The following is a 111463-nucleotide window of genomic DNA, read 5'->3' as shown; positions in this document are numbered from 1 at the left end:
TTCAGCAGCTAGGAGAGCCAAGTGATGAAGTGATGCTTCAGGGACAGAAAAATGAAATTGCTGGAACGTCATTAAAAACGGCAGGCTAAGGTTTAGAAACGGCAGGAGAGATTAACTTATTTAACGAAGAACAAGAAAGTACGCCTCCATCGCTTAATTTTATACCATAAAAAAAGTGCTGCTCTTGACAAGAGCAGCACTTTTTTAGACTTGCACGCTATTTGATTCTACTAATTTCCCATCTTCCATCCACACAACGCGATCGCATAAATCCAGCATTCTTTGGTCATGGGTAACCATTACAGCTGACTTGCCCCTTAGCTTCACTTCATCTGCGAGCATTTGCATGGCTGCTCTTCCTCGCTCTGAATCCAAGCTTGCCGTAGGCTCGTCTGCAAAGATAATTTCAGGGTTATTCATCCACGCTCTTGCAATCGCTACCCGCTGACGCTCTCCGCCGGATAGACTTTCAGGGTAGTGATGTTTTCGATGAGCAAGGCCTAGTTTTTCAAGCAAATCATCCGCTCTTTTTTTCGCTTCTTTATTTCGATTTCCTTCTAGTTCCGTTACAAGAAGAAGCTGATCACGAACCGTTAAATACGGAATTAAATTAGCTGATTGAAAGATAAAGCCGATTTTCTTCAAGCGGATGCTGTTCATTTGCCCGGGAGACATTTTATTAATCTCGTCTCCATCAATAATTACACGTCCGCTAGACGGTGAAAGTAGCGCCCCTGCAATAGATAAAAAGGTACTTTTCCCAGAACCTGAAGGACCGACAATCGCCACAAGCTCTCCGGCTTTTACACGCAGCGATAGGTCATTTAACACGACTACAGCGTTTTCTCCTTCTCCAAACGACTTGCTAACATTCTCTAAAACTAATTTTTCTTCACTCATTAAACAGCCCTCCCAATCGCTTCAACCGCATCTACTTTTGCTACGCGATACAGCGACAATAATGAACTCAGTACAGAAACAGCTACAAACAGCGCTGAACAGCCTGCGATTAGCGATAAATCCAAGTAAAATGGCATCGAATCGGGCAAAATGGCAGCTACTCCGTATGTCAGTCCAATACTAATAGCGAGACTACATAAAGTTAACACAACCACTTGAGATAAAATCGTCCGCGCTAAGTAACTTGTTTTTGCTCCTATCGCTTTTAACACCCCAAACTGATTCATTTTTTGAAGCGTCATCACGTAGAAAAAAACGGCTAATACAAAAGCTCCAATGATAAACAGAAACGCGATCATCATTAAAAGCGAGCCTTGTTCTTCTTGATAGCCAGGAATACCCTTTAACGCTTCATCTTTACTAATCACGTCAATGTTAGACCCCTTTTTTTGAAGAGCATGCGCTTTTTTATCGTTCATGTTTAACACCACTGCATTAAAGGCACCTGTGCTTTCAATTGTCTTCCACTCTGTAAGATTAATATGAATAACAGGCGCGTGACTAAACGACTGATTTTTTGTAAAACCAACAATTGTAAAGCTTTTTCTTGAAGCCGTATCTTTTATCGTATCACCTAGCTTTACTCCTTCTTCTTTTAGCGAAGAGTCCGCCACGGCTTCATGTTTCGCATCGTCCGTAATCATCTTCCCTTCTATTACGTTCGGAGCTAAAAAGCCGCTTGTGCTTATGGCAAAAAACGAGGCGTCTATTTTTTTCTGTTTTCCTTCATTTATAACGGCTGTCATCATCACACCAAGCGGCTCAGCATTTTTCTTGCCGCTTAGTTGTTGAATATCTTCTGTTTTGTTTGCGGATAAAACAGAGCGCGTCAGGCGCTGATCCGCTTCTTTTTGAAGCACAACGTAATTTCCTTTCATTTCTTGAACAGCTGAAGCATTGTCAGAGGAAAGCCCCTTTGCTAAGCCTGATACAAAAAGCACAAGCCATACAATTAACACCATAATCACGCCAATGAGTAAGTAGCGCAGCTTCGCATGTTTCAATTCACGTAAAGCCAAAAACATCTTTCTTTCATCTCCTTTTTTAATTCTATTTAAAGTATAAAAATAAAAAATGAATGGAAGATGAACGGCTCATTACATTTTCGGAAGATAAACGTGAAAGGTGCTGCCTTTTCCTTTTTCACTTTCAACGTGAATGGAACCTCCGTGCATTTCGACAATTTGCTTCACAATCGCTAAACCAAGACCGCTGCTTCCTTCCGTCCGGCTTCTTGCTTTATCTTCTTTATAAAAACGATTAAAAATATGCGGGAGGCTTTCTTTTGACATGCCGATTCCCGTATCTTGAAATTCAAGGTGGCAATGCGTGTCTTCCATCTGCACGCGAAGAGACAGCGTTCCTCCTTCTTCCGTAAACTTTACGCTGTTTGTAATCAAGTTTGTCCACACTTGATGAAGCAGTTTTTGATCGCCTGAAATCATCGTTGAAGGAAGATCCATTTCAATAGCTAACTCTTTTTCACGCCAGCTCCACTCTGTCATAAACAGCACTTGCTTGATTTGAGCTGCAACATCAAACGGGATTTTGTCGATATTCTGACTTTCTTTATCAAGTGAAGCAAGCGTAAGCAGTTGTTTGCTGAGCGACGACATGCGCCGGCTTTCTTCTTCAATAATAGACAGATACTCATTTCTTTGTTCATCAGAAAGATGTGCAGAACGGAGCGTTTTCGAAAACCCTTGAATGGACGCCAGCGGAGACTGAATTTCATGCGACACGTTGGATACAAATTCTTGGCGCATCTCTTCAAGCTGCTCTAAACTTTTCGCCATCTCAGAAAAGTGTGAAGCAAGCGCGCCGATTTCGTCTCGGCGCTTTACGTACAGCTCGACGTTGTATTTTCCTTTTGCCACTTGTTTTGTCGCTTCCGTTAGCTTGACAATTGGTTTTACTAAATAACGCGTACTAATAAGTACAAATAAAATACTTAATATAATCATCACCAGTAAAATAACCGAGAAAAAAATGCGCATTTCCCCGAACTGCAGCTGAATATCAGGGCGGATAAACAGCGCTTGCTGCTTATTACTTTCTCCTTTTAACGGCACGCCGATGGTATTGGCTAACTCATTATCAAAAAATCCCGTCACAAACACCTGTGAAGGAAAGTTTGCAATTCCGTGATACATTTTTCCGTCCAGTACTTGTTTGACAGCACTCTTTTCTAAGCGCTGATTTCTAAATTCCCGTCCGTAAAACGTCTCATGTCCGCTGATGTCCACCACATATATTTGATAGCCTAATTTACTGATATGCTGTAAATAAGCTTGTTGATCCACGCCCCTATTGCTTTCGTAAAAGCTCGCAATGTCTTTTGCCATACGCGTAAGCTTTTGATCGTTATAAGGTTTTAAGCTGTACTGATAATAAACGTTTGCTAAAATAAACGCTAGGAGACTGCTAAATACCATTACAGCGATGGTCGTCAGGACAATCCGCAAATAGAGCGTCTTCATTTTGCCTTCACCTCAAGCTTGTAGCCGACTCCTCGAACCGTCGTAATGACAAAATCATCGGTATGTTCAAACCTTTCGCGCAGCCTTTTTACGTGTACATCGATTGTGCGGTTATCTCCGTTAAAATCCGCTCCCCATATCAGATGAATTAATTCTTCTCTTGTGAAAATTCTTCCTGGATAGCTCGCAAGCTGAGCTAATAATTCAAATTCTTTCATTGGAAGAATTAACAGTCGCCCGCTGCAGTGCACTTCATAGCTTTTTCGGTCGATAGAGGTGTTGTTCAGCACGATCATTTTTTCATTTACCACTTCGTACCGGCGAAGCAGGGCTTTGATTCGGAAAATCAATTCTTTTGGTTCAAACGGTTTTGTCACATAGTCATCTGTTCCTGCTAAAAAGCCTTTTTCTTTGTCTTCCAGCTGATCTTTTGCCGTTAATAAAATAATGGGAAAATCATAATAGCTGCGTATTTCTTCGCAAACTTCATACCCGTCTTTATGAGGCATCATAATATCGACAACCGCTAAATGAATGTGCTGCTTAGCAAGCAGACCCGAAGCTTCCTCACCGTCTTCTGCTTCATGCACCACATAGCCTTCAAGCTGCAAATAGTGACGAACTAATTGCAGCATATGCTCATCGTCATCCGCCAGTAAAATGTGAATCATTTCTTCTGCCACTCCTTTTATCAACCATTTAAAATGGCGGCCTTTTGGCCGCCATTATTTATTCTTTCAGTATCTATCTGTTTACTAGTGTAACCAAACTCCGTGGTCCTATTGCGTTTTTATTAGGATAAGAACTTATTGTGAACAGCAGATGAACAGCTTGTTACAAAATCCATTCACCGCGCGCAATCATCTCTACTTTTCCGCCTACTTGAATGTGAAATTTCTCTCCGTCATAACTAGCTTTTACATACAGCAGTGAAGGTCTTCCTATTTCGTATCCTTGTTCTATACGTATATCAATAGCTGGTTGATTAAAATAGCCGCATTTAACTAAATATGCTGCCAAACAGCCGTTGGCGCTGCCGGTTGCCGCATCTTCTGGAACACCGTAGTAGTCGGCAAAATCTCGTACGTTTAAGTGATGATCTTGGTGATAGGTTTCCGGTGAAAATACCATAATTGCTTTTGCTTCCGTGTCTTCTATCAGTTTGAAATATTTTTCTTTGTCCACGTTTATCTCTTTAGCTGCTTCTAATGATGTTAACGGGACAAGGATAACCGGCAGACCGGTGGATACTTCTTGAACAGGAAAACGCGTGTCGATATAAGCTTTATCAAGGTTTAACACGTCCGCCACTCGCTTTTTATCAAGCACTTTCCCAAACGTCGGCTGACCTTGTGTCATCCACAGCACATCTTTTGGTTCATCGTATGTAACGGGCGTAGGACCTGCTTTATAATGAAGAATAAGCTCCTCTGTATCTTTTTCTTCTAGTTCTTCTCGGATAACATAAGCGGTTCCGAGCGTCGGATGTCCTGCAAATGGCACTTCTTCATTAGGCGTAAAAATTCGCACGTTATATTCCCCTTTTGCAGAAGAAGACGTAATAAACGTCGTTTCAGAGAAATTAATTTCTTTAGCTATTTGCTGCATCTCTTTGTCTGAAAGGTTTCCTGCGTCTTTAAAAACTGCGAGCTGATTTCCCGTATATTTTCTCTGTGCAAATACATCAACAATGGAATACTGAATACTTTTCATTTATGTGTTCCTTTCTAAAGCAAATTTTCATGTATAAAATAGGTCATTACGTTTTTCTTTAAAGCCTCATATTGCTCCTTATTCGTATCCATAAACGCTTCTTCCCGACTGGATAAAATGTCTGCATAATGGAGAGGCTCGCGAAATTGTTCTTGTGTAAAATCACAGCGCTGTTCATCAAGCTGATTATAGAAATGCCAGCCTTCTTTACACGGAGTTTTTAAAATATATCCTCCTTTTAGATCTTGAACGACAAGGGCCGTTACGCCGCACTGTCCCTTAGAAGGATTATCAGCCGTCCACTTCGTGCTTGAATGAATTGACCACGATTGGTGCAGGGCTTTCTTTAAATGATTCATGCTCAAGCAGCTCCTTTTTCTTCAAATCTACCATATTATTCTTTTTTTATGAAACTTCTTGTTGAAAAACCCATAGCACAAATATTCTTACTTTAAAAATAATTTAAGGAAGAATAGAAAAATACTAGAAATAATGTATAATAATAGAGTCATTTTAGATGATAGATTATAACCAACGAAAGGTGTTTTAAATGGAAGAACAAGCAGTAAATGAACTCGTTTCTTTTGAAGAAGAGCATAAAGTAGTTCGAACGAATACGTCGTATTATGATTTAAAATGGGGAAAAACAGCCAATCCAGCTAAAAACAACACGTGGAACTGGGCAGCCTTTTTTCTGACAAGCGCTTGGTTTGCATACCGAAAAATGTATAAGCACTTTTTTATTTTATCGCTTATTGAAGTAATTTGGTTTTCCCTTTTGTGCTTTGTAGACATACCAGAGTGGTCCGATGCAATTGTGTTCGGCGGCGCTTCACTTATTACAGGGCTATGTGCAAACCGCTGGTATTATAAGCATGTTAAAAACGTGTTAGCTCGAGCCGAAGCTCAGCCGGAGCAGCGGAAAGAAGCTTATCTGCAAATAAAAGGCGGCACTCACATCGGAATTGCTATTGGTTTAAGCATCTTGGCGCTTGTAATTACTTTTGGAGTCGGAGCGGGATTATCATTTTTACCAACAAAAACGAATATTAAAGATGTAGTTCGCTACGGCGACGAAGCAATTACGCTTGAAACGTACAACGATCATCCAAAATGGACCTATATTAAAAAAGAAGGCCGTCATCATGTTGTGCAATTTACCGGCTACGATTATACAGAAAAAGAGCATGTACGCATTGTGTTTAACGTTTATTTCGATAAACAAATTTACGAATGGGACAAAATTTACATCAACGGCAAAAAGTTAAATAAAAAAGATGCGGAAGACTATGAATATTGGATTGAAGACAGTTCAGCATATTAAAAAGGTCAGCAAAAAAGAAAGGATGAGTGCTTGCTCTCCTTTCTTTTTTGTTTTATCTTAAAGCGTCAAAGGCAGCTTCACCGTCACTACCGTCCCATTCTCATCACTTTCAATCGCAAGCTTACCGTTATGCTCGTTGATGATCGTTTTACAAATAGAAAGCCCTAACCCCATGCCTGTTCCATCTTTTGTTGAGAAAAATGGATTTCCTACTTTATTAATAATGGATAGCGGAATGCCAGAGCCGGTATCTTGAATGTCAATAAGAGCCCAACCTTCCCATTCTTTGATAATAAGATTTACTTCGCCGCGTTTCTTTTTCTCCATTGCTTCAATGGCATTTTTCAATAGATTCATAAACACTTGTCTCATTTGAGCAGGATCGATTGATACAAGCGGAATGGCTCCTTCTATTCTTACGTTCATTTCGACATTATACAGCGCAGCTTCACTTTTCAAGAAAGCAACGGTATCATGAATAACTTCTACAATCGATACGATTTCTTTTTTAGGCGCTGTTGGCTGCGTAACAAGCAAGAAGTTGTTAATGAGTTCATTCATACGATCCAGTTCATCAAGAACAATTTTTTGAAAAGGCTCTGCCTGTTCATTTTCATTAAATAGAAATTGGATAAAGCCGCGCACCGACTGCATCGGGTTTCGAATCTCATGCGCTAACCCTGCTGCTAGCTGCCCTACGAGCGCCAGTTTATCAAGCTGCAGAATTTTCTCTTCAATTTTCGGCAAAACAGCCGCTTGATTTTTATAAATAATATGAGACAAAATACCAGCCAGCCGGTTTAACCCTTGAATTTCACTTTCGCTAAACTGATAAGGATCCGGATCGACCGCGCATAAGGTACCAAACATTCTCCCGTCTTCTAGCACGATAGGTGTTCCTAAATAAGAACCTACCCGAGCACCATCAATGATGGCTAAATTAGACGTTCTAACATCGCGTATTGTATTGGGAATAACAAGGGGTTCATCACACGTGACTAAGTTGCATACCGCAAGCTCTAACGGTAGCGTCAGTCCATCCTCTACAAGGCTACCCCCTTCTTTATTAAAGGCTTTCATAACTGAAAATTGTTCGTCGAAAATCCCTACAAATAGTGTCCTGCTTCCGACTACTTCGCTAGCCATCTGCAATACGTCCCAAACGGCTTTTTCATTGATGTTCCTCTCTTCCATTACCTTAGTCACCTACTATTTAAATATAGACTGCTCTATTCTCTTATTCTCATTATAAATTTTAAATGTAAAAACGTATATCAAAATTTTAAGAACTCGTTTATTTCTTCTATTTCATCATTAGGGTTAAGGATAGCCAAGACTTGATGGTCTTCCCATATGCCATTAATATTTACATTTTTTCTAGCAATTCCTTCCCTATGAAACCCTGCTTTTTCGAGTACGCGCTGAGAAGGCAAATTACGTGGCATGACGCCGGCTTCAATGCGGTGAAGATGCAGCTCTTCAAACGCATAGCCAACAAGTACTTTTACAGCTTCTGTTGCGTACACTTTTCCATTATGATGCTGATCTAGAAAATAGCCGATAAACGCGCTTTGTAAAGATCCGCGCAGCACTTGAAAAAGACTAATGGTGCCAATCAACTTATTATTCTCTTTTTGAAAAAGACCAAAATAGTATTCTTCATCGTTTTTCCTATTCTCTTCATGACGCTGAATTTTTTCTACTTGGCTTTCCAACGTATAAAAAGAATGCTCTCGAATCATAGAAAACTGTTCAAAAAAGCCGCGATTGTCCTTTTGTAACCGAAGGCTGTCATGCGCATCGCTGACAGTTAACGGGCGTAAATAAATAGAGTGACCCTCTATCATACTATGTCTCTCCTCTACTTCAAGAAATATATGTAAAAAAAGAAGGCTTTTTAAAAACCTTCCATTTTCTCACATATTAAACTTTTCTCGTTTGAATGTAAAGTTCTAAATCACTGCTTTTCTTCGTTGTAATATGTTCTGCTATGATTTTAGCTAGCACCATATTATACACCGTTCCGTTATCTCCATATCCGCTTAGAAAGTAACAGTTAGGCATTTCGTCATATATTCCGATAAGGGGAAACCCGTCATGAGTGCCTCCGTAATAAGCGCTTATGTAATAATCAGCTTCAACTTGAAGATGAGGAAAAAGCTTATTGAACTCTTTTAAAAGTTTGTCTCGTTTATGAACGAGTTTGGCGTCACGTTCTTGCGGCACAATCGTGTTTTCATCAAGACCGCCTATAATAACCCGATTATCGGAAGTTGTTCTCATGTAAATATACGGTCGAGCGGTTTCCCAAATTAAATTTCGATTTTTCCATCCTGTAAAATCCTTTACAGGAGTCGTAACGATAGCATAGGAACTTGTGAGTACAGCTTTTTTCTCTCTCTTAAATTCTTGATTTTCATAGCCTCCTGCCATAATGACATATTTAGCTTTGATTTGTGATTTATTTTTAGTGAAAAATACAGCTTCATCTTTTTCTAACTTTTGACCGACAATTTCTGTTTCTTCAAACACCCGAACCCCATGCTGTTTTCCATACTCTAACAGACCGAGTGTAAAGCTGTAAGGGTTCAGCTCTGCATCATTTTTAATAAGCATTGCCATTCGTTTTTTAAATCCATAGTCTTTTTCAATTTGGTCTTCTGATAAGATTTCAGCTTCAAATCCATGCTTTTGCATATAAAAATAGTCTTTATTTATCTTCGTGATATCTTCTTCATAACTTGCATAATACAAGCTGTCTCTTCTTATAAATTCTGCATTAATCGGAAGCTTTTTAGCTGCTTCCTCAATATCTGTAATAGCCTGTTCGCACAGCTTATAATGACGGACTGTTTTTTCTTCTCCAAACGTGTTGACTAATTCGTAAAACAATTTATCTCCTAAATATTGAATAAGAGAGGTATTTACAATTGTACTTCCATGCCCTGCTTTACGTTTATCAACAACCACAACATCAAGCCCCTGCTCACATAAATAGTAAGCACATTGTGCACCTGAACTTCCTCCTCCAATAATAAGAACATCGCACTCAATACCTTCCTCTAGAGATGGGTATACAGGCGGCTTCGCTACAGTTGTCTGCCAATAAGGGTTTCCAGATAATAAATCCATGCAAACGCCTCCTTTCTTCTCTGTATTATGCCCAATATAAGCTAATTTTTGCATGCAGCAGGATGAAAGGATGTGGGTTAAGCTTTTCGAGAATAGTAAGCAGGTTATTAACGTAGAGGTCAAGTGATTAAAGAAGCCATTCGTTAAACTAATCTTCTATACAATAGAATTAATCATGACTCTTAATACCATGAGCATATAAAGTGCACGACTAAAGTATTGATAAACATCATGTTGTGATCTTCTGCTTTAGACACAGACCTCCAGTAAGTGCGTAAATATATAACTTCTTCACTACATAAAAAACTCCACGCAAAAGCCACCTGGAAAATCACCAGATGGTTTTTCATATTAAGTGGGGTGCACGCTCTGATTAACTGCGGATGGATATAAATCCTTACGTTCCAAAACAGACTTCTTTATAGAAAAGAATGATGTAAAAAATACTTCTTCTGAGATTTTTCTTTTACTTGCGTTTAACAGCCGCAGCCAAAGCCATAACCGCCGTAGCCGCCGTAACCGCCATACGGATAACCACCGTAACCGTAGCCGTAGCCACCATAGCCATATGGTGATAACAGTGAGCCTGCTACTAGCCCTCCTGCTAATCCTCCTAAAAATGGACCCCCAAAGCCAAAGCCGAATGGTCTGCCAAAGCCAAACGGGCGTCCGAAACCAAACGGTCTGCCAATAAACCTTTCATCTGCGTGTTGAAGTTGATGATGATCTTGAGAATACATAGTAGGTAAAAAATGCATTTCTGAATTCATAAGAGAAACCTCCGTTTTTTTGTTTTTGCTTTCACCCATGAATATGCATTTACCTATTCGCTGTCTTAGGCAAATATCTTGGTTATGCTGAAAATAAGGGAAAAGAATTACGAAAAAAAGCAAATTACTAGGTTTATATGAAAATGAGCTTGATTTTTCTTTAGTACCTAATACATACAAAAAGAAGCGGATCCTGACTTAGAATGGTATACGGAAAGTACTAACGTGTTTATTTCATAGTAAAAAATAAGAAGCCGAAGAAAAAATTCTTCGGCTTCTTTTTCATTATGTACGCAGGCTAAGGAGGAAGTGGTATTAGCCTGCTTCGTTATAACATGGGGGCTCATATATGAGATCTTGGGATGATTCATCCTATGTAGAAAGTGAAAAAAAGTACCGTGTCCATCTTATTTTCTTATCTTTTTTTATTTTCATTGAAATCATTGGATATTTTTGGAGCACTTTTGCATTTCAGGCATATGTTAAAAATGTACTCAGAACTTGGAGGTGAAATATATGGGCTTCTATGGTGGCTGTGGTTATGGCGGTTACGGTTACGGCGGCGGCTGCGGGTTTGGCAGTGGCTTTGCTTTAATCATCGTATTATTCATTTTATTAATCATCATCGGCTGTGCTTGCTGGGGAGGATTTGGCGGTTGCTAATCATTAGAAATAATGATGAACAGCTTCATTTCCACTAATTTTTTTACCAAAAGCTAGCTTTCCACTTTATTATGAAAAAGCAGTGTCCACATAATGGGCACTGTTTTTAAATGTGCTTATGAACCGGATAATAATAAGACTAACGTAAAAAAATGGATTTTTTAATCTGCCGTTTCTTGTCTACTTCTTCCCATCATCTTATTTTTCTTGTTCATAGTTCCTTTTCTTCTACATATTAATAGATAAAAAGATTAATTAAAAAGAGAGTCACTCCGCAACTCTCTTCCTGCTCTATGTAGATGCTAAACATTAAACAAACGTTTTTTTCAAGACAACGCGCTGATCATTTACAGTATAGCCGTTTCTTTCATAAAACGCCTGTGCAGCTCCTCCAGTCGCCGTCAAGAGATACAAGCTGTTGATATCGTGTCTTTGAAGTTCATTCTCAAACCGGCTTAAGATAGCTGAACCATATCCTTTTCCTTGCACGCTTGCGCTGACGCAAAGCTCGGCCACGTAAAAGGTCATACCGCTGTATGATTTTTTCGCGTGACCTGCAATCATTCCAATCAAATCTCCTTGGTCATAAAATAAATAACCCATAAATTTAGGTGTGTTCAGTAAATCAGTCAGCCTTTCTCTAGCTGATTTTTCTGTCCAAGGCTCATTCCAAGGTTTTTTTGTAAATACATTCATATACAAGTTAATGCACTGCTGCATATTCTCTCCAGTGAGAGGTACTACTTTTTCGATCATTTTTATGCTTCCTTTTTTATTTAGTTTGAAGGCTTGTTAACAATTCGCTCGTACATTTCCGGCAGGTGCTTAATTTTATAATCAATCGTCTCAAGCTTGTGATGAATTTCTTCAATTTCTTTTTGTACCGCTTTTTTATGATCCATCAGCATTTGCAGACTTTTATCAAGCACGGCATTTTCAAGCGTACAGTTTTCAATAAGCGTCCGAATGTCCTTGATTTGCATACCTGTGCTTTTTAAGCAGCAAATTAAATCAATCCATTCAATATCTTGTTCTTTAAAAATACGATTCCCTGACGCTGTACGATCTAAAAATGGAAAAAGCCCTTCTTTATCATAATAGCGAATGGTATAAATTGTCACGTTCAATTTCTTTGCAACTTGTGAAATGGTATACGTCATACTGCTTCCTCCTACACCTTAAACTTCTCAGAAAAACATGATGAGTTTGTCTTGACCTCTAGTTATCTCGAGGGTTTATTCTTTTATAGTCTTCTTCATTGAGCTCTTTATGCTGCAGATTTTTTGTACAAGCAGCATATATTTAAACCTGAAAGGATGAATACGATGAATACTGCTCGCATGATGCTTACCATTGTAATTGGCGGTTTTATTGCCTTTTTGTTAGGTCTTGGCGTCACAAAAATAATTGAGCTACTGCTAAATCTTTTTCTAGCTTAACCAGTAGTTACTTATCGTAAAACGCAGGTAACTCCGTTCCATATCCGAACGGAGTTACCTGCTTTATTTTAAGAACTGCAGCGCTTAAGGCACCATGTTGCCAGCGGCTTTATAAATATCGTACCACTCTTCGCGCGTTAACTTGATTTCTGAACCTTTACTTGCATCTTTCATACGCTGAATATTTGTAGTACCAAGCACTACTTGAATATTTGCAGGATGAGTTGTGATCCACGCAACGGCAATCGCTGTATTCGTCACGCTATATTTACTTGCGATGCGATCAATCACTTCGTTTAGCTTTCCAAATTTCTCTTTATCGCCTAGGAAAGGTCCTTCGAAAAATCCGTTTTGGAATGGCGACCACGCTTGAAGCGTTATATCATTTAAACGGCAATATTCAAGCACGCTGCTGTCGCGGTTCACAGCTTGGTCGATGCCCATATTTAAAGAAATACCAGAGTCAATGATTGGCGTATGTGCGATGCTGAACTGCACTTGGTTTACGACAAGCTTTTGGCCGATGTATTTTTCAAGCAGCTGAATTTGCGCTGGGTTGTGGTTCGACACACCAAAGTGACGTACCTTTCCGCTGCTTTGAAGCTCATTAAACGCTTCTGCTACTTCTTCAGGATCCATTAGCGGATCTGGGCGATGAAGTAATAAAAGATCTAAGTAATCTGTTTTCAAACGCTCTAAGCTGCCGTTAACAGAGTCTATAATATGCTTCTTTGAAAAGTCATAGTAATTTTTCGCTGAGTTAATGCCGCATTTACTTTGAATCACCATTTTCTCACGAAGACTTGAATTCATTTGTATAGCGTTTGCAAAATACTCTTCGCATTGTCCTACATAATCAGGACCGTAAATATCAGCATGGTCAAAAAAGTTAATTTCTTCTTCCATCGCTGTGCGGATTAGCTTCTCTGCTTCTTGTAAAGAAAGCTCTGTTAAACGCATATTTCCCATAATTAAATTTGATACGTGTAAGTCAGTATTAGCAATTGTATGATACTTCATATAAAGCCCCTCCTTGAAATGATACTACTACAAGATAAACCATAGAGTTAACTCTAGGTCAAGCAGAAAGAATAAAAGATTTTATAAGCAACGACGGTAAAACACCCTATCTTTTTTGGTAAAAAGATGAAATACTAGGTTGTGGTGTGATAAAAGTCACTGCCGCTCTGCATTTCATTTAGTAGTATATGTTACGTTCTTTTCTTCCTTTTTATCGAAGCTTATTTCATAGCAATACATTAATCTATCAGGCAAAGGAGCTTATCAATCACTATGCAGAAAACGAAAGCAAAACGATTTGAAATACAGTATTCCGTTCTAAAAGATGAAGCCAAAATCAAAGGAACTTTTGTGATAGAATCTGCTAAAAACCGAGATGACGCATCAAGACTTGCTAAATTAAATGTCTCTACAAAAGAAAGAGTGTTTATTCAATATGTAAAGATTTTAAAAGTCAAACGAGTTTCTACAGATTCGGCGGCAAAGTGACATTTGTTTGCTTCTTCTTTTAGCAAGCCCCCATTTATGCTGAAAGTGTCGTCTCAGAAGATGTTTGTTTCGTTCGTGTGAGTAATAGAACTAATCCAATAATACAAGCTGTGCCAATCCATTGATAAAAACCAAAAGGCTCTTTCAGCCAAACAACGGTTGTAATAACAGCGGCTAAAGGCTCTAAACTTCCAAGCAAACTCGTTTCTTTAGGTAAAAGACTTTGCAGGCTTTCTACATAAAACCAAAAAGCAAGCATCGTGCCAAAAATAATGACAAATAAAATATATCCGCAGGTTATTGGTGATAAGCTTGACGCTTCCCAAGGAGGATGAATAAAGCTCATTACGCTTCCCCCAATTACCATTGACCAGCCAACGATGACAAGCGAACTGTACTTTTTAATCAGCGGCACCGCATACAGCGTATAAAAAGCAGCCGCTACGCCTGACAGCACTCCCCAAAAAACGGCAGATACAGGAACAGACAGCTGAGAAATAGAGCCGTTTGTTAATAAAAAAAAGCAGCCCCCCAGTGCCAGCAAAACAGTGATGACGTCTTGTCGCGTAAATATAGACTGCTTGCGCAAAAGCAAATAGATGATAATCATCACCGGTGATAAATACTGCAGCAGCGTAGCTACTGCTGCATTTCCATGCTTAATAGAAGCCATATACGTATACTGAACGGCAAGCATACCAACTATGGCAAAAACGACGAGCTGAAAAGCTGACTTTCGGTTCTTCCATACTCCAAGTATGTGAGAACGATTACTTTTTACACATGAAATCATTAGCAGCAAAAAACCCGCAATGAGAAGCCGTACTGAAACAAGCCAGTCTACACTGATTTCAAATTCTTGAAAAAGCTTTTGAGCAACCGTTCCTCCCATCCCCCAACATATAGCTCCAGTTGTTACAAAGAAGAACCCTTTTTTTCTGCTGAGATCGTTCATCTTTCATCCCTCACTTTTATTATAAGAATAGTGTTATAATAAGTGAAAAACGGGGCGGAAAATACGCATATTGCATTAAAAAATATAAATATATTGAGGTGACCATGTATGCCAGCAGCCCATTTTAAAATTGATGAAAACTTAAAAGAGCTAACGACCCATCGCACCGTTGAGCTACCAGTAGCATGTTATCAAACGACGATCGGCGATCACATAAACGGCTACATCCCTCTTCACTGGCATGATGAGCTTCAATTTGTATTGGTTATAAAAGGTGATGCGTCTTTTCAAATAAATGAAAAAACAGTGACTGTAAAACAAGGCTACGGACTGTTTATTAACAGCGGATGTCTTCATATGACTGAAGATATAAACAAATCCGGCTGCGTGTACATTTGTTTAAATGTTTCTCCTCATTTTCTTGTGCCGCAAGAGCTTTTTACAAATTACGTTTATCCCTACATTCATGCAACGAATCTATCACATTTATTCATCAGTCCAAAGCAAGCCTGGGGAAATAACGTGTTAGAGTCTATACATAAGATACACACATGGATTCATAAGCAGCCGCACCACTATGAAATAGAGATTGCCTCTGAACTCAGCATACTGTGGAAAAATTTAATTCTTAACGGGTTGCAGCTGAAATACAATGAAAAAGAAATGATCAAAAATCAGCGGATGAAGCAAATGCTCAATTGGATTCATTTGCACTTTGCTGAAAAGATTACGCTCGATGATATTGCCAAAGCCGGACAATTGAGCCGTTCTGAATGCTGTCGATATTTTAAGAAAATGTTAAAAAAATCGCCTTTGACCTATGTATTAAACTATCGAATTCAGCAAAGCTTAGTTATGCTGCAGCAAGCAGAAGCAAATGTGACGGAAGTCGCCTATCAAGTAGGGTTTAATAGTACAAGCTATTTTATTAATCAGTTTCGAAAAGAAATGAAGATGACTCCGCTCATGTATCGAAAAAAGAAGCTGCACATCTCATCACATCACTAAAAAACGGCGGGGCAATCACCCCGCCGTTTTTTATGAACTCTTTTTACTCGTTGATTTTGCATCAGAAATCTTTCCTAAGAAAAACCCGTCTACTTCTGCTATTTTCCCTCTCCAAAAGATCTTGCCTTTAGAAGGAGTAGATTTACTGTCTCCACAGTAAATCTTTGTATTTTTCAAATGAATAAAATGGGCTTCTGCTTCTCCGTTTGATTCGCTCGCTTCGCTTGCTAAAGAGAATTGTTCGCTTAGCGCCTGAGCCACTTCACTGCCTTCTTCAAACGTTTCGCTTAAGTAATCAAAGTATTCTTTTGCTGAAATCATGGTACCGGAAATCACAGCGCCGTTTACATTTAATGAAATATCAAGTGAAAAGCCGTGTTTATTAGAAGCTTTCACAAAGTATTCAAGCGTATTGTCTTTAGTTGAAAAAGAAGGGCCTGTACTCATGTCTTTCTTTCCTCCTTTACCTTTACGTCTTAGGCTGTTGTATCGTCTTCACTAGAAAGAGATGTTGCTTCATCATCTTCTTCGTCCGTGTTTTTCTTTACTTTTGTATTTTTTGATTTTTTAGCTGTTGACTTTTTTGGTTTCGCTTCCTTTTTTTCTTCTTCGCTTTCATCTTCGTCTTCTTCTTCTGTTTTTACTTTTTTATTTTTTTTGTTTGAGCGAGAATCTTCCTCTTCTTCCTCGCTGTCTTCGTCACTTTCACTTTCTTCTTCCTCTTCTTGCTCAGCTTCTTTTTTATCCTTTTTACGTGGCTTAGATGTTTCTTCTTCGTTTTCATCGTCCTGCTCGTTTTCTTCGTTCTCATCGTTCTCTTCTTCGTCCGAATCTGTATCTTCCGTTTCTTCGTCTTGATTTTTATTGAGGCTAAGCTCAACAAGCATGTTCATTTTTTCTTCAAGCTGTGATAAGCGATCTTGAAGAGTTTGATTTTCTTCTTTTAACTCGTCGTACTCTTGAACGTTATCGTCTTCTGTTTCGCTACTAGAAGAATTTACGTTTTCTTCATCATCTTTTGATTTATCTTTATCTTTTTTAAACAAGCTTCCCGCAGATGTTTTCAGGCTGGCCACACTGCTTTTTGATTTTTCTTTTACCTTTGTTCCTAAATCAGATGCTTTGCTTTTTAATTCGTCTGTATCAATGCGGTCAAGGAGACTTTTTCGATTTTCAGGAGTCGATACATATCCAATCGTTGCACCGATGATGCCTCCTGCTACCGCTCGTTTGATTGGCCCGCTGCTTGTTGTTTTGCTTGCTTTTGAACCGTTCTTTTCTTTTGAACCGTTTTCCGCATTTTTATTTTCCTTGTTTTCTGCCTGTGTGTTATCTAATTTTGTTTCAGTTGCCATTGTAAATCCCTCCATTTTTTAAGTAGCGTACAGTTTTTAACGTTTCGTTTCTATTTTTTCTTCAAGCGCTTTTAACCGCTCATGCAGCTGTTTATTTTCTTCTTCGAGCGCTTTGTTATTGGCTCCTTTTGAACTGAGATACGGATCATTTTCCCACCAGTCCATGCCGATTTCTTTTGCTTTATCAACCGAAGCCACAATCAAGCGGATCTTTATCGTTAATAGCTCGACATCTGCAATTCCTACGGTGATGTCCCCCGCTATAACGACTCCTTTATCCAAAATCTTTTCGAGCACATCTACAATCGTACTTGACTGCATATTATGTTCGACTGCCATACTGTTCCTCCTACTGACCGCTTAAAGCAGGCTGCCTAGCGGTCCAAGATCAATATTTAAATCTTCTGCATCCAGACCGAACACCTCTTTCAACTCGTCCATTTTTTCTTCTAAGTTCATTAGTGCAATTCCTAAGTTTTCAATTTGTTCGTCCGTCAACGTTCCACCCTCCACCCGCCTCATGGCATGACGTTCAACGATTTGCCTCAATAGCTCAATAACTGTCATCACAAGCTGCGCTAAGCCTTGTTCAGCTTGATCAGGATCCAAGTGGATTCGTCCATTTGCTTGGCTGACCGGTTGCATCCATTAATTCCTCCTTTTGTTTATCAAATTGTTCAGAAGTGATTGGTTTGCGATTTCCTTCTTTTGCTTGCACAAGCGTTTCAACCGAAGAAATAAGCACCCGCAAATCCAAATACACTAAATCGACGCCAGCTATGGAAATGATTAAGTCTCCTTTAATGGCGACTCCTTTATCTAAAATGACATCTAAAATATCAATAAGAGCAATATCTTTATTCTCCATGGATTGTTTAAGAGACATAATGTTAATTCCTCACTTTACGCAAAGCTCGAGAAATGATAGGGCGGCCATGGTCCCGTCACTTCAAACTTCCAGCCTTTATTTTCAAGCTTTTGCTGAAGCTTTTCTATTTCGTTTACGAACTTAGTAATCTGCAGAGACGGGAGAAGAAACACGCTGTTCCACGCCATCTGTTCAGCTGTGCCAGTTACGTCTTTGCTCCAATTCTTTTTAACAGAGTCATAAAGCGACAATTCTTTTAGCTTGTCATGTATCTCTTCACACACTTTGTTTTTGTGAAGCTCTAATTCTTTTTCAATCAGCTGATCTATTTTTTTCTTTTCAAAAAACTGTCTTCCTGGTGATAAGTGACTAATTTCTTGTTTTTTCGCTTTCACGCTTTCATTCGTTTCGCTGATTCCTTTTTTAAGCTCCGTATCATCACAGTAAATTTTCACATTCCACTCTTCATTTCCTTGAAGCAGCGTCAGTGAATTCTCTATCTTTTCTTTGTTAATCTCAATAGCTGCCTGCAGACTTTCTTCACTTTTATAAATGGTACAAAATTTTAATGGAATGATTGTAAATTCTTCGTACAAAGCGGCTACCGTTTCGTGATGATGAAATGCTTTTTCCTGCAGCCAGCTCATATCCTGCTCCATTTTTTCTTGAATCACTTCTTCTGAATAGGTGTCAGCATCCAGCTTAGAAACTACAGCCGTCACCTGATCAATCGTTATTGGGTACAGTGAATGTTCTCCGTCAAACCCTTTATAAGATGGAAACGGCTCTATAGATGCTGCTTCTTGTGTTGGAATTAAACCGTATAAATACAGTAATTCTCCCATCTAGGATTCCTCATTTCTTTTTTGTGTTAGCTCTTCCCATTGTTCAATTTCTCTGCGTTTCGCAATTTCGTACCTCATTAACAATTCATCTTCTTTTTCTTGAAACGCTTCTTCCGGAATTTCACCAAGCTCAAACATCATTTGAAGCTGAATGAGTTTTTGCTGAATCGTCGGAAGGTCATATAGCTGTTTATCAGCTTCTTCCTGTACTTTTTCGCCGATTTTCACTACAAGGTTAATGGGTGCGGTTACTAATTTGTGAAGCACGTTATTTCTCTTCTACTTTTAGGCGAATGTTCACAAAATTATAAGCAGGCCAAGGACCGCTGTAATGAAAATCGGCTTTGTCTTTCCAGTTTTCATGCGCTTCATTCACTTTTTCATCAAACTTCGCTTCATCTTCTCGGTTAATTAAGAAAGACGCGTTTAAAAGCATCGTTTCGCCCGTTGGCTCATTTGCTTTTGCTGCTTCCGCTGCTTCTTCAAGCGGAGAAAACACATCTGTCTTGACTTCTTTTTGCAGGGAAGTAAACATCTTTTGAGCCATTCCTCCAAGTTGAATACGCTCATAATAACCGGCTGCTTCTGATTTTCCTTTTACGGATGCTGATACTTTCTCAAGTTCAGGATTTTCGTTTACTTTTTTCTCAAGCCATTCTTTTTTCCCAATTACTTTTAAACCGACTTCAATTTTTCCTTTGATCGCTGGAAACAGCTTTTCAAACTGCGGATAAAGGTTTTCCAAAAGAACTTTTACGTCTTCTTTTGATTTGAATACATTCCCAAAGCTGATTGGAATAACCGTATCGTTCTTGTCCATAATCGCTGCTACTGCGTTTTGATGCATTAATAAATTTTGGCGATTAGGATGATAAATTTTCATCGGTACTTCAGCTGCTACCATAGCCGCGTCTTTGTAGCGAATCAAGAATGTTTCAGCTTTTGTTCCTTCTACTTCCACGGCCCCAAATTCTTCGTCTTTATCCGTTTGAATGGCGCTAAAAATATAAATACCTGTTTCGTTTGTTTCACTCATGTTTTCAAGCTCCTTTACTTTTCTTCAGTGTCTATATTCTTACATTCTTCTAAAATGATTTTTTCGGCTTTGCTTTTTGCATTTTCTTCATCCAAACATTTGGTAAGCGGATGATGCAAAATATCGATACATAACGTTTGAAAATCGTCGTCATTTCCATCGATAGGAATGTCTTGCTGCGTGGCAAGGGTAGCGATCATAAGCGAAGCCCGCAGGCTAAGTCCGCTGCTGTTTTCGTCTCCAGAGCGGTTTCGCACGTTTGCTACGAGCGTTACAATTGTGCGCGCTTCATCTTCTTCTACGTCCGTTTTCTCCGTTAAAATCGCTGTCTCTCTGTCGATGTCTTTATAATCAATAAACATGGTAATTAACCTGTCGAGAAGCGCATCTTGCGTATCATATACACCGGCATACTCAGCTGGATTGCTTGTGAAGATGACGCGGAAATCGGGATGCACGCGCACAAAAGGATCGGTCATTTTTACTCCATACAGCGGCAGCACGCCTTCTTCTAATATCGATAGAAAGATATTATTCGTCGCAGGCTTAGAACGAGTAAATTCGTCGTAAATCAGCGTATAGCCATTTTTTACAGCTTCAAGCAATCGGCCATCCTGCCAGTTTTCACTCACTTGTTCATCTTTTTTATAGACAGAACGAACGTACTGGTCGATTACTTTTTTGCTCGTGTATCCCGTAAAATCGCCAATTAAATCTTTGTTGTTGAGCTCGTGATTCCCGTGCATCAGCATTACAGGACGCTTTCTCTTTTTAGCAAGCGCTCGCGCTAAAGAGGTTTTGCCTCCGCCGGCAGGACCTGTAAAATGAATGGAATAGCCGGATTTTAAATAGCTCAGCGCTCTTGAAAGAACCTCTTTTGTCTCGTCATCTTGTATAAAAGCTCCACTGCCTTTTTTCCTTTTGTCTGTTAAGACGGTCATTTTTACGTTCCTCCTGCCATCTTATCGTTTATGCTTCAATGCCAATGGCGCTTCTATATCTGACGTCGAGTCGTTTGAATGAAATGACTTCTTTTTCTTTATTTAAAAAGCACTCGTACGTTCCGAGCATTTCATCTTTGGCGTATTTTTTCATATATTCTCGCTCTTCAATGACTTCAACAATAACTCTCCAACCTTCATCTTCAGTAGCTTCCACCGAGGTAATTTTATGAGGAGGAGCTACGTGTTCACCGAAAAAGTCGTTCACGGCTTGCATAATTTTTTTAATTTCCATTTTTAGTAGCCTCCAATAGTTAAATCTAAAAGCTGGAACCACCCTCAAAAAAAGGAAGGTTCCATATCACTTCATATTAAATACTAAAACGCTGCTGTCCTTCACTTGAATTTGAACGTTCAGGAAGACCGTTTTCTTCTACGTCGTCACGAAGAAGCCCTACTGCTTCTGCATAGCGTAACCATGTATCAACACTAGCAATAACCACTCGTGCTTCAATCGTTAAAATTTCAATTCCTACAACAGAAACTCTTGCAAAAGCATCAATAACAATTCCTTTATCTAAAATACGGTCAATGACTTCTGCTAAACTTGAACTATTAGTACTTTTTTGAATAGACATATCTCATTTCTCCTTTCGCTTATGATCCCATTGTTTTTAAATCTGTAGATGATTTAATATCATTGGAACTTTTAATCTTAGTAGAGCTTTTAATATCCGTTGCTTTTTTAATCTGATTTGCGCCTTTTATTTTCCGCTTATTTTTTGACTTCTCTTTATCGTCTGAAGAAGAAACTTTTTCTTGAAAGTTTTCTCCTGCTTCTTTCACATCGCTAAGCTTACCTTTTACTGATAGTAAGACGTCTTGGAGCTTTTCTTTTGCGTCTTCCCCTTTGCCGTGTACCTTTTGGGCATTTTTTTCTTTTGTTTCCTGCAGTTTTTCTGACGCTTCATTTGCTTTTTCCTGCAGTTTCCCTTCAGTTTTTTCGACAAATTTTTCTTTCGCTTTTTCTTTAATCTTTTCTTCTACCTTTTCCTTGACAGGTTCAGGCGTATGATCAATGATCTTTTTTCCTGCTTTTAAGGCTGCTTTCTCCACATCTTTTTTATCCATGAAATTCCCCTTAAGGACGGATATCTTACTTCTTCGCGTCCATGAGTTTGTTTAGCATCTCTTCAATGCGCTGCAGCTGGTCGTTCATATTTTTATTTTCTTCTTTTAGCTCTTCGTACTGAGACGTTTCCATTTCTGCGCTTTGGCTGACTTCTTCCTGCGAATCGCCCTGTTCATTTGATGCATCATCTTTTTTCTTTTTAGGTGCCAGCAGCTTGCTTAAATTGTCTTTTTCAAGATAGCCTGTAGCCGTCTGCCTTAATGCTCCCATCGCTTGCTGCGTTAGAATATCCTGTGCGTTTCTTCTTAACTCTTGTCCTGTCGCACGTACAATTTCTGATTGTCCTAAGCGGCTGAGTACTTTTTTACTCGTTTGAGGACTTGAAAGAAGTCCAATTCCCGCTCCTACTACGCCTCCTAAAATAGCAAGATTTAAAGAGTTTTGCGTTTTTTCTTCCTGCTGCTGATTTTCTTGTTTTTCACTTTGCACCTTATTATCAGTTGTTGACATGTTTCATCCTCTTTTCTCTTATTATTATTTATTTAATGAATTTCCTTACGATTAAAAGACTTAAAAGCTAAGCCCTGCACCTCGCTCTTCTGTTCGGCCAGGCAGCCCTTCTTCCTCTACTTTGTCGGTTAATAACCCCACGGCCTCTGCGTAGCGAAGCCACGTATCGACACTTGCAATAACGACTCGTGCTTCAATCGTTAAGATTTCAATTCCTACGAGTGATACTCGGGCAAAAGCATCGATGACAATTCCTTTGTCGAGAATTCGATCAATCACTTCTGCTAAACTAGAACTATCTGTACTTTTTTGAATACTCATTTTTAGCAGCTCCTTTCGAAATTTAACTAAATGAATGATGCTACTAATCAACCTGCTTAACTTTTTAAGTAAACATACTTTTGAAATATACTTTTTAGCCCTCTTTCAAACATGAATAATTTGCTAAAAAGTAATTCCTGAAAATAAATTAGAAAATTATTCTACTACGTATAATAATTAACAGTTAATTATTGGATGGAATTTGCGCGTAAATCCTTCTATTAAAGCTTTCATCAAGATTTTAATCCCAAAATAAAACAATAAATACATTATTGTTACAATAATATTACATTATAATTTAAGGCATATTATTACTCGATACACCATGACATATTTTAATATTTTTAACTATTATGGAATATTGTAGTTAATTAAGTTCACTTAAATAAAACCAGCGCATAAAAAAATCTGCCGCACTGCGACAGATTTCTCCTACGTATCATACGTTCTATAAAATCATTCCGGTTAAAGGAGCTTTCGGGTTTCCATCATGATCTGATTCTTCTTTGTCTACTAAAACAAGCAAGCTGCCTTCTTTGACTGAATCATTATATTGTTCGGCCTGCTGTTTTGGAATTCCCATACTTACTAAAATACCAGACAGACCTCCTACGCTCGCACCAGCTGCCGCACCTGTTAATGTAGCTACAATCGGACCAGCCGCCACAATTGGACCTATTCCCGGTATGGCAAGAGCGCCGGCACCTGCTAATATTCCGGTCAAGCTCCCTAGCGTACCTCCGGTAAGTGCTCCAGTTGCTGCTCCTTCTGCTTTTGTATTCGTTTCTTTCTGAACGTTTTTGGTCTTTTTATGTTTGCCGATGATAGAAATTTCCTCCGATGCATACCCTTCTTTTTTTAAACTCTCTACGGCATGAACTGCTTCTTGTTCCGTTTCGTATATTCCCACAACATTCTTTGCTTTTGCTTCCATACTATCTCCTCCTCATTAATGTTGTGTGTACCCGGGAGTATGGCTTTGAAACGTTTTAGAGGATAAGAGGTCTTCTCTATTCTTAAATAAATAGCCCTAAATCACTTTTCATTTAATGACGTTTTTATTTAAAAATGAATGAACTCGCTCTTTTTTTAACCATATTCCTCCACAAGCAATGAAGCATGCAACCGTACTAAAAGCCAACGCGTAGCCCCGGAGCCAATCTACAAGGAGCCCAAACCAAATCGGTGCGAGCACGATGGCAAATTGATTGAGCGTTAATGCAATGCTTACCGTTAAACCAATAAAACGATCATCCGCTTTTTCTACTATTAGCACGATAAACAAACTAAACCAGCCGATTGCAAAAAAACCGAAGCTAAAACAAACTGCAGTTAGTAGCCAAAAAGGCAAAGTAAATCCAATATAAGAAATAGCTATTATTAGTCCTGCAGCCATCCAAACCGTCACTTGCAAAGGAGTTCTTCGATTTCCGTTATACACATAATCACTTACCCAAGCTAAAGCAATTCTCCCCACCATTCCGCCTAACAGTGTGATGCTCAGCAGGATGCCAGCTGAAGCAAAATCCATCTTTATGGCTTTCGTTAAATAGCTCATAAAGTGCGCAACGATAATCATTTGAAGAGAAATCATTGAAACACCTACAAAAAACAGCGGATAGAGCGTTTTATCTTGAGAAATGCGCTTGATTTTTTGACGAAGTGTAAATGTTTCCTTTTTTTCTGACGATGATGATTGCTCTCGGTAAAATACAAAAAAAAGAAGGCCTCCTCCGATAGCTGCCGCTGCCTGTACGAGAACAGCCCCATGCCATCCGTATTGATGAAACAGCAGCGGTAATGCTGCTGAAGCGACAGCGCCTCCAATCGGTATCCCCGTTTGCCGAATCCCCATGGCAAGGCCTCTATGATGAGAAGGAAACCACTTCACCACTGCTTTGCTTCCTCCTGGCTGTGCTGTTCCATACCACACGCCTGCTGCGAGAAGTACGCCTGTTAGATACAAATAATGATCAGCGCTATAGGCAAAAAGCATGCTTATCCCCAGCAAAATAGATCCTCCTCCTACAAGCCACCTTTCTCCATAACGATCCATCCAGTTCCCAAAAAGCAGCATGGAAAAAATCGGGCCAATTTGAACAGCTGATACGAGCAGTCCTGTTTGAAACTGCGATAAATCATATAATCTTTGCCAAAACGCTGCCAACGGTCCTACCCCGTACGTGACAAACGTTGCACATGCTTGAGAAAGAGTGGCAATAAATAAAATCATCCACTTATAAGAAGCTTTTTGTCTGCTCATTTTCTATCCTCCACCTTTATTTTCAGTGTAGAGTAGCGGTGATATCATGTAAAATAAGCAATAAAGATAAAAGTCATCAATAAAAATGATAGCTGAAGGAGGAGGAGGAGATTTGATGGATATAAAAGATTTGCTTGTTTTTACAACGGTAGCAGAAGAAAAAAATATTTCAAAGGCAGCCAAAATCTTAAGCTACGTGCAGTCGAATGTGACGATGCGAATTCAGCAGCTAGAAGCTGAACTCGGCACACAGCTATTTGAACGCAGCGGTAAAGGCGTAACGTTAACTTCTAGCGGAGAGCTTTTGCTTCGTTATGCTGAAGAAATTCTTCGTTTAACCAATGAAGCCACGGCAACTGTGCAAAGCAGTGCGCATACACCGATAGGGCCTTTAAAAATAGGTGCAACTGAATCTACTGCGGCTCTTCGGCTACCGCCTTTGCTTTCTACTTATTGCACTGCCTACCCGGATGTAGACTTCATTTTAGAAACACATACAACCGATGTTCTTATTCACCTGGTTTTAACCCGAAAACTTGAAGGTGCATTTGTTGCAGGCAGCTGTGAACATCCTGATCTAAACTCTTTATTTACTCAAGATGAAGAGCTTGTACTTGTGAGCCGCCACCCTCTTCCTTCTCTTTATAGCCTAAAAGATATGAATTTATTAGCCTTCAGCAGCGGATGCGCATATCGACATACGTTAGAAATGCTGCTGACAAGAGAAGGCGTGTTTCCAAAACGAATATTAGAATTTGGTACGATTGAAGCGATTATTGGGTGTGTAAAAGCTGGTATGGGCGTAGCTGTAATGATGAAATCCATTGTATCTAATCACGACCATTCATTAACGTTAACTCCGCTGCCAGAACCATATAGAAAGGTTCCCACTTTTTTTATTACGCGAAAAGATGCCTTTGTATCGGCGGCTTTACGTGAATTTTCTTCTCTTCTTACCAAACAGCTTTGCATAACAAAACCCTAAGAAAATAGGCGTTCTTAGGGTTTTGGCTTAAGCAGCTGCCGGATTCTTTTTCACAAACTTCATGAACAATAAGCGAACTAAAGGACCCATGATGAGAAGCTGAAGCGGGTAGGCTACGATAAAGTTTTTCATAACGATCAATGCATAGCTTGAAAGAAGCGGCTCTCCGTCTAAACCTTTTGTAAGTGACATCGTAATTAACCCGTATACAGACATGCAAAGCACCATTCCGATCACCATACATGATGACAAAATCAACACGACTTTTAACTGTTTCGATTTATCAAACGGCAGTGAAAATGCTACTTTTTTTGCTATGGGACCGACGAAAAAAGTTTCGACAGCCATTGCGACTACAAACGTGATAACCAAGTTCAAAATACCTTCTGCAAGCATGATATGCCCGATGACGTCATTCATTAACATGTTATACACCGTCATCACAAGCACCATCCCTCCGCACATCATCATTCCAAAATACATACTTTCTTTTTTAGTTGTTGGCACTTTCCTCATCCTTTTCATGTTTTTTACTTGGCTTAGTATAGCTTTTTACATTCCTTCTTCGTAAGTGAACATTTTGTGAACATTTGCAAGCGGCTGCTCCTCTTTTTGTGGAGGGCTGACTATGACAAACCACTCTAGTCTGCACCTTTGAAACGTAAACAAAAACCCCCGCTTTATGGACTAAAGCGGGGGTTCATTTTATAGAGATTCCGTGTGCGACCCGGGCGGGATGGGCGTTTGGGCTCGAAATACTTTTTCCCATTTTGAGACGACGATACAGGCAATCGCGTGGCCTGGAACGTTGACTCCTGTTCTGGCCATATCCATAATGCGGTCCACTCCTGCAATAATTGCCACTCCTTCAGCCGGCAGACCTACTGCGTTGGCTGTTGCTAAAAGAACAACAAGTGAACCTGACGGGACAGCCGCAATTCCTTTACTTGTCATCACGAGTATAAGCATCATAAATAATTGCTGAGTTAATGGCATATCGATGTTAAAAGCCTGTGCTAAAAAGACGCATGAAACTGATAAATACAGCGTGGATCCATCACAGTTTAACGACAGGCCCGACGGAATAACAAACGACACAACTCGTTTAGGACATCCGTACTTTTCCATCCGTTCCATCAGCTGTGGCAGCACCGTTTCCGTACTTGTTGTTGAAAACGCAATAAGAAACAAATCCCAAATCATTTTGAATACTTCAAAGTAGTTGAATTTGAATAAAAACCCAACAAGAGGAAATAAAACAAATAAAATAATAAAAAGACCTAAAAACACGGTTCCAATTAGCTTTAGCATTGGAAGCAGAAGTGCAATACCGTATTGGCCCACAGATGCAGCCATTAGCGCTAGTACACCAAGAGGTGCTGTGACCATAACAATTTGCGTTAATTTAAACATAATTTTAGCCGTGGATTCAAAAAATTTCATTGCAGGTTCGGATGCTTTACCAACTCCTGAAGCGGCAACACCGAATAAAATAGCAAAGAAAATCACGGCCAGCAAATCATTTTTTGCCATCACATCTACGATATTCGTTGGAATGATGTTTAAAATCATTTGTTTAAAATCCACGACTTTATCGGTGTACTGAGACAATTCACCAATATCCTTTTTAACAAGATGAGAAAGATCGAGGCCTACTCCGGGCTTTAGCAAATTCACTAACAGCAGCCCAATTCCTAATACGATGGTAGTAATGATTTCAAACCAAATAATCGTCTTTAACCCTAGACTCCCCATTTGCTTCATACTGCCGCTTCCCGCAGCACCTATGACGATGGTTGAAAAGACAATCGGCACCACAATCATTTTAATGAGGCGGATAAACCCGTCTCCTACCGGCCTTAAAGCCATTCCGAAATCCGGAAAAAAGTGCCCGATGACAGCTCCGATTACTAATGCAATTAAAATTTGAAACGCTAAAAACTTTTTCACATTTCTCCCTCCCCTTTGACTTAATGAAACGGACAACCATTCCATTAATATCCAAATTCCATACACTTTATGTAAGTTCGGGACATTGGGCTAAATTCCTTCTAAAATAGACAAAATGGTCTATATATTTCACCTTACCCGTTAAAATGCATAAAAAAAGTCAGGATGAAAGTCTTCTTCATCCTGACTTTTTTATCGTTATGCTTTTTTCACAAACTGAGATTTTAAGCTCATCGCTCCAAATCCGTCAATTTTGCAGTCGATGTTATGATCGCCTTCTACTAAACGAATGCTTTTTACTTTCGTTCCGATTTTCACAACCGATGAGCTTCCTTTTACTTTTAAGTCTTTGATGACGGTAACTGAATCTCCGTCTTTTAAAAGATTACCGTTTGCATCTTTTACAGTAAGCTGCTCTTCCGTGCTTTCTGTTTTTTCATCTTGTCCCCATTCATGCGCACATTCCGGGCAGACAAACAGGCTTCCATCTTCATATGTATACTGTGATTGACAGCTTGGACAATTAGGTACATTCATTTTCTTTTCCTCCACCAGCTCGTAAACAATAGTACGGTCACGAGATTACATTTTTTATCTGTTTTATACTGTCACAGTTTTATAGAATTAACAAGCTTTTCTATTTCCTTGCTGCTGATGTTTTCTTTTCCAAATAAGTGAACCGATAAACAGAACAAAACCTGCTCCAAAGACAAGAAGCTGATCTAAATAAAGGTCACCTGTTTTTACATACCGTATAATAAATAATCCTCCAAACATGAGCATCAGCATACATGAAAACCGAGTGAGGTATGAATTGATTTCCATTTTTCATTCCTCCTTTTTGTAAGACTTTTTGTTACGAAAAAAACACGAACCATATGCCGAATGTAACCGCATATAACGGTAAAATGACGGCTAGTTTTCGCTTCCACCCTTTAAAAAAAGAAGAATTACGAGGCACAAACCAAAGCTCTAACGTGCCGTATAACAAAAGTGCTCCCGCTGCTAGTATCGCAATCACAGTCTCTCCTAACTCCATACACACTCCTCACTTTCATTCTACGCACTTGAAGCTAAGCGCAGCGTATATAGTAAGTCTCATCATTATAAAAGAGCTTATAATCGTGATGCATACGAACTTTGAATACTTTTTCAATCATACATTTATTACCATTATATCATAATAAAAGCATTTTTGAGACTTTTTATACATGTAAATTATTGTATAATGAAAAGTAGACAAAGAGAAAAAAGGGAAAGATTTTTTGAAGAAAACTCAGCTTATTTTTGTTATTACCCTGCTTATTGAAGCTGGATTAACCTATGCGTGCTCATCTTTTTTGTCTATTCGCTTTATTGCGCTTATGTTTTTTAGCGGACTTTTGTTTTCAGTTTTGACTTTTTGGTTTTCAAGCAGCGGAAGCAACAGCGCTCATTCTCACTATAAAACTCATTCCATGAGGCTAATGTCTGGAGCCAATATTGAACATAATCCGTTTCGTTTGCGCTGGACGGCTTATTTTCTTGCTTCTTTAAGCTTTACCGGAGTGGGCCTGATTTTTTTTTATTCTGCTGCTGACGGACGTTATTCCTCCAGTAAGCTAAAAACCTGCTCTTTACAGAGAGCAGGAACTTACGAGAACAGCTTAAGAAGCAGGCATTTTCGTTTTACTTTATTCGCAACAGCTTGAGTGACATGATCTTTTAAAGGCCGAGTCAATATTCGTTTCAGCGGATGTTTTAGCATCCGTTTGCTCACGGGAACTTTAAAGATAACGCTGAGAACCACTGTTGCTAAAACCGAGAGCAGTAAGACCGCAAAAGGCTTTTTTTGAAACCATCTCGAGAAGATAAGCATCATTACGTAAATAAGTGCTGACCACCCCAAATGCCAGCCGTGCCTAAATGTAATCCCTTTACACCTGAGCCCAACCCATTCTACAAACGAAGCTGTGCATACCCATTTTGTAATATATTTCACCTGCTTAGCGAGTGTAGACGGATAAGTAGCTAAGAAAGACAAAATCATGAGAGGCGTAATGAACATAAGGTGTAAAATACGCAGTACTTTTAATGAAAGATGAGAAGATTTAAAATCCCAAAGCACTTTATCATTACATAAAAAGTAGTAGAGAATATTAAAAAAGCTCACGTATAAAACCCCAGCATACAGCTCGCGTATTTTATTCCACGTTTTTTTATGGATATTTTGAAAAATCAGCCATAGAAAGACAGAAATATGCACCTTTGTTCACCTCTCTAACGTCTTTTTTAGAATCTCTGCTATTGTATTTTCGTTTCTTCCTGCTTCTTTTCAATTTTTCGAATCCATCCAATCAGCATTCGGTTAAGATACGATTTTAACGTTACGCTAGTAAAAGTGTGGTACCACATCCAGCCTGTTTTCCACTCGATGAGCTTCGTTCGTTTTTCAGCCCATAATTCAATAAAAAACATCGGGATCGTAAAAAGCACAATTTTATATAAAACTTTTAACCCTTTATCGTAATACGTAGCCTGGTTAATCATGACGGATATCATAGGATACAGCAAAAAGTCGAACAACACGTTAATTCTAAACTGTTTTTTCAATAAGCGAGTTGGATATCGAAGAAGGCCGTGGGTTACAATAAATTTATCAATAATACCATTTGTTAAGGCGTTAAATACATAGGCCAGCAGCCAATCTTTAATTGGTGGTTTTCTAAATAAAAAAGGGAGAATCCCCAGGGCGATAAGTAGCATTACACGTAAAAATTTCACTTCAAACTTTTTATTTCTCATCACCTTTTCGCTCCTTTCACCAAGTGTTGTTAGCCTACCTTCATGTCAATTGGCAGCTTGAGACGGCTGTTCTCACCACGCTCAATTATTGCTTATGTTAATTTATAAAGATACGCAGCAGCGTCTAATGTAAATTTCCCGTACATAACCCCTAAGTTCACGCTATCCATACATACGTAAATATTTGTTTTAGTTTTAAGTTCTTTGAAGAGATTTATACATGTGGTTGAGACATGAAAAAAGCCCAACTCTAATCAGTACGGGCTTCCACCTTCACCTATTGTGTTTTTTAAAACGTTACCATCCAGCTACAAATCCATCCGTTCGTGATTCACTTCCTCCGCATAGCACGCCGCTTTCAGGATCTCTCCAAATAATCTGTCCGCGCCCAAATGCCATTGAATCATCAGCTACTTCAATTTTATGTCCTTTTCGTTCAAGCGCTTGTGCTACGTGTGAGGGAAAAGCTGGTTCCACAAGCACCGTTTTATCTTTTTTCCACTGCCATCTTGGCGCGTCTAAAGCAGCTTGAGGATGAAGCTGAAAGTCAATCGTATTCATGACGACTTGCATATGTCCCTGCGGCTGCATAAAACCTCCCATCACGCCAAACGGTCCTACGGGCTCATTATTTTTAGTGAGAAAGCCTGGAATAATGGTATGAAACGTTTTTTTATTAGGAGCAAGACAGTTATCGTGATCAGGATCCATTGAAAAATTGTGGCCGCGGTTTTGCAAGGCAATTCCCGTTTCTGGCACAACGATTCCAGAACCAAAGCCCATATAATTACTTTGAATAAATGAAACCATGTTTCCTTCTTCATCAGCCGTTGCTAAATACACCGTTCCGCTTCCAACAGGTTCTCCCGCTTCAGGCTGCAGGGAATGTTCTTTTATAAGGCTTCGACGATAGCTTGCATAGATATCAGACAGAAGCTCACTAACAGACACGCTCATTTTTGCTTCTTCCGTAATGTATTTTTCCCCGTCCGCAAACGCAAGCTTTATCGCTTCTATTTGTTTATGATACGTATCCACAGCATCTTTTTCTTGAAGCTCAAAACCTTTTACGATATTTAATGCCATTAACGCAATAAGCCCCTGACCGTTCGGAGGAATTTCCCACACATCATATCCACGGTAGTGAGCGGAAATCGGGTTCACCCACTCAGGCTCATAAGCAGCCAAATCTTCTTTTGATAAAAAGCCGCCGTGTTTTTTACTGAATGCATCAATACGATCCGCAAGCTCGCCTTTATAAAACGCTTCTGCATTTGTTTCGCCAATGAGCTGAAGCGTACGGGCATGGTGGATGGATGACCACATTTCTCCTGCTTTTGGTGCTCGTCCATTTGGGGCAAACGTTTGAAACCATGACTCAAATTCTTCGCTTGTATGTACTCGTTTGAACGTATCGTACGCTTGTTTCCATTGTTTCGCGAGAGTAGGCGCTAGCGGAAATCCTTCTTTGGCGTACTGAATAGCAGGCTGCAGTACTTGAGAAAGAGGCAGTTTGCCAAATCGCTTCGATAAAGCAGCCCAAGCAGCCGGAGCACCGGGAACCGTAACGGGAATCATTCCGTACTTAGGAATATCTCTGTACCCTTTTTCCTTTAACGCATCAATGGAAATAGACTGAGGAGAAGGGCCGCTAGCATTCAGTCCGTATAGCTGATCATTGGTCCAAACAAGCGCAAATGCGTCTCCTCCGATTCCATTTGACGCGGGCTCTAACACTGTGAGGCTTGCAGCTGTGGCGATTGCTGCATCAATTGCATTGCCGCCTTTTTTTAAGATATCAAGGCCTGCCTGCGCTGCAAGCGGCTGAGATGTAACTACCATTCCTTTTTTAGCATAGACGGGAACTCGGGATGATGGATATGGATGATAATGCGGATCATAGTTCATAAAAGCGCCTCCTTTTTTAGATATTTAAATTTTCTAAATAATATAACTTCTTTATTTTACCATATTCATAACGCATCGGCTTTTTTTCTCTTAGAATGACATGACTCTTTTTACCTAAAATTGGTATACTGATAGAGTACAAGAATCGCCAAGGAGGATGATGTATGAAAAAAGTAAAAGCTGCCCTTCCACTCGCTGTTTCTTTAGCACTCGGGCTTCAAGTACTCCCTATGTCCACTTCATCTGTTCAAGCTGAAGCAGTGGCAAATGCGGCTCATCATTCAGCAAAAATTGAAGTCAAACGAGCAAACGCATTTTTAACGAATGTAGCGAACGGCAAAGCAAAAGAAGCTAAGCGCTACTTTTCCCGCAGCCTGCAGTCCAAAATGAGTGAAGACAACCTAAAAACATGGTGGTCAGCTCTAACGGCTCAGTTTGGTTCTGTAAAAAAGATTGGTATATCTGTACAAGGTGAGGTCAATACCGTTCATAGAAATATAGAAATTCCAATTGAATTTGAACACGTATCAGCTACTTTAACCGTTCGATTTAGTCAAAATCGGCAAATTGATGATTGGCGAATCGTACCGGAGGAGCGCCAGTTTTCGTTTTCTACACCGCCTTATGGCATCCCTAAGAATTACAGTGAAAAACAGCTTTCAATCGGCAAAGCACCTTACGAACTTCCAGCAACGCTCACTCTTCCAACACGCTCAAAGCATCAAAATGTACCCGTTGTCATTTTAGTTCATGGATCAGGTCCTTCTGATCAAGATGAAACGTTTATGAGCTTAAAGCCGTTTCGAGATCTGGCTTCAGGACTGGCTTCTCAAGGAATCGCCGTTTTACGCTACAATAAGCGTACATACGAACATACAGCTAAGATGTCCTGTGAAAGTAAAATAAACGTTGATGATGAAACAACGGATGATGCCGTACTCGCAGTCAAAGCAATGGCGAAACAAAAAGGCATCGACAGCCGCAATATTTTTATACTAGGACACAGTCAAGGCGGCATGATGATGCCCAGGATTTTAAATCACACGCCAGATAAAAGCGTGCGCGGCTCTATTTTACTTGCTGCACCGAGCCGCACACTTCCAGAGTTAATGCTTGAACAATTTGCCTATCTTGTATCGCTGAATCAGCTTCCGAAAGAGCAGCTTGCTTTTTTCCAACAGCAGTTTGCCATTTTACAAGATCCAAGCTTTTCACCAGCTCAGCCGCCAAAAGAATTCCTGCTTGGCACGCCTTATTTTTGGTATGACTTAGCTCACTGGCAACCTGCAGAAGTCGCAAAATCTCAGGATACGCCTCTGCTTTTTTTACAAGGAGCGCGTGATTATCAAGTAACGACCGAAGATTTTGAAGGCTGGAAACAAAGCTTATCTCAGCGTTCCGACACTTCTTTTAAGCTTTATCCAAAGCTCAACCACTTTTTCACAGAAGGAACTGGTGAAAAAAGCACGCCCGATGAATATGCTGTTTCAGCCAACATTCCTTCTTATGTCATTGATGATATTGTCAAATGGGTTCGTGAAACTAAAAAATAAGAGAACAAGGCGCTGTTTTTCCAGCGCCATGTTCTCTTATCCATTAAACCTCCCCATCATCACCGTACTATAGTACTTGCCGTCTGACAGCAGCTTGTCATTTTTTAATACCCCTTCTATTTCAAACCCGAACTTTGTATATAAATCAATCGCTTTTTTATTGGTCTCTAGCACATTCAGCGTCATTTTCTTCATGCCCGCGCTATCTGCCCACAGTACGGACTGCTGTAAAAGCTCTTTGCCAATTCCGTATCCCCAACATTCTTTTGCGATGCATACGCCAAACTCTGCTTTGTGGGCAAATCGTTTCAACTCGTTGCCTTCGCATCTTGAAAACCCGACAATTTCATTATGTACACTTGCTACTAAAAATAAGTTTCGTTTACTTTCTGTGTCACGTTGAATAAGTTTTTCAAAATCGGATTCGTCCATATACCCTTCTCCTGGTTCACGATCTAAGTTTTCCGTTTCTCCGTCTAGCTGAACTCTAAGGTGAGACAATTCATCTGCATCGTTAGTGGCAGCTGAGCGAATGATGTACTGAAGTCCTTTTACATTATAGATTTGCTGGTTAATGACCATCATATTCCTCCAAGCGTCTTTCATAAATCTATCAACAGAATTTAATTTCCTTTAATATAAATATTATACATAAAGAAAGAGAGTTGAACGAGTTGCTTTGGTTACTGCTTTTGATCCTATACGGCATTTACAAGTTCTATAAATCAAGAAGACCCCTAACGAAGTTTGGTCATTTTTACGAGAAAGCGTTTGAGCTAGAAGAAAAAAAGCGATATGAAGATGCTCTTGATATACGCAACCAAGGGATCGAACTCCATACCCTTACCGATTTAGAACGAGCTGATTTACATTTAGCAAACGGGCGTATGCTTTTGAAACTAAAGCAGTATGAACAAGCAACGAAACACTACGACGCCTCATTTAAACTAGCAAAATATGAAAAATTTCCTTACTCAGAAGGATTTGACGAAGTCATTGAAGCTTACTTGTATGCAGGGCGTAGAGAAGATGCACTAATCATCACTAATGACATGTTAAAACGACAAAGCTACGATCAAAAATTTAAGAAGCTAGAGCCTTTAAAAGAAAAGCTTCTTTCACATGAAGACTAATGGTAAAATTAAACAAATGAAAGCGCATTATTAAGAGCGATTGAGGTGAGTATAGTGATCATAACCGTTATTGTAGGAGTGCTGGGTTTGATTGGTTTAATTGCAGCAGGATTTGCGACGAACTATAAGGATACGAAATAAGAATACATAAAAAAGAACAAGAACCTATTTGGTTCTTGTTCTTTTTTTAACGAGCCAATAGCTTTTCTGTTATGCGCAAAAACATCTTTACTCCAATTTCAAGCGAGTCTTCATCTACCGTAAACTTCGGATGATGATGAGGGTATACGATGCCCTGTTCTTCATTTCGTGCTCCGATGTTAAAAAATGCTCCTTCCGTTTCCTGCAGATAAGCTGAAAAATCTTCTCCTCCCATTTTAGGAGACAGCGTCTTTACACATTCTTCTCCATATTCTTCGATAGCTGTTTCTTCAATTAACCTTGTAATTTCTTCAGAATTAATGACGGGATGATACCCTTTTTCATACGTAAACGTGTACTCTGCACCGTAGGCTTCTGTTAGTCCTTTTACAATTCGATCAATTTGTGCCGGAACTTTTTCTCGCAGAGCTGCGTCAAAGCTGCGAACGGTACCATTAAGCTCCACTTTATCAGGAAGTACATTGTGCGTAGTTCCTCCGTGAAATTGTGTAACCGATACGACTAATTTATCAATTGGATTGGTAGTTCTTGAAACAATCGTTTGAAGGTTCGTCACAATTTGTGCTCCTACAACAATAGCATCAACTGCTTCGTGAGGCGCTGCGGCGTGTCCTCCTTTTCCTTTAATCGATATATTAAACGTGTCAGGCGAAGCCATCATAGGACCTGCAAGCACGCCGATTTCTCCGATGGGAAGACCAGAATTCAAATGCGTGCCAATTACGTAATCCACACCTTCCATCGCGCCTTCTTTAACAAGCTCCTGTGCCCCTCCTGGCAGCAGCTCTTCTGCGTGTTGAAAAATCAAGCGGATTTCTCCTTTAAATTCATCTCCTAACTGAGAAAGAACAGAAGCTACTCCTAATAAAATAGCCGTATGACCGTCATGTCCGCATGCATGCATCATGCCTTTATGAACCGAGGCAAATGCAAACGTGTTTTCTTCTTCAATCGGCAGCGCGTCCATATCCGCTCGGATCGCAACCACTTTTCCCTCTTCTTTTCCTATTAATCTAGCCACCACGCTTGTTGGGGTAGGACGAGTAATGATAAAGCTTCCAAACGAACGAAGCGTATCTTCAACAAACTGAGACGTTCGGTGTTCTTGAAACGATAATTCAGGATAGCGATGAAAATGTCTTCTCCACTCAATTACCTGCTTTTTTAAGCTTTCTGTGACGCTGTATTCACTGATTAATTTGACTGTCATACACATACTCCTCCTTTGTTTGACTATATCGATTATGTGGAACGGAAAGGTCCAAATTTCCGCGCAGCGTACTGCTTTCATATGAAGTGTCGTAAAGGCCACGCTCTTGTAAAATCGGCACCACTTTTTCCACAAACTGATGAAACGTATCGCTCATAAACGGGCGAAGCACAAATCCATCCGCTGCTTCTTGCTCATGCCATTTTTGCATTTCATTCGCTACATGCTCCGGCGTCCCTGAAAACGGCGAATGCGGTAAAATTGTTTCAAGTGCTACTTGTCTTAACGTTAACTTCCTAGCAGCTGCCGCTTGTTTAATTTTATTTGTAGTGCTTTGAAACGCATTTGTTCCTATATCCCCTAACTCTGGAAACGGTGCGTCTACGTCAAATTGATGAAAATCATAATCATCAAAAAAACGAGCTAAATATGTAATGGCATGATCAATTGGAATTAAAGCGGCAAGCTCTCCATATCTTCTTTCTACATCTTCCTCGCTATCTCCTATAATTAAATCAATACTTGGAAAAATGAGAAGCTCTTCAGGATTTCTCCCGTGATTTTTTACTCTGTTTTTCATATCTTGATAGAATGCCTGCGCTTCTTCTAGTGTATTTGCATTGGTATAAATCGCATCGGCATTTTCCGCTCCGAATCCTCTTCCTCTTTCTGATGAACCCGCTTGAAACACAACCGGATGTGCCTGCTTTGAACGAGCAATATTTAACGGCCCTTGAACTTGAAAGTGCTTGCCTTTAAATCCAAGAGTATGCATTTTCTTTGGATCAAAAAACTGACCGGTTTCTTTTTGGTAAGTAAAAGCATCATCTTCCCACGAATCCCACAGCCCTTTTACTACGTCGAGATGCTCTTTTGCTATTTCGTATCGCTCGCTGTGAAGAGGAAGATATCCTCTGCTGTGATTGCGCGCTGCCCCTTCTTGTGGAGAAGTGACTAAGTTCCATCCCGCTCGCCCACCGCTGATATGATCAAGAGACATCAGCTGACGAGCGATGGTAAAAGGCTCACTGAAACTTGTTGAAACCGTCCCAACTAAACCGATGTGATTCGTAGAAGCAGCAATAGCTGACAGCAGCGTAATGGGCTCAAAACGATTTAAAAAGTGAGGAATGGACTTTTCTGATATTGCTAACCCATCCGCAATAAAGACAAAGCTGAACAGTCCTTTTTCCAATATAAGCGCTTGCCTCTTGTAAAACTCAATATTAATGCTCGCATCAGGCTCTACGTCCGGATGTCTCCATCCATCCGTCGTATTTCCAAGTCCTTTAATATTTGCTCCTAGCTTCAGCTTTCTTTTTTCACTCAACGTATACTTCCTCCTTTTTACGACAAATAAAAAAGAGATGCTTTGATTGTTCAAAGCATCTCCAGTCGTCTGGTCGATCGTTTTTAAACGGCTATTTATTTAGAAAAAATAGATGTTTATTTCTCATTTGTTTAACATATTTGAATAGTATACTCACTATTCCTATAAGTCAAGTTTGTTTTTGGTTAAAATAGATGATCTCTTCCTTCTTTAGTTAAACTTAATTACGATTTCATTCTTTTTAAATTTCTTAAAACACACTTTGACTATCGGAATAACCGGTGATATAACTATATGTACATTCAGCATCCGTACCGCCTGTCAGGCTACTGAAGGCTCTTATCTTCTCTTCAACTTGAAGCGAGATAAGAGCCTTTGGCATTTAAGGAGATGAATGTTTTACCCAGCTCATTTATTTTCAATACTTAACTAAGGAGGCGTTACATATGAGTTTGCAATTTGCTTATTGGGCCCCGAACGTAAGCGGAGGCCTTGTCATTTCCAACATTCCTCAAAAAACAGAGTGGTCATTTGAAGCAAACAGCCAGTATGCCCAAATTGCCGAGCAGGTGGGCTTTGATTATGTTCTCTTGCAAACTAGATTTTTTGCAAGCTATGGAGCTGAAAATCAACTAGAAGCTGCGACTCTCGCTTCTGCACTGGCTGCCACTACTAAAAAAATCAACATTATTACAGCGGTTCTTCCGGGGCTATGGCATCCCGGCGTATTTGCTAAAATCATTTCGACTATTGATCATATCAGCAACGGACGCGTCTCTGTGAACGTTGTAAGCGGCTGGTTTAAAGGCGAATTTAACGGCTACGGCGAACCATGGCTAGATCATGACGAGCGCTACCGCCGTTCTGAAGAATTTATTAACGTGCTTCAAGAACTATGGAAAAACGAAACGACTACGTTCAAAGGAGACTTTTACCGATTAAATGACGCACCGCTAAAACCAAAGCCTCTTCAGCCGCCAAAAGTATTTCAAGGAGGAAACTCTAAAGCCGCCCGTGAAATGGCAGGCCGAGTATCAGACGTTTATTTCATGAACGGCAACTCGATTGAAAACTTAAAAAACCAAATTGAAGATGTAAAAGCAAACGCAAACGGCCGTGATATTCAATTCGGCGTGAACGGGTTTGTCATTGTCCGTGAAACAGAAGAAAAAGCAAAACAAGTGCTAAAAGAAATTGTTCTACAAGCAGATAAAGAAGCCGTTGAAGGATTTGAAAGTCAAGTGAAATTTGCGGGCAAAGCTTCTCCTCAAGGTGAAGGCATGTGGGCAAACTCTTCATTTGAAAACTTAGTTCAGTACAATGATGGCTTTCGAACTGGCCTTATCGGAACAGCCGAACAAGTCGCCAATCAAATTATCGAACTGAAAAAAATCGGCGTGGACATTATTTTGACAGGCTTTTTACATTATGAAGAAGAAATCAAAACGTTTGGCGAAACCATCATTCCGCTCGTAAGACAAAAAGAACAGGAACTAAAAGAAAAAGCGGGCGCATTGTAAATAGTTTATCGTAACAAACATTAAAATTTTTGGAGGTATGTTATGTCAGTCGAAATTTCTGCACGTCCTGTATACAATCAATCAACGCGCGCTTATTACGCGTCCATCCGCGAGAAAATCGCTTCTCTTGTAGATGAAGTGATCCGGCCTAATGCAGCCCTTACAGATGAAGAAGGCGTTTTTCCACGAGAAAATTTAGAAGCGCTTATTAAAGCAGGCTGGGGAAATATTCTTGTACCAAAAGCATACAGCGGCTTAGAACTTGATCACGTGGCTTTTGCGATTGTAGCTGAAGAAATTGCAAAAGCCTGTGCTTCTACTGCTTTAGTTTACGTGATGCATGTCGGAGCGATTCAAACTATCACGCTGTACGGAAATGACGATCAAAAGAAACGTTGGTTACAACCAATTGACCAAGGGCTGATTGGTACGTACTCTACAAGTGAAAAAGCCTCAGGAGGACACTGGTGGTACAACTTCAGTCAAGCGCAGCGAAATGACGAAGATTATGTAGTTAATGCTGACAAATCATTTACTACGAGCGCCGGGCAAGCTGATTTTTATGTCGTTCAAACACGCAGCCCTGAAGCACAAGAAGCAACGGATATTAGCTTTTTTATTGTAGATGGAAAATCAGACGGCATCACCGCAAGTCCATGGGAAGCGCTGGGCGTTCGCGGTAATCACAGCGGTCCGATTTCTTATAAAAATGTACACGTGCCAAAAGAAGATCTTCTAGGCAGTGAAGAAACAGGGAAAGAAATCGTCTTAAACGGCGTTTCCCCTATTTATTTAATTGGCCTTGGTTCTGCTTGGCTTGGAGTAGCGGAACATGCGCTAGAGCTTGCGGTTAACCATGCAACGCGAACGATTCACCGCGATTTTAATAACCAGCTTAGCGACTATCAAGTCATTCGCCAGCAGATTGCTGAAGCAAAAGTCCTCATTGAAAGCACAAAACCATGGCAAATTGACTTGGCAGAACAGCTTGATATTTTACAAGCTGAACAAAAAGCACAAGGTGTCCTTACCCTCCCGCTGACTGAATTTAAAGTGCACGCTTCAGAAGTAGCTAACAAAGCAACGCGAATTGCATTGGATGTAAGCGGCGGATACGGCTATAAAAAAGGCCCTATTGAACGTTTGTTCCGAGATGCCAGAGCGGGCATTGCTATGGGCCCTTCTAATAATATTGCCAGAGAATGGATCGGAAAGAACCTTGTAGGGCTTCCTCTTGAACTTTGGATTAAAGGCGGAGAGTAAAGTTTAATATCATAAAAAAGAGGATCTTTTATAGAGATTCTCTTTTTTACTTTTTTAACGTAACGACTACGCTCCCTATCTTATGTCCGGTTTCTACATACTCATGAGCTTCTGGAACTTGTTCTAAAGAGTAGCATCTATCAATCACTGATTGGATCTGTCCTTCTTCCATCAGTTTTTTAAGAAGTAATAAATCTTTCGTCTGCACTTTGGCAATTCCTTGCCCTTCGACCGAAACAAAGCGTCCATTTAAGGCTAACGCTTCCTTGCACTGATTTTTTGTGATTTTCCCAACCGCATCAAAGATAAGATCGTATCTTTCTTGTTTTTCAGTAAAATCTTCGTTTTGGTAGTCGATGACGAGGTCTGCTCCTAAAGACTTTACTAGTTCACTATTTTTAGCACTGCACACGCCTGTCACTTCAGCTCCGTAATAGTTAGCAAGCTGTACAGCGGCAGTTCCTACGGCACCTGAAGCACCGTAGATAAGCACCTTTTGCCCGGTTTGAATGGTTCCTTTTCTAAAAAAATGCAGAGCCGTCGTGCCGCCGAAAGAAATAGAGGCGGCTTCTTCATAGGTTACATTCTCTGGCTTTACGGCTATTGTCCCCTTTTCTGGTAAGCAGATATATTCCGCATATCCTCCGAACTTCATACCTGTCATTGCAAACAGCTGGTCGCCTTTTTTGAACCGCGTTACGTTCTTTCCGACGTCTTCTACTTCTCCGGCCAGCTCTACACCTAGTATTGATTTTCTAGGCTTCCGTAACCCCAAAACTATTCGCATTGGAAGCCACAACAGCAGTGGACTATTAAAGCTCCTTACTCTGCAGTCGCCCGATGTGACCGTGGTTGCATAAATTTTTATCAGTATTTCATTCTCTTTTGGAATAGGCTTTTCCACTTCTTGAAGCTGAAGAACATCTGGTTTACCATACTTTGTACATACCATTGCTTTCATAACAGCTCTCCCTTTTTCACTAAAGTTCAATATATGTTTATAAACTATGCTCGTCGAAAGCTATTCTTTCACATTTTATAAAGAACGCCGGTGAATCTACTATCACATATGGTAAATAAAAGGATATTGCTATAAAATAAGTATAAAAACAGAAAGCGTGGTACGTGTTATTGTTTAAACTTTTTTTAATTGAAGACGATGTAACGCTGTTTAACGAACTGAAAGAGCGGTTGGAGCAATGGTCTTATGATGTTTACGGCATCCGTGATTTCAGCAACGTTATGCAGGAGTTTAGCGAGGTAAAACCTGATTTGGTTATTATGGATATTCAGCTGCCGAAGTATGACGGATTTCACTGGTGCAGAATGATTCGTTCTCATTCAAAAATCCCTATCATCTTCCTATCTTCACGTGATCATCCTTCTGATATGGTAATGTCTATGCAGTTTGGAGCAGACGACTTTGTGCAAAAGCCGTTTCATTTTGATGTGCTTGTAGCAAAAATACAGGCCCTTCTCCGCCGCGTGTATAATTACAGCGTTGAGCAAGTAAACCTTCTTTCGTGGCAAGGCGCAACGATTGATTACGAAAAAAATAAAGTATCAACCGAATCTACAGCTATTGATTTAACCAAAAATGAAATCTTTATTTTAAAATGCTTAATACATAAAAAGAATACGATTGTAAGCCGAGATGAACTGATTAATAGTTTGTGGGAAGATAAACGGTTTATCAGTGACAACACGCTGACGGTAAACGTCAATCGCCTGCGAAAAAAATTAGATGAAATTGGACTGGGAACTTTTATTGAAACAAAAGTCGGCCAAGGCTACGTAGCCATTGAAGAGGAACGCTATGATTAAACTCTTTATTCGCGAGCGTCTAAGCTGGATCCTTTTCTTTTTTATCATACATTTTTTTATGCTATTTATCGCGTATATTGATGAATCCATTCCTCTGTCTTCGATTCTCTATATCGTGTTTTTATCATCCATTATCTTTCTTATTTTCTGCGTCTTCCGCTATCAGAAAGAAACGAAATTTTATCAAAAGCTAAAAGATGAAGAAGACTTCTTTGATTCTTCCACTTTTTCTCATCCACTGCGTCCGTTTGAAAAGATTGTTCAGCGAAATCTGATGCAACAATTAGAACAAGCGAAAAAAGATGGCGTGCAAACTCAGCTGCACGTGACGCAGGAAAAAGATGAGCTGTTAGCTTGGATTCACGAAATTAAAACGCCATTAACTGCCATGCATTTAATGATTGAACGCTTAGAAAATCAAGAGGTTAAAGCAAACTTGACGTTCGAATGGCTTCGTATTCACTTTTTACTTGATCAACAGCTGCATCAAAAGCGTATTTTCTTTATCGAAAATGATATGTATATTGAACATCTGGATTTAGAGTCCCTTATTTTCACTGAAATCAAAACACTGCAAGCTTGGTGTATGAGAAAAAATATTGGATTTGATTTGGACTTACAGGCAGAACGTGTACTGAGTGACGCAAAGTGGCTTTCGTTTATTATGAGGCAGCTCTTAACAAACGCCGTTAAGTACAGCGAAGAATCTGACGTGATGATTAGAAGCTACGAGCATAATGGTCAAGTGTATATCGAGGTAAAAGATAGCGGTCGGGGAATTTCTCCACAAGATATGCCGCGTATTTTTGAGAAAGGTTTTACCTCAACTACGCAGCATGAAGACAGCCGTGCCACTGGCATGGGTCTATATCTAGCTCAAAAAGCTGCCCACGCTCTTTCGATTCACATTGGCGTGCAGTCAGTTCTTAACCAAGACACGACGTTTACACTTGCCTTTCCTAAATCAAATGATTTTGTTGATATGAAAAGCATGTGACAAAAATGTCACATGCTTTCGTCATTTGTTCGGTGAATCAAAGGAAAAGCTAAAGCACTTTTTCTATAATAAACGTATCAGATTAAAGGAGTGAATACATATGAACGTATTAGAAGCTACTAATATTCATAAAAGTTACGGAAATAAGTTTAACAGACAAGAAGTATTAAAAGGCGTAGATATTACCATTATGAAAGGAGAATTTGTAGGAATTATGGGCGCTTCAGGCTCAGGTAAAACGACGCTTCTGAATGTCCTTTCCTCTATTGATAAGATCAACGGCGGAATGATTAAAATTGAAGGAAATGAAATTAGCAGAATGAAAGAAAAGCAGTTAGCAAACTTTCGAAAAACCCATCTGGGCTTTATTTTTCAAGACTATAACTTGCTCGACACGCTTACAGTAAAAGAAAATATCCTCTTGCCTCTTTCCGTTGCGAAAACTCCTTCAGCAGTAGCTCACAAAAAATTTGATGCGCTAGCTAAACAGCTCGGCATCTATGAGCTAAAAGATAAATACCCAAACGAAATTTCGGGCGGACAAAAGCAGCGCACCTCTGCTGCAAGAGCTTTTATTCATGAGCCAAGCATGATTTTTGCTGACGAACCAACGGGTGCACTTGACTCAAAAGCGGCCAGCGATTTGTTAAACAAACTGACCGAGCTTAATGACAAAAGAAGCGCAAGTATTGTTATGGTAACGCATGACCCAGTGGCAGCCAGCTATTGCAGCAAAGTCATTTTTATAAAAGACGGACAAATTTATACGCAGCTGTACAAAGGCGATCAAACGCAAAAAGCCTTTTTTGACGATATTATGAAAACTCAAGGCGTGCTAGGCGGAGTTCAACATGAACATTAATCAGCTGATTTTCCGCAACTTCAAAAAGAATGTAAAAAACTATTATTTATACGTTTTTGCACTAATTTTCAGCGCAGCTTTATATTTTGCTTTTGTAACGCTGCAGTATGATCCGGCTCTTGATGCAACCAAAGGTTCCATTAAAGGAGGCGCAGCGGTTCGGGCCGCTTCTGTTTTACTTGTAGCCATCGTTTCTATCTTTCTATTATATGCAAACACGATATTCATCAAACGACGCAGCAAAGAAATTGGCTTATTTCAGCTAATTGGCATGACCAAAACAAAAATTTTCCGTATTTTGACGGCTGAAAATTTTATGCTGTACTTTAGCTCGCTGATTGTCGGCATTTTAATTGGATTTTCGTTTTCTAAAGTAATTATTATGATTTTATTTAAAATCACCGATACAAAAGGCATTGCCAAACTTCACTTTTCAGAAGAAGCCTTGATTCAAACGCTGATTGTGTTTGGAGTCATCTATTTGCTAATTATGACGATGAACTATCTTTTTATTAAAAGACAGACCATTTTAGCACTATTCCGCGTTACTTCATCAACAGAAGGCAAAACAAAAAAAATCAGTATACTTGAAATTATTATTGGAATTCTTGGCATAATCTTTATTGCTTCCGGCTACTATATTTCTGCTAAATTGTTTGACGGTTCTTTTACAAGCATGAATGCTTTGTCAATCGCAATGGTGTCTATTTTAGCTTCAGTTATCCTCGGAACCTATTTGTTTTATAAAGGCTCGGTTCGATTTTTATTAAATCTTATGCGAAAAAGCAAAAAAGGCTATTTGTCAATTAACGATGTATTATCTCTTTCTTCGATTATGTTTCGAATGAAATCAAACGCGTTATTACTAACGGTTATTACAACCGTATCCGCTCTTGCTATCGGTTTTTTATGTTTGAGCTACATTTCCTATTACTCTGCTGAAAAGTCGGCTGGAGACTATGTACCTAACGATTTTGCTATCAATAATTCAAAAGACGCTGCTTCGTTTAAAGCCGCGCTGGAACGAAAGAAAATAGCATATACGGAAAAAAAGATCGACGTCATCCAAGTAAAAGCAAACGTAAAAAACATCTTAGAAAATAAGTTGGAAGGCCCAATGGTAGACTCGTCCGCTATGATTTTTCCGATGGTCAGTGAAAAATCCGTTGGTGGTGTAAACGTAGCTCAAAATGAAACTTTATTTACCGGCTCTAATGATATGCTTCAACAAGCAATGGCATTTAAAGACTCCGGACAAATTGAGCTAAAAGGAAAGAAAAAAGTCATTCCGCAAAAGTTTATAGGTTTAAACCGAAAATTTATCTTATCTACCTATTTTACAAGCGGTATGCCTGCTGCCATTGTAGACGATCACGTATTTAATGAGCTAAAAAAGGATGCGGACCCCTCTATTCAAAAAGAATCTTCTGTCTACACTGGAATAGACATATCAAATGAAGATAACTTACCAAAAGCAAATGAGCTTTTCGGAGAGATAAAATTCAGCGATGATAGCTTAAATAACTCGCGTATAGAAATGGCAGTGAGTCAAAAACAAAATATGGGCCTAATCATGTTCATTGTTGCTTTTTTAGGACTGGCATTTCTAATTACATCAGGCTGCATTCTTTATTTTAAACAAATGGACGAAAGTGAAGATGAAAAGCCAAACTATACCATTCTTAGAAAGCTCGGCTTCACAGAAAAAAATTTATTAAAAGGCATTAAAATAAAGCAGCTCTTTAACTTCGGCATCCCATTAGTCATCGGCTTGCTTCACAGTTATTTTGCCGTGCAATCCGGCTGGTTCTTGTTTGGAACTGAAGTTTGGACACCTATGATTATCGTCATGATTGTCTATACTGCACTCTACTCTATTTTTGGTATTTTATCTGTTCTTTACTATAAAAAAATTATTAAAGAAGCTCTTTAAAGATAAAAAAGCACAAGCTATAGCTTGTGCTTTTTATCTTTAAATGCCATTAATTGCTGGCATTTTCTTTATTTCCCTGACTGGCTGCATGTCAAAAACCTTCTAGTCGCTTTTTGACAAACGGCCACTCGTCGTCAATTATACTGAAGATAACCGAATCTCGTACGTATCCATCAGGTAAAACCATATGTTTTCTGCTGATGCCTTCCTGCATGGCACCCAAGCGTTTAATAGCCTTTCTAGACCGATTGTTTCGTACATCCGTTTTGAATTGAACGCGGTGAAGCTTCAGCTCTTCAAAACAGTATTTTAATAATAAATACTTACACTCCGTATTAACTCGCGTTCGCCACACGGATGGATGATACCACGTCCACCCTATTTCTACGCTTTTGTTAGGAAGCGATATATCTAAAAATCTCGTGCTTCCTACAATCGAATGTGACTCTATATCAAATACAGCAAAAGGAAGCTCTCTTCCCTCTTGCTTTGCTTTTAAAGCACTTTCAATCAGCCGTTTCATATCACTTAGACTATGAACTTTTACCGGGAGATGCTCCCAAATTTCTTTCGGTTTTGCAGCTTCATAGAGTCCTTGCTCATGCATTTTTTCAAGCGGTACTAGCTTTACTGCTGTTCCTACAATTTCAACTGACTTTAGCATAACCTCGCCCCTTTTCAATACGTCTAAAGAAAATGTTAATACATGTATATGTACTGAAAAAGGGTCAGTTTCTGCTTATTGTAAGGTATCACTTTCATTATAATACTGGTTATCAGCTAAGTTTTTTTCGAGAAAATCACTTATGGTTTGGAAGGCTTGGTCTGCTGATTCTTTATTAAAGGTTTTTGAAAAAGGATTCATAAACCCATGAAATCCATAAAACTTTTTGATTTTCAAAAGCGGCTCTCTTTTTTGCTCTAATGAGTTTATTAAAGAGTCTACATCAAATGTTTGCTCTTCAGCAGGAAAAATAAGAAGAGTTGGACACACAGGACGTCTATTTATATAGTCTCTAATACGCGATCCGTAACAGCCTATCACAAAGTCACACAAATTGTTTTCACTGCATAGCCACGATATTGTGGCTCCTACACTGAAGCCTATAACTCCTACTTCTTCATATTCCTGTTTTAGTTGAATTAACATGTTAGTAATTTGTCTTGAACCCTCATCAATACCAATGTTTTGAACAAAGTTTTGATAAGCCATTCGTTCTTCTTCATAGCTATAAGGAGCGTCTTTAGATAATAAGTTAGGACAGATAATATCTGCCTCTAACTTAGACAATTTCTCTTTCATAAACTTCATATGATTGTTCACACCGTATATTTCATGAATCAATAAAATTGCTTTATTTGATTTTTCCATTCTTTTTATAAAACAGTCGTTTCCCTTGTCAATTCACGATGCAATACGTCTCCCATGCGCTTCATGCCTTCAACGATTTGTTCAGCAGACATATTAGAATAATTCAAGCGCAGCGCATTGTTTCTTGTTCCGTTTGGAAAGAAAGGAGTTCCTGGAACACAGGCTACGTTGTTTTTTAGACATTCTGAAAAGATATGCGCTGAATCAATTCCTTCGGGCAGTTCCACCCAAATAAACAATCCGCCTTCTGGCTTACTGTAAGACAAATTCTCCGGGAAAAACTCTTCGATGCACGATAACATTTGGGTACATCGCTCTTTGTATACGGCTTTAATTTTTTGAATGTGCTCTTCGATATCATAAAGCTCCATGTACTTAGCCGTTACGCGCTGAGCAAAGCTGTCCGTATGCAAGTCAGCCACTTGCTTAAACGCTACGTACTTATCAATAAAAGCTTCATCTGCACACACCCAGCCGATTCGAAGACCCGGTGCAAAGATTTTAGAAAATGTGCTGATATAAATAACTCTGCCTTCTGTATCAAAATGCTTAACCGGCGGCAGCGTTTCTCCTGCAAATCGAACGCCTCCGTACGGATTATCTTCTACAATTAGAACGTCGTATGCGTTCGCAAGCTCGATCATTCGCTGACGTCTTTCTCGCGTTAATGTGCGCCCTGTAGGGTTTTGAAAATCTGGAATTGTATAGATAAATTTCGCATGTGGATTTTCCTGAAGCTTTTTCTCTAGCTCTTCCATAATCATTCCGTCTTCGTCCATGTCTACTTCTACAAACGTCGCATTGTAGGATTTAAAGACGTTAATAGCCGCTAGATACGTTGGGCTTTCACAGATTACCACGTCTCCGTCATTAAGAAACAGTCTTCCGGTAAGGTCAATTGCCTGCTGAGATCCGGACGTAATTAAAATGTTCGAAACCGTGGACTCAATGCCGATGTCCTGCATTCGTTTAGAAATTGCTTCTCGTAAAGGGATATACCCCTCTGTTGCACTGTATTGAAGTGAAGCGGCTCCGTCTTCATTTAATACGGCGCGGCACGCATCGTTCATTGCTTCAACGGGAAATAGCTCCGGCGCTGGAAGTCCTCCTGCAAATGAAATCACTTCTGGTCGTTCCGTTACTTTTAAAATTTCGCGCGTTTCAGAGGATTTTACAAGACTAGCTCGTTGGGCAAATTTATCTTTCATTGATGATCATTCCTTTTCTAGATTTTAAACTTTTAATAACCAGTTAATTATTAGAATAGTCAGAAAAATTAAAACAGAAGCCTTGGGAGATGCCTTTTTAATAGACAACTAGCATCTGCTTGCTCTCTGACTATTCATTTCTTCTTGATGCCATGTTCTCCTTTCGGTACATATTTTTCTCATTCACTATTTGTAATACAAATCAAAGGTCGTACGATAATTATGGCCTTATATTTAATGTATGTTAAAAAGGATAACATAAAAATCAAATAAATAAACAATAAATTCTATAAATTCTTAATTTTTTATGCAAATATATTTATCTCAGTAAATTATTTTGTAAGATTCCTTCCCTTTTCATTGACCTGCCTTATAAAACCCTTTATAATCCTTATTAACCCGATAAGATTTAAAGGTTTTAGTACAGGAGTGATAAAAAGTGAAATGGCTTCATTTTCTGTTTAATGAACGATGCCCTAAATGCAAGCAAGTGTTAAATACATCAAAATCCAATGCTCTTCGCTCTACTGTTGTGAAAGTATGTCCGTCTAACCACTATCAAAAAGAATTTCATCCTGCGCTTGAAACGTTTGTGGAAAGTGATGAAGTACTATAAAAAAAGCTAAAGCTATGGGAATCCATAGCTTTAGCTTTTTTTTATAGCAGCCCCCACCAAATTTTAACTGCCGTTGCTAAAATTAAACCGGCAAGGATCCACTGAAGCACTTTTGTATTCATTTTCTGCCCCACTTTTGCACCAATTGGAGAGGCAATTAGGCTTGCAGCAACTAAAATAAGTGCAGGTATAAAAGGGACTTGATGCGTTATCAGCTTTCCAACCGTCGAACCAATGGAAGAAATAAAGGTAACGGCTAGTGAAGTTGCGATAGTAATTCGAGTTGGAATTTTAAGTACCACGAGCATCACAGGAACTAAAATAAAGGCTCCTCCTGCTCCTAACACGCCTGCTACGGCTCCGATAAGCAGTGATAAAATAGAAGCTAATCCTTTATTGAATTGAAGTTCGCCTTCTTTTATCTCATCTAAATTTTTCTTTGGAATAAACATCATAATAACCGCAATAAGAGCTAAAACTCCATATACAACATTTAATCCTTGTTCATTCATATAATGTGAGCTGTAGCTTCCAAGCATGCTGCCGATTAGAATATTGCTGCCCATATATAAAATTAATGATTTGTTTAAAAATCCGCTTTTTCGATACGCCCATACGCCGCCTATTGTCGCAAAGAACACTTGAACAGCTCCTGCACCTGAGACTTGATGAGCCGTTAATGCTCCTACTCCTACTAATGGAGGAATATATAACAGCATCGGATAATTAATAACAGACCCGCCAATACCGACCATACCGGAAATAAACGACCCAATAAATCCAATAAGAAAAAGCGTGATGATAAATGTAAGATCCATCTATAGTCGCTCCGTTTCATATAAGGAAAGGGTACCTTTTACAAGAGATACCCTTTTCGTCCATTATTTCTTATCCTTTTTTAATCCAAAACTTAAAAACGTCGCCTTCTTCTGTATGAAGAAGCTCGTGACCGCCAGATTTTGCCCAGGCTGCAAGATCGTTTTTTGCCCCTTTATCCGTTGCATGAATTTCTAACACTTGACCTGCTTCAAGTTCATTCATTGCTTTTTTTGTTTTAACAATCGGCATTGGACATGCCAGCCCTTTTGCATCTAGTATTTTAGTTGATTCCATTTCTCTCTCTCCTTTGTTTGAGTTGAATTTTTTACTTAGCGAATCGCACAGCGGTTTGGTCCAATTTCCATTTCGCGCTGTTTTTCTTCATCTGGACTTACTTTTCCCATATTAGTTTCACGGATTTCTTGATATGCATTTGGCTGCGGCGGTAAATTGTCTGTTACTAAGTGTCTGAACTCTGCTTCGTCTTCAATATTTAATCCACGATTTTCAGCAAATAAAGTACCTAATTTTTCAGCTACGCTGCCGTTGTCATTTAGCTCATCAATAATCATAAAATGAGCTGGCAATACAACTAACTCATCTGATAATGCTTTATAGCGTCTATAAAGCGTCTCGCGCAGATCGCCTACCCAATCTTCAGCCATACCAGCTAAATCAGGACGTCCAATTGAATCGATGAACAAAATATCACCTGAAAGCAAGTATTGATCGTCTACGATAAAAGAAGTTGATCCAATCGTATGACCCGGTGAATAAAGAGGCTGAATCGTAATCGTTGTGTTACCAATCACGACATCACTGCCTTCTTCTAACGCCTTATAGTCAAAAATCACTTCTTCTGCATCTTTTGGAGGCAGCCAGTAAGCTGCATTTGTTGCTTCAGCAATGACTCTTCCTCCTGAAATGTGATCTGCATGAAGGTGAGTATCAAACACATGCTTAATTGTGACACCAAGTTCTTTGGCAAAGTTAATATACACATCCGCCATACGCGTCGCATCAATAATAGCAGCTTCACCGTTCGATACGATCATATAAGATAAGCATCCTTTACCGATACGAACAAACTGATAGATCTCTCCGCCGTCTTTTAAATCTCCGACTTTAACAGGCTCTAAATATTCACTCCACGCTTTCATACCGCCTTTTAGGTACGATACTGTAAGGCCAGCTTCTGAAAGCATGTCAGCTACCATCACCGATGAACCTTCTTTGGCACAGACAACTAACACTGCTTTATCAGAAGGGATTTTTTCTAAGATTTCTTCTACTCCGTCTAAAAGATCGAAGTATGGAACATTTAAATGCTGAAATTGATGACCTTCAATTTTCCAATCGCTAAAATCACTTTCATTACGAACGTCCAAGATAAATAGCGGTTCTTTATTAATAATTTTAGATGTAACTTCTTTTGCAGTAAGAACATGTACTGTCATATTAAAATACCTCCTTGGGTATATAAACCATCAAAAATTTTTAATTCACTATGATTCATTGGTTATTCTACTTTACCTGTCCAGTCACGCATACCAGGAACCACGTTAACTAAGTGTTTAAATCCTTGCTTTTTCAACGTTTGCCCTGCCATTTCACTTCGTCTTCCAGAGTGGCAAATAATATAAATTTCATTCTCTTTATTTAGCTCATTCGAACGTTTTTCTACTTCACCAAGCGGAATATGAACTACGCCTGGAATATGAGCTTCATCGTATTCTTCTACTTCACGAACGTCTAAAATATGAAGATGTTCTTCATTCTCTACTTTTTTCGCAAATTCTTCTAATGAAATTTCTGGAATGGGCGTTACGTTTTCTTCGGCACCGCCTTTACGAAGAAAGTGGTGAAGAACGTCACCTTCTGTCTCGGTACCTAAATACTCATGACCTGTGCTTTTTGCCCACGCTTGTAAGTCAGCCGTAGAGCCTTTATCCGTTGCTTGAATTTCTAGTACTTGACCTGCTTCTAATTCATTCATTTTCTTCTTTGTTCTTACGATTGGCATTGGACATGCTAGTCCTTTTGCATCTAATACAAAGTTTGCTTGCATCATTTCTTTTTCCTCCCTGATTTAAATACTAGTAGGGGTATATTTTTTTCCAAAAAAATTAGACCTTTTCCCCTTTCCACTCCATCATTCCGCCGGTCATATTCGTTACACTATAGCCTTGCTGCTCAAGAAAACGAGCTGCCATTCCGCTTCTGCCTCCAGAACGACAGACGACAATGTAATTATTTGCTTTGTCTAACTCATGCATACGGAATTCCAATAAAGGAAGGGGGATATTTAACGCGTTTGGAATTTTACCTGTTTTTACTTTCCCTACTTCACGTACATCTAAAATGTGAATTTGTTCTTGTTTTTTTACTAATTGTTCTACTTCTTGTGCTGCTATTGTCTTCACGCTACGTCTCCTCCTTTTTGATTTATCTCCACGTATTCATGCCGCCTTTAACGTTGGTGATGGATGTAAAACCTTGCTTTTTCAACAGTTTACTTGCTTTCATACTTCTCATTCCGCTTTGACAAACAACGACTACTTCTCTGTCTTTTGAAAGCTGGCCTGTTTGGGCCGGCAGTTCTGATAAAGGAATGTTTCGAAATCCTTTAATATGTTTGGTACGAAATTCAGGCGGTGTTCGCACATCGATAAACTGGTTATTTTTATTTTTTAACTTTGCTTTTAACTCCATTGTGGCTATTTGCTGAATACCTTTTACTGGTGCAAAACGTTGATACAAAAACCACAACAGAAAGACGATAATAAGCGCATTGATAATCATATTGACCCTCGCTTCATGAGTTATCTTTTAGATGAATAAGTTTACGTTTCCGTCTTCTGCGTCGGCTAAATACGCTGCTACGCCCGCATATTCAATATTATCTAGCAGCTCTTTCTCCTGTAATCCTAGAAGATCCATCGTCATCGTACAAGCCACTAGCTTCACATCTTGTTCTTGCGCCATTTCAATAAGCTGCGGCAGCGTTAGAGCGTTATGCTTTTTCATTACGTTTTTAATCATTTTAGGTCCCATACCTGCAAAGTTCATTTTAGATAAGCCCATTTTATCCGCACCGCGCGGCATCATTTTGCCAAACATCTTTTCTAAAAATCCCTTTTTCACCGGCACCATTTCTTCTTTACGAAGCGCATTCAATCCCCAAAACGTATGGAATATCGTCACTTCATGGTCATAAGCAGCCGCTCCGTTGGCAATAATATAAGCTGCCATCGCTTTATCATAATCCCCGCTAAATAATACAATCGTTGTTCGTTTCTTTTGTTCAGTCATGTTGTTCCCCCTATTACCCCATTGGGTATATTTAATTCTAAAAAAAATTAGCCTTTTTGAATGTAAAAGATAAATATGCTGCCTTCTTCTTTAAAATCAATAAGTTCGTGTCCTGTTGATTTTGCCCACGCTGTTAAATCACTTTTAGCACCTTTATCTGTCGTTTGCACTTCTTGCAGCAGATAATTGAGTCACGACGTCTCGGCAGTCTTTTCCTTGCTCCATCATGCTGAGCACGCCTTTTAGCTGTCCTTCAATTCGGCGCAGGCGATTTTTCACCTGTTGATTATACTCCATAATCGAATACCCCTTTCTTTCCTTTACTTTTACACTTACACGCTGCTAACTCATAGCTGCGCAATTTAAAACCTCTTTTTCGTAAGAACCTTACGCTTAAATTTAATTCCACTCTATCTCCGGCAATCAGATGAACGCTGCCCTGTGGAATTTCTGAATAAAAGCGTTTGAGGTACGCATACGGAATAACTATACCAATAGAATCGCGAACTTCATGATAATGACGAATATCTACAACCGTTCGCCCAAATTCTTTTGCTTCAGATTCACGTATGCACTGTATTCCTTTAACGGGATAATAACGTCGGTATGCACTAAATAAAATAGCAAGCAACAACACTGCTATATAGAGCATGACCATCACCGCCTTGCTATTAAATTGATGTTGTTTACACGTTTTATAATATACCCCTATAGGTATATTGTCAAGTAAGAAAATTATATTTAATTTTTCTTATTTACATAGTTGCTTTACCGCGAACTAGTCCATTTTATACAGCTTAGACCTTATGAATGTTGGTCTTTGACTCGCTTTATTCGTGTACCCCCTACCCTATCGAACAAACGTATTCTTCATCATCGTCGCTCGTATATAGGGCTGAAAATCAAGCTTACTGCGTCATTCACGTCTACACACAAAAGGTCCAGTTCCTAAGGAGAACCGGACCTTTTATGGTAAAAAGCTGATTAGCTTTGATGATAGATATTATGCCATTGATTCCACGAACTGTGTGGGTGCTGCTGGTGCCACTGATTCCATGGCACATATGGATTTTGCTGATGCCACTGATTCCATGTACCGTGCGGATACTGCTGATGCCACTGATTCCAAGGTGTGTATGGATGTTGTTGATGCCATTGATTCCATGTGCCGTGCGGATAGTGTTTATGCCACTGCTCCCAAGGTACATGAGGATGTTGCTGATGCCATTGATTCCACGTGCCTTGAGGATGCTGATGATGCCATTGTTCCCATGGAATATAATGTTGCTGTCCTTGATGCATATTTCGTCAACTCCTTTTCCTTTGCCACATCATATGTTCTTTTTAGGATTTAGAGCTTATCTATTTTAAAATATAGGCGTTTAATTAATTATGAATTAAATTATATATTTCTTGTCTTTACTTATAGACATGAGCTCTTGTTTTATAAGTGGAAGCACACATTTATCTAGAAGTATAGAATGAATATTTCTTCTGATTCGCCTTATTGTTAACGATATTGATTTAAGGGGTCTGTGTTGGGATGCATGCATTTGTCTTTTTATGAAAAAAGCTAAAAAAAACCTTCTCGAATGAGAAGGTTTTTTGGAATTAACCTACAATATTATAACCAGCGTCCACGTGTACGATTTCTCCCGTTACGCCGCGTGAAAGGTGGCTCAGTAATACAACCGTCATGTCGCCAACTTCTGCTTGCGTTACGTTACGCTTAAGAGGTGCTTTTTCTTCAACATGGTGAAGAATTTGGTTAAAGTCAGAAATGCCTTTCGCTGCAAGTGTACGAATTGGGCCTGCTGAAATCGCATTTACGCGGATATTGTCTTTCCCTAAGTCTAATGCTAAGTATTTTACTGAAGACTCAAGCGCTGCTTTTGCTACGCCCATTACGTTATAGCCTTCAACTGCGCGCTCTGCACCAAGATAGCTCATCGCTACAAGAGAACCGCCTTCTGTCATAAGAGGTTTTGCTGCTTTCGCTACGGCGATAAATGAATAAGCGCTTGTATCTTGAGCAAATGCATATCCGCTTCTTGATGTATTGATGAACTCACCGTTTAAATCTTCTGAGTGAGCAAACGCAACAGAGTGAATCACTCCGTGAACTGTGCCTGCTTCTTCTCCGATTTTTTTGAAAGCTGCTTCAATGCTTTCGTCGCTGTTTACATCACATTCTGCAATTAATGTCGCTTGAATTTCATTTTTTTCTAACAGCTTGTTCAATTTTCCTAGTGAACGTTCTTTACGGTATGTAAAAATTAAGTTTGCTCCTACTTGATGAAGGGCTTTTGCAACACCCCAAGCAATACTTCTGTCGTTGGCAACTCCCATAATAACAAAGTTCTTGTTCTTTAATTGTAATAAATCTTCCATATTATCCTCCAAAAAAAATTAGTCATCAATGATGACTAATAGGTAATTGTATAGCTTTATTATAGCACAAAGATGCGCTTAGTTCCTAAGAGTCTTATGAATTAACCGATTTTGCTCTATAAATAATCTCCTACTTATCCGAATCCTGCAGCCATGCTTGCGTTGTTTCAGCAAATTTTTTGGCTGCAGGTGAAAGATGATAACGAGTAGCTAGACCAATTGAACGGTAGCTGTCTATTTGAAACGGAATCGCACGCAGCTCCTGCGGGATCGAATCCAAAAGCATTTCAGGTAAAATGCTAATTCCTAAGTGATGCGTAACCATCGATAAAATAGCACTTTCATCCATTAATTCAAAACGGATGTCAGGCTGAATGCCATGTTCTTCAAACAATTGCTTAATATCATGATAACCGCCGTACGTCGGCATAATAAACGGTTCTTTCTCTAAATCTTCAAAAGAAACGGTTTTCTGATGATATAGAGCACTTTGATCCGATACGACACACAGCAGCCGGTCTTTTTTTAAAGAAATAATATGAAATTGACTTGAATGCGTAATGTTAATAAAACCGCAGTCTATTTCTCCGCTTAGCAGCCACTGTTCAATTTCAAGGTAGTCGCCTTCTTTGAGCTGAATTTGAATCTCAGGGTAGTTTTTTTCCATCAGCCGAATAATTTCAGGAAGCCATTTGGTCGACACGCTTTTAAAAATACCGATTTTAATCGTTCCTTTTGCAAGACCTAACAGACTGGCTGCTTCTTGATGGACTTTTTCATTTTCTTGCAGCACTTTCCGAATGGCAAGAAGCATCGTTTCGCCTTCTGTTGTTAAGGTAATACCTGATCTGTTTCGATTCACAAGCAGAAATCCAAATTCCGATTCAAGATTTGTAATGGCATGACTGACCGCTGACTGCGTGAGCGCCAGCGCATCTGCCGCTTTTGTAAAGCTTTTCACTTCCGCTACTTTATTTAATATTTCATATTTTACTAAGCTCATTTTCTCCCGCCTCAACATGAATTTAATTCACGTTCATCATTATAAAGATTCATTTTATTAATATCAAATTCCTTTGTATACTGTGAGTATATTATAAACAATGGAGGGTTGAACGTGAGTTACCGCACGCGAGCAAATATGATGATGATTGGGGTAAACGTATTTTGGGGCATGTCGTACGTGTTTATGAAAATGGGGCTGAGTTCGCTCGGGTCATTTACTATTATTGCACTTAGATGTTTGATTGCTTTTTTTATTGCCGGACTCTTTTTCTATAAGCCTTTACGACAAATCACACGCAAAACAATTGGATCATCAGCTATTTTAGGCTTTTTACTGTTTTCCGTTTTTTCATTTGTCACGTTTGGCGTCAGCATGACGTCTGCTTCAAATGCCGGATTTCTTGTCAGTTTAACGGTCATTTTTGTTCCATTGCTTAACTGCTTTTTAGTGAAGAAGCTTCCTTCTTGGCCGATTGGACTTGGCGTTATCATTACCCTAACCGGTATAGGTGTTTTAACTTTAAAGCACTCCTTTCATATGAATGCTGGTGATTTACTTTGCATTGGAACGGCGCTATGTTATGCCATTCATATCACGCTGACCGGCACGTTTACGAAAAACGAAAACCCAATTGCTCTCGGCATTTTACAGCTAGGGTTTGCTGGATTATTTGCACTGACTTGCAGCTTTTTATTTGAACACCCTAGCATCCCAACTACTTTATCATCATGGATTGCAATATTAGGTCTTGGCGTTCTTTGCAGCGCGATTGGATTCATTTGTCAAGCTATTGCGCAGCGCTATACAACTCCTACTCACACAGGACTTATTTTTGCAACAGAGCCTATTTTTGCTGCGCTGTTTGCCGTTCTCTTTTTGCATGAGCTGTTTACGCTTAAAGAACTGATTGGTTCTGTTATTGTGGTTGCGGGGATTTTAATTGCTCAGTTAGACAATTTCCTACTTAAAAAAAGAGTTCATTATCAAGAGACATTGCCAAAGTAAAAGCCGCTAGATTCGTTGACCTAGCGGCTTTTGTCATTAAGCTAAGGTATAAGCTTTCTTTTAGCAGTTCCAACGCCTATATCCACTTTTCTTTTAATAGATGCTAGTATTTTTCAAACTATATTGCTATTCTAGATAAAAAAGTACGTCTAGGAGAACGACTGTGAAGCTTATTAAACAAATACTTGCAACTATTGCTTCATCGATATGCGGCGGTGCAGTTTGCATCGAAATATTTGAATTAAATTCCCTTGGCTATACAGGTATACTAGACTATCTATCGATTTTGCTTATTGGTGTGTATCTTACGACTCCATTCATCATTATAGTAGGCATCCCTTGTTCAATAGCTATAACAAGCATCATGAAATACATAAATTCACTTAAGATATTAATTGAACTAATTCTATATCTTCTTTTCGATATCGTTGGAGCACTCGCCGTATTAACTTTATTTTTGCTAAGCGACGGGATATCCGCTTTTAGTCTCTTCCCGCGAATCCTCATTGTAACGTTGAGCTGTTCATTACCGTTTGGGTTATCATCCATCCTTATAAACAGGCTATATAAAAAGACGATCTAATATGCATAGACCGTCTTTTTTATATGTTTTGCTACAAACACAGCTCTCATATCTACCGTTCATTACAATAACCGATATGATTTTGCACAAAGGCTTAGCTTATACCTTATATGTATAAAACTTTTTATCTACGTTCATCACGGGGAAATTCTTAGGCAGCTTTTCTTTCTCTATATGTTGAAACCCATTTTTCTCATAAAATCGATGAACAGCTTTATATTGTAATGTGGTTCCTAGATATATTCTTTCCACTTCCTGCTCTTTTACCCACGCGATGGCTGTATGCAATAACCGGTGAGCTGTTTTGAAGTTTGCTCCTCTATAAGGCTTTGCTACAAACATTTTCCGCAGCGCTACTTGACGGCTGCCAATGTCTATTAAAGCTACGCTTCCTACTACTTTTTCGTCGCAAACAGCAACCCAGAAGTTTCCATTCCCCTGTTGATAAAAGCTTTCGATTTCAAACAAATCAGGCTGATCTTTTTCCGTTATTGGAATTTGGTATTCTTGCTGCTGAATATGAAGAATTAAATCCACTACTTGCTGTTGATACTTGCTCGTATATGGCTGAATAATGATACTTTCACTCAAAACCTCCACTGCCCCGAATAAGTTTACTCCACTTTGTTTTTAATTAACTTTAATAATGCACAACTTATGTTAACTACAAAACCAATCATAGCACCTGCAAGAATTGAGAGACGGACACTTTTTTTATAAAACGTGACTCGTTGCTTGTAAAAAGAACTGAGACTGTTCGTAGTTATACGTTACTTTTGAAAAATCAAACGGCTGTCCGTTAGCTAAGTGAAAGAGTGTTTCAATAAATAATTTAGGATCTCCTTCTTTTAATCCTAGGTACTTCGCTTCCTCTCCGTTCAGCTTGCCGACGTGAAGATATAGATCAGAAAACCCGATTTTTAAGCCAAGTCCTTCTTTAATGTAATGAAAAATAGACTGAGAAACAATTTCGTTATTCAAGTACGTAACGATGGATTTATTATAAAACGATTCTTCTAGACAAAGCGTCTGGCCGTTAATATACCGTACTCTTTTTACATAATAGACGTCACTATTTTCTTCTATGTTTAAATTTAACGCGGCTTCTTGCGTCGGCTTTCGTACATCTAACTCAATCACTTCCGACGTTAACTGAAAATCTTCAAGTTCACTCGTAAATCCTTGATTGGAAAGCAAGCCAATATAGCCTGTTCGTTTATGGCGACGGACAAAAATGCCGCTTCCTCTCACTTGAAAAACAACGCCTTTTTTCTCTAGCAGATCTAAGGCTTTTGTTACGGTACTTTTGCTTGCTTTAAACTGCGCCATCAGCGTTTCTAATACCGGCAGCTTTTCTCCTTGTTGAAGCTTGTGTTCTTCAATATAGGTTTCAATTTCAATTGCAATTTGTTGGTATTTAATCATAGCTATACCTCTTTACTGAATTTGTCTCAAGAATAACACGATTATACCATAATCTAACTCCATACCATAAACTTAAATTATTCATTAATTATTATTTTATTTGGGTATTGATAAATTGTATCGGTACAATTATACTGAAAGCGTATACTCAACAAGGGGGTTGAACATATGGGAGGGAAAATTAGAGATTATCACAAGCTTGCAGCAGACATTTTAGATGCGGTAGGCGGCGAAGAAAATATCGTAAGCGCTACACGCTGCGCTACGAGACTGCGAATTGTGTTAAAGCGCTCAAAGCCAGAAGCCAAACGCAAGGTGTCTTCTATGCCTGGTGTTATTACAGTCGTTGAAAACAGCGGACAGTTTCAAGTTGTTATTGGGCAGCACGTAGGAGATGTTTATGAAGAATTTGCTAGTTTAGTAAACTTGGATACCACAGAGGAACAATCTGAAAACAAAGGAACAATCTTAAATCGTGTGATTGCTACGATGTCAGCGGTGTTTGCGCCGTTTGTATACATCCTGGCAGCAGCAGGAATTTTACAGGGCTCGTTAATTTTAATTAACTTAGTCTCTAACAGCTTTGCAAAAACGGGCACATATCAAGTATTAAGCTTCATTTCATGGGCACCATTTGTTTTTTTACCTATTTTTATTGCCATCACAGCATCCAAGCATTTTAAAACCAACACCTACATCGCAGTGGCGTGCTGTGCGGCATTAGTCAGTCCAACATGGGCAGAAATGGCGGCCAAAATTGCCGATGGAAGCAGCATTTCGTTTTTAGGTCTTCCCTTATCCGAAACGGTCTATACTTCTTCTGTTTTACCGCCTTTATTTTTAGTATGGATTTTGTCTTATCTTGAAAGGTTCCTAAACAAAAGCATTCATGAAGTGGTTAGACCGCTGTTTGTCCCATTTTTATGTATGGTAATTATGGTTCCTGTAACAATTTTGCTTATTGGTCCTGTTACCACGATGGGAGCTAACGGAATCGCTCACGGCTATAACTTTTTAGCTGAAAACGTACCTGCCTTAGCTGGAGCAATCATTGGCGGCTTCTGGCAAATTGTTGTTATCTTTGGAATACATTGGGGAATTACGCCGATGGTGCTTGCAAACTTTGATTTAAACGGCAGAGATTCGTTTCAAGCGTATCAAACAATTGCCGTGGTAGCTCAAGTCGGAGCGGTACTTGGGGTTATTTTAAAAGCAAAAAGCCAAGAAGCACGCAAAGTCAGCGTATCAGCTGGGATAACAGGATTATTCGGTATTACCGAACCAGCCATCTACGGCGTAAACCTACGTTTTAAAAAGCCGTTTATCTTTGGATGCATTTCAGGTGCTATTGGTGCTGTTGTAGCAAGCTTCTTTCATCCTTACTACTTTGCTTACGCAGGATTGCCTGGACCGCTGACCATTGTAAACGGTATCAGCCAGGACTACCCGATGTCGATCTGGGGCATTTTAATTGGATGTGCCATTGCAATCATTCTTCCCGTTCTGCTTATTCAAGTATTTGGTTACGGAGAAGATGCAGCAAAAGACGCAGCTGCTGCTCCTTTAAACGAAGTAGCTGTAAGTAATCCAAAAGAAAATGAAGAAACAATCAGCGCACCGTTTAGCGGGAAAGTCATCCCTCTTTCTAGCGTACCCGATGAAGTATTCAGCTCAGGTGCGATGGGAGAAGGATTAGCGATTGATCCTTCAGATAATAAGCTTTATGCACCTTTTGACGGAACGGTAGTCATGGTAGCACCAACGAAGCACGCCATTGGCCTTCGTTCAGAATACGGCGTTGAGCTGCTTGTTCATATTGGATTAGATACCGTTACGTTAGACGGCAAGCCGTTTACGCTACACGTAGAAGACGGTACAAAATTTAAAAAAGGCGATTTACTAATAGAATTTGATAAAGAATTTATTAAAAAACAAGGATTACAAACCATTACGCCGGTTATTATCACAAATTCAAGCGCTTACCGCGAAGTGATTGTTGAAGATGTTGAAAATAGCGGGCTAGATCAAACATTATTTACCGTAGTGAAATAAGGAGGAACTAACAATGACAAAGATGCCAAAAGATTTTTTATGGGGCGGCGCATTAGCAGCTCATCAATTTGAAGGTGGATGGAACCAAGGTGGAAAAGGACCGAGCGTAGTAGACGTTATGACTGCAGGTGCGCACGGTGTAGCGCGACAAATCACTGAAACAGTGGAAGAAGATAAATTCTATCCAAATCACGAAGCAATTGATTTTTACCACCGCTACAAAGAAGATATCGCACTGTTTGCAGAAATGGGCTTAAAATGTTTACGAACGTCTATTGGCTGGAGTCGTATTTTTCCTAAGGGCGATGAAGCTGAGCCAAACGAAGAAGGACTAAAATTCTACGACGATGTATTTGATGAACTGTTAAAACACGGCATTGAGCCGGTTATTACGCTGTCTCACTTTGAAATGCCCCTGCATTTGGCTCGAGAATACGGCGGATTTAGAAACCGAAAAACAGTAGATTGCTTTGTGAAGTTCGCTGAAGTTTGTTTCGACCGCTACAAAGACAAAGTCACGTACTGGATGACGTTTAATGAAATCAACAACAAAATGGACGTACACAACCCTCTATTCTTATGGACGAACTCCGGCGTTTCTGTAAAACCGGGTGAAAACGCAAAAGAAGTGATGTATCAAGCAGGACATCATGAACTGCTGGCAAGTGCTCTTGCCGTGTCAAAAGGAAAAGAAATTAATCCGAATTTCCAAATCGGAGCGATGGTGTCACATGTACCAATCTATCCGTATTCTTCAAACCCTGAAGACGTGATGTTAGCAGAAGAAACAATGAGACAGCGCTACTTCTTCCCTGACGTTCAAGTTCGCGGCTACTACCCAAGCTATGCGTTAAAAGAGTTCGAACGAGAAGGCTATCGTATTCCGTTTGAAGAAGGCGACGAAGAAATTTTACGAAACGGAAAGGTGGATTATTTAGGCTTCAGCTATTACATGTCAACAACGGTTAAAAGCGACGTTGAAGCTGATAACACAGGCGATATCGTAAACGGAGGATTGCCAAACGGCGTAGCAAATCCTTATATCAAATCAAGCGATTGGGGCTGGTCGATTGATCCAACGGGCTTGCGCTATACGTTAAACCGCTTCTACGACCGCTATCAAATTCCGCTGTTCATCGTAGAAAACGGATTTGGCGCTATCGATACAGTTGAAGAAGACGGATCCATTCATGACGCATCACGAATTGAATATTTAAAATCGCACATCGAAGCGTTAGAAAAAGCCGTGACGTACGATGGTGTTGATTTAATGGGCTACACGCCGTGGGGAATTATTGATATTGTTTCCTTTACAACAGGCGAAATGAAAAAGCGATACGGCATGATTTATGTCGACCGTGACAACGAAGGAAACGGATCAATGAAGCGCTACAAAAAAGATTCCTTTAACTGGTATAAACATGTAATTGAAACAAATGGTGAAGAACTATAAGAAATTAGAAAAAGCCGGACTCCCGCGTAAAGACATAGGAATCCGGCTTTTTTAAAACGTGTAAAAATAAAGGCAAATGCCTTATCTCGGTTTATCTACTAGCTGTGTTTGAGCAATTTCTGTTTGCTTAATTCCCGCTCGTTGAATTTCATCAGCAAACGATTCATGTTTCAGCGTTTTGATTACCTTTTCGCTTCCATCTCGAAGAGTATACACTCTAAATTCATACATACTCTGCCCTCTCCTTTAAACTATGATTGATGCGATACATTAGATGCGCTCCTGTAAAAGCAACTCATAATAGAGGTAACTTTTTTCTCTTCTTTACTTTACCCACTTTTTTGGAAACTAGACAAAGAGATTTAATCTGACGCGATAAAAGCCTTTGCAGAAAGCAAAGGCTTTTATCGATGGAGTGTTAGTATTCAAAGATGGTTCCTTTTTTAAATTTTGAATGTTTAAAAGCAAATTTCGTTAAAAGAATATACGTAACTCCTGCAACTACCACTCCTATAATCCAGCCTAAATCGACTTCGATAAACGCAGCACCTGCGCCGATGAGCATCGCAAGCATGGCGCACGGATTGTAACCGGAAAACGGCCCTTTTTCTTGATACAATTCTTCTACGTTTACTCTTTGTTTTCGTAAAATATAGTAATCAACTAGTAAAATAGAAACAATTGGACCTAAAAAAGCAGAGTAAATCAAAATGAACAGCCCAAGACCTGCAGCTGACGAATCTTGAACAAGCACCCAAGGGAACGAGCAAAAGGCAAGCAGTCCAGTAATGGTCACCGCCACTTTATAATTTGCTTTTGTCAGCAGCGTAATCACATACGTAGGTGGAATAATATTCGCCACCATGTTTACGGCAATAACCCCAATCACAATAAAAGCTGATACAGCGACGGTAATATATGAATTATCCACTACAACCGCGAACGCTTTAACTGGATTGGAAATACCCGTAGCAGAAGCAAGCATTGCCCCGATTGTAAGAACGAATCCGTAGGCTACTAGAATCGGTGTAAAGTATAAGAACCCACGCTTTGTGTCGCTAATTCCTGTCTTCAGTTCTCTAGAGTAATCGGCTGCGCTTAGAAAAATCGCTGCATAATTTCCCATAAACATCATAATGAAAGAAAAGAACGGAAGTCCCCATGAACCTTTTGTATGTACCCACTTCTCCCCTACTACCTCGCTATGAGAAGTTAAAAGAACGCCAAATACGTAAACAAGACCAAGCAATATGATGATTGAAGCAAGCATCTCTACCCATTTAACCGCGTGGAAGCTGTACAGAGAAAGCACAATTTGCAGCAGCTGAATGATAATAAAGCAAAGAACAAGATTGTCAAAAGACCCTTTACTCACAATTTTCCCGATTTCGTTTAAAGCGGTACCGCCTGTCCAGCTTTGGAAACCGTACCAAATGATAGCTGGAATACCTCGTAAAAGAGACGATATGACGGATCCTTTTATTCCGAAAGACATTCGAAGCTGCATCACATACGGTATGCCCGTCTTATAGCCAATTCGATCGTTTAATACAAAAAAAGTAGAAATAATACCAATGGCAATAATCGCTGCCACAAACGTTTGAAAAAGATTTAATACCGCAGTACCTGCTACTACTAAGCTTGCGCCAAGCGTCATATTTCCTAAATTAACGCCGTCTCCAATCCACATAAACATATAGGACATCGGAGTTAGCTTTCGATCACTTTCCACTTTTGGCTTTAGTGACGGATCAAGACTTCTATCTTGATGAGAATGCATCTCTTCTATAACGGAACTTGTTGCATTTGTAGACACTATATACTCAACTCCTTTTTTGTGATGTTTCCCCTCTTACTTCTAACATAAGATGTAAGTTAAATTAACATGTACATAGTGTATACGAATTCCAACGGAAGTTCATTATTATTTATGTGAATTTTCTGATATTATTTTGTGCGATTTAACTAATTTTTGACCTCAGCTCGCAACATACAGAAGTTGATGATATTAAAAAATCCAAGCGCTTACAATAAGCGCTTGGATGAGTCAGCTAGTATTTATTTTTCACAGGCGATGTAGTCTTTATCTCGATCTAACTTTGTATTGGCATCATACAGTGATTTTGACACATACGGTTTGTACTTTGTTTTGCCGCCTTTATTTGTTACATTAGCCGCACGAGCTACGCCGCCTTTGTAGTCTTTGTTTAATTCCGTGCAGTTTTTGTAAGATTTAGCTGCCGCATCTACGTTTGAAACTGTGCTAAAAGATACGCTCGTTAATAAACCGAAAGATAGAACAATTGGAAAAATCTTTTTCATAAGAGATACTTCCTTCCTGTATTTTTTCTAATTAATAATAGAATGTTCTATCAATCTTTTCAATCTTTCTTTTACATTTAAACTACTATTATCCAATTTTATTTCCGAGTAACTTTAAGGGTCTTCACCGCTTGTTTAGCCGCTTCTGCAATCAGTTTATCATTATACTCCGCATCTTTTTCCGTACGATTGGAAAGGATCGCAAGAACAATTGGATCTCCTTTTGGCGGCCAAAGGATGGCAATATCATTTCGCGTCGCGTACGAGCCTGCGCCTGTCTTATCGGCTACTTCCCAGCTTTTCGGCACGCCCGCCCGTATTAACGCATCCCCTGTTGTGTTTCGCTTCATCCAATCTGTTAAAAGTGCACGTTTGTTTTCAGGAAGTGCCTGTCCAAGTACATACGTTTGAAGACTTGTAGCGAGCGCTCTCGGTGTACTTGTATCGTGGGTTTCTCCTGGATTCACTTCATTTAAATCCGGCTCAAAGCGCTCAGGCAGCGTCACATCGTCTCCTATTTTTTCTAAAGCTTCTTTAAATCCATCCGGTCCGCCCAGCTGCTGCAGAATTAAGTTCCCTGCCGTATTGTCGCTGTAGCGAAGCGATGCATCCGCAAGTTCTCGAAGAGTCATGCCTGTATCCACGTGCTTTTCTGTAATGGGATTATAGTTTACAAGGTCATCGCGCGTATAAAAGATTCGTTCATTGAGATCTTCGATTGACTTCTGCTGTAAAAGTGCACCGACAGCAAGAGCTTTATGAGTAGACGCATAAGCAAAACGCTCATCTGGATGATACGTTACCGTTTTATTGGTACCCGTATCTAATGCAAAAACGCCAAGATTCGCATCATATTTTTCTTCAAGCTTAGCAAACTCTCGATCACTCTTAGTTTCTTGTCTTTGACATTTTACCGTTTCAGCATGTACCTCGCTGCTTGAAAAGCTTACAGCCGCCGCGCACGACAGAGCGAGTACAGGCATCATTTTTTTAAGCTTTGAAGTACGAAACATCTCTTTCCATGTCTTCATTACCCTTCAACACCTTTCAAAAAAATATTTAGTATGTATTCTCTTAGGTAGAGATTCCCAACAATGCTATTTTATCAATTGTTTATCCCCACGAACATGATAGCTTTATCACATTTATATAATAAAAGTGGCTAACACTGAAGATGAGCAGTATAAAAACCGTAAGTATTTTAAAAAACAGGCGGTGTAACTGAGAATAAAATCACCGCTTTCTCCTCAAACGGATTGTCCCATTTGTGCTTCAGATGCGAAGGGATTTTGACGCTGTCTCCTTTTTCTAGCACGTATACTTCCTCTTCCAAATACACCTTAATTTTTCCTTCTAAGACATATGCCACTTCCTCCCCTTTATGCGCTAAAGGAGATTCTGATGAGGACTTCATCGGCGGTACTTCCATAATCGCCGTAGCTAGATTTCCCGTAAAGTCTGGTGATACTAGCGAATACGTTAACTCTTTTACTTTCATCGTTTTACGCTCGTTCGACCGTACGACTAAATGAGAGGTGTTTATTTCTTCAAGTAAAAAACTGAAAGTAGGAACATCGAGGCATTTAGCTAAAATTTTAAGCGTTGAAATGGACGGATTAGCTAATCCCCGTTCAATTTGACTTAACATAGACGGCGTAATCTCCGCTAATTTGGCTAATTCTCGACTGCTTAGCCCCTTTGCTTTTCGAAATTTCTCTACTTTTTTTCCAATATCTATGTTTTCCATGATGATTCCTCCGTAAAAGATGTTTAATTATATTTAATTTCATTAAATTAGATTTAATAAACCTAGTGAAATATGTTAAATTATATTTAATAAATAAAATGTAGTTGTATTTTATCACAGCAAGGAGGAAGAAAAAAATGAATGACATCTTGACCTTTTTAGTTCTTACATTGTTTGTTATTATGAGTCCCGGTATTGATACGGCTCTTATCACCAAACGAACGATAGCAGATGGACAAACGGGCGGCTATAAACTGGCGTTAGGATTGGCAAGCGGCTCTTTAGTTCATACGCTCGCCGCCGCGTTTGGCTTATCTGCTCTTCTTCTTCAGTCAGCTCTGGCATTTGAAGTGGTAAAATATGCAGGAGCCCTTTACTTAATGTACTTAGGGATCTCTTCTTTATTTTCTAAAAAAAGCGATACAGTTTCTCCTATAAAAGAGGAGAAGTCAAAAGAAATATCCGCTTTTCGTCAAGGTCTTGTCTCAAACGTCCTTAATCCAAAAGTGGCGGTGTTTTTCTTAACTTTTTTACCTCAATTTGTCCAAAGTGATCAAAATGTAACGCTTCAACTTCTTCTTATGGGCATAACGTATACGTTTCTTGCTATCACGTGGTTTTTCGTATTCGTCTTTTTTATTAACTACTTACGAAAATGGCTCACAACACCTAGCGTTCAGCGCTTTATGGATAAAGCAACAGGAGTCGTTTTAATTGGTTTTGGATTAAAGCTCGCTTTTGAAAAACATAAATAACAAAAAAAGCTATCTATTTCAGATAGCTTTTTTGTTATTTATACACGTCAGGTTCATAGAGATAGACTTTAAGATCAAGCTTTCCATCCGAAGAAACGAGTATTCCTTCCGCTTCAAGTGAAAGTTTTTGAACAACGTACATTTCTTCGTCTTTAAACCCAATTTCTCCTTTAGAATTAATGACTCTGTGCCAGGGGAGATTATGTTTCTTACTCATCGAATGCAGTACTCGTACAACTTGCCTTGCACCTCGGGGACTACCAGCCAAGCCGGCAATTTGTCCGTATGTCATTACTTTCCCGGATGGTATTTGTTTAATAAGTGCTACTGCTCGTTCTGTAAAACTCATGCTGCCCCTCCTTTTATTCTTTAGTACAACATTACCATAATCATTAAACAGTGAAGTAATCACTCGATTTTTCTTCAGCAACATTATAAGATAATAATAAGAAGTACGCTCATCATTGTTCAACATACTCCAAACAAATGCTTACTGATTATTTCCTATTCTTCAACTAACAAATCTTTGTGCGAGTGGCAGCTTATACCTCATTTATGACACTGTGATTATAAAAACGTTACAGAAACCAACACAGCAAGGTACGTAGAAGCGTTACATGATAAGATAAACAGTAGATACTAGTACAAGTTCAAATTGATGCTGACGAATAAGTAATCATTTAAAAAGTGGTGAGAAAATGACAAAATGGCTTAGTGTAAAAGAGTTATCTGAAGAAACGAGTATTCCTACTTCAACGATTAGAAGATATATAGATAAATTCCAATATTTCTTTATACAAAAAGAGGATCATCGACCAAAACAATATGAAGCTGGGGCTGCGACCGTTTTACTGAAAATTAAGCAGCTTTATGATGAGGGCTGTCAAGCAGAAGAAATCAATGAAGCGCTGCAAAAAGAATTCTCTTTAACTACAAGCGAGGATCAAGCTGCCGTGTCTCTAGAAGAAGCCGAAGACAAAGAGAACACAGAGAACACAGCAGAAGCAGCTGACCAGCAGCCGACACCTCCCGAACAGCCGGTACAGCCTTCACCCCAACAAGAGCCTGATACAAAACAAATTCTTCAGGAAAAAGATAAGCAGCTTATTCAATCTTTGCGTAAAAGCTTGCGTGAACAGCAGGCCATTTCAGAATTAGTAGAAGCTTCAAAAGAAAGCAGCGTAGTAGGTAAAAAGAGATCGATTTTAAAAAGGTTATTTAAAAGAAAAAAGGACTGAGTTTGTAAACAAGTCTAGGCTACGAAACACCTTCATTTCTGCTCATGGAATTTATGTAAAACAAAGTTTCTAAACTGTTTAACAGCCGGTGATAGATATCTTCCTTCAATCCAAGCTAGTCCAATTACTCGGTGGCAGTTGGCTTTAGCTAATGGGATTTTCACTATTTTACTTTGATCTATTCCGTGTAAATCTGGAAGGATAGAAATTCCTAAGCCGGCTCCTACAAGTCCCGCTACGGTATCAGCTTCCTCTCCTTCAAACATGATGTGAGGCTTTACCCCTGTCTCTTCAAATAACTGCTCAAACGTAAGACGAAGAGAAAAGCCTTCTTTTAAGTGAATAAATGATTCTTCAGCAATTTCTTCTAGTGGGATACTCTCACAGCGAGCGTACCGATGATTTTTTGGCACAATCACAAACAGCTCTTCACTCCAAAGGTGCTGCCACTTGATGATCGATTTCTCTTCCATAGGCGCAATCAAACAAAGATCTAGTTCGCCCATCTGCAGCTGCTCAAGAAGAACGTGAGAAGGGCTTTGCCTCAGCTGAAAATTCACCTTAGGATACAAACTACGAAACGAAGCGATTAAATCTGGAATCAAATCTGTGCTGAGCGTATGTAAAAATCCAAGGGACACCTGCCCTTTTTCAGGATCTAGCAGCGCTTGAATTTCCTCTTGTCCTTTATCAAATTCTTTCATTATGTTATCTACACGCTTTAAAAAAACTTTACCATATTGATTTAATATAATGGAACGTCCTTGCCGGTCAAATAGCGGTGCTCCTACTTCTTCTTCAAAACGAGCGATTGAACGACTGAGCGCAGGCTGCGTAATTAACAGCTCTTCTGCGGCGCGCGTCATATGCTGCGTACGTGCAAGCGTTTGAAAATATTTAAACTGCTGCCACTCCACTTTGTACCATCTCCTTATTAACCGTTCTATTCATTACATAGATGTATGAAAAATATGATTATAATGAATTATACATTATAAATAGAAGATGCTACTATAAAATATGGAAACGTACTTGAGAATATTTCAGTAAAAACAGCCTTTCTTATTCAGCCAGTTTTAGAAAATAACAATTGCCGAATAAATAAGTAGCACACACATTATTACATTTATTCTTTTATCATACTTTGCAAATAGTTTTTTGAATACAGAACCAAATGCAGTCCACAGTAGCAATGCGGTGCATCCTATTAGTATCGTGAGACAAATCAAAAAAAGGATAGCTGATTTGGAATTATTATAAGGTAGTACAAAAGTTGTCATGGCCGTTAAAAAGTACAAAATACTTTTTATATTGAGAATTTGAAAAAACAGCCCCGAAAAAAAAGAAGAGTTTGTACAGGAATCATCCTCTTTTTTCTTCTTAGAGAAAGCCATTTGCCATGCTAGGTAAACTAAATATGCCGAACCAACGATCTTAAAGTAAGGTTCTACCATTGGTATCCACTGATACAGGCTTGTGGCTAATAATGCAGTTACTATACCCAGAATAATAAACCCCGACATAATTCCACCGCTGAAGCGCAGTGATCTTCTGAATCCAAACCTTCTCCCTTCGTTCATTACCAAGATATTACTTGGGCCTGGAGTAAAAGATGTAATAATTAAATAGGAAAGGAATGCTGTAAAATTCATATAGTTAATTTCTCCTCTTACTAAAAAATTGTTGAATAAGTTACGTGCTTCATTGTAATATAAGCCTATCTATCGGTAAAATTGAAATAACAAATAACTACTATCGTTTTTTTAAATAGATAAGAGGAGTTTATAACCAATGGAGATACGACAATTTAATACGTTTCGAACGATTATCGATGTGGGGAGTTATACAAATGCGGCTCTGAAACTGGGCTATACTCAGTCAACTATCACTTCTCATATTAAGGCTTTAGAACGGGAGGTTGGCGGCGAGTTATTCACTTATACTAAACGAGAGTTAAAGTTAACTTCTTTAGGAAGAGAGTTAATGCCTTTAGCCGATGAATTGTTATATACGTATAAACGTATATCACACTTAAAAACTCAAAATAAGGTAAGCGGCGAGTTGAAAATTGCTGCCCCTGAGTCGCTGACTATTTCAAGATTAGGACCTATTCTAAAAAAATATTCAACTAAGTATCCCGATGTTAAGGTTATATTAAGCAATGGAACTTGCGGGCAAAATCAAACAGATCTTATGAGCGGAGATGTTGATGTTGCGTTTATGGTTTGGCCAAAATTAGAAGCAGATAATTTCATTCATCATGAGTTGCATAAAGAAGAAATTGTTTTAGTTACAAGCCCGGATAAAAATCAGCACTTTGATGGTTATAAAACCGATGGAATTACTGACTTCTTTATAACAAACGAAGAGGGATGCAGTTATCGTTCGATGTTTGAAAAATATCTGGCTGCTCATAAACTGCCTAAATTTCAAACAATGGAGCTATGGAGTTTAGAAGCAATCAAACAATCGGTAATGAGCGGATTAGGATTTTCTGTACTCCCTTATATCACCGTAAAAAATGAGGTTGAAAAAGGATTATTAAACATTCTTGAACACAATGAACAATTTGAGCCCTTCTACTCGCATTTACTCGTCAAGTCAAAAAAGTGGCAATCTCCTGCTGTTGAAAAGTTTATTGAGTTAACTCTAGAATCCGTATAAACACGGCCTCGATAAAAATTAATAAACTTTTTTGCATACAAAACTGCCCCTCCAGTTGTCAGTCATTCTAATTAGAGGGGCCATTTTTTTATCACAGCACATACTCGAAACCAAGTTAAAAGTGGTAAATTTCTAGATGAATACAAGCCGTTTTTATATAATGGTGGAACAAACTGATGCCAATCTATTACCTAAGTTTACTGTCTACTTGCTATCAATAGTGTTAGTGTTATCTATAGATGTATCATGGCAAGGCTATTTTCATTAAAAACCTGACTGCAAAACACATTTTTTCTTGTATGTACCCCTTTAAAGTAGGCTTTTTTAGAGTTTAACTCGTTCTACTAGCTGCAGCAACTCATCATTAGGTCCATGAAATAAAATCATACGGCCGCCTTCAAGCGTTGGCTGAGGCTCAGATGATAAAAATTCAATTCCTTTGCTCTTATAATGTTGAATCGCCTTATTTATATCCTCTACCGTAAAGGCAAGGTGGTTAACAATCCCGCTTTTGCTATACTCGCCAATCGGATCAATATCTCGAATGAGTTCAATTTCGATACCCGGCTGTTCTTCAAGATATAAAAAAGCCATCTCTCTTTTTTCGGTAGAGCCTTGAAGGCGAACTTTAAAGCCAAACATATCCCCGTAGTAGTGAATCGTCTCATCCATATTTCCAACAATAATTGCTGTATGCTCCATTTTTTTAATCATCGATCTTCTCCCTTTCCCCGTATTTAGTAAGTACAAGTAAACTATACCGCAATTTAGGCAATATGTATTTCCATATACCTTGAATCCTTATACTATGGTTAAAAAAATGCAAGCACTCTATCAATGAGTCGGCTATGATTTGAAAAATAACAAACAAAAAAACAAACCTCATTGGTTTGTTTTGATTACGTATTTTATAGTCAGTCTCTGTTTCAGCAACGTTCGATAAGCCATGTTTTGTACCTTTGTACTGCAAACGATTTTACTCTCGTACTCAGGCGGTAATCATCTATCTACGATTACGCATGTAACCGTCCGTCTCTCCGTTAGATTCCTTTGAGACAGTTCCCCTACCATTGTTTGGGTTTCTCGCTCGTGGGGTTTACCGCGTTCCACCTTTGCTGTTTCCAGCAAAGCTTCGTCACTGTGGCACTTTCAGGGATACTCGACCATATCCAAAGACTTAGGTGGTTTTTCCCGCCGTCAGCTAAGCTATAAGCCAAGCTGCCCTAGCTTATTTTTTCACTAGGCACGAACACTACGGGCATCTCAGCACCGTGCGAGCATGGACTTTCCTCTACATCAAATGATGCAGCGATTACCTGAACGTTATTTCAGATCGTGTATGAGTAGTATATGCGTTTTAGCTTGCCGAATCAAATGTAACTTTTGGTATGGATTCCATGTCAATTTTTGCAGCAAATTAAATAAAATAACCTCTTTCTGTACAATCTTTTTAGTAGATGACTCACCAGCAAGCCAAGAAATATTCTCTTCATCCATTTCTACGGGGGATACTTTGTTTCTTTGTAGAATATTTTATACACTACATAAAAAGGTAACAGAGGTGATGAAAAATGAACGCTGATTTAAAATTTGATTTTCATACCCATCACGACCGATGCGGACATGCTCGCGGAACGATTCGAGATTATATAGAGGCATCTATTGATAAAGGCCTTGATATCATTGGGATTTCGGATCATTCTCCTTATTTTGCGAGCGAAGAAGACCAGCCGTATCCTCACATTGCTATGGGAAAAAGCGCATTCTCCGGATATGTAGCTGAGATTTTGAAACTAAAAGAAGAATATAAAGAAAAAATTGAAGTGCTGTTAGGCGTAGAGTCTGATTTCTTTCCCCAGCATGCGGAGATATATCGTAGCTACTATGAAAAATATCCGTTTGACTACATAATCGGCTCTGTCCATCAAGTTGATGAAGTCAGCATCTTTCATAAAACGCGCTGGGAAGGTCTTTCTCAGCAAGAAAAGCAGCGCACGAAAGAAACGTATTATCAATTAATCGAAGAATCCGCCCGGAGCAGAATGTTTCAGATCCTTGGACATATTGATGCCATGAAAGGATTCTACCCTTCTTTTTCTTCTATCGAGACGGCTGTCATTGATCAGACGCTAAAAGTGATTTCAGCACATGATATTGCCATAGAAGTGAATACATCAGGCAAAACCAAAGACTGCGGAGGCTGGTATCCTGCAGACGACATTTTGGAAAGAGCTCTGCGCTACGGGGTACGCATTACATTTGGTTCCGATGCCCATGACCCGGAGCGCATTGGAGACGACTTTGAACTAGTAAAAAAGCGCCTTAAAGAAATAGGTTTTACAGATTGGGTCTTTTTCAGACAGAAAAAAATGCAGGTGGCACCTTTGTAAAACGGTGAACTTAAATAGGCTGTGCATCAATTAAAATATGCCTGAAAACACGCAGATGAAGGAACATCTCGTGTTTTCAGGCATGTGTTTTTTACTGAGAAACTTTGACTTTTGGAGATGAAGATAAATCTTCTCCGTTCGTTTCAATTACTTGTTGTTTAGGCACCATTTTTTCATCGTCCAGACCTATCCTTATAGTCCCTCTACTATCTCCAACACTACTAATTTCCTACATAAAATATCCACATTTCATTTCAATTGTGCTACATTTAACTAAAAATGCTTTCTTAATGAGGGACACGATTGTGAATTTAGATTTAACAGCTTATATAACGCTTATCTGTACGTCCGGTGTTCTTAATTTATACTTGTGCTTTTACGTGTTTATTAAACGTCACTACTACAGCAATATCGCGCATTTATTTATTCTTCATACAGGTTTCACCGCTATATATTGTATAGGTGCAGCTTTTAGCTTGCTATCTGTTAACCTTGAGGAAATGAAGTCCTGGACCGTCGTTCAATACGTGGGCATGCCTTTTTCGCCTCCTGCAGGACTGCTGTTTGTTATACAGTATGTCGGCATAAAGGTAAGGAAAAAACATATTTTTTCCCTTTTTATCATTCCGTTTATTAGTTTGATCATGGTCGCAACAAATGACTGGCATCACCTTCATTACCGAGTGTTTGAAATTGACCCAGTTTTAGGTGCTCCTTACGTTCATCAAGAAATTGGACCATGGTACACGATTCACGGCATGTTCATTTTTTCGTCTATGTTCGTTGCTTTTTTACTCGCCGTTTACCGATGGAAGGAAACAGCCAAAGCTTACCGCCTACAGTTAATTGCATTAATGGTCGGACAATTAGTCCCTATCGTTACAGCTTTTATCTATTTAATGGGCTTTACGCCGCAGGGAATTGATCCAGTTCCGATGGTTTTATGGGTTTCTTCTTTTCTATATTTATGGTCCATCAACTCATCGCGTATGTTTACGGTCATGCCCGTTGCGAAAGATGCAATATTTAACAGCATCAATGACGGTGTTATCGTGCTTGATGAAGCTTACAGATTAATTGAATTTAACCTAGCGTCGAAGAACATGTTTCCGCAGCTGAAAAAAGCAATGTTTGGAAAACGGTTTGCTGATATTTGGTTCACGCTATCGGACAGTTCATTTCCTTTTACATTAGAAAATAAAAAAAGCAGTCAAGAGCTGCAGCTTTTTTCTGCGGACCAACCTCAGTATACGTATCAAGTTCGCACCTCTCCTTTGCAGTATGCTAACAACAGTCACGGCTTGCTGCTTATTTTTACGGATATCACGGAACTAAAAAGACTTCAGCTAAAGCTTGAAAATCAAGCTTATTACGATGAGTTGACGCAAATTTATAATCGCAGAGCATTTTTTCAGCACAGCAAGCAAGCATTTGATGAAGCAAAAAAGTCCGCATCTTCTTTTACGCTTCTTTTACTTGATATAGATTATTTTAAAAAAGTGAACGATACGTATGGTCATTATACCGGCGATCAGGTGCTTGTACATGTCGTAAAAGCCTGCCAGTCCGTATTACCGCAAGGAGCCCTTTTTGCTCGGTACGGCGGTGAAGAATTTGTACTCGCGCTAAAGGGCTATACTTTATCCGAAGGCGAAACGCTGGCTGACCAAATTCGCCGTCACGTCGAGACTCAGCCCTTACTGATTAATGAAGAAACCATTTCTATTACGCTAAGTCTTGGAGTAGCACAAGCGGAAAAACAAGAAAATGAAACGTTAGATGAGCTGTTGAATAAAGCAGATATCGCCCTGTACGCTGCCAAACAACATGGACGCAACCAAGTACGTATATATAAAGAGATAAAAGAAATCCTAAAAAGAACCTAAACAGCACTGTTTCGGTTCTTTTTGCTTTTGACTACTATTCTTTCATTTATCAAGTGAAAGTGTTAAAAGACTTGATTTTATCTATGTATTTGCAACTAGAGTATCCTATAAACTATACGTAGATCAAAAAAAGGAGAGATACAGATGAAGATTACACATATTCGTAACGCTACTCTAATTGTTGAATACGGAGGAAAAACGTTTTTAATTGATCCTATGTTAGCGGAGAAAGGCACGTACCCTCCTTTCCCAAATTCGATCAGACAAGATCAAAACAACCCTTTAGTGAACTTACCGATATCCGTTGAAGAAATTATTGCTGATGTAGATGCGGTTATTGTCACTCACCTCCATTTAGACCATTTTGACGATGCCGCTAAACAGGCTTTGCCAAAAGACATCAAAATGTTCGTTCAAAATGAAGAAGATGCCGCAGTAGTAAAAGAAGCTGGTTTTAAAAATGTAGAAGTACTTACGCAAAACACGGTTTTTGAAGGCGTTGAATTAATCAAAACAAAAGGTGAACACGGAAGAGGAGAAATTTTAAAGCGTACTGGTTTAGTGTGCGGCGTTGTTTTTAAACATAAGAATGAAAAAACGCTTTATGTAGCTGGAGATACGGTATGGTATTCCGCTGTTGAAGAAGAGATCAATACACATAAACCAGAGATCATTGTCGTAAACGGCGGAGATAATCAATTTTTAGAAGGCGGTTCTCTTGTGATGGGGAAAGAAGATATTTACCAAGTTTTTAAAGCGGCCCCTCATGCTACGATTATTTCTGTCCATATGGAAGCTGTAAATCACTGGACGTTATCAAGAGAAGAGCTAAAAGGCTTTATCAACGAAAAAGATATGGCGTCCCGCGTCTTTATTCCAGATGATGGCGAGGTTTATACTTTTAAGTAAAAGAGATTAAGACATAACAAAATCATTCCAATCTAAAGACAGACAAATGAGATCGCATGGATCGCTCGCTTATGACACCGCTGTTGATTTCCGTGCAAGGCTTCGCTTTCCGCGGGCGGCCGCTGAGCCTCCTCGTCGCTTGCGCTCCTGCGGGGTCTCATCTGTGCCGCTTTTCCTGCAGGAGTCTTCGCCTTGCCCTCCAATCAACAGCTAGAAGTAACTAAATTGAGTAAACCTACCTTCCCTCTACCAATAAAAAATCCGACCGATTTATCGTTCAGGTCACCCTTCAACTAACATACTTTTGTCCCAGCCTCTTTTTATAGCCGGTTAATTTATCAAGTAGTAGTCGTAGTAGCAACCGCTGAAGTGCTCGCAATAACCGCTAGCATAGCCGCTTGCTGGGCTTGAATAATCGTTTCAATCGTTGTATAGATGCCTGTTTCGACCAGTCTAGAATCCTTTAGCTTTTCACTGATAACCAGATTAACCGCCAGCATAACATTGATGTCTTTCTGCCACTTAAAAAGTTTATCTGCATTCAGCTGCTTTACCGCTTCATGGATAATTTCAATTTCAGCTTCCGGTTTTTCAAACAGTGCTAATAAGCCAAGGACTGGGTAATGCATTGCTTTTACTTTCATACCTGCCGATTCACAGATTTCTTTTACTGCTAGGCATCTTTCAATAAGGGTATCTCCATGTAAGTTTTTATCGTTTGCGAGAATATGACTTAAAAATTGAAGGTCATTTCCTTTTTTAAATCCATGCTGCGCCAATGTGGTATAAAAGTGTTCAATTTCATGCATCAAATCATCAACAGACTCGCTCGTTTCAGCTAATAAAACGGCAAGAGGCACATCACCGCTTGATGTGAGGAAGAGATGCTTTTTTTTCATGCCTTGATAAATTTCTACTGACCTTCGAACCATTTCTTTATGACTTCGACTCGACTCATTCGACAGCATAGCAGAAGCCGCGATATACGTAAATGCGCCTCTAGTAAACCCGCCTTGTACCAATTGATCATATACATCCAGAAATTCATGAAACGTTTCTTTTGGATTCTCATAGCGGGTATCCAGCATGGCTGCGATCGTAAACCGCTGCGATGATTTTAATGTAGAAAACATTCCTACTTGATTTTTAATATAGTCACTTAACTCAATATAAGGCTGAAGCTGAAGCGATTTGCCTTTCACTACATACATAGAAGCGATAGCCATAAACTGCTTGTGATCTGCCACTTTCCATTTGAGTTCATTTTTTAAGCTGATATAAAAACCTCTATACTGCTCTACTTTTTGTTGAATCGTTTCCGGTAGCATATCAACACGTCCTTTATTTGTCGTTAGTTTATATACGTAATACTTCAATAAAAGTTTCAATATTTAGTAAATTAAACCTGTGTTTGTTGCATACAAAAAAGACCTCGGGATATCCCAAGGTCTTTTTTCTTTCAGCTTTATTTATTAACCTCTTCCCGCTTGGAAAGAAGGATATTTTGTCATACCGCCATCAGCAAATAGTGTAATACCTGTTACGTAGCTTGCTTGTGACGATGCTAAGAATGCTGCAACTGATGCAATTTCTTCTGGGTTGCCGATGTAGCCCATTGGAATCATGCTTTCTACGTCTGCACGCTGTTCCGGATCTGCGAATTTTTCAGCGTTGATTGGCGTATCGATCGCGCCTGGTCCAATGTTATTTACGCGGATACCTTTTGGCGCATATTCAAGAGCCAATGTTTCCGTCATTAGTTTCATACCGCCTTTACTTGCTGCATAGTGAACAAATAGTGGCCAAGGAATCATCTCGTGAACGCTGGACATGTTAATAACGTTTCCTTTAATATCATTTTCAACAAAATATTTAATCGCTTCGCGGCTTCCTAAAAACGCGCCTGTTAAGTTTGTATCGATTACTTGATTCCAGTTTTCTAACGATAATTCATGTGAAGGAACCGGGTTTTCAACACCAGCATTGTTAATCATAACGTCTAATGTGCCAAACTCTTTAACAGCTGTCTCCACAAGATTCACAACGTCTTCTTCTTTTGTTACGTCGCCTCGAACAATAATTGCTTGGCCGCCAGCTTGTTCAATTTCTTTTTTTACTTCTAGCGCTTCTTCTTCATTGCTGCGGTAGTTTACAACCACTTTTGACTGCTCTTGACCAAAACGAACGGCCATTGCGCGACCCAATCCTTTTGATCCGCCTGTTACAACTACTACTTTATCTTTTAAATCTGTGTACATCTTGAAGTCCTCCTACTTTTCCTGCGTGATATGTCTTGCTATACCGTACTAATTATAAATACAGTTTAGGTTTTTAAATAGAGAAGAAATATTTCTTTGTCTCTTCTTTCTCAAACTGTACGTCATTTAAAAAGAGACAAATTCACTTTTGTTTCTTTTCGTTACTTATCGTAACCAAGAGAGATAAAGTAGTCAAACTTTTTTTTTGATCATTTTTATAATTTATTTTTATCTCTCACTTTCCTCATATTTGTTTGTTCCCTGGAGAATGAGTCTTCCCACTTCTAAGTTAACACCTTTTCACAAGTTTAAACTTTTCCCCTTGCAATTCTTAAATCAATGTATTATATTGTTGATGTATCAATTATTGATATATCAAACAATTGTCCGCAATCAAAAATATGAAAATGAAAATAAATAAGTTTAACGCCTAAAAAGAAAGGAATAATGACTATGACTACAAAAGACTTTAACGAAATTGCTTTAAAACGCCGTTCAATTAAAAAATATGATCCTTCAGTAAAAATCAGCCGTGAGGAAATGGAGGAAATTCTTACCGAAGCTATGCGCGCTCCTTCTTCTGTTAATATGCAGCCATGGCGCTTTGTTGTGATTGAAACACCTGAAGGAAAAGAAAAATTAGCTGAACTTGCGAAATTTAACAGCGAACAAGTTCATACATCTTCAGCTGTTATTGCTGTATTTGGTGACATGAACAACGTCGAATATGCAGACGAAATTTTTGGCAAAGCCGTAGAACTTGGCTATATGCCTCAAGACATTAAAGAACAGCAGCTAAATTTCTTTAAACCAATTTATGAAAACATGCCAAAAGCTGATATGAAAGACATCGTTTTAATAGATTCAGGACTTGTGTCTATGCAGCTTATGCTTGTTGCTCGTGCTCACGGATATGACACAAATCCAATCGGCGGATACGAAAAAGAATTAATCGCAGAAGCATTCGGTCTGGATAAAGAACGTTATCTTCCAATTATGCTTATCTCAATCGGAAAAGCAGCAAGCGAAGGTCATGCTTCTTACCGTTTACCGGTCCATACGGTTACAACTTGGAAATAAGCAGCTAGTTCTATTCAATAAATAAAGAGCTAAAAATGTGAAGTAAAAGGAGACTTTCCAATGAATAACTATCAAGAACTTACAAAAAAACAGCTTTCATTCTTTAATAGCGGTAAAACAAAAGACGTTGCGTTCCGTATCGAAACGCTAAAGAAATTAAGAGAACTTGTTGTACGTCATGAAGACGACATTTTAAAAGCAGTAAAAGCTGACCTTAACAAACCAGAAATGGAAGCAAAACGTGCAGAAGTTGGTCTTGTGCTAAGCGAAATCGACTTTGCAGTTAAGAATCTTGCAGAATGGGCAGCGCCAAAAGAAGTAGAAACACCATCTACTCACGCCGGAGCAAAAAGCTATATTTATCAAGATCCGTACGGTTTAGCTCTAGTGATTGCACCTTGGAACTATCCGTTCCAACTTGCTGTATCACCGGTAGTAGGCGCGATTGCTGCAGGAAACTGCGTGGTATTAAAGCCTTCTGAATTAACACCTCATACGTCAAGCCTTCTTGCTAAGATGTTTAATGAAAACTTCCCTGAAGAATACTTGACAGTAGTCGAAGGTGAAGTGGAAACAAGCACGGCTTTACTAAAAGAAAACTTTGATTACATCTTCTTTACAGGAAGTACAATGGTCGGCAAAATTGTGGCAGAAGCTGCTGCTAAACATTTAACGCCTGTTACGCTAGAACTAGGCGGAAAAAGTCCTACAATTGTACACGAAGATGCTAATATTGAAGAAGCAGCTAAACGCATTGCGCGCGGTAAATTTGCAAATGCTGGCCAAACTTGCGTAGCGCCAGACTACATTCTTGTTCAACGAAATGTAAAAGACGAGCTGCTAGCTAATCTAAAACAAGTCGTAACAAACACGTACGGCGAAGATGTTTCACAAAATCTAGACTTCCCTCACGTAGTGAGCGAAAAGCATTTTGATCGTCTTAACAGCTTCTTAACAAACGGAGATATCGTTTTTGGAGGCAAAACGGATCGTTCTCGTCTGTTTATTGAACCAACTGTTCTTGACAACATCTCATGGGAAGACAATGTGATGCAAGATGAAATCTTTGGACCAATTCTTCCAGTCATCGTATACGATGAAATCTCAGAAGTAATTGAAGCAATCGTAAAACGTCCAAAACCATTGGCACTTTATCTTTTCTCTGAAGATGAAGCAGTCCAAGATCGCATCTTAAACAGCGTGTCATTCGGCGGCGGTTCTATTAACGATACAATTAACCATATGACATCTCACTATCTTCCGTTTGGAGGCGTTGGTGACAGCGGAATGGGTGCGTATCACGGAAAAGCAAGCTTCGATACATTTTCACATGCTAAAAGCATCTTAAAACGTTCAAATAAATAAAGAAAAAGCCGATGTCAGCGTCTGACTTCGGCTTTTTTATTCCTTCATTTGTTTGGCGATTTGTTCATATTGCTCTTCTTTTTTTGTAGAAATAGCTAAATCATAAAGAATATGTAAAAAGTACTTTTTATCTTGAACAAATAAATACTCTTCTTCAAAGCCTTTAGAAATGTATACAGCAAACTCCCAGATGTCATCGTAAAAAGCTGGTCCAATGGCCTCAGCGAGATTTCCAAGCGTTTTGAGCAGCTCCATCGTAATGATAATATTCCGCCTCGCATAGTGCCGGATATTAGCGAATCCATCATATAAAAAGTCCTCAAATTTTTTATCAGGAATCACCATTCGTATCACGCCGCTGTCATCCACTAAATAAGAAGAAAATTGACTAGCTTCACAAATTTCCCGAAGAATATCGCTAATTTGATGAATGGAGTTAACCGCCGTTTTGAAATCATCATTCCCTAGTGATTTAACTGCCATCTCCACAAACTTCGTAATGATATACGTAGTATCTTGAATATCAGTCTGAGATTTCCCTACATGGATATATTGGTGAAAGGCGGTACAATCCATTTCATCCTGCTCTGTCGAATCTCTATGCCAATAATAAAACAATACGGTTCCGCTGAGCACATAATCCCCTACTTCACGCTCCATTTTTATAACTAAATTATGCTCTTTGGCGCAGTGAATCAATTGGCTGTAGTTCACTGTTTGAATATAGCCAGATGTTTGAATACATACCGGCTTTTTTTCTCCTTCTGGAAAGGAAAATTGTTCGCTATGACTAGACTGCGTTCGATGAATCTCCAGTTCCTCGCGGATTGTTGTCTTAATTGCTTTTATGGACGCTGTTTTCATCGATTGAGTCATATGATTTACTTGCAGCCACTTCACAGAGTGATTAATAAAGTAGACAAACGTGCCCGCACTAAAAACCGATAGCGCCGTCGTCACAAATGGAATCGCAAAATATCCGTCTACTTGAGAGCTGTTTAAAAATAAAAAAACAAAAAGTGTATACAAAAAACTCCCTATAAAAATCCCCAGAATTCGCTGAGTAGATTTAGAAGAAGCAAAGTTTTTTAACACGCGAGGAGAAAACTGAGCTGCAAATGATGTAAACACAACAAGCATTAAATTAAAGGTAAACGTCGTAATCGATAGAATTCCGGGCATAATCGTACTCACTAACGTATTGGTTAAATCCATGTTGATTGAAAAAAATGAAGGAACTTTCTCTCCTACTTTACAGTAATAATCAAGAAACAGCGTCAATGCAGCTAAAAGGACAGAAAAAAGAGCATAAATTAAGGGACTAAACCATATTTGGCTATTTAGCTCATCTTTAAAAGCACGAGGAGAGAGCTGTTTCCTTGCCGCTATCCATCTAAATGTATTCATATAAAACCTTCCTTTTTATTTGTAAATCTCTAACTTTTTTCTTAGTTCCCTAAATTTTTCTGATTATGCTTATATAATGGAAAAAATCTATTTTTTAAGGTATAACTGTACAAAGCAAAAAAGAGGTTGAGACATACCTAATTAATTCGATTTAAATACGTACAACTAGGATATATGAGTTGAACCGTTTTTGACACCGCAGTTGATTTCCGTGAAAGACTTAGCTTTCCGCGGGCGGCCGGTGAGCCTCCTCGTCGCTTGCGCTCCTGCGGGGTCTCACCTGTACCGCTTTTCCCGCAGGAGTCTTCGTCTTGCCCTCCAATCAACTGCTAGAAGGAACTGAATGAAGATATGAAAGCTATGTTCACCATACAAATAAAAAAACCGAACGCGTTGGATTCTCAATCAAGAATCCATCTCGTTCGGATCTTCCTTCCACTAACCTAATTTTATCCCAGCCTCTTTTTACTCTTATCTTTTTACCAGCCTCGGCTCGCTCCACCGCCTCCAGAACTGCCGCCTCCACCTCCGCGAGGACCGCTGCCACCGCCTCCGCCTCTTCCTCCAAACATCACAAGGAAGTTTAGCAGAAATTGTGTAATCGCTCCTTTAAAAAAGACGAAGTCGAGAATAAGCAAGCCCACAATAACAGCTGCAATCAGCAGCGTTTGAAGAGTTGTTAAATGAACGCCGCTATCAGAGGGAGCATCTGCTTTTGGTACTTTTTGTTCAAAATCTGTTCCTAAATCATACTCTTTTACGACTTGGTTATAAACAGCTTTGTATGTGCTTTCTAGCGCCGTATCGTATTTACCATTTTTTAAGTTAGGAATGGCATAAGAGTCGATGATTTCTCCCGATTTGATATCGGTGATGGCTCCTTCTAACCCGTATCCTACTTCGATTCGAACTTTTCGTTCTTTTTTAGCGAGCAAAATAAGAACGCCATTGTTCAGCTTTTTATCACCAAGTTTGTACTTTCGAAACGCTTCATTTGCGTACTCTTCTACATCCGCATCACCTAATGAATTCACGGTAAGAACCGCTACTTGAGCTTTGGTTTCATCATCTAACTTTCTGCCCATTTGATTTATATCAGCTTTTTCCTGATCGTTTAATAGATGAGCAAAATCCTGAACATAAATATCGCCTACCGGATTTGGAATATCAGGTGCAGCAAAAGCAACGCTTACCGTATTACATAAAAGAGACAATAATAAAGCAAACGAAGCAAGAAATTTCATCACTTATCGCTCCCAAAATCAACTTTCGGCGCTTCTTTTTCTTCATTTGTTACTTCAAAATATGGCTTTTTTTCAAAGCCGAACGTACCCGCTAACATGCTTTTAGGAAATCTCTTAACCGATTTATTGTATTTTGCAACTTCATCGTTATAGTCTTTACGCGCTACAGCGAGTCGATTTTCTGTTCCTTCTAAACTGTCCATTAAGCTTCTGAAGTTTTCATTCGCTTTTAAATCCGGATATTTTTCAACCACTACGAGCAGGCGGTTTAATGCACCGCTTAACTGTTGATTAGCATCAGCTTTGTCTTCAGGAGTTTTAGCTCCCGCTAGCTGCGCTCTTGCCTGAGTGACCGAATCAATTGCTTCCTGCTCATGCTTAGCATAGCCTTTTACGGTTTCCACTAAGTTCGGAATTAAATCAGATCTTCTTTTCAGTTGATTATCTATTTGTGAAAATTTATTATCTACATCTTCCTCTGCGCTAACGAGACTATTGTAAGAGCTCACTCCGTAAATTACAACAAGCACTAGCACAATGACCGTAGCGATCAAACCTTTGTTTTTCAATGTACTACCTCTTTTCTTCATCAAAATTATGTATCTACTTACTAGTACGAATCATGCTCTAAAAAGATTCATTTTTTACCAATTTTATTTATATTGAACGTATAAGTAAGACATCTCCTAACAATCAATTCCTCTATAAGGTGAAATACTTTTCTCTACCTAGTCTTTCTATCAATTAGCACATGTAACCCTTCTCGATTTTATCTTGTTTCACAATAGAAAAAAGAATACCTCTTAGGTATCCCTTTTATTTTTAGACTCTTTTAAGGGTTTAAGATTCTTTTCTTTTTAATATAGTATTTTCCATCAGAACAGTTGTAAGAGGAATCATACAAGTCTATTTTAATCATCCTTTCTTTGTTTTTCCTCTATATACTATTCAATAAATGACCGGGTGCTTGTACAATATATAATTTTTTTTAGAAAAGGCGTATATAGCAGATTCGCTCTATCATTATAATTAGAACGAGCATTTACATTCGCTTATCATTAGTAAATAGAAGGTATCCTACTATACAACAGCATTAAAAAACAGCTTATAACTTTGCTTGTTATAAGCCGCTTTATCTCTATGATTTCTATTGCTGATTTCCATATACCCCGTCAATATTCGCAACAGCCGTTTGATCAAATATATCTGCATCCATATTTGTGTTTTTCATTCGCGCACAAGCAGCTGAAATGTCTCCATAGGTTGAGTTGATTCCAACAGATTTAACATCCGCTGTGTGTCCGTTGTGAAGAACTTCTCCAAAATTCATCGATCCGTTCCTCGCCATACCATTAATTCTTGTGTTACAGATGTTAATAACTCCTGCCATGGCCATACCACCTTTTCTTAAAATGAATTCGTACATCGTATGCTGTAACAAGCCTATGTGTGAAAGATTTTCAAAAAGTGAAAAGCAAGGTACAAATACTAGTGAAATTATTCATTTCACCCTGCTTCACCCAAAGTTTCCACATGTTTTTATGCTTTTTCTGTTACAATAAATGCATAAGTTATTTTTCATCCATATTGTTTGAAGGAGGATACGTAATATGGACGAACCAAAAGATATTCAACCTAAAGTAGAAAAAAGTTTCGAACTGATTGGCAAGAAGTGGACAGGATTAATCATTTATGTACTTATGAGCGGTCCTAAACGCTTTAGTGAATTAAATGAAAGTATACCAGCCTTAAGCAGAAGGCTTTTGACAGAACGGATTAAAGAGCTTGAAGACCACGGCATCGTTGTCCGAAATGTTATTCCCGACCGCCCTATTCGTTCTGAATATTCGCTGACTCAAAAAGGAACAGAGCTAGGCAAAATATTAGGGCCGATTAGCCAGTGGGCAGAAAGCTGGGTCCAAGATTAATGTCAGTTACTAAAATTACTCCGTAGAAAGGATGAGCATCATGGCAAATGTTCTCTATATTACTGCACACCCTTTAGCTGAAGACGAATCGCTTAGCATGGCTGTGGGGAAAGAATTTATCGACGTGTATAAGCAAACACATCCAGAAGATGATGTGGTTCATTTAGATTTATATCAAGCAGATATTCCATACTTAGATGCAGACGTATTTAACGGATGGAAAAAGCTTCGTTCTCACTCTTCCATTCAGGATTTATCAACGGATGAACGATTAAAAGTGGGACGATTAGCCGAACTAGGCGGACAGTTCGTACTCGCTGACAAATATATTTTTGTCACGCCAATGTGGAATTTTTCGGTTCCTGCGATTATGAAAACGTACATTGATGCGATCACCGTGTCAGGTAAAACCTTTACATATACAAAAGAAGGCGCTCAGGGATTGCTTAAAGGAAAAAAAGCGATACACATTCAATCCCGCGGAGACGTGTATTCAGAAGGCCCTGAAATGGCAAGAGAAATGGGTCATCGCTATTTAGAAATTATGATGGATTTCTTTGGCATTGAAGCGTTTGAAAGCATTATTATTGAAGGACAAGTAAAATTCCCGGATCAAATTCCGCAAATTAAAGAAAAAGCATTCCAAAAAGCCCATTCAATGGCCAAAACATTTTAAATTCAATAGAAACGAAAAAGACCTCGAAGCAGATCGAGGTCTTTTTCTTTACTCTTCCCTCCCTTATATTTCCCTTGAAATAATGATCACCTTCCTGCTCGGTTTGCACTGAAAATAGGTTTAAAGGAAAGATAAAACGCTGTTATTTTTTGTTACTATTCATAACGTAGGTTATGTAAATATATGTTTTTCTTTTTTCTTTTTTTAATTATTCACCTTCAAAAAAAGATATTTATTTTCAAATCATAACATTTAAAATCGTACTGTAAGACGTATAAATCCTTTTCTTAAAAGGGTTTACGCATAAAAACAGAAAATATGTTATCAGCAAAAAAAGTTTTAAACATGGTAAAACCAAATAAAAAACCTTTGACTAAATTTATTACGTAGGTTACTATTAATAACGTAGTAGATGTTTTCGAACATATTATCTTTAATTCATGAAACAACATTTATATATTGAAGACAGAAAGGTGAAAAGAATTATGGCAAAAGTATTATATATTACAGCAAACCCTAACGATGCTACGCAATCATTCAGTATGGCTGCGGGAGACGCATTCATTAACGAGTATAAAGAAGTAAACCCAACGGATGAGATTGTTCATGTTAATTTATATCAAGAACATATCCCTCACATCGACGGTGATGTATTCAGCGGATGGGGTAAACTTGGAAGCGGCGCAGAATTTGACGCGCTTACTCCTGAAGAACAGCGCAAAGTTGCTCGCTTAAACGAGTTAAGTGACCAATTTGCTCAAGCAGACAAATATGTATTTGTTACACCAATGTGGAACTTCTCATTCCCACCAGTGATGAAAGCATACTTAGATGCTGTAGCAGTAGCTGGAAAATCATTTAAATATACAGCAGAAGGTTCTGTAGGTCTATTAACAGATAAAAAAGCGTATCATATTCAAGCAAACGGCGGTATCTACTCTCGCGGCCCTGCTGGTGAACTAGAAATGGGTCACCGCTATATGCGCATTATGATGAACTTCTTCGGGGTTCCTTCTATTGGAAGCCTATTTGTAGAAGGACAGGCTGCAATGCCAGATAAAGCACAAGAAATTAAAGAAGACGGCATTGCTCGCGCTAAAGAAGCTGCACGTACGTTCTAACAAAAAATGTAAGCATAAAAAAAGGAACATCTCCCCATGTTCCTTTTTTTTATGCTCACAATTATATCTTGGCTTCCCTGCGCAGTAGCGAATAAACATATGTATCAAACGGGATGCCGTTTTGGAACATGTACTCTCTTAGCATCCCTTCCTTTTTAAATCCTAATTTGCTCAACAAGGCGATAGATCCACTATTTTGTGTAAATACAATCGCTCCTATGCGATTGTATTGAAGTTCGTTGAAGCCATGAGAAATCGCTTCATGAACGGCTTCTGTTGCGTATCCTTTGTTCCAATACTCTGGAAAAAGAGCATAGCTTACGTTTACTTTCTTATGCTCAGAAGACCACTCTTGAAACCCTATTGTTCCAATCAGCTTTTCTTTTCCTTTTAGCTGAATCCCCCATTTAATCAATTGCTTTTCTTCGTAGCCTTTGGAAAAATCCTTAATGATCTCCTTCACTTGGTTGGTCGATTCTAAAGGTTTTTGCCCGTAATAGCGCAGCACCTCTTCATCAGAAAAGCATTCTAAAATCTCACCGGCATCATCTTCTACAATTTTTCTTAATATCAGCCGTTTTGTCTCTAATTCCGGAAACATTTTCTTCCCTCTTTTCTGCGCAGCTTATCTACCTACGGTAAACCATACTATTCTCCTCTCAACTAGCAATATCCTGCTAAAACCTCACCCGGGAGGACTCATTTCCTATCCAAATAGTCGATTTACAGCGGAGATAGTGGTATTTTATATAGTAGGCATAAGTTGCTTTTTATCAACACAGAGGCGGTGAACGCAGAAATGAACCAAGATAAAGAATTGCTGTCCACGATACACGCTCTTCAAAAAGAGCTGCAGCAAGAAAAAGAAAACCGTGCGTATATGCAAAAAGATATGGACGAACTAAGAAGCGCTTTATTACAATCAGAACGAGTAAAACAAAACTTAATTGATCAGCTAGAAAAGAAAGTCGATTTGATTTTAACGTTGATTCAAAAAGGAGACACATAAAGAAATGGATTTTTTTAAAAACAGCAAAATACTATACACTATTGTAGCACTTGTTATTGCTCTCATCGCTGTATTTACCAACAATTCGCCCATTTCCCTCATTCAGCAGCATGAAAATTCAAGCAGCACATCGAGTAGCACATCGGACACTACATCAAGCAACCAATGCTCTGCAGAGACTCAAAGCGACAGGTTATTTACCGGCAAAGAACTTGTCTTACAAGAAGGAAATGATAAATACGGATATTGCCACATTGTCGCGCATATGCAAAAACCAGGCGTTGACAATTACCAAGGTAAAAGCCAATTCAGCAAGTATTTAAATGAAAAACAAGCGATGTCTGTTGCTGAAGAAGTCATCAACGAAGGTGACGACGGCACCAACAATAAATCTGGCAACTATGTTAAAGAAAAGTATATTAGTTCCTTAAACCAAGAAGTTAGAGTTGTGTATACTGACTACAGAGGCAAAGACTACGACTATAGCGTAACGACCATGTATCCAATTGGTCATTAATAATAATGCAGTGAATAAAAGCAGGCGCATGCCTGCTTTTATTATTTTACCTCTATTTATGATTTACACCTTTAAAAAAGTCTCTGTAAATTTACAGTAGCACTCTTACCTCTTGGACATATTCTAAATATAAAAAAGAAACAGCCCCTTGCTTCTTTTTTAGAAAGAGGTTAAAAAATGAGTAACAAGTACAGAGTTAGAAAAAACGTATTACGGCTTACCGATACGGAAAAAAGAGATTTTGTTCGTACCGTGCTAATACTAAAGGAAAAAGGGATATATGACCGCTATATAGCCTGGCATGGTGCAGCAGGTAAATTTCATACTCCTCCGGGCAGCGATCGAAATGCAGCACATATGAGTTCTGCTTTTTTGCCGTGGCATCGTGAATACCTTTTACGATTCGAACGTGACCTTCAATCAATCAATCCAGAAGTAACCCTTCCTTATTGGGAATGGGAAACGGACGCACAGCTGCAGGATCCCTCACAGTCACAAATTTGGAGTGCAGATTTTATGGGAAGAAACGGAAATCCAAAAAAAGATTTTATCGTCGATACCGGGCCATTTGCAGCTGGGCGCTGGACGACGATCGATGAACAAGGAAACCCTTCTGGAGGGCTAAAACGTAATTTTGGAGCAACTAAAGAGGCACCTACATTGCCTACTCGAGATGATGTGCTCGATGCTTTAAAAATAACTCAATATGACACGCCGCCTTGGGATATGACCAGCCAAAACAGCTTTCGTAATCAGCTTGAAGGATTTATTAACGGGCCACAGCTTCACAATCGCGTACACCGTTGGGTTGGCGGACAGATGGGCGTTGTCCCTACTGCTCCGAATGATCCTGTCTTCTTTTTACACCACGCAAATGTGGATCGTATTTGGGCTGTATGGCAAATTGTTCATCGCAATCAAAACTATCAGCCGATGAAAAACGGGCCATTTGGTCAAAACTTTAGAGATCCGATGTATCCTTGGAATACAACCCCTGAAGACGTTATGAACCATCGAAAGCTTGGGTACGTATACGATATAGAATTAAGAAAATCAAAACGTTCATCATAACCCGTTCTAGAAACAGCGGTATGCAATCAAAATCAGGTAAACCCCTTCCCTTCTGACATAACTTATAAGGCCGCAAGCATCGTAAAACTCACTGCTTCATTTCCATTCACCATAAAATATAGTTAATCAACCATAATTGGGCTGTGAATAAGCTTCATATGAGGACCTTGGAACATATGAATAAGTTATCAAAGCTTTATAAAAGTTTTATAAATGAAGGGAAGATATCAAAATGCATAATAACGTAAACGCACCTTTTAGTTCTAATGAAAATATGCCGTTCTCACCTGCTATGGCTCACCACGGCTATACAGCTCCTGCTTATGATCATATGATTCCACACTGCGGATATTCAATGCCTGACTATGGATATGTGGTTCCTGAATGTGGATATGGCGTTTCTCACCATGGATGTAATGGTTTCGCCATTATCATCGTACTGTTTATTTTACTCATTATTATTGGTGCATGTGGTTGCGGTTTCTGGCACGATGAGTGTTAACCTAAAAAACTTCAGTATTAATACTGGAGTTTTTTAATGTCTTAATAGGCGGCAGGCACCTTAAGAATTCTATAGCGTTTCGTCCAAATCTAGCGGTCTCAGCTTCTCTTCGATTTCTTTGCGCTTAGGCTCTAAAAATGGCGGCAGCGCTAATGTTTGGCCCATCGTTTCAAGCGGTTCATCGGTCGCAAATCCAGGTGTGTCCGTTGATAATTCAAATAAAATGCCGTTTGGTTCTCTGAAATAAAGTGCTTTAAAATAGTATCGTTCTACTTTACCGGAATTCGGCAGACTGTTGTCATTTAATCGACTTGCCCACTTATTGTATTCTTCTTCATTTGGAACACGGAATGCAACGTGATGAACGCCACCGCGCCCTAAGCGAACTTTCGGCAAATCGGGTCTCGTTTCAATATGAACTTCGGCTCCGCTTCCGCCTTCACCTGTTGCATAAACCAAAATATCTCTATGATCTCCTGCAAGAGATGGATAAGAACCCACGTAGCGAAATCCCATAATATTTGTCAGTACGTCAACAGTTGGTTCTGCCGTACCCACCGTTAGCGTGACCGGTCCTAAACCGATAATCGCATGTTCTAACGGAATGTCTTCGCGCTTCCACGGCACGCCTGCTCTTACCCCTTTTTCACCGTTGTCCGCAACAAGAAGCAAACGTGTCCCTTCATAATCTTTAAATGCTAACGTATCACGATTAGCTCGTTTAGCTATTTCTTCATATTCCACTCCGTACTGCTCGAAGCGCTCTTTCCAAAAGTGTAAAGAATCCGTACTTTTAACGCGAAGCGAAACAGTCGAAATGTCAGATGCACCTTGATGCGTTCTTGCAAGCCCCGGAATATCAAAAAACGTTACTTCCGTTCCTGGCGTCCCTTCTCCATCTGCATAAAACAAGTGGTAAGACTGAGTGTTATCTTGATTAACCGTTTTTTTTACTAATCGCATGCCTAAAACTTTGGTGAAAAACTGATAGTTTTTCTCAGCTTTCCCCGTCAAAATAGATACATGATGCAACCCTAACAATTCCATCTGCTCCGCCTCTTTTCATAATATATAAATTTTTTAACTTCCACTAAAATTATCTTTAATTTAATTATCTTTAATTAAAGATAATTTTAAAGGATATACAGCCTGTTTGTCAATAACAAGAAAATGTTGTGAACATAAAAAAGAAACTAAACACATAGTTAGTTTCTCTTTATCTTCCCTTTAACAAACTGTTGATCTTTTCCAACAGCGGTTACTTCTTAAGCACGCGCTGCACATTTTGCTTCATCAGCTCCGCAATTTTTGTTTCATTTTCACGAGATGTCTGCTCTAATTTTTCTATGACTAACTGCTGTCTTTCGACTGAATGATTTTGACTTATCTTTTGTTTACCTTCCATTTTGCTGATGTCGATTTTAAACCCAATGATTCCTTTGCTTAAACCATTCATATAAGCAGGATCAACGTCATTTAGTGTATATGTACTGCTCGGGCTTTCATATTTCTCCACCATCTTTCTCAGCAGCCCAAGCAGTTCTGTTGGTTCTTCAATCATTTTCATGGTTCCATACACGTGAACAGCTTCATAATTCCATGTTGGTACAGCTTGATTCGTTTCATACCAAGAAGGTGAAATATAACAGTGAGGCCCTTGAAACACAACCAAAATTTCTTGATTTTCAGCATCTTTCCACTGCTGATTCGGACGAGCAAAATGTCCGTATAAAGCTTTTTCTTTCCGGTTTAACATCAGGGGCAAATGAGTAGCATAAGGCTTTTCATTATGATACGAAAACAAAGTGGCGAATCCATTGTCTTCAATAAATTCATACATTATTTGTTCCTCATTCACTTTAAAATACTTTGGAATATACATCGGCGCTTCTCCTTTATCTCTTATTTAGTAAAAGATATAATACTATACGTGTTTGCAACAGCGTCAGTTATAAACTTTTTATGGAGGTCAGCAAACATTTAACCATTTATGAATCGATTTTTTAAGAAGCTTATGCTACACTGTTGCGATGTAAACCGCTGTTTTTTATATGTATTTATTTAGCACATGATGCAATTAGATACCCGTTGGTAAATAAAGCTTCAGAAACTCAAAAAAAGAAGAGCTTGTTTAAAACAGCTCCTTTCTCACGTTTATCTATACAATTGAGGATTTTTTTCTCGTTTGATAGGTCCGCCTTTGGCTATATGCCACTCAATGACGCGGTCGGTCAAACGATCGTATACGTCGTCTTCTAAATACGGATCTTCTGCCGAAGTGAGCAAGGTGTGAACATCGGCTTTTATTTCGGCTAACATAGCTGTGCTGAATACGTCCGGATCATTCAATACGTCTAGTATATATAACACCAGCATCTCAAATCCGCCGTCCCAATTGGCATTTCCGTTGCCTTGAGCTTCACAGCGAAGCTTTTCAATGGCCCGGATGACTTCTCCTTCTACGATATCCGACTGCCCATTTCTCGGGACATAGTTTAACCATAGTTCTTTTGCTTCGTCAAAATACTTCATTCTGAACTCCTTCTTTCAAAACTTTATTCCTTTTTATTCCTTTGGTTCATTGCCGTTCCAATCGCAATACCGAACCTAATATTATCCATAAGCATACCGAGAGAAGCCCCCATCGCAACGCCCATCCCTAACCCCATTCCTAGATAATCTGTCTTTTTCTTTTCTTCAGACAAAAAACCACTCCTTTTCTCTACTATTTTATTGATACCTTTTATACGTAAAAACTGCGCTAAAAGTTTCATAAAAATGGAAAAAGCAGTCGCTGTAACTGCTTTTTAAATGATGAGCTGATAAACGGCCTCTCCGAGCAGCAAGACCGACGTAAGCATGCAGATCACTCCAAATACATACATCGATTTACGTACAAACCGCTCAAACGATACGCCAAAGCATCCTTTAGCTATCCAATACATGGGGATAAGGAGACCTTTAATCCGAACCCGCTTCATTGATTCATCGGATAATGACCGAGATAAAGAAAGGATCATTAAACCAACCATCATACACAAAACTGCTATCACTATGTTTAAAATATGACTATTTATACTCTCCTTTATTTTTCCTTTTTTATAGTTACTATTTTAGCATAGCGGAAAGCCGAGGAGTGCCTATAAAAGAATGAAATACTACATACTTTACACTTAATGTATCAAAAGCATAATCTCTCCTCAGAAAGTTACGAACATCTTAATAGGAAAAGGTATCCAAAACTTAAGAAAAGGGCATTTTAAAAGTAACGAAATTTTGCTTACTTAAAAAGGATGGATTACATTGACACCAAACCAACAGGAATATCTTAAAAAAATACATAGCATACAAGAAAATCTAGCCAAAACGTGGGCTGAATATTGGCAGCACTACTCCACTCCAAGTTCTTGGCAGTTTTGGGTTACCTTGGGCGCTTTCATTTTACCTTTAGTCATTCTCTATTTTTTAATTGACCGAAAAAAAGCCTTTCACTTAGGGTTTTATGGATTTAACGTGCACGTTTGGTTTCACTATATTGACACCGCTGGAGTTTATAACGGGCTGTGGACGTATCCTTACCAAATCAACACAATCATACCCGTAAGCTTTAGCCTAGATGCTTCGCTTATTCCTGTCTCTTTTATGCTTCTTTATCAGTGGACAATTAACCATCATAAAAATTACTATGTATATGCAACTGCTCTTTGTTTGTTTTTTGCTTTTATTTTCAAACCGCTATTAACAGGGATTGGCTTTTTCCAGCTGCATGAATGGGCTACTTACGGTCATTTATTTGTATTTTATCTGGCTGTGATACTGCTATCAAAATGGATTACCAATCTGTTTCTTTATTTTGAAAAACAACATTAAATATAATAAGTCCACTCAATAAAAAAACGTAAGCCTTTTTGAAAAGACCTTACGTTTTTTGTGATTGTTTTATTTACTAGCTGTCTGCTTCCTCAGAAGGTAACAGGCTTTGTTCATCTCAAAGCATTTTGCAGGCAGCTCATTTTGCTTGTGTGGATTTAGAACATGCTGCATCTAGCAATAATAAAACTTCTGTTAACAGCGAAAATCTCACTTTTTTAAGCCCTGCTTAAATTAGTGTTGTATAAGTCCATTAAACTGCTTAAATCATCTAACAACGGACAGTGACCTACACCTTTCATAATTTTTAACGTCGCATTTTCCCCTATGCCTTTCGCGATGTCAGATGCATCTCTTGTCGAAACCATCTTATCTTCGTCTCCTTGAATAACCATAGTCGGAATCGTGATTTTCCCCACCTCTCCTGTCCCTTCCACAACACCATTAAAATCGTTTGAAATATTAAATCTCATGAGTGCGTAATTGATATCAATTAAGTTGCGCTGCTTGATCGTTTCTTCTAAATATTTTTCAAATTGATCAGCAGACGGCTTATTTTTTGTATATAAAAATTGACGCAGCATCATTTTTAAAAACCATGTGTTTTTTGTTTCTTTCGCGTTTTCTACCATTCTAAATGCTTCTTTTACTTCTTCTTTGGTTTGTATAAAGTTGTTGGGAATAGGCAGTTCTAGAAACGTTCTTCTTGGAATCGGATAGCCTTTGATATTGACGGAGCTTAATAAAATTAATTTTTTAGCATCATTCGGATGATCAATCACATATTGCATAGCAACTGCTCCTCCTAATGACCACCCACTTATTGTAAAAGCAGACAACTTTAAAGCATCTGCAAACAGTTTGACATCATCTGATAAGTCTTTGATTGTGTGAATAGGTGTATGATAAGTGGAGTCTCCAAATCCTCTTAAGTCGATCGCATAAGCTGTGATATGTTCTGGAAGTTCGTTCATTAACACATCCCAGTTAAGGGAAGAATTCATGTTTCCGTGAATTAACAAAAGTACCTCTTTTCCGCCCTTTTTCATTCGGTAATTTACTGTTTCTCCATTTGATAATTCTACTTTTGCTTGTTCTAAAGCAGATACGGTCATCGCTATTTTCCTCTTTTCTTATATAATTAGAACGATCGCTAGCATTTATTTTTCAATACCCTATTTATCAAGATTTAAGCAGTTAGAAAGAAGTTGTGCAAAACCCAAAATAATTCTATGTCATTCTATTTGCTAAAAAAGACAGCCAAATACGCGATTTGGCTGCCTTTTTATAATGAAGAAATATACGAATGAGCAACAAGGCCATTACTTTCTCGGTGCGTCCAGTGCTTGATAGGCAAGCTGATATTTCCCGCCTTCAGCTACTTCTGCATGGTACAGAGCTTTAAGAGCAAAGTTTTTTTCAAGGCTGTGCTCTTTCATCAGTCCGTTCAGCTTACCTTGCAGTTCCTGATTGTCTTTAATGAGCTGCTTCATCTGTGATTTTAAATATTTCATGGTGTTTTCCGCTCCTTTCACTTGATGAATATCTATCAAGTATATCACTTAAGGATAGGATAATGGTAAAACGACTTACGATTGACCAATTAAATCTGTACCGCTCTGTTCTTTAAGCGTCCTACAAGCGGAACGACGATAATACCGGCGATAACAACTTGCATCACATTTCCTGGTATAGAGCCAAGCGGAAGGATCCAGTTACCGTAAAGAATCACTTCGGCAAAATAGTAGCCTACGATTTTTACAATCAGCGCAGCAACAACTGCCAGTGTGTTCACAAGTGCTCTTTTACCAGGTGCTTTTTCTGAGATAAGACCTGCTAAAAAGCCCATTGCACCTACGATAATAAACGTAAACGGCGCCCATGCTGTCCAGCCGGAGATGAGGTCGAATAAACCCATTCCAAAAGCCCCGGCGATGGCTCCTGTCTTTTTGCCGTAAAGAAAGGCTGCTATAAAAAGAGGAACGTTGCCTAAATGGATAAGGCCTCCGTTACCCATGATTGGAAGCTTGATGTTGATAAACATTGTCGCTACAAACGTCAGTGCGATAAAAAGCGCATGCATGGATAAAGCTTTGATTTTGGTTGATTCTCTTGGTGAGTACGTTGAATTCATTTGTTGACCTCTTTCTTTTTTTACTACTATCATACTCCTAATTACATACTTAATAAATACGTAAAACTATTTATTTAGTAAGATATATCATTCTGGCAGCACACAGGGATCCGCCAACTTCAAAAATTGTCCTAAACGTTCTTAAAAAAAGAAAGCTGCCTCTGCTTCCTTTAGCAGCCTGCGGCGCCTAATTTTTGTTATGGTAAAGAGTCTCTTCGGGCATAATATGAGCAAATCGTTCTTTTTCAAGAGTTGACGAAGGCTGATAAATATGAGAAGTTATATGTTTGTAGAAATGAATGGAATAACTTAGAATTCCAGCGGAACCTGTTACTATAATTGTACTGATATTAACCAAGTCCGTTCAGATTGTGGCAGTCATGATTTTTACATACAGCAAGCATGTTATAGGAGGAGCAAGAATGGATAATAACGATATTTTAATTAGATTACGATATGCCTTGGATTTAAAAAATACAGAAATGGTAGAGATCTTTAATCTTGGCGGAGTAGACGTAACAAAAGAAGACGTATTAAAGATCCTTACGAGAACACCGGACGAAGAAGACGAGGATGCAGTTCATGCGGACGAACACATCTCGTGCAGTAACGGTATGTTAGATTCTTTTTTAAACGGTTTTATTACCTTTAAAAGAGGAAAACAAGACCCTAAACCAGGGCAAGCACCGCCAGCGCCGGTTCAGAGCAATCAAAATATGTACAACGTCTTATTAAAGAAAGTAAAAATTGCTTTGTCCCTAACCAGTGAAGAGATGTTAGAAGTATTCGACGACGGTGGAATACGCGTATCTAAAGCAGAATTAGGTGCTTTATTACGAAAAAAAGGCCACAAAAATTACAAACCGTGCAAAGAGAATTTTGCTCGAAAATTCCTAAGAGGCTTAACCGTACAATATAGAGGATAAAATGATACACACTTTTTCAAATCAGAGTATCCATTACGAAATACGATATAAAAACCGAAGTTCTTTTGCGATTAAAGTAGACGGATACGGAACGGTCGAAGTTCTTGCTCCTAAAGGAACGTCTACTGAACAAGTATGTATGTTATTAGAGAACAACTGGGCATTGATTCAGCAAAAAATAAACGAAATGAAAGATAGAACGCATGGACCAAAGAAAAAAGTCTATGAACACGGAGAACGCTTTTTGTATGTAGGAAAAAACTATCCCATACAGATTCATCACGATTCGACCATTACAAAGGATTCTGTATTGTTTGAAGCGAACACGCTTCAGATTTATGTCAATCAGCACGACGATGAAGCGATAAAACAAGCGCTCAAACGCTTTTACTATCAACAATGTAAAGCGTTAGTAACCAAGAGTATCTCCTCCTATCAAAAACATTTTAAAACAAAGCCGCGCTCCATTTCGATTTCCGATAGCAAAAAAGCGTGGGGCACGTGTGATTCTAAGCGTCAGCTAACCTTTAACTGGCGGCTGGCAATGGCACCGCAGCACGTCATTGATTACGTAGTCGTTCATGAAATGTGCCACATGGTTCACATGAATCACGACCGATCCTTTTGGCGTCTTGTCGGGAAAATCATGCCCGATTATCGTGAACAAGAGAACTGGCTGGAAATGTCGAGCTGGGAAATGACGGTGTAGTACCGCTAAACAAAAAAGAGCAGAAGCCCCAGGGGCATACTGCTCTTTTTTATCTTTAACTATAGCGATATTTTCTTAAATCTTTTAAAATAGAAATTTCTTTTAACAATTCTTCTCCGACGTTTGTTTCTAAAACCATTTTTCTTTCTAGTTCTTTATCAACCAATCGCTTTACGGATAAGACGTCCGTTCCTTCTAATAAAATCTCTTCTTTTGAATTGAAGTGTTTGTGAGCGACTAGCTGCATGCCGTAAGAATTATATAATAACGTGTAGCCAGCAATTCCTGTTGTGGACTGATACGCTTTTGAAAAACCGCCGTCAATGACAATCATTTTTCCATTTGCTTTGACCGGGTTTTCTCCTTCAATTTCTTTGACTGGCGTATGACCATTAATAATATGACCATGATCAGGATTTAGATTAAATTCTTCCAGGATGTTTCGGCAGACTTCCTCATTTTCCCGTAAGTAATAATACGGATTCTTCTTCTCTTTATGCGTTGTTTTATCACTGATAAAATATCTTTCAAACGTGGTCATTGCACGTTTCCCAAAGAGTGATGAATATTCTCCTGTCCATAGGTACCAGACCATATCTGTTGCCAAATCATCCGTTTCTTCAGGATGTGCAAAAGCCTCTTGTAAATAATGTTCAAACACATCAAGCAAGTTGCGGCCTGCATACGTTTTATCTTCAATCGTCATTTTTTCCATGTTTCCTTCTTCATCTAAAGGAATGCAGCCGTGTATTAATAAGTTTCCGTTGTATTTCAAATAAAGGTTGCCTTTTTTCATAAGAAACTTCATATGTCTCGCCAGCTTTTCCGAATGCTGCACAGAAAGCAGCAGTCTTTCCATTACCTGCTCTTCTTCTTCTAATAGCTGATCAGGCTGCGCCGGATTAACCGTTGCAAAGCAGCTGTTTTCTAGCGGATACGTGTTTCCGTATATCGTAATTTCATTTTTATCATAATCAATTTTTTCAAGCAGCAGCCTTTCCGACATATTAAAGAAAGGACGTCTTTTTATAATCGGACTTTCAAGCTTGAATTGAATCATCGCAATGGCTTGATGAATTTTTGTAATTTGTAGTCGCTCGTGATCGGATAGTTTGTCACTCGAGCTTACTTTTGGTCTAAAAGCAGGATTATCATCATAGTATTTCTCCGCCAGGTTAAGCAACGGTCTCAAGTTAATGCCATATACATCTTCAATAATATCTAGATTGTCGTATCTTGCGCAGATACGAATAATATTGGCAAGACACACTTTCGAACCCGCAAAAGCGCCTAGCCATAGCACATCGTGATTTCCCCACTGAATATCAACGGAGTGATAGTTAATCAGCGTATCCATAATTTTATCCGGTTCAGGTCCACGGTCATAAATATCCCCTACTACGTGCAGATGGTCAACAACCAACCTTTGTGTTGTATAAGCAAGGCCTACGATAAGCTTATCAGCCTGTCCTAAAGAGATAATCTGCTGAACAATCTTCGTGTAGTACTGCTCTTTATTTGTAAATTCATCCGTTTTATATAGCAGTTCTTCAATAATGTACACAAATTGATTTGGCAATGCTTTACGCAGTTTAGAACGCGTGTATTTAGAAGAAGCGTACGAAATAAGATTAAGCATACGATCAATGATTTCTGTATACCATTGATAGAGTTCCTTTTTGTTTCGAAACTGTGCTTTGATCAACGGTAATTTTTCTTCAGGGTAATAGACTAATGTCGCAAATTCATTGATTTCTTTGTCAGATAATACGTTTTTAAAAAGATCTTTAATTTTCTCTTTTACATTCCCCGAACCGTTTCGCAGCACGTGCTGAAAGGCTTGATACTCGCCGTGTAAATCGCTGACAAAATGCTCGGTCCCTTTTGGCAGATGAAGAATAGCTTCAAGGTTAATAATTTCGGTTACCACTTTTTCTTCCGTATCATACTTTTGTGCAAGTAAATCTAGATATTTTGTGTTCAAAACTATGTATCCCCTTTCAACGTTCACCATTTAGTATAATCACCGTCATAACCCTGTAAGATAAATTATGATTATAATGTTACGCACCTCTTATTTAACTCTTTTCTCTCCATGCCTCACCTCTTTATTTTAACCTATTTTACGTATAGGTAAAATGGTATAAAGTCTATTTGTCCATAAAGATTAACCGGCCTTTTCCGCTTAAAGATGAAAACTAAGTGATAACATAAAAAAACCTGCTGACTGAGATCAGCAGGTTCGATACATATGAAAGAAGCGTACATAATCAAGAAAGTTTACTCCGACCTCTATACAATAGCAGATTTTTTCTTCCCCCGCTGTGAGAAAACGCACAGCGCCAAGTCCTTGGTGATGGTACGATAAAGATGACCTTTCTGAGACAGGAAAAGTCATCCTTTGTATTATATAAGAACCATCATTCTGTTGAATCTCTGTTCTTTTATGTTCAGAGATTTTTTCTGTTGGATTTGTTAGATGAAGAGAAAAACCGAGGAAAAATCATTACATTAATGTCTACAGGTGCCTTCTCCACTTTAATTCTGACCGTTTCACTTTTTCAGCGTATCCGGTTTTAAAACCCTCCGCTAAGCAATTGGATTTTACGACATACAAAAGCAGCGGATGTAAAACATCACGCTGCTTTTCTTATCTCTACATCCCCGCCTAAAAGTGGATTATTGTAGAGTGTTTGTACAAATATAGTGATTCGTGTACTTAGTGAATATTATTCTTTCTGAAATTACCGCCTTTAACTTCCGCTACATCATATACCGTAACAAAAGCCGTCGGGTCAATTTCGTTGATAATTTCTTTCATTTTGCTTTCTTCCAAGCGGTTGATTACGCATGTGATTTCCTTAAATTTCTCATGAGAATAACCGCCGTAAGCTTCTTTGTATGTAGCGCTTCGACCTAAACGATCACGTATTGTCTCTACCATTAACGCAGGCTGAGAAGTGATAATCTGGAAGGTTTTCGATCCGCTTAGCCCTACCTCTACGATGTGAATAACTTTGGATGCAATAAAGTATGCAATTGCAGAAAGAATCGCGCCTTGCAGACCAAATACTAATGAAACGAAAATAAATACAAATGCATTTAAGAACAAAATAAGATCACTTGTTCCAAACGGTAGTTTTCGAGAAAGCAGCACGGCTAGCATATCGATGCCATCTAAGGCCCCGCCGTTACGAAGTGCAATTCCCATTCCAAACCCAAGGATAATACCGCCAACAACGGTTACGAGTAGTGTATCTCCTTCAATAATTGCTGGAGTGTGATGCATGAGGCTAGTGCCGACAGCTAATGAGACAATTCCGAGGATGGAAAATATGGCAAAGCTTTTCCCAATTTGTTGATATCCTAACCATACAAAAGGAATGTTGATAACGGCGATGAGAACCCCAAGTGGCAAGCCAAATAGGTTTGAAGCGACGATGCTAATGCCTGTTACCCCTCCATCTGAAACATGGTTTGGAATTAAGACAGTTTCTAAGCCGTAAGCTGCAATAATTCCTCCGATAATGACCATTAATGCTCGGAAAGCAATTTTTAGCCGCTTAGGCCTGTGATGTTTTTTAGTTGTGTTCATATAATTCCTCACTTTTAAATGTTTTTTACTATTTAAGTGTACCACAAACATTCTCTTTATTTGAACTAAGGAGGCTTACGTATCGTTTTTTAGCTCACATAGTGCAAACATAGATAAAAGAGAAATTCTAGCTGTACAGACTCTATCCTTGCAATAAGTCCCTATTTCTGTTAAGTTTAAGAAGAATTATTTTTGTTCGGTAAAGATTGATAAGTTAAATAACTTTCGTCTGGAGATTTGGGCAAGGATAGTAACACAATGTGTGCATGTCACACTAGGAGGCAACAATTATGGAACAAGGTAAAGTAAAATGGTTTAACGCAGAAAAAGGTTTTGGATTCATCGAACGCGAAAACGGAGACGATGTATTTGTACATTTCTCAGCAATCCAAAGCGAAGGCTTCAAATCTTTAGACGAAGGTCAAGCAGTTACATTTGACGTAGAACAAGGTCAACGCGGCCCTCAAGCTTCTAACGTTCAAAAAGCTTAATCCATCATAAATATAAAAAGACAGACTCCATGGAGTCTGTCTTTTTCATTTCCTTGAAAATGTCATAATAAAACCCTATCCACTGAGGAATAGGGCTTATTAATACAAAAATAGTAATCGGTAATACAAATGGTAAATTCAGTATAGCACAGTATAGACAAAATCCAAACTATAAATCAATATTTATTCATGTTTCATTAATTCTTCTTCAAAGAAAAACGTACTTGGATATTTATCCACTGTATAAGAGTATCTTTTCATATTTTTTACATAATGGCTTTTTAAGATGATTACTCTTTCATTAGATGCTTTTATATTTACAATTTCTCCATTAGAAAATAAGCTTATACTCATATTCCTCATCCTCTCTCGTATCAAAAATAATCAAATTTCCAACTTTATTTATCGGGAAATATAAGGTGCATCTCTCAAGGCTAATCCAGCGAAGGTTAGTTATTTTTGATACCTTCAGGCGTATATGTACTCCTAAAGCATACAGTTCTATAACCATAAGGGGGTTTTTTCTATTTTTTTGCGACACGGGATTTTACATATAGGTAACTCTTCTTTAATAGCATTCTGTCTCCAATGTCTTTACCTATTTTTTAAGTAATCTTTTTAAATTATTAAAATCCAAAGCAAAAAGACCCCTATGTGGAGTCTTTTTTAGTTTTAATTATGCTACTTTATGAACGTTAGCAGCTTGTGCTCCACGTTGGCCTTGTTCGATATCAAACGTCACTTTTTGACCTTCTTCTAGCGATTTAAAGCCTTCACCTTGAATAGAGCTGAAATGTACGAATACATCGTCTCCGCCTTCAATTTCGATAAAGCCGAAGCCTTTGTCTGCATTAAACCATTTCACTGTACCTTGTTCCATAATAGTGCCTCCTGGTGTGGAATACTCCACGCTTGTATTACTACCCTTGTCCAACCATACTATCTTAAGATAAAAAATTCTATGGAAGAGATTTCTCTTCTCTCAATCTTATACCGAACAAAAATAATTAACTTAATCGTAACATACAGAATCAAAGATAGCAAATACAGGGAATGGGATAAATTATTGAATGATAAAAAGAGCCTTCTCTATGCTATACAAGGAGAAGACTCTTTTTCAGTGTTCATATTTTGCGCAGCAGTTAATGTAGCAGCTGCTTTTTATTCACTTTATTTTTCTGTTTGCTCTGTGTGCCACCATAATGAATCTTTTGGATTTTCAACAGCTTCATTGTATTCAGATTTAGAAGCAACCGTTGGGTATGAACCTTTGAGTGATTTTCCTGCTGTGTTCGCAAACAAGAATAAAATCACGAAAAATCCGATGATGCTCACAATGGTTAAATAAAACGCTGGAGCCAAGTGATTGCCTGTTGCGTGAACTAACCATGTCGCAACTAATGGCGTCGTTCCTCCAAAGATAGAAACTGAAACATTAAACGTGATCGCTAATGTTCGGTAGCGAATATCTGTGTAGAACATTGTTGGCAGCGTTCCTGGCATTGTTCCTTCATACGTAGCAAGTAAAACACCTAAAATAAGAATACCGATTGAAACAAAGACTAAACCATTTAAGTTAATTAAATAGAACGAAAAGGCTGACAGTAAGCTCAATCCACCTAAACCGATTAAGAAAACTTTCTTGTTTCCGATTTTGTCACTCAGTTTTCCAAACATAAGAGCAAGCGGCACCATTAAAATCATAACTGCCGTAATTAATACCGTACCAACTGTGTTTGATAAACCAATAATTTCATTTAAATAAGAAGGCATGTACGATAATAGCATATAGTTTGTAATGTTAAAGAAAGCCACGGCTACGAAACAAACAAACACATCTTTTTTGTGATTTTTTAAAATAGAGAGGAAGCTTTCTTCTTCAACTTCGTCTTCGTTGGAAAGTTCATTTTCAAAAATAGGTGTTTCCCCTAAACTTCTTCGTAAATAAAAACCAATAAGTCCTAAAGGTAATCCTAATAAGAAGGGAATTCTCCAGCCCCATGAGGCCATTTGTTTATCCGACAGAATAAAAAATAGTAAGCTAGCTAGCAGTGAAGCAAGAATATAACCAACAAGTGTACCGATTTCTAGTCCACTTCCAAGTACATTTCGCTTATTATCTGGAGACGATTCTGCAATATACACCATCGCACCAGCATATTCACCACCAGTTGAAAAACCTTGAATGATTCGTGCAATTAATAAAAGGATGGGTGCCCATATACCGATTTGATCATATGTAGGTAACAACCCAATGAGTAATGTGGAAAAGGCCATTAAAATAATGGTGGTGGTTAAAACGACTTTCCTTCCTAACTTGTCCCCAATTTTACCGAATATAACACCGCCTAATGGACGCATTAAAAAGGCAATCGCAAATGTGGCAAATGTGAACACTAATTTGAGCTGATCATTTTCAACTGCGCTAAAAAAGTTTTGACTAATAATTACGGCTAAATATGAATACAAGCCAAAGTCAAACCATTCCATCGCGTTTCCTACTCCTGTAGCAAAGACGCTTTTTTTAGCTTTGTCAATATCTACGACGTTAATTTTTTTCTTATTAAACTTCATTTCATTACGTCACCTCCGCGGTATACGATTATACAAGACTGAGTAGTAAAGTCAAATTTGACTTACTGTATTTCACACTTAAATGTGTTGGAACACTCCTTATTTTTAAGTAAAAAATGAAAACTATTCATGTGATGTTAAATATTAAAAAAGGTTATGGCTAAAGGGATTGAAGCCAAAAAATGCTGAGGAAGGAACGCTAACAAATAAATGAATTAAAACCAAAATAAACTTTTTTTATTTCAACGTACAATTCATTGCTATTTAAAAAACGATTTTCGCCTAAAATAGGGATCGTTTTCGATGGAATTACAGTCACTGAAATAGTAATTTGTCATTAAAGATAGCGCATCTGGTTCACAATGTGCTTGGTAGCAATTTCCACTCAGGTTATCTGACAATTATTGTTACAACCCATTAGATATAAGCTTTATTTTTGTAATAGAAACAGTGTTTCTTTACAAAAATTATGTAGCCTTAAAAATAAATATAAAGCCCGTTCCAACAAGTGCAGCAATGGATGATTCGGTCCATAGAATAAAACTTTAAGAGTTGGCTGGGGTTCTAGGGATAGAAATTCAACTCCTTTCTCCGTATAATCGTTCGTGGCTTCAAGTAGGTCTTCTACTGTAAAAGCAAGCGGGTTTACAATGCGACTTTTGTCATATTCTTCAAGTTGCGTAATATGCCAGCTCCACTCCCTCACCAAGCTGTTTTTCCGGATAGAAAGATACTCTCTTTCTTCTCTTAGATACCCCATAAGACGAACTTTAAACCTAAATATACCCGTATAGTTTTGAACATAAAGATTCACACTTATTACATTTTTTTACACAAGGTAAACGTTTTATCTGCGATAAAACAAAAAACAGACCTCCGCTTAGACGGAGATCTATTTAGGTGTTTCTTGCTTTATTTTTTAGTGAGGCTGCCTTTTCGTTCTAAAACAGGTACTTCAATATCTACCGTGTTTGGATATTTAACTCCAAGCCCTGTATTTAAAGCAACAACCGTTTCGTTTTCTTTAATCCAGCCTTCTTCTCGCAAACGGCGTGCAGCTAAAAATGTAGCCGCACCCTCCGGACAAATAAACGATCCTTCAAGCTGTGCAACCTTTTTTTGTTCCTCAACAATTTTATCTTCATCCACCGCAATCGCGCATCCATTTGTATTGTATACGGCTTCTAAAACTAAGAAGTCTCCAATCGCTTTTGGTACGTTGATACCAAAGGCAATGGTTGAAGAATCCGGCCAAAATTCAGACTCTTGTTTTCTTTCATTCCATGCTTTTACAATAGGCGCACAGTTTTCAGCTTGTACCGCAACTAGGCGAGGAAGCTCACCTTTAATCCAGCCAAGCTCTTTTAACTCATTTAACGCTTTATAAATTCCGATTAAACCAACGCCGCCTCCTGTTGGATATAAAATCACGTCTGGAAGATTCCAAGAAAACTGTTCAGCTATTTCTAGGCCCATTGTTTTTTTGCCTTCGATTCGGTACGGCTCTTTAAGCGTAGAAGCGTCATAAAGCCCCCAAGCTTTAATAGCCTCGCCGACAATTTTACCCGCATCGCTGATAAGCCCGTCGACTAAGTAAAGGTCAGCTCCAGCGACAGCACACTCATTTCGTGTAATAACAGGCGCATCTTTTGGCATGACAACGGTTGCTTTTATGTCAGCGCGTGACGAATAAAGCGACCAGGCAGCTCCGGCGTTGCCATTGGTAGGCATCGCTAACTGTTCAACGCCCAGTTCTTTTGCTTTTGAAACGCCTACAGCGGCGCCTCGAGCTTTGAATGATCCTGTTGGAATAATGCCTTCATCTTTCATATATAAGTTTGAAATATCCATTTCTTTACCTAGCTTAGACATTTTTATAAGCGGCGTCATGCCTTCACCTAAGGAAACGACGTTTTCTGGATCTTCTACTGGAAGCAGCTCATGATATCTCCATAAATTTGGTTCTCTGCTTTGAACATCTTCTGGAGTCAGGTTAGCTTTCAATCTCTCTAAATCATACGCTACTAATAACGGTGAACCACATTCACATAATTGATGTTTTTCTTTTACACTATATTCTTTTTTACATTTAGGACAATATAAGTGAGAAACATAACTAAACAGCATCATACACACTCCTTTAAATTCTGTAAACATACTACCCTCATTATAATTTATATTATTTCCATCAGAATTGTAAGGTATGATTTACCCATCATTTTATTGAATATTAATAAAAGTATAAATCCCTATTACATTAGGGTTTTTATTCTTTTTCTCACTTTGTTTATATTATTTTTTTAAAGTTAACATCAGTGAATTTAAATAAAAACGCGAAAAGAAATGTAATTCGCACTTTAATTATAGGAATAACCATTTAAGAAGTAGTAACTGCTCTTCGAATTTCCCCATAGAAACGTTTACTGCTATTCAAAACAAAATTTACTTAGCAAGACCTCTCTTCAACTATTCGGCAAGACGTTTACTTACTGAACTCTATTCAGCTTTTATCTATATATTTAATTTTGTCAAAGTATCTTTTTTATAAGATATTGACATTTTAGTAAGGTACCTTTATTATTTGATAAGGTACCTTACTTTTTTTGAGAAGATAAAATTTTTTGTGCAGATAAGGATAACGTTAATTAGCAAGGAGGTTTTTATCATGAATGAAAGAGATAACGAATATTTACACGATCAAGATTTAATCGATCAATTTTTTAGGTTCCAGAGACAGCTGGCAAGATATCAGCGATACTACTTTATCAGCAGAAGAGATCCTGGAGCACTAGGTGATCAGCACCGGGGGCAAGGACGGATATTAAAATTATTAAAATTGCAGCCTAAAACTACACAAAAAGAGCTGTCGTACTTACTGGATATGAGACCTCAGTCAATAGGTGAATTACTTAGTAAGTTAGAAAGAAAAGGTTACATTGTTCGTACGCCATCTGAGAAAGATCGGCGAGTACTTTCCGTTGAGCTAACAGAAGCTGGACTAGAAGCTATCGAGGCTACGGAGGAACAAGACAATAACTCAGGCATCTTTGATGTTCTTTCAGAAGAAGAGCAGGATACTCTTTCACATTTAATGCAAAAGTTAAATACTCATTTAGATGAAGAAATGTTAAAACAAGGTCATGATGAAAATCAAGAATTTCGACGCCATAATGACCTACGAGGATTTGGACCTCACCACAGATTTTTTGGTGGTGATCCAGAGCATGGTCCAAGAAGTTTTGGGCGCGAACCTTGGGGAGACGGTGCTGAATTTAGAACACCGAGATTTAGAAACCGAAATCCCCGAGAGACTAATAGAGATAATAACGAGAAATGATTCACATGCTGTTTAGTGATCATTTCTAATAATTTCACGAGAGGAAACGCAATATGGAAAACATCTCAAATGTTGGAGAACAAGTTTTAAATAATAAAAACAATAAAATACTAGTAATGACTGGATTAATGATTGGAATTATTTTTTCTGAGCTTGATGAAACAGTTGTAAATACAGCCATGCCAACGATTATACGTGATCTTGGCGGATTATCTATGTATGGCTGGGTTGCAGGCATCTATATGCTAGCTCTATCTGCTTTCATGCCTATACTAGGAAAATTAGCTGATTTATTTAGTCGAAAAAAAGTCTACTTCGCTTCTATGGCTTTCTTTATTGGAGGCTCCATTATATGCGGGCTTTCTCATTCAATGATTATGCTTTTAATTGGAAGAGGAATTCAAGGACTTGGCGCGGGTGGCCTCATGCCATTAGCCATGACGATTTCGAGTGATTTGTTCCCTGTTGAACAACGAGCAAAAGTTCAAGCGTTTATGGGACCAGTTATGTTTATCCCTATGCTTTTAGGCCCGCTAATGGGAGGCTTTTTTGTAGATCAAGCAAGCTGGCATTGGATTTTCTTCGTGAATATTCCAGTGGGATTAATAGCAGTCATTTTTTTAGCAAGTGGGTTAAAAGAAGTACATGAAAGAAAAAAAGTAAAAATTGATTGGGCAGGAGCTATTCTTCTAGTAGCTGCAATCATTTCGTTATTAATTACGCCTGTTTTAGTCGAGAACGAAGGGTATACGTGGAGCTCTCCATTTATCGTTTCGCTACTATGTGTAGGCGTGATTTTAATTGGACTGTTTATTTGGGTGGAATCAAAAGTGATTGAACCTATTGTACCGCTGCATCTATTTAGAAATCGTAATATTTTAGTATTGTCACTGCTTGTTTTTACTGTAGGCTGTGGATTGATGGGCTCATTCTCATCTTTCCCTTACTTTGCACAAAACGTATTAGGCCTTACTCCTACAGAATCTGGGTATTTAACTTTGCCCATGATGGTAGGTGCTGTTGCAACCTCAATCGTTTCTGGATTTCTATTAACAAAAGTTCGGTACCGCGAATTATTCGTGATTTCTTTCATTATGCCTGTTATCGGTTTTTATTTATTTTCTAAATTAGATATTAGTACCACTACCCTGCAGGTCATTATTTTCTTTTTTATCACCGGTCTTGGTTTAGGCGTCATGTTCGGTGGAGATAACTTAATTGTTCAAGAATCTGTAGAAAAAGAACACAAAGGAATTGCCTTGGCAACCGTTCCATTGTTTCAGTCTATTGGCGCAACTGTCGGAGTAAGTATGTTTGGGACGCTATTATCTTCCACACTTACGTCAAAGCTAAGCAGTTTAGGCGATGAATTGCCTAAAAGTATGGCAAATAACATGAATAGCCTTGCAGCAGGAGGAATTCCAAGTGGACTTACTCCAGAATTATTTATGAAAATTAAAGTTTTATTTATTGAATCGTTTCAGCATATCTATACTTACGCATTTGTACTTACGATCATTGCCTTTGTTTTATGCTTCTTTCTAAAAAAAGAAGTGCTATCTTCAAAATCAGAAGAGTAATAAAAGAGATTCTTGCTTTAGCCAAAGGTGTATTTGTACAACAGTCGTTCCGAAAAATGCAAAAGCCAATTCGAATTTAACACGAATTGGCTTTTTTTATTAATAGATTAAAGATTTTACTTTAGTTGTTCCTAATTCATATTACTATGGGCTGTACTCTTGATGGTTCTTTCTTTTTTAAATAGGTTTATTAGTACTCTCTTTCTTAAAGACTCCTATTAACATCGTAACAAGTCCTACTAAGAAGAAAAATGGAAACAATAACATCATTAATGCAA

Annotated in this window: 132 protein-coding genes, 1 other RNA gene and 2 pseudogenes (2 of these 135 running past the window's edge); 41 read left to right on the top strand and 94 right to left on the bottom strand. The window is 38.8% G+C overall.

Features of this window, described 5'->3' with window-relative positions:
- A protein-coding gene (locus LAV82_RS13455) for a hypothetical protein (protein WP_211077797.1) crosses the window boundary here: on the top strand, positions 1-89 show its 3' end. 232 nt of this gene lie to the left of the window's left edge; the window shows 89 of its 321 coding nt (coding positions 233-321); the start codon falls outside the window, past its left edge; its stop codon occupies positions 87-89.
- A 115-nt stretch (positions 90-204) separates the two neighbouring features.
- Here the strand turns inward: LAV82_RS13455 and LAV82_RS13450 are convergent, their stop codons facing one another.
- From LAV82_RS13450 to LAV82_RS13425, 6 genes are all read right to left on the bottom strand, one after another.
- Complete coding sequence (locus LAV82_RS13450) at positions 205-900, bottom strand: ABC transporter ATP-binding protein (RefSeq protein ID WP_499716262.1); 696 nt, start codon at positions 898-900, stop codon at positions 205-207.
- Positions 900-1985: an ABC transporter permease gene (locus LAV82_RS13445; protein WP_211077796.1), complete on the bottom strand. Its 1086-nt coding sequence runs from the start codon at positions 1983-1985 to the stop codon at positions 900-902. Before LAV82_RS13445 ends, LAV82_RS13450 begins: the two co-directional genes overlap by 1 nt.
- 72 nt (positions 1986-2057) lie before the next feature.
- The gene (locus tag LAV82_RS13440) at positions 2058-3440 is read right to left on the bottom strand and encodes a sensor histidine kinase (protein WP_211077795.1); all 1383 of its coding nucleotides are present in this window, start codon (positions 3438-3440) and stop codon (positions 2058-2060) included.
- Complete coding sequence (locus tag LAV82_RS13435) at positions 3437-4111, bottom strand: response regulator transcription factor (RefSeq protein WP_279772946.1); 675 nt, start codon at positions 4109-4111, stop codon at positions 3437-3439. The genes LAV82_RS13440 and LAV82_RS13435 overlap by 4 nt, the downstream gene beginning before the upstream one ends.
- Before the next feature lie 163 nt (positions 4112-4274).
- A complete protein-coding gene (locus LAV82_RS13430) occupies positions 4275-5153 on the bottom strand; it encodes a PhzF family phenazine biosynthesis protein (RefSeq protein ID WP_029322955.1) in 879 nt (292 codons plus the stop codon).
- A gap of 14 nt (positions 5154-5167) precedes the next feature.
- A complete protein-coding gene (locus LAV82_RS13425) occupies positions 5168-5512 on the bottom strand; it encodes a YunG family protein (protein WP_013057972.1) in 345 nt (114 codons plus the stop codon).
- 191 nt (positions 5513-5703) lie between these two features.
- On the opposite strand from LAV82_RS13425, the gene LAV82_RS13420 reads away from it, so the two are divergent.
- Positions 5704-6477, top strand: a complete 774-nt coding sequence (locus tag LAV82_RS13420; RefSeq protein ID WP_499716259.1) for a DUF2628 domain-containing protein — start codon at positions 5704-5706, stop codon at positions 6475-6477.
- 57 nt (positions 6478-6534) lie between these two features.
- Here the strand turns inward: LAV82_RS13420 and LAV82_RS13415 are convergent, their stop codons facing one another.
- The 4 genes from LAV82_RS13415 to ymaG all read right to left on the bottom strand — a co-directional run bounded on the left by LAV82_RS13415 (position 6535) and on the right by ymaG (position 10379).
- The gene (locus tag LAV82_RS13415; protein WP_029322963.1) at positions 6535-7671 is read right to left on the bottom strand and encodes a GAF domain-containing sensor histidine kinase; all 1137 of its coding nucleotides are present in this window, start codon (positions 7669-7671) and stop codon (positions 6535-6537) included.
- Positions 7672-7751: 80 nt separating this feature from the next.
- Positions 7752-8324 (bottom strand): GNAT family N-acetyltransferase, encoded by a 573-nt coding sequence (locus LAV82_RS13410; protein WP_499716258.1) that lies wholly within the window; start codon positions 8322-8324, stop codon positions 7752-7754.
- A gap of 76 nt (positions 8325-8400) precedes the next feature.
- A complete protein-coding gene (locus LAV82_RS13405) occupies positions 8401-9609 on the bottom strand; it encodes an NAD(P)/FAD-dependent oxidoreductase (RefSeq protein ID WP_499716256.1) in 1209 nt (402 codons plus the stop codon).
- 476 nt (positions 9610-10085) lie between these two features.
- Entirely contained in the window at positions 10086-10379 is a 294-nt protein-coding gene (ymaG, locus tag LAV82_RS13400) for an inner spore coat protein YmaG (RefSeq protein WP_035439060.1), read from the bottom strand.
- Positions 10380-10895: 516 nt separating this feature from the next.
- Here ymaG and LAV82_RS13395 point away from each other — a divergent pair.
- Positions 10896-11042 carry a YjcZ family sporulation protein gene (locus LAV82_RS13395; protein ID WP_013057978.1) on the top strand — a complete coding sequence of 49 codons (147 nt, stop codon included), beginning with the start codon at positions 10896-10898 and terminating at the stop codon, positions 11040-11042.
- Between the two features lie 309 nt (positions 11043-11351).
- Here LAV82_RS13395 and LAV82_RS13390 read toward each other — a convergent pair whose 3' ends face one another.
- The 3 genes from LAV82_RS13390 to LAV82_RS13380 all read right to left on the bottom strand — a co-directional run bounded on the left by LAV82_RS13390 (position 11352) and on the right by LAV82_RS13380 (position 13501).
- Positions 11352-11798: a GNAT family N-acetyltransferase gene (locus tag LAV82_RS13390; RefSeq protein WP_057273571.1), complete on the bottom strand. Its 447-nt coding sequence runs from the start codon at positions 11796-11798 to the stop codon at positions 11352-11354.
- Between the two features lie 20 nt (positions 11799-11818).
- Positions 11819-12202 carry a MerR family transcriptional regulator gene (locus LAV82_RS13385; RefSeq protein ID WP_025751010.1) on the bottom strand — a complete coding sequence of 128 codons (384 nt, stop codon included), beginning with the start codon at positions 12200-12202 and terminating at the stop codon, positions 11819-11821.
- Between the two features lie 363 nt (positions 12203-12565).
- Positions 12566-13501 carry an aldo/keto reductase gene (locus tag LAV82_RS13380; RefSeq protein WP_053487497.1) on the bottom strand — a complete coding sequence of 312 codons (936 nt, stop codon included), beginning with the start codon at positions 13499-13501 and terminating at the stop codon, positions 12566-12568.
- A 273-nt stretch (positions 13502-13774) separates the two neighbouring features.
- Between LAV82_RS13380 and LAV82_RS13375 the strand changes: the two genes are divergently transcribed.
- Entirely contained in the window at positions 13775-13990 is a 216-nt protein-coding gene (locus LAV82_RS13375) for a hypothetical protein (protein WP_013057984.1), read from the top strand.
- A gap of 34 nt (positions 13991-14024) precedes the next feature.
- Here the strand turns inward: LAV82_RS13375 and LAV82_RS13370 are convergent, their stop codons facing one another.
- Positions 14025-14945, bottom strand: coding sequence for an EamA family transporter (locus tag LAV82_RS13370; RefSeq protein WP_499716255.1), 921 nt, complete (start codon positions 14943-14945; stop codon positions 14025-14027).
- A gap of 108 nt (positions 14946-15053) precedes the next feature.
- Between LAV82_RS13370 and LAV82_RS13365 the strand changes: the two genes are divergently transcribed.
- Complete coding sequence (locus tag LAV82_RS13365) at positions 15054-15953, top strand: AraC family transcriptional regulator (RefSeq protein WP_029322980.1); 900 nt, start codon at positions 15054-15056, stop codon at positions 15951-15953.
- A 30-nt stretch (positions 15954-15983) separates the two neighbouring features.
- Here the strand turns inward: LAV82_RS13365 and gvpU are convergent, their stop codons facing one another.
- The 16 genes from gvpU to LAV82_RS13285 all read right to left on the bottom strand — a co-directional run bounded on the left by gvpU (position 15984) and on the right by LAV82_RS13285 (position 25224).
- Positions 15984-16400, bottom strand: a complete 417-nt coding sequence (gene gvpU / locus LAV82_RS13360) for a gas vesicle accessory protein GvpU (protein ID WP_013057987.1) — start codon at positions 16398-16400, stop codon at positions 15984-15986.
- 29 nt (positions 16401-16429) lie between these two features.
- A complete protein-coding gene (gene gvpT / locus LAV82_RS13355) occupies positions 16430-17308 on the bottom strand; it encodes a GvpT/GvpP family gas vesicle accessory protein (protein WP_499716253.1) in 879 nt (292 codons plus the stop codon).
- A gap of 36 nt (positions 17309-17344) precedes the next feature.
- The gene (locus LAV82_RS13350) at positions 17345-17647 is read right to left on the bottom strand and encodes a gas vesicle protein (protein ID WP_499716252.1); all 303 of its coding nucleotides are present in this window, start codon (positions 17645-17647) and stop codon (positions 17345-17347) included.
- A 21-nt stretch (positions 17648-17668) separates the two neighbouring features.
- Positions 17669-17953, bottom strand: coding sequence for a gas vesicle protein K (locus LAV82_RS13345; RefSeq protein WP_013057990.1), 285 nt, complete (start codon positions 17951-17953; stop codon positions 17669-17671).
- Positions 17907-18194 carry a gas vesicle protein gene (locus LAV82_RS13340; protein ID WP_013057991.1) on the bottom strand — a complete coding sequence of 96 codons (288 nt, stop codon included), beginning with the start codon at positions 18192-18194 and terminating at the stop codon, positions 17907-17909. The genes LAV82_RS13345 and LAV82_RS13340 overlap by 47 nt, the downstream gene beginning before the upstream one ends.
- Positions 18195-18211: 17 nt before the next feature.
- Entirely contained in the window at positions 18212-19021 is an 810-nt protein-coding gene (locus tag LAV82_RS13335; RefSeq protein ID WP_499716251.1) for a GvpL/GvpF family gas vesicle protein, read from the bottom strand.
- Entirely contained in the window at positions 19022-19288 is a 267-nt protein-coding gene (locus LAV82_RS13330; RefSeq protein WP_013057993.1) for a gas vesicle protein GvpG, read from the bottom strand. It abuts the gene before it with no gap.
- Position 19289: 1 nt separating this feature from the next.
- Complete coding sequence (locus tag LAV82_RS13325; protein WP_013057994.1) at positions 19290-20057, bottom strand: GvpL/GvpF family gas vesicle protein; 768 nt, start codon at positions 20055-20057, stop codon at positions 19290-19292.
- Positions 20058-20071: 14 nt separating this feature from the next.
- Positions 20072-20998: a gas vesicle protein GvpN gene (gene gvpN / locus LAV82_RS13320; protein ID WP_499716250.1), complete on the bottom strand. Its 927-nt coding sequence runs from the start codon at positions 20996-20998 to the stop codon at positions 20072-20074.
- A gap of 28 nt (positions 20999-21026) precedes the next feature.
- Entirely contained in the window at positions 21027-21293 is a 267-nt protein-coding gene (gene gvpO / locus LAV82_RS13315) for a gas vesicle protein GvpO (RefSeq protein WP_013057996.1), read from the bottom strand.
- Between the two features lie 76 nt (positions 21294-21369).
- Positions 21370-21636 (bottom strand): gas vesicle structural protein GvpA, encoded by a 267-nt coding sequence (gvpA, locus tag LAV82_RS13310; RefSeq protein WP_211077784.1) that lies wholly within the window; start codon positions 21634-21636, stop codon positions 21370-21372.
- Positions 21637-21655: 19 nt separating this feature from the next.
- Positions 21656-22129, bottom strand: coding sequence for a gas vesicle protein GvpQ (gene gvpQ, locus LAV82_RS13305; protein WP_211077783.1), 474 nt, complete (start codon positions 22127-22129; stop codon positions 21656-21658).
- 25 nt (positions 22130-22154) lie between these two features.
- A complete protein-coding gene (gene gvpT / locus LAV82_RS13300) occupies positions 22155-22640 on the bottom strand; it encodes a GvpT/GvpP family gas vesicle accessory protein (protein WP_211077782.1) in 486 nt (161 codons plus the stop codon).
- Positions 22641-22700: 60 nt separating this feature from the next.
- Positions 22701-22961: a gas vesicle structural protein GvpA gene (gene gvpA, locus LAV82_RS13295; RefSeq protein WP_013058000.1), complete on the bottom strand. Its 261-nt coding sequence runs from the start codon at positions 22959-22961 to the stop codon at positions 22701-22703.
- A 448-nt stretch (positions 22962-23409) separates the two neighbouring features.
- Positions 23410-23895: a YflT domain-containing protein gene (locus tag LAV82_RS13290; protein WP_499716249.1), complete on the bottom strand. Its 486-nt coding sequence runs from the start codon at positions 23893-23895 to the stop codon at positions 23410-23412.
- 108 nt (positions 23896-24003) lie between these two features.
- A complete protein-coding gene (locus LAV82_RS13285) occupies positions 24004-25224 on the bottom strand; it encodes an MFS transporter (protein ID WP_499716248.1) in 1221 nt (406 codons plus the stop codon).
- Positions 25225-25339: 115 nt separating this feature from the next.
- Here LAV82_RS13285 and LAV82_RS13280 point away from each other — a divergent pair, with 115 nt between their 5' ends.
- The gene (locus LAV82_RS13280; protein WP_499716247.1) at positions 25340-26209 is read left to right on the top strand and encodes a LysR family transcriptional regulator; all 870 of its coding nucleotides are present in this window, start codon (positions 25340-25342) and stop codon (positions 26207-26209) included.
- Between the two features lie 27 nt (positions 26210-26236).
- Here the strand turns inward: LAV82_RS13280 and LAV82_RS13275 are convergent, their stop codons facing one another.
- From LAV82_RS13275 to LAV82_RS13255, 5 genes are all read right to left on the bottom strand, one after another.
- On the bottom strand, positions 26237-26716 hold the full coding sequence (locus LAV82_RS13275) for a DUF2798 domain-containing protein (protein WP_499716246.1): 480 nt from the start codon (positions 26714-26716) through the stop codon (positions 26237-26239).
- 198 nt (positions 26717-26914) lie between these two features.
- Positions 26915-28159 carry a dicarboxylate/amino acid:cation symporter gene (gene gltP, locus LAV82_RS13270; RefSeq protein WP_214986019.1) on the bottom strand — a complete coding sequence of 415 codons (1245 nt, stop codon included), beginning with the start codon at positions 28157-28159 and terminating at the stop codon, positions 26915-26917.
- A gap of 198 nt (positions 28160-28357) precedes the next feature.
- Positions 28358-28696 (bottom strand): zinc ribbon domain-containing protein YjdM, encoded by a 339-nt coding sequence (locus LAV82_RS13265; protein ID WP_013058004.1) that lies wholly within the window; start codon positions 28694-28696, stop codon positions 28358-28360.
- Positions 28697-28783: 87 nt separating this feature from the next.
- Complete coding sequence (locus LAV82_RS13260; RefSeq protein ID WP_013058005.1) at positions 28784-28984, bottom strand: hypothetical protein; 201 nt, start codon at positions 28982-28984, stop codon at positions 28784-28786.
- Positions 28985-29015: 31 nt separating this feature from the next.
- On the bottom strand, positions 29016-29198 hold the full coding sequence (locus tag LAV82_RS13255; protein ID WP_499716244.1) for a hypothetical protein: 183 nt from the start codon (positions 29196-29198) through the stop codon (positions 29016-29018).
- Between the two features lie 226 nt (positions 29199-29424).
- Between LAV82_RS13255 and LAV82_RS13250 the strand changes: the two genes are divergently transcribed.
- Entirely contained in the window at positions 29425-29850 is a 426-nt protein-coding gene (locus tag LAV82_RS13250) for a hypothetical protein (RefSeq protein WP_499716243.1), read from the top strand.
- Here LAV82_RS13250 and LAV82_RS13245 read toward each other — a convergent pair.
- From LAV82_RS13245 to ggt, 3 genes are all read right to left on the bottom strand, one after another.
- Complete coding sequence (locus LAV82_RS13245) at positions 29793-30404, bottom strand: CBO0543 family protein (RefSeq protein WP_499716241.1); 612 nt, start codon at positions 30402-30404, stop codon at positions 29793-29795. The two genes, LAV82_RS13250 and LAV82_RS13245, sit on opposite strands and share 58 nt — an antisense overlap.
- Before the next feature lie 38 nt (positions 30405-30442).
- Positions 30443-30943, bottom strand: a complete 501-nt coding sequence (locus LAV82_RS13240) for a CBO0543 family protein (protein WP_016764921.1) — start codon at positions 30941-30943, stop codon at positions 30443-30445.
- A 297-nt stretch (positions 30944-31240) separates the two neighbouring features.
- Positions 31241-32851 (bottom strand): gamma-glutamyltransferase, encoded by a 1611-nt coding sequence (ggt, locus tag LAV82_RS13235; protein WP_499716240.1) that lies wholly within the window; start codon positions 32849-32851, stop codon positions 31241-31243.
- Positions 32852-33015: 164 nt separating this feature from the next.
- Between ggt and LAV82_RS13230 the strand changes: the two genes are divergently transcribed.
- A complete protein-coding gene (locus tag LAV82_RS13230; protein ID WP_499716239.1) occupies positions 33016-34404 on the top strand; it encodes an alpha/beta fold hydrolase in 1389 nt (462 codons plus the stop codon).
- Between the two features lie 36 nt (positions 34405-34440).
- On the opposite strand, the gene LAV82_RS13225 is transcribed toward LAV82_RS13230, so the two are convergent.
- Positions 34441-34986, bottom strand: a complete 546-nt coding sequence (locus tag LAV82_RS13225; protein ID WP_499716238.1) for a GNAT family N-acetyltransferase — start codon at positions 34984-34986, stop codon at positions 34441-34443.
- A gap of 92 nt (positions 34987-35078) precedes the next feature.
- Between LAV82_RS13225 and LAV82_RS13220 the strand changes: the two genes are divergently transcribed.
- Positions 35079-35537, top strand: coding sequence for a hypothetical protein (locus tag LAV82_RS13220; RefSeq protein ID WP_214986177.1), 459 nt, complete (start codon positions 35079-35081; stop codon positions 35535-35537).
- A gap of 187 nt (positions 35538-35724) precedes the next feature.
- Here LAV82_RS13220 and LAV82_RS13215 read toward each other — a convergent pair whose 3' ends face one another.
- Both LAV82_RS13215 and LAV82_RS13210 read right to left on the bottom strand, forming a co-directional pair.
- Entirely contained in the window at positions 35725-36909 is a 1185-nt protein-coding gene (locus tag LAV82_RS13215) for a M20 family metallopeptidase (protein ID WP_499716237.1), read from the bottom strand.
- Positions 36887-38239 (bottom strand): LLM class flavin-dependent oxidoreductase, encoded by a 1353-nt coding sequence (locus tag LAV82_RS13210; RefSeq protein WP_499716236.1) that lies wholly within the window; start codon positions 38237-38239, stop codon positions 36887-36889. Before LAV82_RS13210 ends, LAV82_RS13215 begins: the two co-directional genes overlap by 23 nt.
- 446 nt (positions 38240-38685) lie before the next feature.
- On the opposite strand from LAV82_RS13210, the gene sfnG reads away from it, so the two are divergent.
- Together sfnG and LAV82_RS13200 are read left to right on the top strand one after the other, a co-directional pair.
- Positions 38686-39759 (top strand): dimethylsulfone monooxygenase SfnG, encoded by a 1074-nt coding sequence (sfnG, locus tag LAV82_RS13205; protein ID WP_499716235.1) that lies wholly within the window; start codon positions 38686-38688, stop codon positions 39757-39759.
- 42 nt (positions 39760-39801) lie between these two features.
- Positions 39802-41022: an acyl-CoA dehydrogenase family protein gene (locus LAV82_RS13200; RefSeq protein WP_013058024.1), complete on the top strand. Its 1221-nt coding sequence runs from the start codon at positions 39802-39804 to the stop codon at positions 41020-41022.
- A gap of 46 nt (positions 41023-41068) precedes the next feature.
- On the opposite strand, the gene LAV82_RS13195 is transcribed toward LAV82_RS13200, so the two are convergent.
- A complete protein-coding gene (locus tag LAV82_RS13195; RefSeq protein ID WP_063672124.1) occupies positions 41069-41983 on the bottom strand; it encodes an NAD(P)-dependent alcohol dehydrogenase in 915 nt (304 codons plus the stop codon).
- 170 nt (positions 41984-42153) lie between these two features.
- Between LAV82_RS13195 and LAV82_RS13190 the strand changes: the two genes are divergently transcribed.
- The 4 genes from LAV82_RS13190 (at position 42154) to LAV82_RS13175 (ending at position 46638) form a co-directional block, all read left to right on the top strand.
- Positions 42154-42846, top strand: coding sequence for a response regulator transcription factor (locus LAV82_RS13190; protein WP_029323039.1), 693 nt, complete (start codon positions 42154-42156; stop codon positions 42844-42846).
- Positions 42839-43843 (top strand): sensor histidine kinase, encoded by a 1005-nt coding sequence (locus tag LAV82_RS13185; RefSeq protein WP_499716234.1) that lies wholly within the window; start codon positions 42839-42841, stop codon positions 43841-43843. Before LAV82_RS13190 ends, LAV82_RS13185 begins: the two co-directional genes overlap by 8 nt.
- A gap of 100 nt (positions 43844-43943) precedes the next feature.
- Positions 43944-44705: an ABC transporter ATP-binding protein gene (locus LAV82_RS13180; protein WP_211077764.1), complete on the top strand. Its 762-nt coding sequence runs from the start codon at positions 43944-43946 to the stop codon at positions 44703-44705.
- On the top strand, positions 44695-46638 hold the full coding sequence (locus LAV82_RS13175) for an ABC transporter permease (protein WP_499716233.1): 1944 nt from the start codon (positions 44695-44697) through the stop codon (positions 46636-46638). The genes LAV82_RS13180 and LAV82_RS13175 overlap by 11 nt, the downstream gene beginning before the upstream one ends.
- Positions 46639-46729: 91 nt before the next feature.
- On the opposite strand, the gene LAV82_RS13170 is transcribed toward LAV82_RS13175, so the two are convergent.
- The 3 genes from LAV82_RS13170 to LAV82_RS13160 form a co-directional block, all read right to left on the bottom strand.
- Positions 46730-47302: a GNAT family N-acetyltransferase gene (locus LAV82_RS13170; protein ID WP_499716232.1), complete on the bottom strand. Its 573-nt coding sequence runs from the start codon at positions 47300-47302 to the stop codon at positions 46730-46732.
- Positions 47303-47377: 75 nt separating this feature from the next.
- Positions 47378-48010 (bottom strand): dienelactone hydrolase family protein, encoded by a 633-nt coding sequence (locus LAV82_RS13165; RefSeq protein WP_029323052.1) that lies wholly within the window; start codon positions 48008-48010, stop codon positions 47378-47380.
- Between the two features lie 5 nt (positions 48011-48015).
- On the bottom strand, positions 48016-49218 hold the full coding sequence (locus LAV82_RS13160) for an aminotransferase-like domain-containing protein (protein ID WP_499716231.1): 1203 nt from the start codon (positions 49216-49218) through the stop codon (positions 48016-48018).
- 439 nt (positions 49219-49657) lie between these two features.
- Between LAV82_RS13160 and LAV82_RS13155 the strand changes: the two genes are divergently transcribed.
- On the top strand, positions 49658-49834 hold the full coding sequence (locus LAV82_RS13155) for a hypothetical protein (RefSeq protein ID WP_165351768.1): 177 nt from the start codon (positions 49658-49660) through the stop codon (positions 49832-49834).
- A gap of 41 nt (positions 49835-49875) precedes the next feature.
- Here LAV82_RS13155 and LAV82_RS13150 read toward each other — a convergent pair whose 3' ends face one another.
- The 13 genes and pseudogenes from LAV82_RS13150 to LAV82_RS13090 all read right to left on the bottom strand — a co-directional run bounded on the left by LAV82_RS13150 (position 49876) and on the right by LAV82_RS13090 (position 57359).
- Positions 49876-50652 carry a sulfite exporter TauE/SafE family protein gene (locus LAV82_RS13150; RefSeq protein ID WP_211077760.1) on the bottom strand — a complete coding sequence of 259 codons (777 nt, stop codon included), beginning with the start codon at positions 50650-50652 and terminating at the stop codon, positions 49876-49878.
- 70 nt (positions 50653-50722) lie between these two features.
- Positions 50723-50947 carry a sulfurtransferase TusA family protein gene (locus tag LAV82_RS13145; RefSeq protein ID WP_055992054.1) on the bottom strand — a complete coding sequence of 75 codons (225 nt, stop codon included), beginning with the start codon at positions 50945-50947 and terminating at the stop codon, positions 50723-50725.
- A 35-nt stretch (positions 50948-50982) separates the two neighbouring features.
- Positions 50983-52110 carry an MBL fold metallo-hydrolase gene (locus tag LAV82_RS13140; RefSeq protein WP_211077759.1) on the bottom strand — a complete coding sequence of 376 codons (1128 nt, stop codon included), beginning with the start codon at positions 52108-52110 and terminating at the stop codon, positions 50983-50985.
- A 62-nt stretch (positions 52111-52172) separates the two neighbouring features.
- Complete coding sequence (locus LAV82_RS13135) at positions 52173-52724, bottom strand: sulfurtransferase TusA family protein (RefSeq protein WP_055992048.1); 552 nt, start codon at positions 52722-52724, stop codon at positions 52173-52175.
- A gap of 55 nt (positions 52725-52779) precedes the next feature.
- Positions 52780-53076, bottom strand: a complete 297-nt coding sequence (locus tag LAV82_RS13130) for a rhodanese-like domain-containing protein (RefSeq protein WP_499716230.1) — start codon at positions 53074-53076, stop codon at positions 52780-52782.
- 22 nt (positions 53077-53098) lie between these two features.
- Positions 53099-53455, bottom strand: coding sequence for a rhodanese-like domain-containing protein (locus LAV82_RS13125; protein ID WP_211077757.1), 357 nt, complete (start codon positions 53453-53455; stop codon positions 53099-53101).
- A gap of 27 nt (positions 53456-53482) precedes the next feature.
- On the bottom strand, positions 53483-53965 hold the full coding sequence (locus tag LAV82_RS13120; RefSeq protein ID WP_013058040.1) for a DsrE/DsrF/DrsH-like family protein: 483 nt from the start codon (positions 53963-53965) through the stop codon (positions 53483-53485).
- 47 nt (positions 53966-54012) lie between these two features.
- A pseudogene (locus tag LAV82_RS13115) lies at positions 54013-54138 on the bottom strand (sulfurtransferase TusA family protein); the annotation flags it as partial.
- Positions 54122-54262, bottom strand: a pseudogene (locus tag LAV82_RS13110) (metal-sensing transcriptional repressor); the annotation flags it as partial. The pseudogenes LAV82_RS13110 and LAV82_RS13115, both read right to left, overlap by 17 nt.
- Positions 54252-54617, bottom strand: coding sequence for a sulfurtransferase (locus LAV82_RS13105; protein WP_499716229.1), 366 nt, complete (start codon positions 54615-54617; stop codon positions 54252-54254). The gene LAV82_RS13105 and the pseudogene LAV82_RS13110, both read right to left, overlap by 11 nt.
- Before the next feature lie 332 nt (positions 54618-54949).
- Positions 54950-55267, bottom strand: coding sequence for a hypothetical protein (locus tag LAV82_RS13100; protein ID WP_013084066.1), 318 nt, complete (start codon positions 55265-55267; stop codon positions 54950-54952).
- A 309-nt stretch (positions 55268-55576) separates the two neighbouring features.
- Entirely contained in the window at positions 55577-56356 is a 780-nt protein-coding gene (gene fabI, locus LAV82_RS13095; protein ID WP_013058045.1) for an enoyl-ACP reductase FabI, read from the bottom strand.
- A 130-nt stretch (positions 56357-56486) separates the two neighbouring features.
- Positions 56487-57359, bottom strand: coding sequence for a LysR family transcriptional regulator (locus tag LAV82_RS13090; protein WP_211077754.1), 873 nt, complete (start codon positions 57357-57359; stop codon positions 56487-56489).
- A gap of 114 nt (positions 57360-57473) precedes the next feature.
- Here LAV82_RS13090 and LAV82_RS13085 point away from each other — a divergent pair, with 114 nt between their 5' ends.
- Positions 57474-58367, top strand: a complete 894-nt coding sequence (locus tag LAV82_RS13085) for a DMT family transporter (RefSeq protein WP_211077753.1) — start codon at positions 57474-57476, stop codon at positions 58365-58367.
- A 163-nt stretch (positions 58368-58530) separates the two neighbouring features.
- Positions 58531-58950, top strand: a complete 420-nt coding sequence (locus LAV82_RS13080) for a hypothetical protein (protein ID WP_499716228.1) — start codon at positions 58531-58533, stop codon at positions 58948-58950.
- A gap of 99 nt (positions 58951-59049) precedes the next feature.
- Here the strand turns inward: LAV82_RS13080 and LAV82_RS13075 are convergent, their stop codons facing one another.
- Together LAV82_RS13075 and LAV82_RS13070 are read right to left on the bottom strand one after the other, a co-directional pair.
- Positions 59050-59541, bottom strand: coding sequence for a GNAT family N-acetyltransferase (locus LAV82_RS13075; protein ID WP_499716226.1), 492 nt, complete (start codon positions 59539-59541; stop codon positions 59050-59052).
- Positions 59542-59664: 123 nt separating this feature from the next.
- The gene (locus LAV82_RS13070) at positions 59665-60375 is read right to left on the bottom strand and encodes a GntR family transcriptional regulator (protein WP_013058049.1); all 711 of its coding nucleotides are present in this window, start codon (positions 60373-60375) and stop codon (positions 59665-59667) included.
- Between the two features lie 168 nt (positions 60376-60543).
- Here LAV82_RS13070 and LAV82_RS13065 point away from each other — a divergent pair, with 168 nt between their 5' ends.
- Both LAV82_RS13065 and bglA read left to right on the top strand, forming a co-directional pair.
- Complete coding sequence (locus tag LAV82_RS13065) at positions 60544-62427, top strand: beta-glucoside-specific PTS transporter subunit IIABC (RefSeq protein ID WP_499716225.1); 1884 nt, start codon at positions 60544-60546, stop codon at positions 62425-62427.
- A gap of 13 nt (positions 62428-62440) precedes the next feature.
- On the top strand, positions 62441-63880 hold the full coding sequence (gene bglA / locus LAV82_RS13060) for a 6-phospho-beta-glucosidase BglA (protein ID WP_499716224.1): 1440 nt from the start codon (positions 62441-62443) through the stop codon (positions 63878-63880).
- An 81-nt stretch (positions 63881-63961) separates the two neighbouring features.
- Here bglA and LAV82_RS13055 read toward each other — a convergent pair whose 3' ends face one another.
- The 5 genes from LAV82_RS13055 to LAV82_RS13035 all read right to left on the bottom strand — a co-directional run bounded on the left by LAV82_RS13055 (position 63962) and on the right by LAV82_RS13035 (position 67949).
- Entirely contained in the window at positions 63962-64111 is a 150-nt protein-coding gene (locus tag LAV82_RS13055; RefSeq protein WP_013058052.1) for a hypothetical protein, read from the bottom strand.
- A gap of 187 nt (positions 64112-64298) precedes the next feature.
- Complete coding sequence (locus LAV82_RS13050; protein WP_055992033.1) at positions 64299-65696, bottom strand: NCS1 family transporter; 1398 nt, start codon at positions 65694-65696, stop codon at positions 64299-64301.
- A gap of 242 nt (positions 65697-65938) precedes the next feature.
- Positions 65939-66202: an excalibur calcium-binding domain-containing protein gene (locus LAV82_RS13045; protein WP_013058054.1), complete on the bottom strand. Its 264-nt coding sequence runs from the start codon at positions 66200-66202 to the stop codon at positions 65939-65941.
- Between the two features lie 98 nt (positions 66203-66300).
- Complete coding sequence (gene bla, locus LAV82_RS13040) at positions 66301-67233, bottom strand: class A beta-lactamase (RefSeq protein ID WP_013058055.1); 933 nt, start codon at positions 67231-67233, stop codon at positions 66301-66303.
- A gap of 170 nt (positions 67234-67403) precedes the next feature.
- A complete protein-coding gene (locus tag LAV82_RS13035) occupies positions 67404-67949 on the bottom strand; it encodes a cupin domain-containing protein (protein WP_029323096.1) in 546 nt (181 codons plus the stop codon).
- 137 nt (positions 67950-68086) lie between these two features.
- On the opposite strand from LAV82_RS13035, the gene LAV82_RS13030 reads away from it, so the two are divergent.
- Positions 68087-68704 (top strand): LysE family translocator, encoded by a 618-nt coding sequence (locus LAV82_RS13030; protein WP_499716223.1) that lies wholly within the window; start codon positions 68087-68089, stop codon positions 68702-68704.
- A gap of 34 nt (positions 68705-68738) precedes the next feature.
- Here the strand turns inward: LAV82_RS13030 and LAV82_RS13025 are convergent, their stop codons facing one another.
- Entirely contained in the window at positions 68739-69053 is a 315-nt protein-coding gene (locus LAV82_RS13025; protein WP_013058058.1) for an MGMT family protein, read from the bottom strand.
- A 349-nt stretch (positions 69054-69402) separates the two neighbouring features.
- On the opposite strand from LAV82_RS13025, the gene LAV82_RS13020 reads away from it, so the two are divergent.
- Entirely contained in the window at positions 69403-69942 is a 540-nt protein-coding gene (locus LAV82_RS13020) for a MerR family transcriptional regulator (protein WP_211077745.1), read from the top strand.
- A gap of 32 nt (positions 69943-69974) precedes the next feature.
- Here LAV82_RS13020 and LAV82_RS13015 read toward each other — a convergent pair whose 3' ends face one another.
- Both LAV82_RS13015 and LAV82_RS13010 read right to left on the bottom strand, forming a co-directional pair.
- The gene (locus tag LAV82_RS13015; RefSeq protein WP_211077744.1) at positions 69975-70859 is read right to left on the bottom strand and encodes a LysR family transcriptional regulator; all 885 of its coding nucleotides are present in this window, start codon (positions 70857-70859) and stop codon (positions 69975-69977) included.
- A gap of 159 nt (positions 70860-71018) precedes the next feature.
- Positions 71019-71594 carry a LysE family transporter gene (locus LAV82_RS13010; protein WP_211077743.1) on the bottom strand — a complete coding sequence of 192 codons (576 nt, stop codon included), beginning with the start codon at positions 71592-71594 and terminating at the stop codon, positions 71019-71021.
- 139 nt (positions 71595-71733) lie between these two features.
- Between LAV82_RS13010 and LAV82_RS13005 the strand changes: the two genes are divergently transcribed.
- A complete protein-coding gene (locus LAV82_RS13005) occupies positions 71734-72606 on the top strand; it encodes a LysR family transcriptional regulator (RefSeq protein WP_499716222.1) in 873 nt (290 codons plus the stop codon).
- 324 nt (positions 72607-72930) lie between these two features.
- On the opposite strand, the gene LAV82_RS13000 is transcribed toward LAV82_RS13005, so the two are convergent.
- Positions 72931-73320: a VOC family protein gene (locus tag LAV82_RS13000; protein WP_211077741.1), complete on the bottom strand. Its 390-nt coding sequence runs from the start codon at positions 73318-73320 to the stop codon at positions 72931-72933.
- Between the two features lie 221 nt (positions 73321-73541).
- An RNA gene (rnpB, locus tag LAV82_RS12995) (RNase P RNA component class B) lies at positions 73542-73930 on the bottom strand.
- 247 nt (positions 73931-74177) lie between these two features.
- On the opposite strand from rnpB, the gene LAV82_RS12990 reads away from it, so the two are divergent.
- The 3 genes from LAV82_RS12990 (at position 74178) to LAV82_RS12980 (ending at position 77791) form a co-directional block, all read left to right on the top strand.
- Positions 74178-74996, top strand: a complete 819-nt coding sequence (locus LAV82_RS12990; protein WP_274589132.1) for a histidinol-phosphatase — start codon at positions 74178-74180, stop codon at positions 74994-74996.
- 305 nt (positions 74997-75301) lie between these two features.
- Positions 75302-76882, top strand: coding sequence for a histidine kinase N-terminal 7TM domain-containing protein (locus tag LAV82_RS12985; protein ID WP_211078007.1), 1581 nt, complete (start codon positions 75302-75304; stop codon positions 76880-76882).
- A gap of 144 nt (positions 76883-77026) precedes the next feature.
- The gene (locus LAV82_RS12980; protein WP_063672150.1) at positions 77027-77791 is read left to right on the top strand and encodes an MBL fold metallo-hydrolase; all 765 of its coding nucleotides are present in this window, start codon (positions 77027-77029) and stop codon (positions 77789-77791) included.
- Between the two features lie 69 nt (positions 77792-77860).
- Here LAV82_RS12980 and LAV82_RS12975 read toward each other — a convergent pair whose 3' ends face one another.
- The 3 genes from LAV82_RS12975 to gdh all read right to left on the bottom strand — a co-directional run bounded on the left by LAV82_RS12975 (position 77861) and on the right by gdh (position 80049).
- The gene (locus LAV82_RS12975) at positions 77861-77998 is read right to left on the bottom strand and encodes a hypothetical protein (protein WP_499716220.1); all 138 of its coding nucleotides are present in this window, start codon (positions 77996-77998) and stop codon (positions 77861-77863) included.
- A 131-nt stretch (positions 77999-78129) separates the two neighbouring features.
- A complete protein-coding gene (locus LAV82_RS12970) occupies positions 78130-79119 on the bottom strand; it encodes a DUF4003 family protein (RefSeq protein WP_013058067.1) in 990 nt (329 codons plus the stop codon).
- A 144-nt stretch (positions 79120-79263) separates the two neighbouring features.
- Positions 79264-80049, bottom strand: coding sequence for a glucose 1-dehydrogenase (gene gdh / locus LAV82_RS12965; RefSeq protein WP_013058068.1), 786 nt, complete (start codon positions 80047-80049; stop codon positions 79264-79266).
- A gap of 453 nt (positions 80050-80502) precedes the next feature.
- Between gdh and LAV82_RS12960 the strand changes: the two genes are divergently transcribed.
- Together LAV82_RS12960 and LAV82_RS12955 are read left to right on the top strand one after the other, a co-directional pair.
- Positions 80503-81129 carry a nitroreductase family protein gene (locus LAV82_RS12960; protein ID WP_499716219.1) on the top strand — a complete coding sequence of 209 codons (627 nt, stop codon included), beginning with the start codon at positions 80503-80505 and terminating at the stop codon, positions 81127-81129.
- Positions 81130-81189: 60 nt separating this feature from the next.
- Positions 81190-82494 carry an aldehyde dehydrogenase gene (locus LAV82_RS12955; RefSeq protein ID WP_098196747.1) on the top strand — a complete coding sequence of 435 codons (1305 nt, stop codon included), beginning with the start codon at positions 81190-81192 and terminating at the stop codon, positions 82492-82494.
- A 36-nt stretch (positions 82495-82530) separates the two neighbouring features.
- On the opposite strand, the gene LAV82_RS12950 is transcribed toward LAV82_RS12955, so the two are convergent.
- The 5 genes from LAV82_RS12950 to LAV82_RS12930 all read right to left on the bottom strand — a co-directional run bounded on the left by LAV82_RS12950 (position 82531) and on the right by LAV82_RS12930 (position 86535).
- The gene (locus tag LAV82_RS12950; protein WP_013058071.1) at positions 82531-83901 is read right to left on the bottom strand and encodes a DUF2254 domain-containing protein; all 1371 of its coding nucleotides are present in this window, start codon (positions 83899-83901) and stop codon (positions 82531-82533) included.
- Between the two features lie 137 nt (positions 83902-84038).
- Complete coding sequence (locus tag LAV82_RS12945; RefSeq protein WP_211077734.1) at positions 84039-84227, bottom strand: hypothetical protein; 189 nt, start codon at positions 84225-84227, stop codon at positions 84039-84041.
- Between the two features lie 153 nt (positions 84228-84380).
- Complete coding sequence (locus LAV82_RS12940) at positions 84381-85145, bottom strand: TPM domain-containing protein (protein WP_053487521.1); 765 nt, start codon at positions 85143-85145, stop codon at positions 84381-84383.
- Positions 85145-85714 carry a LemA family protein gene (locus LAV82_RS12935; RefSeq protein ID WP_211077733.1) on the bottom strand — a complete coding sequence of 190 codons (570 nt, stop codon included), beginning with the start codon at positions 85712-85714 and terminating at the stop codon, positions 85145-85147. The genes LAV82_RS12940 and LAV82_RS12935 overlap by 1 nt, the downstream gene beginning before the upstream one ends.
- Before the next feature lie 578 nt (positions 85715-86292).
- Entirely contained in the window at positions 86293-86535 is a 243-nt protein-coding gene (locus LAV82_RS12930; protein WP_029323136.1) for a spore germination protein, read from the bottom strand.
- Positions 86536-86755: 220 nt separating this feature from the next.
- On the opposite strand from LAV82_RS12930, the gene LAV82_RS12925 reads away from it, so the two are divergent.
- From LAV82_RS12925 to LAV82_RS12915, 3 genes are all read left to right on the top strand, one after another.
- On the top strand, positions 86756-87073 hold the full coding sequence (locus tag LAV82_RS12925) for a winged helix-turn-helix transcriptional regulator (protein WP_013058076.1): 318 nt from the start codon (positions 86756-86758) through the stop codon (positions 87071-87073).
- Positions 87074-87113: 40 nt separating this feature from the next.
- A complete protein-coding gene (locus LAV82_RS12920) occupies positions 87114-87749 on the top strand; it encodes an FMN-dependent NADH-azoreductase (protein ID WP_013058077.1) in 636 nt (211 codons plus the stop codon).
- Between the two features lie 485 nt (positions 87750-88234).
- Positions 88235-88870 (top strand): FMN-dependent NADH-azoreductase, encoded by a 636-nt coding sequence (locus LAV82_RS12915; protein ID WP_013058078.1) that lies wholly within the window; start codon positions 88235-88237, stop codon positions 88868-88870.
- A gap of 61 nt (positions 88871-88931) precedes the next feature.
- On the opposite strand, the gene LAV82_RS12910 is transcribed toward LAV82_RS12915, so the two are convergent.
- The gene (locus LAV82_RS12910; RefSeq protein ID WP_499716218.1) at positions 88932-89471 is read right to left on the bottom strand and encodes a GNAT family N-acetyltransferase; all 540 of its coding nucleotides are present in this window, start codon (positions 89469-89471) and stop codon (positions 88932-88934) included.
- A 198-nt stretch (positions 89472-89669) separates the two neighbouring features.
- On the opposite strand from LAV82_RS12910, the gene LAV82_RS12905 reads away from it, so the two are divergent.
- The 4 genes from LAV82_RS12905 (at position 89670) to LAV82_RS12890 (ending at position 91969) form a co-directional block, all read left to right on the top strand.
- Positions 89670-89879, top strand: coding sequence for a hypothetical protein (locus LAV82_RS12905; RefSeq protein WP_499716217.1), 210 nt, complete (start codon positions 89670-89672; stop codon positions 89877-89879).
- 4 nt (positions 89880-89883) lie between these two features.
- Positions 89884-90396 (top strand): hypothetical protein, encoded by a 513-nt coding sequence (locus LAV82_RS12900; RefSeq protein ID WP_029323144.1) that lies wholly within the window; start codon positions 89884-89886, stop codon positions 90394-90396.
- A gap of 177 nt (positions 90397-90573) precedes the next feature.
- Complete coding sequence (locus LAV82_RS12895; protein WP_211077730.1) at positions 90574-91467, top strand: tyrosinase family protein; 894 nt, start codon at positions 90574-90576, stop codon at positions 91465-91467.
- A gap of 232 nt (positions 91468-91699) precedes the next feature.
- Complete coding sequence (locus tag LAV82_RS12890) at positions 91700-91969, top strand: YjcZ family sporulation protein (RefSeq protein ID WP_499716214.1); 270 nt, start codon at positions 91700-91702, stop codon at positions 91967-91969.
- Positions 91970-92038: 69 nt separating this feature from the next.
- Here the strand turns inward: LAV82_RS12890 and LAV82_RS12885 are convergent, their stop codons facing one another.
- The 5 genes from LAV82_RS12885 to LAV82_RS12865 form a co-directional block, all read right to left on the bottom strand.
- Complete coding sequence (locus LAV82_RS12885; protein ID WP_499716213.1) at positions 92039-93016, bottom strand: ring-cleaving dioxygenase; 978 nt, start codon at positions 93014-93016, stop codon at positions 92039-92041.
- A gap of 211 nt (positions 93017-93227) precedes the next feature.
- Entirely contained in the window at positions 93228-93851 is a 624-nt protein-coding gene (locus LAV82_RS12880; RefSeq protein ID WP_029323155.1) for an FMN-binding negative transcriptional regulator, read from the bottom strand.
- A 272-nt stretch (positions 93852-94123) separates the two neighbouring features.
- Positions 94124-94501: a hypothetical protein gene (locus LAV82_RS12875; protein WP_013058086.1), complete on the bottom strand. Its 378-nt coding sequence runs from the start codon at positions 94499-94501 to the stop codon at positions 94124-94126.
- Positions 94502-94524: 23 nt separating this feature from the next.
- Positions 94525-94674 carry a glycine zipper domain-containing protein gene (locus LAV82_RS12870; protein ID WP_211077726.1) on the bottom strand — a complete coding sequence of 50 codons (150 nt, stop codon included), beginning with the start codon at positions 94672-94674 and terminating at the stop codon, positions 94525-94527.
- Between the two features lie 102 nt (positions 94675-94776).
- Complete coding sequence (locus tag LAV82_RS12865; RefSeq protein WP_063672158.1) at positions 94777-95004, bottom strand: hypothetical protein; 228 nt, start codon at positions 95002-95004, stop codon at positions 94777-94779.
- 268 nt (positions 95005-95272) lie between these two features.
- On the opposite strand from LAV82_RS12865, the gene LAV82_RS12860 reads away from it, so the two are divergent.
- Complete coding sequence (locus LAV82_RS12860; protein ID WP_053487524.1) at positions 95273-95839, top strand: CBO0543 family protein; 567 nt, start codon at positions 95273-95275, stop codon at positions 95837-95839.
- Positions 95840-96057: 218 nt separating this feature from the next.
- Here the strand turns inward: LAV82_RS12860 and phaZ are convergent, their stop codons facing one another.
- The 3 genes from phaZ to LAV82_RS12845 form a co-directional block, all read right to left on the bottom strand.
- Positions 96058-96954, bottom strand: coding sequence for an intracellular short-chain-length polyhydroxyalkanoate depolymerase (phaZ, locus tag LAV82_RS12855; RefSeq protein ID WP_013058088.1), 897 nt, complete (start codon positions 96952-96954; stop codon positions 96058-96060).
- A gap of 207 nt (positions 96955-97161) precedes the next feature.
- A complete protein-coding gene (locus LAV82_RS12850) occupies positions 97162-97353 on the bottom strand; it encodes a hypothetical protein (protein WP_211077724.1) in 192 nt (63 codons plus the stop codon).
- Positions 97354-97442: 89 nt separating this feature from the next.
- Positions 97443-97973, bottom strand: a complete 531-nt coding sequence (locus LAV82_RS12845; protein WP_013084107.1) for an ECF transporter S component — start codon at positions 97971-97973, stop codon at positions 97443-97445.
- Between the two features lie 422 nt (positions 97974-98395).
- Between LAV82_RS12845 and LAV82_RS12840 the strand changes: the two genes are divergently transcribed.
- Positions 98396-98899 carry a YehS family protein gene (locus tag LAV82_RS12840; RefSeq protein WP_013058091.1) on the top strand — a complete coding sequence of 168 codons (504 nt, stop codon included), beginning with the start codon at positions 98396-98398 and terminating at the stop codon, positions 98897-98899.
- A 1-nt stretch (position 98900) separates the two neighbouring features.
- Positions 98901-99608, top strand: coding sequence for a M48 family metallopeptidase (locus LAV82_RS12835; protein ID WP_013058092.1), 708 nt, complete (start codon positions 98901-98903; stop codon positions 99606-99608).
- Positions 99609-99663: 55 nt separating this feature from the next.
- Here LAV82_RS12835 and fbp read toward each other — a convergent pair whose 3' ends face one another.
- Entirely contained in the window at positions 99664-101592 is a 1929-nt protein-coding gene (gene fbp, locus LAV82_RS12830; protein ID WP_013058093.1) for a fructose-1,6-bisphosphatase, read from the bottom strand.
- A 735-nt stretch (positions 101593-102327) separates the two neighbouring features.
- The gene (locus tag LAV82_RS12825) at positions 102328-103203 is read right to left on the bottom strand and encodes a YitT family protein (RefSeq protein ID WP_013058095.1); all 876 of its coding nucleotides are present in this window, start codon (positions 103201-103203) and stop codon (positions 102328-102330) included.
- A gap of 290 nt (positions 103204-103493) precedes the next feature.
- Here LAV82_RS12825 and LAV82_RS12820 point away from each other — a divergent pair, with 290 nt between their 5' ends.
- Positions 103494-103694 (top strand): cold-shock protein, encoded by a 201-nt coding sequence (locus LAV82_RS12820; RefSeq protein ID WP_013058096.1) that lies wholly within the window; start codon positions 103494-103496, stop codon positions 103692-103694.
- 183 nt (positions 103695-103877) lie between these two features.
- Here LAV82_RS12820 and LAV82_RS12815 read toward each other — a convergent pair whose 3' ends face one another.
- The 4 genes from LAV82_RS12815 to LAV82_RS12800 all read right to left on the bottom strand — a co-directional run bounded on the left by LAV82_RS12815 (position 103878) and on the right by LAV82_RS12800 (position 108395).
- Positions 103878-104048 (bottom strand): hypothetical protein, encoded by a 171-nt coding sequence (locus tag LAV82_RS12815; protein WP_013058097.1) that lies wholly within the window; start codon positions 104046-104048, stop codon positions 103878-103880.
- A gap of 322 nt (positions 104049-104370) precedes the next feature.
- Positions 104371-104574 carry a cold-shock protein gene (locus tag LAV82_RS12810; protein ID WP_013056405.1) on the bottom strand — a complete coding sequence of 68 codons (204 nt, stop codon included), beginning with the start codon at positions 104572-104574 and terminating at the stop codon, positions 104371-104373.
- A 290-nt stretch (positions 104575-104864) separates the two neighbouring features.
- A complete protein-coding gene (locus LAV82_RS12805) occupies positions 104865-106268 on the bottom strand; it encodes an MFS transporter (protein ID WP_061859353.1) in 1404 nt (467 codons plus the stop codon).
- A gap of 912 nt (positions 106269-107180) precedes the next feature.
- Positions 107181-108395, bottom strand: coding sequence for a threonine synthase (locus LAV82_RS12800; RefSeq protein WP_499716210.1), 1215 nt, complete (start codon positions 108393-108395; stop codon positions 107181-107183).
- Between the two features lie 538 nt (positions 108396-108933).
- Here LAV82_RS12800 and LAV82_RS12795 point away from each other — a divergent pair.
- A complete protein-coding gene (locus tag LAV82_RS12795; RefSeq protein ID WP_499716209.1) occupies positions 108934-109605 on the top strand; it encodes a MarR family winged helix-turn-helix transcriptional regulator in 672 nt (223 codons plus the stop codon).
- A gap of 53 nt (positions 109606-109658) precedes the next feature.
- Positions 109659-111185 carry an MDR family MFS transporter gene (locus LAV82_RS12790; RefSeq protein ID WP_211077719.1) on the top strand — a complete coding sequence of 509 codons (1527 nt, stop codon included), beginning with the start codon at positions 109659-109661 and terminating at the stop codon, positions 111183-111185.
- A gap of 177 nt (positions 111186-111362) precedes the next feature.
- Here LAV82_RS12790 and LAV82_RS12785 read toward each other — a convergent pair whose 3' ends face one another.
- Positions 111363-111463 carry the 3' end of a hypothetical protein gene (locus LAV82_RS12785; protein ID WP_074895254.1) on the bottom strand. The gene runs 190 nt beyond the window's last position, so the window shows 101 of its 291 coding nt (coding positions 191-291); the start codon falls outside the window, past its right edge; its stop codon occupies positions 111363-111365.

This window comes from Bacillus sp. ILBB4 (genome assembly GCF_035064545.1).
GTDB lineage: Bacteria > Bacillota > Bacilli > Bacillales > Bacillaceae_H > Priestia.
The sequence above is the reverse complement of the archived record's forward strand: the minus strand, read 5'-3'. Positions and strand labels throughout refer to the sequence as shown.

Excerpts from the sequence above, each read along its gene's own strand:
- LAV82_RS13450 (WP_499716262.1), bottom strand. The coding sequence starts at position 900 with ATGAGTGAAGAAAAATTAGTTTTAGAGAATGTTAGCAAGTCGTTTGGA.
- LAV82_RS13445 (WP_211077796.1), bottom strand. The coding sequence starts at position 1,985 with ATGTTTTTGGCTTTACGTGAATTGAAACATGCGAAGCTGCGCTACTTA.
- LAV82_RS13440 (WP_211077795.1), bottom strand. The coding sequence starts at position 3,440 with ATGAAGACGCTCTATTTGCGGATTGTCCTGACGACCATCGCTGTAATG.
- LAV82_RS13435 (WP_279772946.1), bottom strand. The coding sequence starts at position 4,111 with ATGATTCACATTTTACTGGCGGATGACGATGAGCATATGCTGCAATTA.
- LAV82_RS13430 (WP_029322955.1), bottom strand. The coding sequence starts at position 5,153 with ATGAAAAGTATTCAGTATTCCATTGTTGATGTATTTGCACAGAGAAAA.
- LAV82_RS13425 (WP_013057972.1), bottom strand. The coding sequence starts at position 5,512 with ATGAATCATTTAAAGAAAGCCCTGCACCAATCGTGGTCAATTCATTCA.
- LAV82_RS13420 (WP_499716259.1), top strand. The coding sequence starts at position 5,704 with ATGGAAGAACAAGCAGTAAATGAACTCGTTTCTTTTGAAGAAGAGCAT.
- LAV82_RS13415 (WP_029322963.1), bottom strand. The coding sequence starts at position 7,671 with ATGGAAGAGAGGAACATCAATGAAAAAGCCGTTTGGGACGTATTGCAG.
- LAV82_RS13410 (WP_499716258.1), bottom strand. The coding sequence starts at position 8,324 with ATGATAGAGGGTCACTCTATTTATTTACGCCCGTTAACTGTCAGCGAT.
- LAV82_RS13405 (WP_499716256.1), bottom strand. The coding sequence starts at position 9,609 with ATGGATTTATTATCTGGAAACCCTTATTGGCAGACAACTGTAGCGAAG.
- ymaG (WP_035439060.1), bottom strand. The coding sequence starts at position 10,379 with ATGAATTCAGAAATGCATTTTTTACCTACTATGTATTCTCAAGATCAT.
- LAV82_RS13395 (WP_013057978.1), top strand. The coding sequence starts at position 10,896 with ATGGGCTTCTATGGTGGCTGTGGTTATGGCGGTTACGGTTACGGCGGC.
- LAV82_RS13390 (WP_057273571.1), bottom strand. The coding sequence starts at position 11,798 with ATGATCGAAAAAGTAGTACCTCTCACTGGAGAGAATATGCAGCAGTGC.
- LAV82_RS13385 (WP_025751010.1), bottom strand. The coding sequence starts at position 12,202 with ATGACGTATACCATTTCACAAGTTGCAAAGAAATTGAACGTGACAATT.
- LAV82_RS13380 (WP_053487497.1), bottom strand. The coding sequence starts at position 13,501 with ATGAAGTATCATACAATTGCTAATACTGACTTACACGTATCAAATTTA.
- LAV82_RS13375 (WP_013057984.1), top strand. The coding sequence starts at position 13,775 with ATGCAGAAAACGAAAGCAAAACGATTTGAAATACAGTATTCCGTTCTA.
- LAV82_RS13370 (WP_499716255.1), bottom strand. The coding sequence starts at position 14,945 with ATGAACGATCTCAGCAGAAAAAAAGGGTTCTTCTTTGTAACAACTGGA.
- LAV82_RS13365 (WP_029322980.1), top strand. The coding sequence starts at position 15,054 with ATGCCAGCAGCCCATTTTAAAATTGATGAAAACTTAAAAGAGCTAACG.
- gvpU (WP_013057987.1), bottom strand. The coding sequence starts at position 16,400 with ATGAGTACAGGCCCTTCTTTTTCAACTAAAGACAATACGCTTGAATAC.
- gvpT (WP_499716253.1), bottom strand. The coding sequence starts at position 17,308 with ATGGCAACTGAAACAAAATTAGATAACACACAGGCAGAAAACAAGGAA.
- LAV82_RS13350 (WP_499716252.1), bottom strand. The coding sequence starts at position 17,647 with ATGGCAGTCGAACATAATATGCAGTCAAGTACGATTGTAGATGTGCTC.
- LAV82_RS13345 (WP_013057990.1), bottom strand. The coding sequence starts at position 17,953 with ATGCAACCGGTCAGCCAAGCAAATGGACGAATCCACTTGGATCCTGAT.
- LAV82_RS13340 (WP_013057991.1), bottom strand. The coding sequence starts at position 18,194 with ATGTCTCTTAAACAATCCATGGAGAATAAAGATATTGCTCTTATTGAT.
- LAV82_RS13335 (WP_499716251.1), bottom strand. The coding sequence starts at position 19,021 with ATGGGAGAATTACTGTATTTATACGGTTTAATTCCAACACAAGAAGCA.
- LAV82_RS13325 (WP_013057994.1), bottom strand. The coding sequence starts at position 20,057 with ATGAGTGAAACAAACGAAACAGGTATTTATATTTTTAGCGCCATTCAA.
- gvpN (WP_499716250.1), bottom strand. The coding sequence starts at position 20,998 with ATGACCGTCTTAACAGACAAAAGGAAAAAAGGCAGTGGAGCTTTTATA.
- gvpO (WP_013057996.1), bottom strand. The coding sequence starts at position 21,293 with ATGGAAATTAAAAAAATTATGCAAGCCGTGAACGACTTTTTCGGTGAA.
- gvpA (WP_211077784.1), bottom strand. The coding sequence starts at position 21,636 with ATGTCTATTCAAAAAAGTACTAATAGTTCAAGTTTAGCAGAAGTCATT.
- gvpQ (WP_211077783.1), bottom strand. The coding sequence starts at position 22,129 with ATGGATAAAAAAGATGTGGAGAAAGCAGCCTTAAAAGCAGGAAAAAAG.
- gvpT (WP_211077782.1), bottom strand. The coding sequence starts at position 22,640 with ATGTCAACAACTGATAATAAGGTGCAAAGTGAAAAACAAGAAAATCAG.
- gvpA (WP_013058000.1), bottom strand. The coding sequence starts at position 22,961 with ATGAGTATTCAAAAAAGTACAGATAGTTCTAGTTTAGCAGAAGTGATT.
- LAV82_RS13290 (WP_499716249.1), bottom strand. The coding sequence starts at position 23,895 with ATGGAAGCAAAAGCAAAGAATGTTGTGGGAATATACGAAACGGAACAA.
- LAV82_RS13285 (WP_499716248.1), bottom strand. The coding sequence starts at position 25,224 with ATGAGCAGACAAAAAGCTTCTTATAAGTGGATGATTTTATTTATTGCC.
- LAV82_RS13280 (WP_499716247.1), top strand. The coding sequence starts at position 25,340 with ATGGATATAAAAGATTTGCTTGTTTTTACAACGGTAGCAGAAGAAAAA.
- LAV82_RS13265 (WP_013058004.1), bottom strand. The coding sequence starts at position 28,696 with ATGAATGTACCTAATTGTCCAAGCTGTCAATCACAGTATACATATGAA.
- LAV82_RS13260 (WP_013058005.1), bottom strand. The coding sequence starts at position 28,984 with ATGGAAATCAATTCATACCTCACTCGGTTTTCATGTATGCTGATGCTC.
- LAV82_RS13255 (WP_499716244.1), bottom strand. The coding sequence starts at position 29,198 with ATGGAGTTAGGAGAGACTGTGATTGCGATACTAGCAGCGGGAGCACTT.
- LAV82_RS13240 (WP_016764921.1), bottom strand. The coding sequence starts at position 30,943 with ATGAGAAATAAAAAGTTTGAAGTGAAATTTTTACGTGTAATGCTACTT.
- ggt (WP_499716240.1), bottom strand. The coding sequence starts at position 32,851 with ATGAACTATGATCCGCATTATCATCCATATCCATCATCCCGAGTTCCC.
- LAV82_RS13230 (WP_499716239.1), top strand. The coding sequence starts at position 33,016 with ATGAAAAAAGTAAAAGCTGCCCTTCCACTCGCTGTTTCTTTAGCACTC.
- LAV82_RS13225 (WP_499716238.1), bottom strand. The coding sequence starts at position 34,986 with ATGGTCATTAACCAGCAAATCTATAATGTAAAAGGACTTCAGTACATC.
- LAV82_RS13215 (WP_499716237.1), bottom strand. The coding sequence starts at position 36,909 with ATGACAGTCAAATTAATCAGTGAATACAGCGTCACAGAAAGCTTAAAA.
- sfnG (WP_499716235.1), top strand. The coding sequence starts at position 38,686 with ATGAGTTTGCAATTTGCTTATTGGGCCCCGAACGTAAGCGGAGGCCTT.
- LAV82_RS13200 (WP_013058024.1), top strand. The coding sequence starts at position 39,802 with ATGTCAGTCGAAATTTCTGCACGTCCTGTATACAATCAATCAACGCGC.
- LAV82_RS13195 (WP_063672124.1), bottom strand. The coding sequence starts at position 41,983 with ATGAAAGCAATGGTATGTACAAAGTATGGTAAACCAGATGTTCTTCAG.
- LAV82_RS13185 (WP_499716234.1), top strand. The coding sequence starts at position 42,839 with ATGATTAAACTCTTTATTCGCGAGCGTCTAAGCTGGATCCTTTTCTTT.
- LAV82_RS13180 (WP_211077764.1), top strand. The coding sequence starts at position 43,944 with ATGAACGTATTAGAAGCTACTAATATTCATAAAAGTTACGGAAATAAG.
- LAV82_RS13175 (WP_499716233.1), top strand. The coding sequence starts at position 44,695 with ATGAACATTAATCAGCTGATTTTCCGCAACTTCAAAAAGAATGTAAAA.
- LAV82_RS13170 (WP_499716232.1), bottom strand. The coding sequence starts at position 47,302 with ATGCTAAAGTCAGTTGAAATTGTAGGAACAGCAGTAAAGCTAGTACCG.
- LAV82_RS13165 (WP_029323052.1), bottom strand. The coding sequence starts at position 48,010 with ATGGAAAAATCAAATAAAGCAATTTTATTGATTCATGAAATATACGGT.
- LAV82_RS13160 (WP_499716231.1), bottom strand. The coding sequence starts at position 49,218 with ATGAAAGATAAATTTGCCCAACGAGCTAGTCTTGTAAAATCCTCTGAA.
- LAV82_RS13150 (WP_211077760.1), bottom strand. The coding sequence starts at position 50,652 with ATGGATCTTACATTTATCATCACGCTTTTTCTTATTGGATTTATTGGG.
- LAV82_RS13145 (WP_055992054.1), bottom strand. The coding sequence starts at position 50,947 with ATGGAATCAACTAAAATACTAGATGCAAAAGGGCTGGCATGTCCAATG.
- LAV82_RS13140 (WP_211077759.1), bottom strand. The coding sequence starts at position 52,110 with ATGACAGTACATGTTCTTACTGCAAAAGAAGTTACATCTAAAATTATT.
- LAV82_RS13135 (WP_055992048.1), bottom strand. The coding sequence starts at position 52,724 with ATGATGCAAGCAAACTTTGTATTAGATGCAAAAGGACTAGCATGTCCA.
- LAV82_RS13125 (WP_211077757.1), bottom strand. The coding sequence starts at position 53,455 with ATGATTATCAATGCGCTTATTATCGTCTTTCTGTTGTGGTTTTTGTAT.
- LAV82_RS13120 (WP_013058040.1), bottom strand. The coding sequence starts at position 53,965 with ATGACTGAACAAAAGAAACGAACAACGATTGTATTATTTAGCGGGGAT.
- LAV82_RS13105 (WP_499716229.1), bottom strand. The coding sequence starts at position 54,617 with ATGCTCTATATAGCAGTGTTGTTGCTTGCTATTTTATTTAGTGCATAC.
- LAV82_RS13100 (WP_013084066.1), bottom strand. The coding sequence starts at position 55,267 with ATGCATCAAGGACAGCAACATTATATTCCATGGGAACAATGGCATCAT.
- fabI (WP_013058045.1), bottom strand. The coding sequence starts at position 56,356 with ATGGAAGATTTATTACAATTAAAGAACAAGAACTTTGTTATTATGGGA.
- LAV82_RS13090 (WP_211077754.1), bottom strand. The coding sequence starts at position 57,359 with ATGAGCTTAGTAAAATATGAAATATTAAATAAAGTAGCGGAAGTGAAA.
- LAV82_RS13070 (WP_013058049.1), bottom strand. The coding sequence starts at position 60,375 with ATGATTAAATACCAACAAATTGCAATTGAAATTGAAACCTATATTGAA.
- LAV82_RS13065 (WP_499716225.1), top strand. The coding sequence starts at position 60,544 with ATGGGAGGGAAAATTAGAGATTATCACAAGCTTGCAGCAGACATTTTA.
- bglA (WP_499716224.1), top strand. The coding sequence starts at position 62,441 with ATGACAAAGATGCCAAAAGATTTTTTATGGGGCGGCGCATTAGCAGCT.
- LAV82_RS13055 (WP_013058052.1), bottom strand. The coding sequence starts at position 64,111 with ATGTATGAATTTAGAGTGTATACTCTTCGAGATGGAAGCGAAAAGGTA.
- LAV82_RS13045 (WP_013058054.1), bottom strand. The coding sequence starts at position 66,202 with ATGAAAAAGATTTTTCCAATTGTTCTATCTTTCGGTTTATTAACGAGC.
- bla (WP_013058055.1), bottom strand. The coding sequence starts at position 67,233 with ATGAAGACATGGAAAGAGATGTTTCGTACTTCAAAGCTTAAAAAAATG.
- LAV82_RS13035 (WP_029323096.1), bottom strand. The coding sequence starts at position 67,949 with ATGGAAAACATAGATATTGGAAAAAAAGTAGAGAAATTTCGAAAAGCA.
- LAV82_RS13030 (WP_499716223.1), top strand. The coding sequence starts at position 68,087 with ATGAATGACATCTTGACCTTTTTAGTTCTTACATTGTTTGTTATTATG.
- LAV82_RS13025 (WP_013058058.1), bottom strand. The coding sequence starts at position 69,053 with ATGAGTTTTACAGAACGAGCAGTAGCACTTATTAAACAAATACCATCC.
- LAV82_RS13020 (WP_211077745.1), top strand. The coding sequence starts at position 69,403 with ATGACAAAATGGCTTAGTGTAAAAGAGTTATCTGAAGAAACGAGTATT.
- LAV82_RS13010 (WP_211077743.1), bottom strand. The coding sequence starts at position 71,594 with ATGAATTTTACAGCATTCCTTTCCTATTTAATTATTACATCTTTTACT.
- LAV82_RS13005 (WP_499716222.1), top strand. The coding sequence starts at position 71,734 with ATGGAGATACGACAATTTAATACGTTTCGAACGATTATCGATGTGGGG.
- LAV82_RS13000 (WP_211077741.1), bottom strand. The coding sequence starts at position 73,320 with ATGATTAAAAAAATGGAGCATACAGCAATTATTGTTGGAAATATGGAT.
- LAV82_RS12990 (WP_274589132.1), top strand. The coding sequence starts at position 74,178 with ATGAACGCTGATTTAAAATTTGATTTTCATACCCATCACGACCGATGC.
- LAV82_RS12980 (WP_063672150.1), top strand. The coding sequence starts at position 77,027 with ATGAAGATTACACATATTCGTAACGCTACTCTAATTGTTGAATACGGA.
- LAV82_RS12970 (WP_013058067.1), bottom strand. The coding sequence starts at position 79,119 with ATGCTACCGGAAACGATTCAACAAAAAGTAGAGCAGTATAGAGGTTTT.
- gdh (WP_013058068.1), bottom strand. The coding sequence starts at position 80,049 with ATGTACACAGATTTAAAAGATAAAGTAGTAGTTGTAACAGGCGGATCA.
- LAV82_RS12960 (WP_499716219.1), top strand. The coding sequence starts at position 80,503 with ATGACTACAAAAGACTTTAACGAAATTGCTTTAAAACGCCGTTCAATT.
- LAV82_RS12955 (WP_098196747.1), top strand. The coding sequence starts at position 81,190 with ATGAATAACTATCAAGAACTTACAAAAAAACAGCTTTCATTCTTTAAT.
- LAV82_RS12950 (WP_013058071.1), bottom strand. The coding sequence starts at position 83,901 with ATGAATACATTTAGATGGATAGCGGCAAGGAAACAGCTCTCTCCTCGT.
- LAV82_RS12940 (WP_053487521.1), bottom strand. The coding sequence starts at position 85,145 with ATGAAATTTCTTGCTTCGTTTGCTTTATTATTGTCTCTTTTATGTAAT.
- LAV82_RS12930 (WP_029323136.1), bottom strand. The coding sequence starts at position 86,535 with ATGGCAGGAGTTATTAACATCTGTAACACAAGAATTAATGGTATGGCG.
- LAV82_RS12925 (WP_013058076.1), top strand. The coding sequence starts at position 86,756 with ATGGACGAACCAAAAGATATTCAACCTAAAGTAGAAAAAAGTTTCGAA.
- LAV82_RS12920 (WP_013058077.1), top strand. The coding sequence starts at position 87,114 with ATGGCAAATGTTCTCTATATTACTGCACACCCTTTAGCTGAAGACGAA.
- LAV82_RS12915 (WP_013058078.1), top strand. The coding sequence starts at position 88,235 with ATGGCAAAAGTATTATATATTACAGCAAACCCTAACGATGCTACGCAA.
- LAV82_RS12910 (WP_499716218.1), bottom strand. The coding sequence starts at position 89,471 with ATGTTTCCGGAATTAGAGACAAAACGGCTGATATTAAGAAAAATTGTA.
- LAV82_RS12905 (WP_499716217.1), top strand. The coding sequence starts at position 89,670 with ATGAACCAAGATAAAGAATTGCTGTCCACGATACACGCTCTTCAAAAA.
- LAV82_RS12900 (WP_029323144.1), top strand. The coding sequence starts at position 89,884 with ATGGATTTTTTTAAAAACAGCAAAATACTATACACTATTGTAGCACTT.
- LAV82_RS12895 (WP_211077730.1), top strand. The coding sequence starts at position 90,574 with ATGAGTAACAAGTACAGAGTTAGAAAAAACGTATTACGGCTTACCGAT.
- LAV82_RS12890 (WP_499716214.1), top strand. The coding sequence starts at position 91,700 with ATGCATAATAACGTAAACGCACCTTTTAGTTCTAATGAAAATATGCCG.
- LAV82_RS12885 (WP_499716213.1), bottom strand. The coding sequence starts at position 93,016 with ATGGAATTGTTAGGGTTGCATCATGTATCTATTTTGACGGGGAAAGCT.
- LAV82_RS12880 (WP_029323155.1), bottom strand. The coding sequence starts at position 93,851 with ATGTATATTCCAAAGTATTTTAAAGTGAATGAGGAACAAATAATGTAT.
- LAV82_RS12875 (WP_013058086.1), bottom strand. The coding sequence starts at position 94,501 with ATGAAGTATTTTGACGAAGCAAAAGAACTATGGTTAAACTATGTCCCG.
- LAV82_RS12865 (WP_063672158.1), bottom strand. The coding sequence starts at position 95,004 with ATGATGGTTGGTTTAATGATCCTTTCTTTATCTCGGTCATTATCCGAT.
- phaZ (WP_013058088.1), bottom strand. The coding sequence starts at position 96,954 with ATGACCGTATCTGCTTTAGAACAAGCAAAAGTAGAATTATCAAATGGA.
- LAV82_RS12850 (WP_211077724.1), bottom strand. The coding sequence starts at position 97,353 with ATGAAATATTTAAAATCACAGATGAAGCAGCTCATTAAAGACAATCAG.
- LAV82_RS12845 (WP_013084107.1), bottom strand. The coding sequence starts at position 97,973 with ATGAATTCAACGTACTCACCAAGAGAATCAACCAAAATCAAAGCTTTA.
- LAV82_RS12840 (WP_013058091.1), top strand. The coding sequence starts at position 98,396 with ATGGATAATAACGATATTTTAATTAGATTACGATATGCCTTGGATTTA.
- LAV82_RS12835 (WP_013058092.1), top strand. The coding sequence starts at position 98,901 with ATGATACACACTTTTTCAAATCAGAGTATCCATTACGAAATACGATAT.
- LAV82_RS12825 (WP_013058095.1), bottom strand. The coding sequence starts at position 103,203 with ATGAACACAACTAAAAAACATCACAGGCCTAAGCGGCTAAAAATTGCT.
- LAV82_RS12820 (WP_013058096.1), top strand. The coding sequence starts at position 103,494 with ATGGAACAAGGTAAAGTAAAATGGTTTAACGCAGAAAAAGGTTTTGGA.
- LAV82_RS12815 (WP_013058097.1), bottom strand. The coding sequence starts at position 104,048 with ATGAGTATAAGCTTATTTTCTAATGGAGAAATTGTAAATATAAAAGCA.
- LAV82_RS12810 (WP_013056405.1), bottom strand. The coding sequence starts at position 104,574 with ATGGAACAAGGTACAGTGAAATGGTTTAATGCAGACAAAGGCTTCGGC.
- LAV82_RS12805 (WP_061859353.1), bottom strand. The coding sequence starts at position 106,268 with ATGAAGTTTAATAAGAAAAAAATTAACGTCGTAGATATTGACAAAGCT.
- LAV82_RS12800 (WP_499716210.1), bottom strand. The coding sequence starts at position 108,395 with ATGCTGTTTAGTTATGTTTCTCACTTATATTGTCCTAAATGTAAAAAA.
- LAV82_RS12795 (WP_499716209.1), top strand. The coding sequence starts at position 108,934 with ATGAATGAAAGAGATAACGAATATTTACACGATCAAGATTTAATCGAT.
- LAV82_RS12790 (WP_211077719.1), top strand. The coding sequence starts at position 109,659 with ATGGAAAACATCTCAAATGTTGGAGAACAAGTTTTAAATAATAAAAAC.